This window comes from Tardiphaga sp. 839_C3_N1_4 (assembly GCF_051811045.1).
GTDB lineage: Bacteria > Pseudomonadota > Alphaproteobacteria > Rhizobiales > Xanthobacteraceae > Tardiphaga.
Genome location: NZ_JBPWQD010000001.1, coordinates 4,313,640 through 4,428,339 on the forward strand (window position 1 = coordinate 4,313,640; position 114,700 = coordinate 4,428,339).

Annotated in this window: 103 protein-coding genes, 1 tRNA gene and 2 pseudogenes (2 of these 106 only partly in view); 69 read left to right on the forward strand and 37 right to left on the reverse strand. The window is 61.0% G+C overall.

Translation table 11 applies throughout. The annotated features are described in order from the left end of the window. The 26 genes from flgA to AB8A38_RS20785 all read left to right on the forward strand — a co-directional run. Window positions 1–247 carry the 3' portion of a flagellar basal body P-ring formation chaperone FlgA gene (gene flgA / locus AB8A38_RS20660; protein ID WP_315839765.1) on the forward strand. 230 nt of this gene lie to the left of the window's left edge, so 247 of the gene's 477 nt are visible here — the last part of the coding sequence; its start codon lies beyond the left edge, outside the window; the stop codon is at window positions 245–247. Further along, window positions 247–1,347: a flagellar basal body P-ring protein FlgI gene (gene flgI / locus AB8A38_RS20665; RefSeq protein ID WP_315844276.1), complete on the forward strand. Its 1,101-nt coding sequence runs from the start codon at window positions 247–249 to the stop codon at window positions 1,345–1,347. The genes flgA and flgI overlap by 1 nt, the downstream gene beginning before the upstream one ends. 66 nt (window positions 1,348–1,413) lie before the next feature. Next, window positions 1,414–2,070 carry a MotE family protein gene (locus AB8A38_RS20670; protein ID WP_244558224.1) on the forward strand — a complete coding sequence of 219 codons (657 nt, stop codon included), beginning with the start codon at window positions 1,414–1,416 and terminating at the stop codon, window positions 2,068–2,070. Beyond that, window positions 2,067–2,771, forward strand: coding sequence for a flagellar basal body L-ring protein FlgH (gene flgH, locus AB8A38_RS20675; RefSeq protein ID WP_410001750.1), 705 nt, complete (start codon window positions 2,067–2,069; stop codon window positions 2,769–2,771). Before AB8A38_RS20670 ends, flgH begins: the two co-directional genes overlap by 4 nt. Window positions 2,772–2,783: 12 nt before the next feature. Continuing rightward, window positions 2,784–3,269, forward strand: coding sequence for a flagellar basal body-associated FliL family protein (locus AB8A38_RS20680; protein ID WP_439087235.1), 486 nt, complete (start codon window positions 2,784–2,786; stop codon window positions 3,267–3,269). Further along, a complete protein-coding gene (gene fliP / locus AB8A38_RS20685) occupies window positions 3,266–4,000 on the forward strand; it encodes a flagellar type III secretion system pore protein FliP (protein ID WP_439087236.1) in 735 nt (244 codons plus the stop codon). The genes AB8A38_RS20680 and fliP overlap by 4 nt, the downstream gene beginning before the upstream one ends. 222 nt (window positions 4,001–4,222) lie before the next feature. After that, window positions 4,223–5,521 carry a flagellin N-terminal helical domain-containing protein gene (locus AB8A38_RS20690; RefSeq protein WP_315839762.1) on the forward strand — a complete coding sequence of 433 codons (1,299 nt, stop codon included), beginning with the start codon at window positions 4,223–4,225 and terminating at the stop codon, window positions 5,519–5,521. Between the two features lie 129 nt (window positions 5,522–5,650). Further along, window positions 5,651–7,294 carry a flagellar basal-body MS-ring/collar protein FliF gene (gene fliF, locus AB8A38_RS20695; RefSeq protein WP_439087237.1) on the forward strand — a complete coding sequence of 548 codons (1,644 nt, stop codon included), beginning with the start codon at window positions 5,651–5,653 and terminating at the stop codon, window positions 7,292–7,294. Then, window positions 7,291–7,986 (forward strand): hypothetical protein, encoded by a 696-nt coding sequence (locus AB8A38_RS20700; protein WP_439087238.1) that lies wholly within the window; start codon window positions 7,291–7,293, stop codon window positions 7,984–7,986. The genes fliF and AB8A38_RS20700 overlap by 4 nt, the downstream gene beginning before the upstream one ends. Before the next feature lies 1 nt (window position 7,987). Continuing rightward, entirely contained in the window at window positions 7,988–9,325 is a 1,338-nt protein-coding gene (locus AB8A38_RS20705; protein WP_315839759.1) for a MotB family protein, read from the forward strand. Next, window positions 9,322–10,509, forward strand: coding sequence for a chemotaxis protein (locus AB8A38_RS20710; protein WP_439087239.1), 1,188 nt, complete (start codon window positions 9,322–9,324; stop codon window positions 10,507–10,509). The genes AB8A38_RS20705 and AB8A38_RS20710 overlap by 4 nt, the downstream gene beginning before the upstream one ends. Continuing rightward, window positions 10,506–11,735, forward strand: a complete 1,230-nt coding sequence (locus AB8A38_RS20715; RefSeq protein WP_439087240.1) for a flagellar hook-length control protein FliK — start codon at window positions 10,506–10,508, stop codon at window positions 11,733–11,735. Before AB8A38_RS20710 ends, AB8A38_RS20715 begins: the two co-directional genes overlap by 4 nt. A gap of 43 nt (window positions 11,736–11,778) precedes the next feature. Beyond that, window positions 11,779–12,264 carry a transglycosylase SLT domain-containing protein gene (locus AB8A38_RS20720; protein WP_315839757.1) on the forward strand — a complete coding sequence of 162 codons (486 nt, stop codon included), beginning with the start codon at window positions 11,779–11,781 and terminating at the stop codon, window positions 12,262–12,264. Between the two features lie 74 nt (window positions 12,265–12,338). Next, window positions 12,339–13,586 (forward strand): flagellar hook protein FlgE, encoded by a 1,248-nt coding sequence (locus AB8A38_RS20725; RefSeq protein ID WP_439087241.1) that lies wholly within the window; start codon window positions 12,339–12,341, stop codon window positions 13,584–13,586. A 32-nt stretch (window positions 13,587–13,618) separates the two neighbouring features. Next, complete coding sequence (flgK, locus tag AB8A38_RS20730; protein WP_439087242.1) at window positions 13,619–15,088, forward strand: flagellar hook-associated protein FlgK; 1,470 nt, start codon at window positions 13,619–13,621, stop codon at window positions 15,086–15,088. Window positions 15,089–15,093: 5 nt separating this feature from the next. Next, the gene (locus AB8A38_RS20735) at window positions 15,094–16,137 is read left to right on the forward strand and encodes a flagellar hook-associated family protein (protein ID WP_089263446.1); all 1,044 of its coding nucleotides are present in this window, start codon (window positions 15,094–15,096) and stop codon (window positions 16,135–16,137) included. Window positions 16,138–16,177: 40 nt separating this feature from the next. Further along, window positions 16,178–16,525, forward strand: coding sequence for a flagellar biosynthesis regulator FlaF (flaF, locus tag AB8A38_RS20740; RefSeq protein ID WP_068729866.1), 348 nt, complete (start codon window positions 16,178–16,180; stop codon window positions 16,523–16,525). A gap of 8 nt (window positions 16,526–16,533) precedes the next feature. Further along, entirely contained in the window at window positions 16,534–16,941 is a 408-nt protein-coding gene (flbT, locus tag AB8A38_RS20745; protein ID WP_315844274.1) for a flagellar biosynthesis repressor FlbT, read from the forward strand. Between the two features lie 15 nt (window positions 16,942–16,956). Next, on the forward strand, window positions 16,957–17,364 hold the full coding sequence (flgD, locus tag AB8A38_RS20750; RefSeq protein WP_439087243.1) for a flagellar hook assembly protein FlgD: 408 nt from the start codon (window positions 16,957–16,959) through the stop codon (window positions 17,362–17,364). A 3-nt stretch (window positions 17,365–17,367) separates the two neighbouring features. After that, window positions 17,368–17,634 carry a flagellar biosynthesis protein FliQ gene (gene fliQ / locus AB8A38_RS20755; RefSeq protein ID WP_116659873.1) on the forward strand — a complete coding sequence of 89 codons (267 nt, stop codon included), beginning with the start codon at window positions 17,368–17,370 and terminating at the stop codon, window positions 17,632–17,634. A 75-nt stretch (window positions 17,635–17,709) separates the two neighbouring features. After that, window positions 17,710–19,797, forward strand: a complete 2,088-nt coding sequence (flhA, locus tag AB8A38_RS20760) for a flagellar biosynthesis protein FlhA (protein WP_315839753.1) — start codon at window positions 17,710–17,712, stop codon at window positions 19,795–19,797. Then, the gene (fliR, locus tag AB8A38_RS20765) at window positions 19,794–20,540 is read left to right on the forward strand and encodes a flagellar biosynthesis protein FliR (protein ID WP_439087244.1); all 747 of its coding nucleotides are present in this window, start codon (window positions 19,794–19,796) and stop codon (window positions 20,538–20,540) included. The genes flhA and fliR overlap by 4 nt, the downstream gene beginning before the upstream one ends. A 6-nt stretch (window positions 20,541–20,546) precedes the next feature. Beyond that, window positions 20,547–20,942, forward strand: coding sequence for a hypothetical protein (locus AB8A38_RS20770; RefSeq protein ID WP_315839751.1), 396 nt, complete (start codon window positions 20,547–20,549; stop codon window positions 20,940–20,942). Window positions 20,943–20,978: 36 nt separating this feature from the next. Further along, complete coding sequence (locus AB8A38_RS20775) at window positions 20,979–21,443, forward strand: rod-binding protein (RefSeq protein ID WP_315839750.1); 465 nt, start codon at window positions 20,979–20,981, stop codon at window positions 21,441–21,443. 33 nt (window positions 21,444–21,476) lie between these two features. Then, the gene (locus tag AB8A38_RS20780; protein ID WP_439087245.1) at window positions 21,477–21,968 is read left to right on the forward strand and encodes a hypothetical protein; all 492 of its coding nucleotides are present in this window, start codon (window positions 21,477–21,479) and stop codon (window positions 21,966–21,968) included. Continuing rightward, window positions 21,965–22,417: a hypothetical protein gene (locus tag AB8A38_RS20785; RefSeq protein WP_089263453.1), complete on the forward strand. Its 453-nt coding sequence runs from the start codon at window positions 21,965–21,967 to the stop codon at window positions 22,415–22,417. The genes AB8A38_RS20780 and AB8A38_RS20785 overlap by 4 nt, the downstream gene beginning before the upstream one ends. 169 nt (window positions 22,418–22,586) lie before the next feature. On the opposite strand, the gene AB8A38_RS20790 is transcribed toward AB8A38_RS20785, so the two are convergent. After that, window positions 22,587–23,300, reverse strand: coding sequence for a response regulator transcription factor (locus tag AB8A38_RS20790; protein ID WP_089263454.1), 714 nt, complete (start codon window positions 23,298–23,300; stop codon window positions 22,587–22,589). Window positions 23,301–24,201: 901 nt separating this feature from the next. Further along, window positions 24,202–25,086: a hypothetical protein gene (locus AB8A38_RS20795; protein WP_315839748.1), complete on the reverse strand. Its 885-nt coding sequence runs from the start codon at window positions 25,084–25,086 to the stop codon at window positions 24,202–24,204. 522 nt (window positions 25,087–25,608) lie between these two features. Here AB8A38_RS20795 and AB8A38_RS20800 point away from each other — a divergent pair. Next, window positions 25,609–25,956 (forward strand): hypothetical protein, encoded by a 348-nt coding sequence (locus AB8A38_RS20800; RefSeq protein ID WP_315839747.1) that lies wholly within the window; start codon window positions 25,609–25,611, stop codon window positions 25,954–25,956. Between the two features lie 929 nt (window positions 25,957–26,885). After that, complete coding sequence (locus AB8A38_RS20805) at window positions 26,886–27,791, forward strand: glycosyltransferase family 1 protein (RefSeq protein WP_315839746.1); 906 nt, start codon at window positions 26,886–26,888, stop codon at window positions 27,789–27,791. Window positions 27,792–29,060: 1,269 nt separating this feature from the next. Here AB8A38_RS20805 and AB8A38_RS20810 read toward each other — a convergent pair. After that, complete coding sequence (locus AB8A38_RS20810) at window positions 29,061–29,459, reverse strand: host attachment family protein (protein WP_439088569.1); 399 nt, start codon at window positions 29,457–29,459, stop codon at window positions 29,061–29,063. 287 nt (window positions 29,460–29,746) lie between these two features. On the opposite strand from AB8A38_RS20810, the gene AB8A38_RS20815 reads away from it, so the two are divergent. Next, a complete protein-coding gene (locus AB8A38_RS20815; RefSeq protein WP_439087246.1) occupies window positions 29,747–29,977 on the forward strand; it encodes a hypothetical protein in 231 nt (76 codons plus the stop codon). Between the two features lie 30 nt (window positions 29,978–30,007). Beyond that, window positions 30,008–30,433, forward strand: coding sequence for a hypothetical protein (locus AB8A38_RS20820; protein WP_439087247.1), 426 nt, complete (start codon window positions 30,008–30,010; stop codon window positions 30,431–30,433). Here AB8A38_RS20820 and AB8A38_RS20825 read toward each other — a convergent pair. Beyond that, window positions 30,413–32,068 carry an acetolactate synthase large subunit gene (locus AB8A38_RS20825; RefSeq protein WP_439087248.1) on the reverse strand — a complete coding sequence of 552 codons (1,656 nt, stop codon included), beginning with the start codon at window positions 32,066–32,068 and terminating at the stop codon, window positions 30,413–30,415. The two genes, AB8A38_RS20820 and AB8A38_RS20825, sit on opposite strands and share 21 nt — an antisense overlap. A 546-nt stretch (window positions 32,069–32,614) precedes the next feature. After that, window positions 32,615–32,691: transfer RNA gene (locus AB8A38_RS20830), tRNA-Arg, on the reverse strand. A 200-nt stretch (window positions 32,692–32,891) separates the two neighbouring features. Between AB8A38_RS20830 and AB8A38_RS20835 the strand changes: the two genes are divergently transcribed. The 3 genes from AB8A38_RS20835 to AB8A38_RS20845 all read left to right on the forward strand — a co-directional run bounded on the left by AB8A38_RS20835 (window position 32,892) and on the right by AB8A38_RS20845 (window position 36,245). Continuing rightward, window positions 32,892–33,884 (forward strand): class I SAM-dependent methyltransferase, encoded by a 993-nt coding sequence (locus AB8A38_RS20835; RefSeq protein WP_439087249.1) that lies wholly within the window; start codon window positions 32,892–32,894, stop codon window positions 33,882–33,884. A gap of 194 nt (window positions 33,885–34,078) precedes the next feature. After that, window positions 34,079–35,044 carry an amidohydrolase family protein gene (locus tag AB8A38_RS20840; RefSeq protein ID WP_439087250.1) on the forward strand — a complete coding sequence of 322 codons (966 nt, stop codon included), beginning with the start codon at window positions 34,079–34,081 and terminating at the stop codon, window positions 35,042–35,044. A gap of 112 nt (window positions 35,045–35,156) precedes the next feature. Next, on the forward strand, window positions 35,157–36,245 hold the full coding sequence (locus AB8A38_RS20845) for an acyltransferase family protein (protein WP_439087251.1): 1,089 nt from the start codon (window positions 35,157–35,159) through the stop codon (window positions 36,243–36,245). Between the two features lie 8 nt (window positions 36,246–36,253). Here the strand turns inward: AB8A38_RS20845 and AB8A38_RS20850 are convergent, their stop codons facing one another. From AB8A38_RS20850 to AB8A38_RS20870, 5 genes are all read right to left on the reverse strand, one after another. Continuing rightward, window positions 36,254–36,754: a hypothetical protein gene (locus tag AB8A38_RS20850; RefSeq protein WP_092141480.1), complete on the reverse strand. Its 501-nt coding sequence runs from the start codon at window positions 36,752–36,754 to the stop codon at window positions 36,254–36,256. A 46-nt stretch (window positions 36,755–36,800) separates the two neighbouring features. Continuing rightward, on the reverse strand, window positions 36,801–36,977 hold the full coding sequence (locus AB8A38_RS20855) for a hypothetical protein (RefSeq protein WP_439087252.1): 177 nt from the start codon (window positions 36,975–36,977) through the stop codon (window positions 36,801–36,803). 208 nt (window positions 36,978–37,185) lie between these two features. Then, entirely contained in the window at window positions 37,186–38,247 is a 1,062-nt protein-coding gene (locus AB8A38_RS20860) for a polysaccharide deacetylase family protein (protein WP_439087253.1), read from the reverse strand. Window positions 38,248–38,362: 115 nt separating this feature from the next. Then, window positions 38,363–38,767 (reverse strand): YccF domain-containing protein, encoded by a 405-nt coding sequence (locus AB8A38_RS20865; protein ID WP_439087254.1) that lies wholly within the window; start codon window positions 38,765–38,767, stop codon window positions 38,363–38,365. A gap of 216 nt (window positions 38,768–38,983) precedes the next feature. Then, complete coding sequence (locus AB8A38_RS20870) at window positions 38,984–40,705, reverse strand: putative bifunctional diguanylate cyclase/phosphodiesterase (RefSeq protein WP_439088570.1); 1,722 nt, start codon at window positions 40,703–40,705, stop codon at window positions 38,984–38,986. 611 nt (window positions 40,706–41,316) lie between these two features. Between AB8A38_RS20870 and ssuD the strand changes: the two genes are divergently transcribed. The 4 genes and pseudogenes from ssuD (at window position 41,317) to AB8A38_RS20890 (ending at window position 44,811) form a co-directional block, all read left to right on the forward strand. Next, entirely contained in the window at window positions 41,317–42,474 is a 1,158-nt protein-coding gene (gene ssuD / locus AB8A38_RS20875; RefSeq protein WP_068730429.1) for an FMNH2-dependent alkanesulfonate monooxygenase, read from the forward strand. A gap of 18 nt (window positions 42,475–42,492) precedes the next feature. Further along, complete coding sequence (gene ssuC / locus AB8A38_RS20880; RefSeq protein WP_089263466.1) at window positions 42,493–43,299, forward strand: aliphatic sulfonate ABC transporter permease SsuC; 807 nt, start codon at window positions 42,493–42,495, stop codon at window positions 43,297–43,299. Between the two features lie 239 nt (window positions 43,300–43,538). Next, window positions 43,539–44,183, forward strand: a pseudogene (locus AB8A38_RS20885) (ABC transporter ATP-binding protein); the annotation flags it as partial. Between the two features lie 25 nt (window positions 44,184–44,208). Beyond that, window positions 44,209–44,811: a flavin reductase family protein gene (locus AB8A38_RS20890; protein WP_439087255.1), complete on the forward strand. Its 603-nt coding sequence runs from the start codon at window positions 44,209–44,211 to the stop codon at window positions 44,809–44,811. A 927-nt stretch (window positions 44,812–45,738) separates the two neighbouring features. Here the strand turns inward: AB8A38_RS20890 and AB8A38_RS20895 are convergent. From AB8A38_RS20895 to AB8A38_RS20910, 4 genes are all read right to left on the reverse strand, one after another. Then, the gene (locus AB8A38_RS20895) at window positions 45,739–47,964 is read right to left on the reverse strand and encodes a CHASE2 domain-containing protein (protein ID WP_439087256.1); all 2,226 of its coding nucleotides are present in this window, start codon (window positions 47,962–47,964) and stop codon (window positions 45,739–45,741) included. 10 nt (window positions 47,965–47,974) lie between these two features. Continuing rightward, on the reverse strand, window positions 47,975–49,282 hold the full coding sequence (locus tag AB8A38_RS20900; RefSeq protein ID WP_439087257.1) for an HlyD family type I secretion periplasmic adaptor subunit: 1,308 nt from the start codon (window positions 49,280–49,282) through the stop codon (window positions 47,975–47,977). Further along, window positions 49,279–51,036, reverse strand: a complete 1,758-nt coding sequence (locus tag AB8A38_RS20905; protein WP_439088571.1) for a type I secretion system permease/ATPase — start codon at window positions 51,034–51,036, stop codon at window positions 49,279–49,281. Before AB8A38_RS20905 ends, AB8A38_RS20900 begins: the two co-directional genes overlap by 4 nt. 138 nt (window positions 51,037–51,174) lie before the next feature. Then, window positions 51,175–55,593: a cadherin-like domain-containing protein gene (locus AB8A38_RS20910; protein WP_439087258.1), complete on the reverse strand. Its 4,419-nt coding sequence runs from the start codon at window positions 55,591–55,593 to the stop codon at window positions 51,175–51,177. A 557-nt stretch (window positions 55,594–56,150) separates the two neighbouring features. Here AB8A38_RS20910 and AB8A38_RS20915 point away from each other — a divergent pair. Beyond that, window positions 56,151–56,951 carry a transglutaminase-like cysteine peptidase gene (locus AB8A38_RS20915; protein ID WP_439088572.1) on the forward strand — a complete coding sequence of 267 codons (801 nt, stop codon included), beginning with the start codon at window positions 56,151–56,153 and terminating at the stop codon, window positions 56,949–56,951. A gap of 44 nt (window positions 56,952–56,995) precedes the next feature. Here AB8A38_RS20915 and AB8A38_RS20920 read toward each other — a convergent pair whose 3' ends face one another. Then, window positions 56,996–58,684: a methyl-accepting chemotaxis protein gene (locus tag AB8A38_RS20920; protein WP_439087259.1), complete on the reverse strand. Its 1,689-nt coding sequence runs from the start codon at window positions 58,682–58,684 to the stop codon at window positions 56,996–56,998. A gap of 245 nt (window positions 58,685–58,929) precedes the next feature. On the opposite strand from AB8A38_RS20920, the gene AB8A38_RS20925 reads away from it, so the two are divergent. Then, on the forward strand, window positions 58,930–59,772 hold the full coding sequence (locus tag AB8A38_RS20925; protein WP_439087260.1) for an SDR family NAD(P)-dependent oxidoreductase: 843 nt from the start codon (window positions 58,930–58,932) through the stop codon (window positions 59,770–59,772). 18 nt (window positions 59,773–59,790) lie between these two features. Continuing rightward, complete coding sequence (locus tag AB8A38_RS20930) at window positions 59,791–60,303, forward strand: cupin domain-containing protein (RefSeq protein WP_439087261.1); 513 nt, start codon at window positions 59,791–59,793, stop codon at window positions 60,301–60,303. Here the strand turns inward: AB8A38_RS20930 and AB8A38_RS20935 are convergent. After that, a complete protein-coding gene (locus tag AB8A38_RS20935; protein ID WP_315839723.1) occupies window positions 60,284–60,580 on the reverse strand; it encodes a hypothetical protein in 297 nt (98 codons plus the stop codon). The two genes, AB8A38_RS20930 and AB8A38_RS20935, sit on opposite strands and share 20 nt — an antisense overlap. A 111-nt stretch (window positions 60,581–60,691) precedes the next feature. Between AB8A38_RS20935 and AB8A38_RS20940 the strand changes: the two genes are divergently transcribed. After that, entirely contained in the window at window positions 60,692–61,495 is an 804-nt protein-coding gene (locus tag AB8A38_RS20940) for a DUF4886 domain-containing protein (RefSeq protein ID WP_439088573.1), read from the forward strand. A gap of 125 nt (window positions 61,496–61,620) precedes the next feature. Here AB8A38_RS20940 and AB8A38_RS20945 read toward each other — a convergent pair. Then, window positions 61,621–62,846, reverse strand: a pseudogene (locus AB8A38_RS20945) (LLM class flavin-dependent oxidoreductase). A 202-nt stretch (window positions 62,847–63,048) separates the two neighbouring features. Between AB8A38_RS20945 and htpX the strand changes: the two are divergent. From htpX to AB8A38_RS20965, 4 genes are all read left to right on the forward strand, one after another. Beyond that, window positions 63,049–63,981 (forward strand): zinc metalloprotease HtpX, encoded by a 933-nt coding sequence (gene htpX / locus AB8A38_RS20950; RefSeq protein WP_439087262.1) that lies wholly within the window; start codon window positions 63,049–63,051, stop codon window positions 63,979–63,981. Between the two features lie 158 nt (window positions 63,982–64,139). Beyond that, window positions 64,140–65,219 carry a DUF4892 domain-containing protein gene (locus tag AB8A38_RS20955; protein WP_439087263.1) on the forward strand — a complete coding sequence of 360 codons (1,080 nt, stop codon included), beginning with the start codon at window positions 64,140–64,142 and terminating at the stop codon, window positions 65,217–65,219. Between the two features lie 186 nt (window positions 65,220–65,405). Continuing rightward, window positions 65,406–65,828, forward strand: coding sequence for a hypothetical protein (locus tag AB8A38_RS20960; RefSeq protein ID WP_439087264.1), 423 nt, complete (start codon window positions 65,406–65,408; stop codon window positions 65,826–65,828). Between the two features lie 46 nt (window positions 65,829–65,874). Continuing rightward, on the forward strand, window positions 65,875–66,612 hold the full coding sequence (locus tag AB8A38_RS20965) for a cupin domain-containing protein (protein ID WP_439087265.1): 738 nt from the start codon (window positions 65,875–65,877) through the stop codon (window positions 66,610–66,612). 61 nt (window positions 66,613–66,673) lie between these two features. On the opposite strand, the gene sthA is transcribed toward AB8A38_RS20965, so the two are convergent. Further along, window positions 66,674–68,068, reverse strand: a complete 1,395-nt coding sequence (gene sthA, locus AB8A38_RS20970) for a Si-specific NAD(P)(+) transhydrogenase (protein ID WP_315844270.1) — start codon at window positions 68,066–68,068, stop codon at window positions 66,674–66,676. A 269-nt stretch (window positions 68,069–68,337) separates the two neighbouring features. Between sthA and AB8A38_RS20975 the strand changes: the two genes are divergently transcribed. The 9 genes from AB8A38_RS20975 (at window position 68,338) to AB8A38_RS21015 (ending at window position 78,470) form a co-directional block, all read left to right on the forward strand. Beyond that, on the forward strand, window positions 68,338–69,747 hold the full coding sequence (locus tag AB8A38_RS20975; protein WP_315839717.1) for an MFS transporter: 1,410 nt from the start codon (window positions 68,338–68,340) through the stop codon (window positions 69,745–69,747). 144 nt (window positions 69,748–69,891) lie between these two features. Next, complete coding sequence (locus AB8A38_RS20980) at window positions 69,892–70,710, forward strand: sulfurtransferase/chromate resistance protein (RefSeq protein WP_315839716.1); 819 nt, start codon at window positions 69,892–69,894, stop codon at window positions 70,708–70,710. Window position 70,711: 1 nt separating this feature from the next. After that, complete coding sequence (gene chrA / locus AB8A38_RS20985) at window positions 70,712–72,109, forward strand: chromate efflux transporter (protein ID WP_439087266.1); 1,398 nt, start codon at window positions 70,712–70,714, stop codon at window positions 72,107–72,109. Between the two features lie 101 nt (window positions 72,110–72,210). Then, complete coding sequence (locus tag AB8A38_RS20990; protein WP_439087267.1) at window positions 72,211–72,459, forward strand: hypothetical protein; 249 nt, start codon at window positions 72,211–72,213, stop codon at window positions 72,457–72,459. Window positions 72,460–72,673: 214 nt separating this feature from the next. Further along, a complete protein-coding gene (locus tag AB8A38_RS20995; protein ID WP_315839713.1) occupies window positions 72,674–73,864 on the forward strand; it encodes an extracellular catalytic domain type 1 short-chain-length polyhydroxyalkanoate depolymerase in 1,191 nt (396 codons plus the stop codon). A 100-nt stretch (window positions 73,865–73,964) separates the two neighbouring features. Beyond that, window positions 73,965–76,454 (forward strand): PAS domain-containing protein, encoded by a 2,490-nt coding sequence (locus AB8A38_RS21000; protein ID WP_439087268.1) that lies wholly within the window; start codon window positions 73,965–73,967, stop codon window positions 76,452–76,454. A 132-nt stretch (window positions 76,455–76,586) separates the two neighbouring features. After that, a complete protein-coding gene (locus tag AB8A38_RS21005) occupies window positions 76,587–77,006 on the forward strand; it encodes a DUF1236 domain-containing protein (protein ID WP_089263705.1) in 420 nt (139 codons plus the stop codon). Between the two features lie 166 nt (window positions 77,007–77,172). Beyond that, window positions 77,173–78,144: an acyl-CoA desaturase gene (locus tag AB8A38_RS21010; protein ID WP_315839711.1), complete on the forward strand. Its 972-nt coding sequence runs from the start codon at window positions 77,173–77,175 to the stop codon at window positions 78,142–78,144. 65 nt (window positions 78,145–78,209) lie between these two features. Beyond that, window positions 78,210–78,470: a hypothetical protein gene (locus AB8A38_RS21015; RefSeq protein WP_439087269.1), complete on the forward strand. Its 261-nt coding sequence runs from the start codon at window positions 78,210–78,212 to the stop codon at window positions 78,468–78,470. Here the strand turns inward: AB8A38_RS21015 and AB8A38_RS21020 are convergent. The 3 genes from AB8A38_RS21020 to AB8A38_RS21030 all read right to left on the reverse strand — a co-directional run bounded on the left by AB8A38_RS21020 (window position 78,467) and on the right by AB8A38_RS21030 (window position 80,841). Then, on the reverse strand, window positions 78,467–78,793 hold the full coding sequence (locus tag AB8A38_RS21020) for a hypothetical protein (RefSeq protein ID WP_089263487.1): 327 nt from the start codon (window positions 78,791–78,793) through the stop codon (window positions 78,467–78,469). The genes AB8A38_RS21015 and AB8A38_RS21020 overlap by 4 nt on opposite strands. 7 nt (window positions 78,794–78,800) lie before the next feature. Then, window positions 78,801–79,469, reverse strand: coding sequence for an MBL fold metallo-hydrolase (locus AB8A38_RS21025; protein ID WP_315839709.1), 669 nt, complete (start codon window positions 79,467–79,469; stop codon window positions 78,801–78,803). A 247-nt stretch (window positions 79,470–79,716) separates the two neighbouring features. Beyond that, window positions 79,717–80,841, reverse strand: a complete 1,125-nt coding sequence (locus AB8A38_RS21030; RefSeq protein WP_439087270.1) for a vWA domain-containing protein — start codon at window positions 80,839–80,841, stop codon at window positions 79,717–79,719. A gap of 147 nt (window positions 80,842–80,988) precedes the next feature. On the opposite strand from AB8A38_RS21030, the gene AB8A38_RS21035 reads away from it, so the two are divergent. Further along, on the forward strand, window positions 80,989–81,489 hold the full coding sequence (locus tag AB8A38_RS21035; protein WP_439087271.1) for an MmcB family DNA repair protein: 501 nt from the start codon (window positions 80,989–80,991) through the stop codon (window positions 81,487–81,489). Between the two features lie 7 nt (window positions 81,490–81,496). Here the strand turns inward: AB8A38_RS21035 and AB8A38_RS21040 are convergent, their stop codons facing one another. Further along, complete coding sequence (locus tag AB8A38_RS21040) at window positions 81,497–82,051, reverse strand: ActR/PrrA/RegA family redox response regulator transcription factor (protein ID WP_089263491.1); 555 nt, start codon at window positions 82,049–82,051, stop codon at window positions 81,497–81,499. Window positions 82,052–82,265: 214 nt separating this feature from the next. Here AB8A38_RS21040 and AB8A38_RS21045 point away from each other — a divergent pair, with 214 nt between their 5' ends. Further along, the gene (locus tag AB8A38_RS21045; RefSeq protein WP_439087272.1) at window positions 82,266–83,519 is read left to right on the forward strand and encodes an MFS transporter; all 1,254 of its coding nucleotides are present in this window, start codon (window positions 82,266–82,268) and stop codon (window positions 83,517–83,519) included. Between the two features lie 117 nt (window positions 83,520–83,636). Here AB8A38_RS21045 and AB8A38_RS21050 read toward each other — a convergent pair whose 3' ends face one another. Both AB8A38_RS21050 and AB8A38_RS21055 read right to left on the reverse strand, forming a co-directional pair. Then, complete coding sequence (locus tag AB8A38_RS21050; protein WP_439087273.1) at window positions 83,637–84,134, reverse strand: VOC family protein; 498 nt, start codon at window positions 84,132–84,134, stop codon at window positions 83,637–83,639. A gap of 112 nt (window positions 84,135–84,246) precedes the next feature. Beyond that, window positions 84,247–84,792, reverse strand: a complete 546-nt coding sequence (locus tag AB8A38_RS21055) for a carboxymuconolactone decarboxylase family protein (protein ID WP_439087274.1) — start codon at window positions 84,790–84,792, stop codon at window positions 84,247–84,249. 172 nt (window positions 84,793–84,964) lie between these two features. Here AB8A38_RS21055 and AB8A38_RS21060 point away from each other — a divergent pair, with 172 nt between their 5' ends. Together AB8A38_RS21060 and AB8A38_RS21065 are read left to right on the forward strand one after the other, a co-directional pair. Continuing rightward, window positions 84,965–86,149 carry an acyl-CoA dehydrogenase family protein gene (locus AB8A38_RS21060; RefSeq protein WP_439087275.1) on the forward strand — a complete coding sequence of 395 codons (1,185 nt, stop codon included), beginning with the start codon at window positions 84,965–84,967 and terminating at the stop codon, window positions 86,147–86,149. Window positions 86,150–86,290: 141 nt separating this feature from the next. Next, window positions 86,291–87,427 (forward strand): acyl-CoA dehydrogenase family protein, encoded by a 1,137-nt coding sequence (locus tag AB8A38_RS21065; RefSeq protein ID WP_439087276.1) that lies wholly within the window; start codon window positions 86,291–86,293, stop codon window positions 87,425–87,427. 55 nt (window positions 87,428–87,482) lie between these two features. On the opposite strand, the gene AB8A38_RS21070 is transcribed toward AB8A38_RS21065, so the two are convergent. From AB8A38_RS21070 to AB8A38_RS21110, 9 genes are all read right to left on the reverse strand, one after another. After that, window positions 87,483–88,523: an amino acid ABC transporter substrate-binding protein gene (locus tag AB8A38_RS21070; protein WP_439087277.1), complete on the reverse strand. Its 1,041-nt coding sequence runs from the start codon at window positions 88,521–88,523 to the stop codon at window positions 87,483–87,485. A gap of 82 nt (window positions 88,524–88,605) precedes the next feature. After that, window positions 88,606–89,208 carry a L,D-transpeptidase gene (locus AB8A38_RS21075; protein WP_068730420.1) on the reverse strand — a complete coding sequence of 201 codons (603 nt, stop codon included), beginning with the start codon at window positions 89,206–89,208 and terminating at the stop codon, window positions 88,606–88,608. Window positions 89,209–89,368: 160 nt separating this feature from the next. Continuing rightward, a complete protein-coding gene (locus tag AB8A38_RS21080) occupies window positions 89,369–89,518 on the reverse strand; it encodes a DUF2474 domain-containing protein (RefSeq protein WP_315839700.1) in 150 nt (49 codons plus the stop codon). Further along, the gene (gene cydB, locus AB8A38_RS21085; RefSeq protein ID WP_315839699.1) at window positions 89,518–90,519 is read right to left on the reverse strand and encodes a cytochrome d ubiquinol oxidase subunit II; all 1,002 of its coding nucleotides are present in this window, start codon (window positions 90,517–90,519) and stop codon (window positions 89,518–89,520) included. Before cydB ends, AB8A38_RS21080 begins: the two co-directional genes overlap by 1 nt. Continuing rightward, on the reverse strand, window positions 90,516–91,925 hold the full coding sequence (locus tag AB8A38_RS21090) for a cytochrome ubiquinol oxidase subunit I (RefSeq protein WP_439087278.1): 1,410 nt from the start codon (window positions 91,923–91,925) through the stop codon (window positions 90,516–90,518). Before AB8A38_RS21090 ends, cydB begins: the two co-directional genes overlap by 4 nt. A gap of 345 nt (window positions 91,926–92,270) precedes the next feature. After that, a complete protein-coding gene (locus tag AB8A38_RS21095) occupies window positions 92,271–92,882 on the reverse strand; it encodes a sigma-70 family RNA polymerase sigma factor (protein WP_093757615.1) in 612 nt (203 codons plus the stop codon). A 194-nt stretch (window positions 92,883–93,076) separates the two neighbouring features. After that, window positions 93,077–93,814: a response regulator gene (locus tag AB8A38_RS21100; protein WP_315839697.1), complete on the reverse strand. Its 738-nt coding sequence runs from the start codon at window positions 93,812–93,814 to the stop codon at window positions 93,077–93,079. Beyond that, the gene (locus tag AB8A38_RS21105) at window positions 93,811–95,565 is read right to left on the reverse strand and encodes an ATP-binding response regulator (RefSeq protein WP_439087279.1); all 1,755 of its coding nucleotides are present in this window, start codon (window positions 95,563–95,565) and stop codon (window positions 93,811–93,813) included. The genes AB8A38_RS21100 and AB8A38_RS21105 overlap by 4 nt, the downstream gene beginning before the upstream one ends. Then, complete coding sequence (locus AB8A38_RS21110) at window positions 95,535–97,562, reverse strand: sensor histidine kinase (protein ID WP_315844269.1); 2,028 nt, start codon at window positions 97,560–97,562, stop codon at window positions 95,535–95,537. The genes AB8A38_RS21105 and AB8A38_RS21110 overlap by 31 nt, the downstream gene beginning before the upstream one ends. A gap of 418 nt (window positions 97,563–97,980) precedes the next feature. Between AB8A38_RS21110 and ugpB the strand changes: the two genes are divergently transcribed. Further along, window positions 97,981–99,303, forward strand: coding sequence for a sn-glycerol-3-phosphate ABC transporter substrate-binding protein UgpB (gene ugpB, locus AB8A38_RS21115; protein ID WP_439087280.1), 1,323 nt, complete (start codon window positions 97,981–97,983; stop codon window positions 99,301–99,303). A 40-nt stretch (window positions 99,304–99,343) separates the two neighbouring features. On the opposite strand, the gene AB8A38_RS21120 is transcribed toward ugpB, so the two are convergent. The 4 genes from AB8A38_RS21120 to AB8A38_RS21135 all read right to left on the reverse strand — a co-directional run bounded on the left by AB8A38_RS21120 (window position 99,344) and on the right by AB8A38_RS21135 (window position 103,618). Further along, window positions 99,344–100,195: an energy transducer TonB family protein gene (locus AB8A38_RS21120; protein ID WP_315839694.1), complete on the reverse strand. Its 852-nt coding sequence runs from the start codon at window positions 100,193–100,195 to the stop codon at window positions 99,344–99,346. Continuing rightward, on the reverse strand, window positions 100,192–100,629 hold the full coding sequence (exbD, locus tag AB8A38_RS21125; protein WP_089263503.1) for a TonB system transport protein ExbD: 438 nt from the start codon (window positions 100,627–100,629) through the stop codon (window positions 100,192–100,194). The genes AB8A38_RS21120 and exbD overlap by 4 nt, the downstream gene beginning before the upstream one ends. A 3-nt stretch (window positions 100,630–100,632) precedes the next feature. Further along, window positions 100,633–101,418: a tonB-system energizer ExbB gene (gene exbB, locus AB8A38_RS21130; protein WP_439087281.1), complete on the reverse strand. Its 786-nt coding sequence runs from the start codon at window positions 101,416–101,418 to the stop codon at window positions 100,633–100,635. A 130-nt stretch (window positions 101,419–101,548) separates the two neighbouring features. Continuing rightward, entirely contained in the window at window positions 101,549–103,618 is a 2,070-nt protein-coding gene (locus AB8A38_RS21135) for a TonB-dependent receptor (protein ID WP_439087282.1), read from the reverse strand. Window positions 103,619–103,937: 319 nt separating this feature from the next. Here AB8A38_RS21135 and AB8A38_RS21140 point away from each other — a divergent pair, with 319 nt between their 5' ends. From AB8A38_RS21140 to otsB, 10 genes are all read left to right on the forward strand, one after another. After that, the gene (locus tag AB8A38_RS21140) at window positions 103,938–105,557 is read left to right on the forward strand and encodes an ABC transporter substrate-binding protein (RefSeq protein WP_315839690.1); all 1,620 of its coding nucleotides are present in this window, start codon (window positions 103,938–103,940) and stop codon (window positions 105,555–105,557) included. A gap of 237 nt (window positions 105,558–105,794) precedes the next feature. Beyond that, a complete protein-coding gene (locus tag AB8A38_RS21145; protein ID WP_120287488.1) occupies window positions 105,795–106,808 on the forward strand; it encodes an ABC transporter permease in 1,014 nt (337 codons plus the stop codon). Window positions 106,809–106,818: 10 nt separating this feature from the next. Then, window positions 106,819–107,739 (forward strand): ABC transporter permease, encoded by a 921-nt coding sequence (locus AB8A38_RS21150; protein WP_315839689.1) that lies wholly within the window; start codon window positions 106,819–106,821, stop codon window positions 107,737–107,739. Between the two features lie 10 nt (window positions 107,740–107,749). Then, a complete protein-coding gene (locus AB8A38_RS21155) occupies window positions 107,750–109,471 on the forward strand; it encodes an ABC transporter ATP-binding protein (protein ID WP_315839688.1) in 1,722 nt (573 codons plus the stop codon). Between the two features lie 23 nt (window positions 109,472–109,494). Continuing rightward, the gene (locus tag AB8A38_RS21160; RefSeq protein ID WP_315839687.1) at window positions 109,495–109,674 is read left to right on the forward strand and encodes a DUF4089 domain-containing protein; all 180 of its coding nucleotides are present in this window, start codon (window positions 109,495–109,497) and stop codon (window positions 109,672–109,674) included. Further along, window positions 109,664–111,094: an AtzE family amidohydrolase gene (locus tag AB8A38_RS21165; RefSeq protein WP_439087283.1), complete on the forward strand. Its 1,431-nt coding sequence runs from the start codon at window positions 109,664–109,666 to the stop codon at window positions 111,092–111,094. The genes AB8A38_RS21160 and AB8A38_RS21165 overlap by 11 nt, the downstream gene beginning before the upstream one ends. Window position 111,095: 1 nt before the next feature. Continuing rightward, on the forward strand, window positions 111,096–111,494 hold the full coding sequence (gene hpxZ, locus AB8A38_RS21170; protein ID WP_315839685.1) for an oxalurate catabolism protein HpxZ: 399 nt from the start codon (window positions 111,096–111,098) through the stop codon (window positions 111,492–111,494). Window positions 111,495–111,505: 11 nt separating this feature from the next. Further along, window positions 111,506–112,231, forward strand: coding sequence for a GntR family transcriptional regulator (locus AB8A38_RS21175; RefSeq protein ID WP_410001894.1), 726 nt, complete (start codon window positions 111,506–111,508; stop codon window positions 112,229–112,231). A gap of 176 nt (window positions 112,232–112,407) precedes the next feature. Continuing rightward, a complete protein-coding gene (locus tag AB8A38_RS21180; RefSeq protein WP_315839683.1) occupies window positions 112,408–113,901 on the forward strand; it encodes an MFS transporter in 1,494 nt (497 codons plus the stop codon). 10 nt (window positions 113,902–113,911) lie between these two features. After that, window positions 113,912–114,700: the 5' portion of a trehalose-phosphatase gene (gene otsB / locus AB8A38_RS21185; protein ID WP_315844268.1), read on the forward strand. 27 nt of this gene lie beyond the right edge of the window; the window shows 789 of its 816 coding nt (coding positions 1–789); the start codon lies at window positions 113,912–113,914; the stop codon falls past the right edge of the window.

Genomic DNA, 114,700 nt, shown 5'->3' on the forward strand with positions numbered 1-114,700 from the left:
CGCGCGTCGCACTCTGTTGGCAGGGCACCTGATTCCGATCAACGGGCTCGAGGATCTCAAGGCCGTCACCCGCGGCGCTGTGGTGAAGGTGCTCGTCGAGGATGACGGGCTCATTATCGTCACCTATGCAACGTCCCTGCAGTCGGGCAGCGCTGGCATGATGGTGCAGCTTCGCAACCTCGATACCGGGGTCACCATTCGGGGCATCGTCCAGCAAGACGGATCAGTGCGGATTCAAAACGGATGATGCTGCGTCTCCTTTGCGGTCTCCTGCTTTCGCTTTCGTTTTCGACAGCAGATGCCGCTGTGCGCGTGAAAGACATCGCCAATCTCAAGGGCGTGCGCGAGAATCAGATTCTCGGCTATGGCCTAGTGATCGGCCTCAAGGGCACCGGTGACACGTTGCGCAACGCGCCGTTCACCGAACAGTCGTTGCAATCGATGCTCGACAATATGGGCATCAATATCCGTGGCACTTCGTTGCGTACGCGCAACGTGGCAGCGGTCGTCGTAACGGCCGATCTGCCGCCGTTCGTCGCAGGTGGTTCGCGAATCGACGTCGCGATCTCGTCGCTGGGCGACGCATCATCCCTGCTTGGCGGAACGTTGGTGATGACGCAGTTACGCGGCGCCGACGGTGAAACCTATGCTGTCGCGCAAGGCGCTATCGCCGTAGGCGGTTACAACGTCGAAGGCGCTGCACAAACGCTCAGCCAGGGTGTGGCCACGGCTGGCCGCATCCCAAATGGCGCGCTGATCGAACGTGAGGTCAAGGGGCGTTTCAGCGAGATGGAATCGCTCATTCTTGAGCTAAAGAATCCGGATTTCGTCACCGCAACGCGCATCATGGATGCGATCAATGCGCATGGCAGTGGCCGTTACCAAAAGGCCGTAGCCTTCGAACGCGATTATCGTACTATCGTACTGTCCCGGCCGCGTGGCACCTCGCCGGTGCGTTTTATCGCCGAGATCGAGGAACTGCTGGTCGAGCCGGATACGCCGGCGCGGGTCGTGGTCGACGAACGTACGGGAACAGTGGTCATCGGCCGGAATGTACAGATTTCGACGGTGGCGGTGACCCATGGCAATCTGTCCGTGAGAATCACCGAGGCGCCGATCGTATCGCAGCCGTCACCGTTTGCGCGGCGCGGTGAGACCGTGGTGGTGCCGCAGACCTTCATCGAAGCGAATGAGCCCGGCGCCAAAATCGCCATTCTGCGCGGGGCAGATTTGCAGCGCCTGGTGCGTGGTCTCAATCAGATCGGGCTGAAGCCGCAGGGGATCATCGCGATCTTACAGGCGATCAAGGCGGCCGGTGCGCTTCAGGCGGAACTCGTCATCCAGTAAGGCGCGGGTCAGCGTCACGCAAGCCAAAGCGTGCAACGCTCGCTCAGCTGAATCACGAGAACACGAATGGCGCGCGTCGCAAATCGATCGATCAAATTCCTCATGCTGGTCGGTATGGTGCTGTCCACACAGGCATCGGCCGAACCCGAGCAGAAGCTCTCAAAGCCGCTGAACCTCGGTGAATTTGCAAAGACGCCGCAAGTCGCGCGCCCCCGTCCAGCTGCAAACAAGCAGGACCCGGTGGTGCGTCCGCCTGCCGATTCGGCGCTGATCACGGGCGCAATCGACAAAAAGGATAGCGCAGCCGCGAACTCCCAGGAATCCGACGTCGCGCGCTTTTGCAGCAACATCGCAGATCAGGCGCTCGATGCCCGTGTGGCGTGGCAGCAGAAAGAGCTGGAAGCGACGGAATCCAAGCTGAAGCTGCGCATTGCGGAACTTGAGGCCAAGCGTGCCGAATATGAGGAATGGCTGAAGTTGCGCGAAGAATTCCTCAAAAAGGCAGAAGATAACGTCGTCGAAATCTACTCGCGCATGAATCCGGAAGCCGCGGCGCAGCAGATTGCCAGCATGGCTGATGACACGGCAGCTGCTGTTCTCGCCAAGCTGCGCGTTCGCGTGGCCAGCGCGATCCTCAATGAAATGGAGCCGGCACGTGGCGCACACCTCGCCGACACGCTTGCCGGGATGCGTCGCACCGACGACGGGAAAGCCAAGAAATGATGTGGTTAAGAGTGATTCTGATTCCGGTCGCACTGTCGTGCCTGACCGGTTGCGCCAGCAATCTCGCCGAGGTTGGCCAGGCACCCTACATGTCGCCGATTGGCAACGGCATGCAGGTCGATGCGCGCGCAATCCCGATCGAGAGGCGTGCCTATCGTAGCGCAGGCCCTCACTCGATCTGGAATGACCGCAAGGACCTCTACCGCGATTCGCGGGCTACGCGGGTCGGCGATCTTCTGACCGTGAATATTCTGATGAACGACAAGGCGATCCTCGACAACAAGACGGATCGGTCGCGTGACTCGCAGATCAAGGTTGAGTCCGACTATTCGGCCAATATTGCCAAATGGCTCTCGGCGGGAAATTTCGACACCAACGTCAAGTCCCAGTCGTCGAACAAGGGCGCTGGCAAGATTGACCGGAACGAAGAAGTACGTTTCTCGGTGGCTGCAGTCGTTGTCGACGTACTCCCGAACGGCAATCTCCTGGTTAGCGGTTCGCAGGAGATGCGCGTCAATTACGAAATGCGCATCGTCAACGTCGGCGGTATCGTGCGCCCGATCGATATCAGCCGCAACAACACGATCGCCTATGAGAAGATCGCCGAAGCCCGCATTTCGTATGGCGGGCGCGGCCGGTCTATGGAAGTGCAGCAGCCGAACTGGGGCCAGCAGGTCTACGACCAGGTCGCGCCATTCTGATGGGGATCGCTCATGGCCGATGACACCGCGAATGAAGGCCAGCGCTCCGGGTTCATGCAGTGGTTTGGCGCCCTGCTGCTCGTCACGGCGCTCTCCGTCGGGGCTGGTGCGCTGGCAAGCCTGCATTTGATGTCGACGTTCCAACGCATCAGTGAAAGCCAGAAGGAAGTCCCGGAGAAGCCGATCTCCTCGGCCTTCAATCCCAATGATCGTCTGCGCAAGATCACACCGGTCGTGACCAATCTGGCGGCGCCGCCAAATGCCTGGATCCGCATGGAGGCGTCGATCGTGACCGACAAGTTGACCGAGGAGGAGGCGAGTATCGTGGTCGCCCGCATCGGCGAGGATGTTGCAGCCTATCTGCGCACGCTCACACCCGCGCAGATCGAGGGTGCCCGCGGCCTGCAATATTTGCGCGAAGACCTGAATGAGCGCGCGCTGACGCGTTCGAGCGGCAGGGTCCGAGAGTTGATCATCGAGACGCTGGTGGTGCAATGAAGCGTATCATTCCGATCCTGCTCCTGGTGCTTCTGCCGACGGCTGCCATGGCGCAGGTTCCGGATCTGTCGACCTTGCTTCCGCAGGGCGAGGGTAGTGCCAGCGGCCGAATCATCCAGATGGTCGCGTTGCTGACGGTGCTGTCACTGGCGCCGGGCTTGCTCATCATGGTGACGAGCTTCACGCGCTTCGTCGTCGCACTCTCATTCCTGCGCACAGGGCTTGGCCTGCAGACCACGCCGGCCAATATCGTGATGATCAGCCTTGCGCTGTTCCTCACATTTTATGTGATGGCGCCGACCTTCGATCGCGCGTGGGCGAACGGCCTTCAGCCCCTGATGAAGAATGAGATCACGGAGCAGGAAGCCTATTCGCGAGTCACAGATCCGTTTCGGGATTTCATGTTGCAGCACGTGCGTGAAAAGGATCTGCAGACCTTCGAGAACCTCGCGGCCGAGAGTATGAAGGTCAAACTCGACGGCCAGCGGGTCGATCTGCGAATCATCATTCCGGCTTTCATGGTGTCTGAGCTTCGCCGCGCATTCGAGATTGGTTTTCTTGTCGTCATGCCATTCCTGGTGATCGACATGATCGTTGCAACGCTGACCATGTCGATGGGCATGATGATGATGCCGCCCACGGTGTTCGCGCTACCGTTCAAGGTACTATTCTTCGTACTGATCGACGGCTGGAATTTGCTCGCAGTTGGCCTTGTGAAATCGTTTCTCTAGATCATTTGATTCATCACAAGGTAAGTGACGAATCAAATGATCGCTGTTAACTATACGAGCCGCCGCTCCCTTCAGCTTTGGGTAAGGTTTGGCGGCTAGCTTGCAATTCACGACAGGTTGGGTCGATCAGATATCGACATTCCAAAGGCATGATGCCGCCCTCTCGTACCGGTGAAAGTCCGGTATGTCCCCAGCAAATCAATCAAATTAAAGGGACATACGATGTCTAGCTTGATGACCAACTCCCAGGCAATGACCGCGCTGCAGACCCTGCGCTCGGTCGATGCCAACCTCTCCACCACGATGAACCGTATTTCGACCGGCTATCGCGTAGCGACCGCGTCGGACAACGCCGCTTACTGGTCGATCGCTACCACGATGCGTTCGGACGTTCAGGCTCTGGGCGCCGTGCAGGACGCTCTCGGTCTCGGCGCTGCGACCATCGACACGATGTATACTGGCCTCGAAGGCACGGTCGACGTCGTCTCGTCGATCAAGGAAAAACTGGTTGCTGCTCGTACCCCAGGTGTCGACCGCGCCAAGATCCAGAGCGAAATCACCGAACTTCAGAAGCAGCTGAAGAATACTGCCGACTCGGCCGTGTTCAATGGTGAAAACTGGATCTCGGTCGACTCACAGGACCCCACCTACAACTCGACGAAGTCGGTCGTGTCGTCCTTCTCCCGCGCCGGCGGTGTCGTTTCGGTGGACACGCTCACCATCGACCTCGACGCCATCAAGCTCTACGATACGACGCTCGACGCCGCCTACATCACGGCTCACGCTGCCGCCACGACGACGACCCTCGTTTTCGATCCGGCCACCGTCGGTGCGGCTGGTCCGCCCGCCACGACCACGGGCACGATTGCTTTCGCCGTCACGCCACTTGGTGGAACTGCCACGACGACCACGATCAACGTGTCGCAGAGCTCCACGGTTCAGGACATCGCCAAGGCACTTAACGGTCTGGGCATTCAGGGCCTTACTGTTGGTGTCAATGCCGATGGCAAGACGCTCGAGATCAAGAACGCCAGCACGACCGCGATCGCTACCACCAGCACCAATGGTGGCGCGACCGGCGGTACCGTTGCGTTGCAGCCAGCGGCTACCGCCAACGTGGCGACCCAAAAAGGCGTTCTCGACCAGACCTACGACGTCTACAAGAATGGTGGCTGGACCACCTTCAGCGTAGCTAATCTGGACATCTCGAAGTTCACCGATAGCGCCTCCGATCTGACTGCGCTCGAGACCTACATCTCGGGTACAGACAAAGCGCTGAGCAAGATCACCGATGCCGCCACCAACCTCGGCGCCATCAAGAACCGCATCGGTCTGCAGCAGGACTTCGTCAAGACCCTGACTGACTCGCTCGATCGCGGTATCGGCCAGCTCGTCGACGCAGACATGAACGCCGAATCGACCCGCCTCCAGGCTTTGCAGACGCAGCAGCAGCTGGGCATTCAGGCGCTGTCGATCGCCAATGCCGGCAGCCAGAGCATCCTGTCGCTGTTCCGCGGCTAATCGCTCTCACATCGTGAATGGGAATGGCCGCGACCGTCATAGGTCGCGGCCATTTCGCTTTCCAGCTCTCCGTAACCCTCGGACAAGCTTCACAATCGATGATCGATTCGGAAGTGGGCAGGGGTATTTATGGTCAATCGCGAGCACGCGCAGAAGCTCTGGAACAATCTGCTTGAGCTGGGTACGAAGCGTCTCATTCTGCTCGCGGTGGTTGGCCTCGCTGTGTTTGGCGGTGTTGGCGGCGGCGCGTACTACATAAGCCGGCCGGAATACAATGTTCTCTATTCGGGTCTTAGCCGCGAGGACGTGACGCGTGTCAGCTCGGTGCTGCGCGACGCGAATATCGCTTTCGATCTGAATACGGCGGGCGATACCGTCTATGTTCGTCCCGGACAGACCGCCCAGGCTCGTACACTACTCGCCGACAAGGGCCTGCCTAGCACCACCGGCGGCGGTTATGAGCTGTTCGACAAGATCGGCTCGCTCGGCCTGACCTCGTTCATGCAGGAAATCACGCGCGTGCGTGCGCTCGAGGGCGAGATTGCGCGAACGATCCAGGTTCTCAAAGGCGTCAAGGCAGCCCGCGTTCATATCGTGATGCCTGCGCGTGGTTCATTCCGGCGTGAGCAGTCGCCGCCATCGGCTTCGGTCGTACTGCGAACGGATGGCCCGGCGGATGCACGCACGGCGCGTTCGGTGCGCCATCTCGTAGCTGCGGCCGTGCCGGGAATGACCGCGGACAAGGTCACCGTGCTCGACAGTGACGGTTCGCTGCTTTCGGACGATGACGGCAGCGGCAGCGTCGGGGCAACGCCGACCACGATGGCCAATTTGCAGAAGGTCGTCAGCCGCTCGATCCAGGAGAATGTGAGCCGGGCACTGACACCCTATCTGGGGCTCGATAACTTCGAGGTCAGCGTTGCGACCCAGCTGTCGACCGATAAGAAACAGACCAACGAGACGGTCTACGATCCAGATTCGCGGGTGCAGCGCTCTGTGCGCGCTGTACGAGAGAAGGAAACATCGCAGAGCCTCGATCGACAGCAGCCGACAACCGTTCAGCAGAACCTGCCAGATCAGCAGGTCAATGCGACCGGTGCCAAGAATCAGAATGACGAGAAGCAGCGCCGCGAAGACATCACCAATTACGAAGTGTCGTCGAAGACGGTGACGACTACGAGCGATGGTTTCGTAGTGAACAAGATGTTCCTCGCCGTTCTGGTCAACCGGCCGCGTCTCATCGCGAGCCTCGGCGACAAGGTGAGCGATGCTGCGATCGAAGCCAAGGTCGCGGAGATCTCGCAGATTGCTGCGACCGCAGCTGGCATCGATCGCCCGCGTGGCGACCAGATTCAGGTTTCGGCAGTCGAATTCATGGAAGGTGCGCGCGATCTCACGCCGGTGCCGTCGATCACCTTCACAGAAGTGATGATGCGTCAGGCGGGCAGTCTCGTGAGTGCCATCACCATCCTGGCCGTGGCCGGCATGCTGATCTGGTTCGGTCTGCGCCCAGCGATCAATACGATCCTGGCCAGTGCGAAGACGGACGAGACAACGCAGTTCCAGGCGGAGACGAATGCGCTTCTCGGTGGCGGCAGCACGATGGCGACCGCGGCTCTGACAGGAGGCGAGGCTCCGCCCAATCTTATCCAGGATGTCTCGAGCAGTATGCAGAATACGCCGCAGAGGCGGTTGGAACAGATCATCCAGCTCGATGAGAAGCAGGCGGCGGCGATTCTGAAACAATGGATCAGACAAGAGGAAGCGGTATGAGCGCAGAGCAAGTCGCACGTCTGATCGCCGATTTCGATCGACCGGAGCCGCCAAAAACACGTAGCCGCGTCGTTCCGTTCGACCATCTGCATCACTCCAGCGTGCAGTCGCAGCATCAGCCACTTCTGCAGAAGGCAAAGCAGCAGCCGTCGTTTCAACCCCAGCCGCAGATGCAGCCAAAGCCGCCTGTCGTGCAGGAGGATGATGGCTATGAGCGTGGTCGCGCCGAAGGCTATGCGAGCGCACTCGCCGAGTTCGAACGGCGCATGGAGCAGGAGAAGCAGGCACTTGCAGCGCAGGCCGCCGAAGAACGGCAGCAACTGCTCAACGAGACTGCGGCCAAGCTCGCCGGCGATATCGCCGAAATGGGCGACCAGTTGCAGGGAAGGATCGCCGGCGTAGTCGCTCGACTCCTCGAGCCGCTCATCAGTAACGCCGTGCAGAAACAGGCAGTTACGTCATTCATCGAGCATCTGTCGTCGATTACAACCGATAGCCGCCGCCCGGTTCTGCGTATCACAGGCCCATCGGAGCTGCTCGAACTGATCCGCAGCAAGCTCGGCGTCCGCGCCATCGCATCGGAATTGCGTGCCGGCCCCGAAGCGGAAGCGTCTATTGTCGTTGATCAGATCGTGCTCGAGACTCAGCTCAAGGTCTGGACCGAACGACTGAAGATGGCGGTCCAGAGCTGAGATGGCCGATCCGCTTCCGCCAGAAATAGTGATCATCCGCCGTCGCAGTTCGCTTGAGAGCGGCGAGACGAAGAACAGTGTCTGGAAAATCGCCTATGCCGACTTCATGACGGCGATGATGGCATTCTTTCTGGTGATGTGGCTGATCAATGCCACCAATCAGGAAACGCGTGAGAGCGTTGCCACCTATTTCAATCCGATCAAGCTGACCGACTCAACACCGGATCGCAAGGGCATCAACGACGCCCGGAGGGTTGACCCCGGCAAGGCCGTGGAAGGCGAGAGCAAGTGGCCGCATCCGGAGCCAGGTCAGCCGACCGATGCGCTTGCGCGTCCGCAGCCTCCACAACCGCGCTATGGCGAGGCGACGTTGTTTCGCGATCCTTATGCGGTGCTGTCGGAGATTGCCGGCGGTCCTCCGCGTCCGGGACAGACCAGCGCGGCGCTCGACCCGAATCGTAAGGAAGGGCTGAAGGGCGGAGAGGCCTATCGGGACCCCTTCGATCCGATCAACTGGCCGATGGCGTCGATCTCGTCGCTCGAGAAGAAGCTGTCGGGACGCAAGGACGCTGGCAGCCTTCCATTCGGCGAGGATGTTGCTGCTGCGGCGAGCGAGGGCCAGGAGCCGCGCCCGCTCGATGCCAAGCCTGATGCCACCGGCACCCCGGGTCAGGAGATGTCGGGATCGAATTCAACTCCCGCGAAATCCGACAAGCAGGAGGCACCGAAGCCCGCCGGGTTGTTTGCCGACGATGGCGACAAGTCCAATCCGGCAGCGGGTCGCCCGCAACCGGCTCAGGCTGACAAGACCGCAGCACCGGCTGATAAATCCCAGGCGCAGCCTGACAAGGCGCCCGCCCAGGCTGAAAAGGCCCAGCCGATGGACGCCGCCAAGCTCCAGGCCGCGATCTCGGCGGCATTGGTCACCATTGGACCGGCGCGTCCGGTTGCCGAAGTGAGGGAGACTCCCGAAGGACTGCTGATCAATCTGACGGACGACGTGAATTACGGAATGTTTGCCAACGGCTCGGCCGAGCCCACGCCCGGTCTTGTTCGTGCGCTCGACAAGATCACGCCGATGATCGCGCAGAACCGTGGCCAGGTCATCGTGCGCGGTCACACCGATAGCCGCGTCTATCGCACATCGGAATATGACAATTGGCGGCTTTCGACCGCGCGTGCGCATATGGCGTATCACATGCTGGTGCGCGGCGGCCTCGACGCCGCTCGGGTCGAGCGCATCGAGGGCTATGCAGACCGCCGGCCGAAAATTCAGAACGACCCGCTTGCCGCGCAGAACCGGCGGATCGAGCTTCTGATCCGTGCTCCCGTGCTATGACCAGCGCCAGGATCATTGCAGCAACGCTTCTAGCCTGTCTTGGCAGCGCACATGCGCAGCCGGCCGACGACCAAATGCGCGAACCGTATCAGATGGTTCGTTTATTGCAGATGCTGCAAGATCAGATCGCGCGCGGCGATCTCGACGCTCACAATTCCCAACCCGCCCTGCTGAAGCGCCTGGGTGAGAATTTCCTGAAAGCCGATGCCGCCGTCTGGAAGGAGCCGCGCAATTCGCGCGCAGCTGTCACCTTCCTCCTGAGTGGCGGGTCGCCGCAAGTGGTCGCGAACCTCCGTTCCCGCAACGTGCTGAATATTGACGAGGCCATTGTCGATGGCGCTATCGCCTATGTCGAAGGGCGTACGGACGAAGCGAAGTCGAAGCTCGCGAATATCAAGCCACGTAGTCTGCCTGCGGCGCTCGGTGCGGAGATTGCGCTGGTGCAATCGGCACTGGTTGCGCAGGACGACCTGAAGGTCGCGATCGCATTGCTTGACGAGGTGCGGCTCATGATGCCGGGCACGCTGGTCGAGGAAGCGGCACTGCGTAGGGAGATTTTCATCGTCGGACAGGACGACGACTTCGACAAGTTCGAAGCCCTCGCGGTGCGTTACTTTCGCAGATATCGGCATTCCATCTATGCGGGGAATTTCCGCCAGCGCTTTGCGCTCTCTGTGGCACGCTTCAGCTTCGTGCAGCGACCCGATCGTTTTCCGCGTCTTGTCGCCGTGCTCGATCATCTCGATCGGGCGAGCCAGCGTGCGCTCTATCTTCTGATTGCAAGAACGGCATTGGTTCGCGGCAAGACCGAAATGACGGTGCTTGCCGCCGACCGTGTATTTGCATTGTCCGATGACGACGGCGCCGAGCGCGTGCGCGCGCGCCTGTACCGTGCCGCGGCACGCGTCGCCACATCGGCACACAGTACGGCAATCGCCGAGCTTGAGCAGATCGACAAGGCAAAACTGTCCGAACGTGACGTCGAACTACAAACCGCGGCGCTTGCCATTGGACTGAATGTTCGAAAGGCGCTTCCGGAGGCAAAGGCCAAGAGCGACGGAAGCAGCGAAGTGAAGACGGCCATGCGGCCGCGCATTGATTTCAGCCGCTCTCTTGCCGCCGTTGATCGCGCGCAAAAGCTGCTCGATGCGTCGCAGGAGCAACTAAAGGAGAAAACCCGATGAACAATGCCGATCTCCTGATGGCAGCGCTTCGCCAGACAGCGGCCGGAAAGGCTGGAGCGAAAGGCGGATTGAACGGCGGTGCCCATGCCAAGGACGGCAAGGAGAAGGCGGATCATTTTCGCGAGCAGCTCCGCCTGGTCTCAAAAGAGAGCAGAACAGTCACGCCGCATGTTGCCAAGGCAGCTGATGACGCGAAAATCGTTGATGCAAAGCCGATGCTCGACGCGGCATCCGTTCTTGCGGAATTGACGGGCGAGGTCGCGCAAAAGCCGAACGTCAGCGACGACCAAGCCGATGATGACGATTCAAAGGCCACGAAGGGCGAGGAGGGGGCGACAAAATCTGCCCCCTGGCGCGGACCGGACCCCGCGCTCAGCGCGGTAATGGCCAAGCTCGATCACGCACACTCACCTTTGCCAAGCGACGGCAAGGCGGCGTCTCGCATCTCGGTACCGGACGTGAAGACCGATGATGTTCCGCGCGATCCCGCGAAGCTCATTCAGGCCACAACGGCCGACGTGCCTGACGCCGATGCGGCTACTACGCAACGTTTCACGCTGACGGTCGAGACGACGGATACCAAGCCGCTTCCAGCCGCCAAGGCGGTCGTTCGTGAACAAGAGACGCATTTCGAACCGGTGCAACAGGTGACGACGTTGCAAAAGATCGTCGATCGGATGGCGACTGATCTGTCGGCCGTCGCATCGCCTGAAGGGGCTCGCGCGGCCGACGCGCCGGGGCTCGAAGCGCACAAAGCTGCGGATAGCCGGCCGGTGCGTATGATGACGCTCGAACTCGATCCGCCCAATCTCGGTTCTGTCACCGTGAAGATGCGGCTTGCCGGCGATTCCGTGGAGATTCATCTCACTGCGGATCGCTACGAAACCACCCAAATGCTGCGGCAGGAACGCGGCGCGCTCACCGACGCCATGCAGTCGGCTGGCTACACGTTCGACATCGCGGCGATCGATCATACCCGCACCCCCGACGCAAATCTGAACAACGGGCAGCAGCAACAGCAACAACAAGCGCCGTCCGATCAACGTTCTTCGCTGCCGTCGTCAGGCGGATCGCAGGCGGACGGTGGTTCTTCGGGGCGGTCGTCCGGCGATGCGCAGAGCGGCGCACGGCATAACAGGCAGGATCATGAGCAATCGCCAAGGCCGTCAGAACGGCAGCAGGACCAGAATAGCAATCGGGTTCGCAGCAGCACTGTTTATATCTAGCGCTGTAACGGACGCACGCGCCGAGGGGCCGTGCGAACGGGAGATGGCGCGCGCGGCACGCCGTCACAACGTGCCACTCGGCGTTCTCTTTGCGGTCGGTCTCAGCGAGACCGGGCGCAAGGGCGTGCTGAATCCCTATGCGCTCAATGTTGATGGCAGGACGGTGCTGGCCACCGATCTGCGCAATGCCGTTGCGCGCTTCGCCGAGGAGAAAAGCAAGGGCGCCAAATTAGTCGACCTCGGCTGCATGCAGATCAATCACCGCTATCACGGCGAGAAATTTCCCAGTGTGGAAGCGATGTTCGATCCGGCACGCAATGTCGACTACGCCGCACGATTTCTGAAAGATTTGCGTGAGCGCGAGGGCAACTGGACGATGGCCGTCGCGCGCTACAATGCCGGGCCGACCAATATTGTCGGCCAGAAACGCTACATCTGCAGCGTTATCGGCAGTCTTGTCGCGAGCGGATTCGGGTCATGGACGAGCAAGGCACGCGACTTCTGCGCGGAACGCACTGCGTCACGATGACCCTGTGGATAACCGCCAGCCTCACACAAGCAACTTCAATTCTAATACTTCACACGTGAAACGGAGGATAATCGATGAGTCTGTATGGGGTGATGCGCACAGGCGGCTCCGGCATGAACGCGCAATCGAACAAGCTGGCAACGGTCGCTGACAATATCGCGAACGTGAATACCACAGGCTACAAGCGCGCCTCGACAGAATTCTCCTCCCTTATTCTTCGCAGCGGAACTGGAAACTACAATTCCGGCAGCGTCGAGACGCAGGTTCGTTATGCGATCTCTGATCCCGGTACGATGAATTACACGACGTCCGCGACCGATTTGGCGATCCAGGGCAACGGATTTTTCGTCGTCAGCGACGCAGGAGGCACGCCTTACCTCACGCGCGCGGGCTCTTTCGTTCCGGATGGCCAGGGCAATCTCTACAATACCGGTGGCTACTATCTGATGGGCTACAACATCAAGAATGGCGCCCAGCCGAACGTCGTTGCCAACGGCCTCGGCAATCTCGAGGTCGTAAACATCGCGCAGCAGTCCTTGCTGGGAAATCCGACGACCCAGGCAGGCATCAGTAGCGCCAACCTGGATTCCAATGCTGCGATCAGCGCGGGTCCTAATGCCTACACGTCGAAGACATCGGTAATCACCTACGACAATATCGGTAATCCGGTGAAGTTGGACATGTTTATGTTCAAGACAGCCGCCAATACGTGGCGCGTGGAAGTCTACGACAGCAAAGACGCACCGGCCGGCGGTGGCCTCCCCTATACCAATCCGGCATTGGCCACTCAAACCTTCACTTTCGACGTCAGCGCGACCGGCAAGGGCCGTCTCGCTACCCCGGGCCCGACCACGATGCCTACTTTCACAATCCCAGGTGGCTCGCCCGTCACTTTCGACATGGCGAGCATGACGCAAGTCGCGGATGAGTTCCAGTTCAAGGCGACGACCAACGGCAACGCGCCGAGCGCGCTGGACCGTGTGGAAGTGAGCTCGGACGGCACCATGTATTCGATCTTCGACGACGGCACGCGGATCGCGAGTTACAAGATTCCGCTGGCGACGGTGCCGAGCCCCGACAATCTCTCGCCCGAAGTCGGGAACGTCTATTCGATCAGCACCAACTCCGGCAACATCCAGGTCGATTTCGCGGGCAATAGCGGTCTCGGTACCATCAAGCCGGAAGCGCTCGAAGCATCCAACGTCGATCTGGCCAACGAGCTTACGGCGATGATCGAGTCGCAGCGTGGCTACACCGCGAATTCCAAGGTGTTCCAGACCGGCGCGGACCTGCTCGACGTACTCGTCAACCTGAAGCGCTAGCGCGCAGCGCGGATCACTGACGGGAGTTCCCAATGTCACTTACGGTCGCACTCAATTCGGCCCGCTCGTCGCTTATGGCGTCGGGCGTCCAGTCTTCCGTCATCTCGCGCAACGTCGCCGGCCTGCATCAGGACGGCTACTCCCGCAAGAATGCTCTGATCGTTTCCCAGCCGGGCAGCGGTGTCTATGTCAGTGGTATTCAGCGGGCCGCCAGCGCCGGCTTGTTCAACAATGTCGTCAAGGCGGTATCAACCACCGCACAGCAGGATGCTCTTTATAACGGTCTGCAGAAGGTTGCGGCCGTCACCATCGACGACCCCGAGCTCGATCAGTCTGCCGCGGCGCAACTGGCCAAGCTGAAAAGCGCCCTGCAGCAATATGCATCGGCGCCGGATAACGTGACGTTCGCGAATTCCGCCGTCACGGCAGCCAAAAATGTTGCAGCATCGCTAAACGATTCGACCAACACCGTGCAGACTGTTCGCGCGGATGCCGACGCCGAAATGGCGACGTCGGTCGGGAATATCAATCAGCTTCTGGCACAATTCGAGACGGTCAATACGGCGATCATCAAGGGAACGATCTCCGGCTCCGACGTCACCGACTACCTCGATACGCGCGATAGTATTCTGTCGAAGCTGTCCCAGGAGGTCGGGATCACGTTTGCCACCCGCGCAAACAATGACATGGTTGTCTATACGGATTCGGGGGTCACGTTGTTCGAGCGTACCGCTCGCTCCGTAACCTTTGCTCCGACAAATTCCTACACGGCCGCCACAACGGGTAACGCTGTGGTCATCGATGGCGTTCCCGTTACCGGCGCTAACGCGATCATGCCGATCGGCTCCGGCAAGCTCGCCGGTCTCGCGACGCTTCGCGACGACAAGATGGTGACCTATCAGAATCAGCTCGACGAAGTTGCGCGCGCCGTGATCGAGATTTTTTCCGAGAAGGATCAGAGCGCTGCCGTTGGACCAGACCAAACCGGCCTCTTCACCTATGCCGGTGGACCCGGAATGCCAACCGCGGGCGTGATCAACGTCGGGCTCGCCGGCACGATCAAGGTCACCAATCTGGTCGATCAGGCGCTGGGTGGCAATCCGAGCCTGATTCGCGACGGTGGCATCAATGGCGCCAACTACGTTTACAATGCCGGAGGCCAAGCAGGCTTCTTCGCTCGCATTCAGGGCCTCGTCGATGGCATGGCGGCATCCCGAGCCTATGATCCGGCCGCGCTCGGCAAGCCTAGCGGCAGCCTCATCGACTTTGCCGGCTCCTCGGTGAGCTGGCTGGAATCGCAGCGCAAGAGCGTGGGCGACGACGCCACCTATAGCCAGACGCTCCTGGAGCGCAGCGCCGATGCGTTGTCGAACGTCAATGGCGTCAACATGGATGATGAGATGACCTTCATGTTGCAGGTCGAACGCACTTTCTCGGCATCGTCGAAGCTGATCTCAACGATTGACGACATGCTGAAAGAACTTCTGATGGCGGTGGGGTAATCGATATGGCTACAAATTTCATTTCATCGAACTCGATCTCGACCACCCTGCGCATCTCCGCGTCGAAAAGCCAGGTGGCGATCTCAAAGGCCACCAAGGAGGCGACGACAGGAAGGCTCGCTGACGTCGGGGGGAGCCTGGGTGCACTCACGGGTCGCGACGTGACCCTGCGTGCGGAGCTTCTCGATATGGAGAAGATCGTCGATACCAATGCGCTCGTGAGTGCCCGCCTGGACGTCACGCAGGAGCGTGTTTCGCAATTGATCGAGACGGCACAGTCCTTCCAGAAAGATCTGCTGGCGGCGCGCAATTCGGCAAATGGCGGCGTCATCATCGCGCAGCCAGCAGCGTCGAACCTCCAGTCGCTTCTCACGACGCTCAATGTGTCGATGGACGGACAGTATCTGTTCGCCGGCATCAATACGGCACAACAGCCGATGACGCCTTATCAGACCGGTTCGGCCAGCAAGACGGCGATCGATGCGGCTTTTACTGCCGCTTTTGGTTTTCCGCCCGGTGACGTGGCTGCCGTAAATATCACCCCCGCCGCCATGAATAACTTCCTCGACAATGCGTTTGCGACCGAATTCGACGATCCGGCCTGGGGAACGAACTGGTCTTCGGCATCCGATCAGGTCATGCGCAGTCGCATCTCTACGACACAAACCGTCGATTCCTCCGCCAGCGCCAATGACAAGGCATTCCGCAACCTGGCGATGGCCTACACGATGCTCAGCGGGCTTGGTCTGGAAACTCTGAATCAGAGCGCGTTCCAGGCCGTTACAGACAAGGCGCTGCTGCTCGTCGGCGGTTCGGTGTCCGACCTTGCGAGTGTCGGTGCACGCCTCGGCACCGCGCAGGAACAGACAACAAATGCAACCAGTCGTCTCAAGGTGCAGACCGACATCGTTAACAAGCAGATCAACGCGATGGAAGTGGTCGATCCGGAAGAGGCATCCGTCCGGGTCAACTCTCTGAAAAATCAGTTGGAGATGTCGCATGCGCTGACCGCGCAAATTCAGAACCTCAGCATCCTCAATTATCTCTGATAGGTGGGCTGATCTATGAAGCAACAGGTTATCGATTGAAATGACACTGGCAGGTTACGACGCGGAAATCGAGGATAGCGGCCGCGAGGCGCGATCCAGGGAACAACAAGCGCTGAATCACGGAATTAAACTACTTCAGAAAATCCAGAGCGGTGCGCTTGCTTCATCCGAAGAAACAGACGCCTTACTCTATATCCGTAATCTCTGGACTTTCTTCATACAGGATCTGTCGAATCCGCGAAACGGCCTGCCCGAGCAGTTGCGAGCGCAGCTGATTTCGATTGGTCTCTGGGTCATCAAGGAGGCCGAGCGCCTCCGGGAAGGGCAGTTGTCGGACGTGAGCGATCTCGTTGCGATCAATATCGTCATCCGGGATTCGCTGGCATGAAGAAGCCAATGTGCATATCGCTGCGATCGGGCGAGAAAATCTACATTAACGGCGCAGTTTTGCGGGTCGACCGCAAGGTGACGCTGGAACTGATCAACGACGTGACTTTCCTGCTGGAAAGCCAGGTCATGCAGGTCGCCGATGCGACAACGCCGCTTCGGCAGCTCTATTTCGTTGTGCAACTGATGTTGATGAGCCCGGGCGATATCGAACAGGCGCGCGCGGTGTTTGGGCATCAGCGCTGCGCGATCTACGCGGCGGCCGACAACAAGGAATTGTTGCAGGGCCTCGATGCGATCGAGGAGCTCGTCGAGGCTAAACGTTATTACGAGGCGTTGCGGAAGATCCGGGCTCTGTTCGAAGTCGAACAGGCGATCCTGAGCGGCGCCGACATGCTGCTGCCGGTCGTGGCCTAACCCAGGGAGAGCGAGATGATCGTCAACGGCGTAGATACCGCGAAATCCACCACAAGCACGACGACGCCGACGTCGTCGACCAACATGATCGACTACAACGGCTTCCTGCAGCTTCTGATCGCGCAGATGCGCAACCAGGATCCCACCAATCCGACCGATTCAACCGAATATATGAGTCAGCTTGCGCAGCTGTCGTCCGTCGAGCAGGCGGTTCAGACCAATACAAAGCTCGATACGCTGCTGTCGACCAGCGCGATCACCCAAGCAGAAGGGTTGATCGGCCGCACCGCTTCGTTCACGGATGAAAGCGGAACGAGCACGACCGGCAAGATCAAGGAAGTCTATATCATCCAGGGCGGTGCGGTTGCCACGCTCGAAAACGGCACGAAGGTCCAGCTCGGGCCCGGCATTACCATTAGCTGAGCCATGAACGAGCGCGACGCCCTCGATATCGCCCAGCAGGCGATCTGGACCATCATCGTTGCCGCCGGCCCGGCGGTCGGCGCCGCGATGTTCGTTGGCATCGCTATTGCCCTCCTGCAAGCACTGACCCAGGTGCAGGAAATGACGTTGACCTTCATCCCCAAGATCGTGGTGATGTTGATCGTGGTCGCCGTGACCGGCTCTTTCATGGGAGCCCATATCTTCGCCTTCACCGAAGTGCTCTACGGCCGGATCGAACGCGGCTTCTAGCCGCCATCGTCTCCACCATCTTCACGCAAGGTCGGCGCTGCACAGTGCGGCCATGATATTCGTGCGAGAATTGCCATGGCCGACGTAATGATTTCAGCCCTGCCGGCCGAACGGCGGGCCGGTACGGACGTCGCCTTTGCATTCGGCATCGTCACCATTCTGGTGATGCTGGTTCTGCCGGTTCCGACGATCCTGATCGACCTCGGCCTGGCCTTCTCGATCGCGTTGTCCGCGTTGATCCTGATGGTGTCGCTGTGGATTCAGCGGCCACTGGATTTCTCGGCATTTCCCACCGTGCTGCTGATCGCCACCATCCTGCGATTGGCGCTGAACGTGGCGACCACGCGCGTGATCTTGTCGCATGGCGGTGAGGGAGAGCACGCCGCGGGCTACGTCGTCGCCGGTTTCGCCAAATTCGTGATGGGTGGCGACTTCGTCATCGGCCTCATCATCTTTGCGATTCTCGTCACCGTGAATTTCGTGGTGATCACCAAAGGTGCGACGCGTATCGCCGAAGTCGGCGCCCGATTTTCGCTTGACGCCATTCCCGGCAAGCAGATGGCGATCGACGCCGACCTGTCGGCTGGTCTGATCGATGACAAGGAAGCGCAGCGTCGGCGCCACGAGCTGGAGGAAGAGAGCTCGTTCTTCGGTGCCATGGACGGCGCCTCGAAATTCGTGCGCGGTGACGCCATCGCCGGCCTGATTATCACTGCCATCAACATCTTTGGCGGCATCATCATCGGCGTCACTCATCATGGCATGGAGCTGTCACGCGCCGCTGACGTCTTCACCAAGCTTTCGGTTGGTGACGGTCTGGTTTCGCAGATCCCCGCGCTGATCGTGTCGCTCTCGGCCGGCCTGCTCGTCTCCAAGGGCGGCACGCGCGGCTCTGCCGAGCAGATGGTGCTGAAACAGCTCGGCAAGTATCCGCGCGCCCAGTCAGTTGCCGCGATGATGATGTTCGCGCTCGGTCTGCTTCCCGGCCTGCCATTCCTGCCCTTCGCGCTGCTTGGCAGCGCCATGGCCTTCATGAGCTTTACGCTGCCGCGCCAGCAGGCCGCCCGCGCGAAGGTCGAGCAGGCTCGCATCGCGCAGGTTCAGGAGAAAGCGCAGATCGAGAACCGGGATTCCGTCAAGGAATTGCTCAAGACCTCCGATGTCGAGCTCTGCGTCGGTAGCCAGCTTGCGATCCAGATGCTGAATGCCCACGGCGAACTGGCGCATCGCGTCGCCAAGGTTCGGCGGCGTTTCGCTGCCCAATATGGCTTCGTCATTCCGGAGATCAAGCTGACCGACGACCTCTCCATCGGACCGAAGTCATATCGTATCAAGATATACGGCACCGTCGTGGCCCATCACGAATTACGCATTGGCGAGTCCCTTGTGTTATTTGACGGCGACCGGAAGCCCGATGTTCCGGGTGACGAGACGATCGAGCCCGCTTTCGGCATGAAGGCGATGTGGGTTCCCGAGACGTTTATCGACGAGGTTAAACAGGATGGCTTCAAGATCGCGGACAACATCTCGGTGCTGCTCACGCATCTCAGCGAGGTCGTCCGCAACAATCTGGCCCAGCTCCTTACCTATAAGGACACCCGCGCACTGATCGAACGGCTCGATCCCGAATACAAGCGGCTGATCGAGGATATGGTGCCATCGCAGATTTCCTATTCAGGACTGCAGGCGGTGTTCAAGCTTCTGCTGGCAGAGCGTATCTCGATCCGCAATCTGCATCTCATTCTGGAAGCCATCGCCGAGATCGCGCCGCATGTGCGTCGGTCCGAGCATGTGGCCGAGCATGTACGGATGCGCATTGCGCAGCAGATCTGCGGCGATTTCGCCGACAACGGCGTGCTCAAGGTGCTCCGCCTCGGCAATCGCTGGGATCTCGCCTTCCATCAGAGCATCAAGCGCGACGGTAAGGGCGAGATCGTGGAATTCGACGCCGATCCGCGGCTGGTCGAGCAATTTGCGGATGACGTGTCGGTTGCGGTCCGCAAGGCGGCTGCCAATGGCGACACTGCGGTGTTGGTGGCGCCGCCCGATGTCCGCCCCTATGTGCGCATGATCACCGAACGTATGTTCCCCACGCTGCCGGTGCTGTCGCATGTGGAGATCGCGCGGGGGGCCGAGGTGATGTCGCTCGGAGCTGTATCTTGATCGCAAGCAGCTCCGTCTCCATCCTGGCCACGTTCCTGATCTTTTGCCGCATCGGGACTTGCATGATGGTGGCGCCGGGTTATTCCCGCGTGAATATCCCGACGCAGATCCGGTTGTTTCTCGCCATCAGCGTCACCCTGATGCTCACACCTCTGCTCGAGTCCACGGTCCGGCCGGCCGTGGAGGTGGCGACAGCGCCGGATCTCCTCCGCCTGATCATGTCCGAACTGATGGTCGGCCTGGTCATTGGGCTCACCGCGCGGATGTTCTTCGCGGCTCTGGAAACGATGGCCACATTCGTCGCGTCGGGGATCGGTCTGACCCTCCCGGGTGTCGCCGACGACGGCGAGCATGTCCCGGCGCTGGTGCCGCTGATCACGCTGACTGCGACGGTGGTCTTCTTTGTAACCGACCAGCACTGGGAATTGTTGCGCGGTCTGGTCGGCTCCTACCAGATCTGGCTGCCCGCGACCGGGATCAGCGCCGAGGGCGGGTTGACGCAGCTCGTCGATCACCTTTCCCAGGCTTTTACGCTGGCGCTTCGGGTCGCCAGTCCGTTCGTCATCTATGCCGTCATCGTCAATTTCGCGGTCGGCCTTGCCAACAAGCTGACGCCGAGCATTCCCGTCTACTTTATCTCGATGCCCTTTGTGCTCACCGGGGGGCTATTGCTGCTTTATTTCACGGGGCGCGAAATGGTGCTGCAATTCAGCATCGCCTTCTCGTCCTGGCTGTCGGGGTGACGAGCAGTGCAGAAGCGCGACCGCAAGATTCGTCGTATCGCCGCCGTGCAGGCCAGGCTGCATCGGATTGCCGAGTGGCAGCTGATGGAATGTCAGGCGCGGGAAAACCAGCTCGAGGAAAAGCAGCGCGTCATTCTCGAAGGTTTCAATGACGAGAGCAAGCTTCCGGACCTCGCCGTGCAGACGGCGAGCCAGAGTTTGCGCGCCGCCAGCATCGAGCAAGGCGTCGTAGCCAAGGCCAGGGAAAGACTGGCGGCGCATGCGCGCGACGAAGGCCGCAAGCTGAAACATGCGCTGAAAATGGTGAAGTCGGCGGTCGGACGCACGGTTCGGGCCGACGAAAAGCGGGTTCTGGACGACGAAATCGACAAGGCCGTACGGCGGTCGATCGAGGGAGCATAGGCCGATGGGAATTCTGACAGTTGCGCAGGGTGTGTCATGACAGTTGCCCCGGTATCGAACGATCTGATCGCGGATGTCATGAAGGCGGCGGATCCGGCCGCTCAACGTGTCGCGGCAACGAGGCTTGAGCGTATGGCGCCGGCGAGCGAGGCGAACTTCGCATCTGCGGTCGCCGACGAGTTTGCTGCAGGGCAGGCCGCCCAGAGCGCGAAGTCTGCCCCCGTCAGCGGCGGAGAGATCGCGTCAACGCCGATCATCCGGAAGGCTGAGGGAAGCAATCCGACTTATCGCAAGTTCGAAGCTTTCGTGCTGCAGATGTTCGTGGAAACGATGCTGCCGAAGGATGCGGAGGACGTATTCGGCAAGGGTACCGCGGGCAATATCTGGCGTTCGATGCTCGCCGAGCAGATCGGCAATGAAATGGCCAAGGGCAACGGCGTCGGCATCGCCAAGCAACTGGCAAAATCGCGCCCGACATCGGCTCCCACTTCCGAAGGCTAACGGCCGATTCCGGCCATGACAGTAGAGATCGACATGGAACAGATCGAACAGCAGACCTCAATCATCATCGTCGAGGCGCAGGCTCTGGCTTTGCCTGAGAATGACCTTCCGGAATCGGCTGCGCAGGAAACCCCGATTTTCGGCGAGGCGGACGATGTGCCTGGCCAATGGCTCGGCACCCAAAGCAGCGCGCTGACCGCGATCGATCGGCTGAAAGCGACCATCGACGAGGAGACGGAGAAGCTTGAGGTTCGCGCGGTAGTGGATTTCGACGGCTTCAGCCAGCGCAAGAACCGTGGTCTGCTCGAGCTGACTCGGGCAATGCGGCTGACTCAGGACATCAAGAATGATCCGCGCGTCACGCCGCAACTCACGCTGTTGCGCGCCAGCCTGATCCGTAATCAAGCTGCGTTGCAGATCCATCTCGATGCAGTGCGTGAGGTCTCGGCCATCATCGCGCGTTCGATCCAGGAGGTTGAATCGGACGGCACCTACTCACTGGCGATCGCAGGCAAGCGCAAATGATGAAGCTGCTGATCACGGGCATTTGGGCCTGCCTCGTCACTGTGGGTACCAGTTTCGGGATCTCCTACTGGAAGGAGACTGCGGCCGCATTGCCCGCGAAGCAGGACCAACCTGAAGGGCTGGTTTATGAAAAGGTCAAGGTGATCAATGTGCCGATGATCGCCGACGGTAGCGTTCAGGGCTATATTGTCACCCAGCTCGTCTTCACTGCTAACGCCAAAGTCCTGCGTCAGCTGCCGGTGCCGCCGGAGCCGTTCGTCGTCGATGAAGCATTCCGTATGATCTATGGCGACCAGAAGCTCGATTTCAAGAATCTCGGTCGTTACGACCTCACACAATTCGCGCAGACGGTGCGCGCACAGGTCAACAAGCGTCTGCAGACGGAGGCGCTGCAGGAAGTTCTGGTGCAGGATTTCAACTATGTGTCGAAGGATCAGATTCGCCGCTGAGACTACAGCGAGTGGTCATCGCTGTGGTACGGTGATACTCGATGATCTGGCGTGGTGGATGTGTGGTACTTCTTGTTGCACGAGAAGCTCTGTGTCTTGCACAGCAATTCGAGGAGGCGGTGGACGCCAACGCCGTGGTCGGCGTCCTCTTGCGCGTAAGGCGTGAGCCTTAGTTCGCCTTTGAAACAGGCGCTTCGTTAGCGGGACGAGACTTCAGATCGTCCAACCGGTAACCCATGTAACGCTTCGATTCGATCGGGTCGAAGCCGAGATGATCACGTAGCTTCTTGCGCAGCTTGCTCACATGGCTTTCGATCACATTCTCATCGAAGCTGGCATCGAACAGACCGTAGATGGCGTTGAAGAGCTGGGTCTTCGTCAGCCATTTGCCTTGATGCCCGACCAGGTGTTCGAGAATGCGTAGTTCGCGTCGTGGCAGAATCAAAGTGCGACCGGCGACCTCCGGGTCGCGGCCATCGAGAAAGACACGAATCACGCTCGTTTGTGCCGGTTCATGCTGATCGATGGTACGGCGGCGAATAACTGCCGTTCGTGCCATGATCTCGCGGACGTGAACCGGTGCGTGAACGACGTCATCCACGCCAGCTTCGAATAACTCAATAGTCTGCTTGAGGTGCTTCAGGCTGTTGAGCGCAATGATCGGCGCCCGTGACCTGTTGCGGATACTGGATGGGATACTCGTCCGATCAGGACAATCGCCCAGCAGAAAGGCCCGAATGACAGTTAAATCATTACCAACGGCACATTCCAGCCAATCGCGAAAGTCTGTAGAAGTGAAGCCAATCGATACAACCCCTTCGCGATCAAACCCGGCCGCATAGCCTTGTGTGACGCCCTCTCGGTCATCGATTACAACAAACATTTTAATCCCCTGCGTGTTTCGCCTTGATATCGTTATGGGGTCGAATTAGGCGCACTCGCCCCATTTTTGTCTTGAAGACGCAACACAACAGTTACTTGAGCGGATGGATGGGCCTTTGAGCGGTGTGCTGACTTGCAATGGGGAGCCCGGTCGCTTTTACGGGATACCCAGTGCAGTGATGCGGTCAGCTCATGTTCTCCGGCTTGCATTCATCCGTAGTTTCAGAGAGCTCCCTCTCGCTATGTGAACACGACATGACATCTCATGGTCGTGCACGGTCGGTGGCAGAACCGAACCAGCGCTAGTGTCAAAACGGGGGAAGTGGCCGATCGCGTGCCGTATCGTCGATATCTGGCGCTTTGATCGGCTGGACTTGCCCGAGTTGTCACACACGCGAATCGGCATACTGATCATCAAGATGATACCGCATCATCAAGTAGTCGAGGTGCACAAATTTGCAAAGAGTCGTGCTTGCAAACCATGCAGTTGAAGCAAACTAACAAGTGGATAATTCATAAGGTGCGACGATTTTGTCGGACCCTTTTTGCACCCAACTATCTCACAGCGTGCCGGCATAGATGCAATCGCGACTGCGCTGGTTTGAACCAGTGCAGTACCACACGGCAAAACGCGTTGATTGTCGTGCGCGGGCATATGGAGCGAAAGTCTTTTCGTCATGTGCGGGGCAGCAACATGCGATTACGTAGGCCCGATATCAGCCGGCATCGGCCAATACTGATATCCACTCTCAAGAGCGTGCCATATAGGGCACTCGGATCGCTCGATGCGAATCCGAAGCTGCCGATCTTGTCGGCGTCGTCCTGGGTAGTCATCCAGCGTGTCACGAGCATCCTGCCTGTGCGTGGCCGTTAGTATCAATCAGTCAGATCGAGGCATCAATTCAGCGACCTGAAAGGATGACGCCTCTGCTGGTCAGAACCTGCCAGCGGTTGTTTTCGTTCTTGATTTCCTGGATTCGCCCGAGAGCAGGGACATCCTGCCCCGGCACGACCTCAATCACACCGGTCTTTCCCTCAAGCACCGCGACGCCATCATAGGCGCGGCGCACGTGCCAACCGGGAATAACTTCGCGTGACGTACTTGCCGGCCGTTGCGCCTGAGACTGCACCGTGCCGGTGATATCGGGAGTATTCGCCAGAGTGGCCGCGACCTGTATCGCTTGCGTTTTCTCGTCAGCAATGCGTGCAAATTTCGCAGCCAGGGCCGCCTGTTCACGCTCGGCGCGATCTTGTGCGCGGCTTGCCTGTTCGGCGGCCTGCGTACGGGCAGCTTCAACGGCAGCGCGACTGCTAGCCACGTCGCCGGTAATCTCCGCAACTTGCCGTCGCAGCTGCGTGACGGAATCGCGAATGCTGCGAAGATCTGCATCAGATACGGCTGAAGATGTCATCGGCCGCAGGAACAGATAGGCAATCGCGCCAGCGGAAACGAGCGTTGACAGGCCGACGACCATTGCCAGGGAGAAGAACGGAGCTTTCCATGCCGGCGATTGTAACGGTCTTGCGACAATACGGGCCGGCGGCACAGTGAAGCGCACCTTTGCCTTGATTGGCTCTTCGCGGGTGGAAATGCGAGCGCGTTGCATATTTGCGCGCGCTTCGCTGGCGAGAAGCTCGTCGATCGCGGCGGCAGCAGCAATATGAGGTCTTGGCGTGGAGTGTGAATTCGGTGATTGCTCACGAAACAGGCTGCCGTTTTCCACAGCGCTTGACCGTGAATCCGACGGTATCTTGGACATCGTCATGCTGATCTTTGCATTGGTCATGACTGTCTGCAGTGGCAATCAAATCGTACGAGCGGCGTAACAAGCGAAGCTTGCGCGAAGCCGTCGAGATAGATGTGTGCGCTAACGATCAACCGACGGTCGATCTCCATCGCGCGACGATGCAGATCGTTTGAACGATGATCGGGTGCTGTCCGCGCCGATATATCGTGCACAAGAGCGCATAGTGGTTGTGTAGTTATTGGTGTGGTCTTCGTGTGGTCACCAACTGCTAGCCGGTCATCTCTCGACCGTCACGGGGCGGCGATTTGGTCGAAGAATGGAAAATGGCGCAGGCACGATCAACGAGATGCGAGACAATCAAATCAAAGTCGACCCAAAGAATATTGAAATTGATTCGTAAAAATATAAATGATTCGAGCTGCCTCACTCCAAAGTCTATCAGATCAAATCGGTAAATCCGCGCATTGAGTTAAATGCCGTAAATCTTGATAATAGATCGATAGGGGCTATTCATCGGTTGATGAAGTGGCGTTTTAAGAAACCGACACTATTGCCGTGGCCATGGATATCGATCTCAAAAGCCTTCGCGATTACGTGAAATTGTTGAAAGCCGAGCGGCAGGATTCGCCGATCGGCAAGATCAAATCTGGCGCGACTGAAATTATTCGAAAGAACCTTCGGGAATTGGAACGGATGCACCGTGAAGACGGCGCGACGTGGACCGAGATTGCTGCGGGTCTTGCTGCGCAGGGCGTTACCCAGGGTGATGGCCAACCCATCACTGGCCGTCGCCTTACAGCTCTGATGCATAATATCAGGGTGCAGGAAGAACGGAGTCTCGCCCGGGGAAAGGCGCTTGGTGATGCGTCTGATCAGGAGCCGCCCGAGCCACAAGGCACTGCCGACTGAGTCACGTTGCGAATTGTCAAATTCGATCCATTCAAAATGAGTCCCTTGTTGACGACTTTCTGTCACCAAGGTCGTTGGGATCGATTTGAAAGAGGACCGGCATGGTGCTCCCGCCGCATTGCGGTATGGGCTCTGTTCTTTGGCATTCGCTCGACGTTGATTGTCTTGCCCGGCGCACGTCCTTCGGCGCCGACCGTTCGGTTATCTGACGTGCTGACGCTCGGCCTTGTCCACCTGATACGTGATCAGCTTCATGACCAGCCAGGTCTGGATCCAGTCCGCCGCGCGCTCAGGATGTTATGCTTCATCCTGTCCTGTAGAGGATGTGGCTACAGCGCGTGGTGCACCCGGTTGACGACATGGAATATGGGTGGTGGCGCGGGGGTCGCTCATCGACTGATCCTGCAGCGTCAACGGTCGCCGGGCGCGGAAAGTGAAAATTGGAATGCCCGGCGATCTTCAACAGGTTGAAGGGCGGTCCACGCCGAATGTCGTAGAAACTGCAGCCAGTGCAGCAAGCGGACAGCCGGTGTCTGATCGCAGACGGCTCTGGGAGAGGCTAAAAGGCGCCTTGGGCCAACTCGCCAGAAACGCTTATAAACGGGCATGTTGCAGCCCTCTTCGCCCTCGTCAGGCGCGCTTTTTTGTTGCATTCATGTCGTGTCGCGCATCAATCCATGATGGTGATATCCGTTCTACTGCAACTCCAGTGAGCTGGCCTCGTCTGTTAAGGAATTCCATCGGTGAGTGCGACGGCAGAAAGCCCAAATAGGACCAGACCGAGAATCCTCGAATTGGGCTCCTGGCACTATTGCAAGGATATCTATCCGGAAGAGACGGATGTGCTCTGGACGGGGGAACGTCCGATCCCTCGCGGGCGAGCGGCGAAAGGCTTCGCCGACTGCACGCCCTGGCGATTCATTAAGGCGATGCGTGAGGCGCGACGCGGGACATACGACCTGATCATCGTCTATATGCCACTACGCCCGGCATGGCATCCGCGCTACTGGCTGCGCGCTTTCTTCCGGCAGCCGCTTCGTCCGCTGTCCGCGATGACAAGAGTCTTCGGCGTCTCCTGGCTAAGATTCGTGAAGCTTCCCGTGCCGATCGCCGTTCTGGATATGAACGACGCCTTCATCGTCGGCTCGCATAATTTCTTTCTGCTCGACAAGGCTACCGCGGCTTTCAAACGCGAGCTTCCCGTCGATCGGTGGCATATTCTCTGCCACTCGGCCCATCCGGCACTTCCGACGCGACGCATAAGGCGCAATCGGCGCTGGAACGAACGTCTGGCGAAGATACGCCCCATTTCGCTTCCCGCAGCGAGGATCGATACCGATGGCGAATCTCCGGAAAAGACGTCTGACGTGTTTTTCGTGGGCGAAGTCGCGGAAAATTCGTGGGTGCGCCGTGTCGGTCTGTCAGAACTCGAGGCGTTGAGAAGCAAAGGCCTCAAGATCGATATTCCGCACGAAAGACTTCCGCATGACGAATTCCTGCGGCGGCTTTCGAGCGCATGGCTGGCGTGGTCACCGTCGGGCTATAGCTGGGAGTGCTATCGAACTGCCGAGGCGGCGCAATGCCTGACCGTGCCGGTTCTCAACTATCCGACGGTCGAGCGTCACGCGCCCGTTCGAGAACACGAGCATGTCCTGTTGTACGACGTAACCCCGGGCAGTCTGTCGTCCGTGATTGAGCGCGGACTGAGCGACAAGCCGCTTCTACGCCAGATGGCATTGGATCTGCGCGAGCATGTTCGCAAATATCATCTGCAGGACGCGATGGTCGATTATGTCATCGACGAGACGCTGCGGGCCGCTGATCGAACGGCTTAACGGAAGGGGCTGCGACTATCACGACGGGGATTAGCCCCGCCACGATGACGAAGGCGCTATAAAGGTGCTCTTTTGACACGGCAGCTCCCCAAGGTGTGGGAGCATTTATAGGCCCGCGTCCGGGAAAGTCCTGTGCACTTCGTGCCAAAAAACCAAATCAGGCCACTGCCGCCGGAAACAGGGTCAGTGCCCAATTTCCGCGCGGCGCACTCCGCCATCATTTAAATGGATGAAGACCTCGCCAAACGTCTTCCCGTAGCTCCTCCGATCTACAACTTTCCCGACGATGCCGGCAGCGTTCATGAAGCTGAGCGACGCTGCGCGTCAACCGGCTCGCTTCCAGGGCGCTCGCAGTCGACGTCAGAAGGCCAGCTCACGGCCGCCGATGCGAGAAACGTCGACGCTCCCGATGAAACCAGCGATTAAGCCGCTTCACAGTTCGCCTGCGATCGCGCACGGAGAAAGGTACTCGCTTATTCCAACCCTAACGGCCTTAGAGGAAACGCAGTCGCCGCTTGAGGTATGTCGACAACCGGACATAGCGAGCGTACACTTGCGCCATCACCGGCCGGACCTTGGCAGCTATCGGTGACTGAGAGTGTCGCGCTCCCGCCTTATACGCAGGAAAGGAGCGCGCCATGAGGCGCCCTTGCTCGCATTCCTATAGATACGACAGCAGACTGAACGCTGAGAAAGCTCGCATTCACGCGCGGCTGGAATGCGAGAACCGCGGACAACAGCGCGATGTCCTTGAGCGCGAGTTGCGTCAGGTCGAAATCGCGCTTCATATTGACAACTGGATTTCATCGCCGGGGTTGCAGCCGCCCAAATCGATTTCGGGCTAAGTCGCCATGGCCCGGCGAATAACCAGCGAGTCTGTGCTTCTGGCGGCATCGACCACATGGACCGCCGTGCTGGCATGTGCGCTGCTCTATATATTTTGCATTACCACTTTTTAGGACCGCATCAGAGGGGCGAGGGTCGCAAGCGCTGGAGCGGCTGCGTATGGGGTGCTGGCAAAGGGGTGTGAAGTAAAACGGCCGGCTGTCGTGCGGACGAGTCCGGCCAGAGTAGTGAATTCAGTCATAGTGACGATGGTCGATGCCAGCATATCTAACTCCGCTCCGTCGCATGATCAGAGCTGGTCATAAGTTGAGCACGACCTGACGCGCATCGCTCCAAGAAACGACCTGCTCGCGATCTTGAGGAGTACGATACTAAGATCCACCGCTTGGCAGCACGGCGGATTGATCGGACGAGCGTCAAAAGTTACGCAGCGAGTATCGTCTTCTCGATATCCGCTATCGAATGACCGGTCAGGTCCTTGGCGATTTCGCCGACCAGAGCCTCATCGAGCTTTTTGTGGTAATGTTTGCGCATCTCACCAAGCGTCTTCGGCGCAGCAATGATCACGAGATTGCTGAACTTATTCGTTAGCACCTGAGCATTCAGCATTTCGATGATCCCGGACGCAAAACCGTCCTCATCCGCCCGACTTTGATCGGGGTTGGCCGAGCTGCTGTTCTGTCCACCACTGCCGCTGACCGGCTCGACATCGTCACCGGGAGCAACGACCAAGCTCATTTCGGTTTCGGTGCCGACGTTGCGGAAAAGATTCAGCTTTTCACTGTCGGCAACAGCAACGATGGTATCCGTTGGGAGGATCATTTCATTTCCTGACATGTTGTGAGTGGCGCCGTTGCCCAAGCTGGCCGCAAGCCATAGAGCAACACATCCGCTTCCGCGAAGTTCCGCCTAACCAAATGCTCAATGATTCCTTGGGAGCGCGCGCCGGACTGCGAAGCGGCTGTTTCCAGTCTAAGCTCCTAAAGATCACGGTCTTGGGCATTAGCGATCCGGTTTATCTAGACAAATAACGGTTTAGCTCTCGCAAATCGTTCTCGTCCGGAACAACCTGCAATCCTATCGCTTGAACCGGCAACAAAAGGACCAACATGCTCAGATTATTCACCGCGGCTCTGACAACCATTGTTATCTTCTCAGGACAAGCTCTGGCGCAGCAGGGAGGAACCGAACAGGAGCGGCAAGCCTGTGCTCCCGACGTGAAGAAATACTGCGCTTCCGTCATCGACCAGGGCGACCTCGTGGTCCTCAGTTGCCTCCAACAGAACCGCTCGAAACTCTCACCGAGTTGCAACCGCGTTCTGGTTGATCACGGTCAATAGCGTCTTCCCGTACTTCCTAAGGGGACGCTGGTGAAATCAAAGATAAAATCAACTGACGAACGACATCCGGCCAGCACTGTGCCAGTTCCAGTAAAGATGCCCTCTGCCGAAATGGAAGCAGTGGACCGCTGGGCGTCATCCCGCCTGGATCCAAAGCCAACGAGACCGGAAGCTATTCGCCAACTCGTCGAGCTCGGCCTGAGTGTCAAAGGCGTCCGGAAGAACAGTGCGTCACAACGCACCCGTGCAAGTGAGATGGCTGCCACAGAACTTGATTTTCAAGCAGACGAGAATGCCACCTCTGATGATCAAGCGACCCGAAAGCGGCGACTCCTAAAAGGGCCCGAAGAGTTTCAACATGTCCGCGTCGACCGAAAAAACACGAAAATCTTAGGCTATTTTAACCCGTTTTCAGTTGTCGAACGGTTCTCGCGGCTATCGTTGCATGTCGGCTAGTTCGTCCACCAAAACACGAACATTCTCGCTGTAGTCCACCGGAACCACCACGAGGTGGAGGCCTCCGGCCGCGAAGGCCTTCTCCAGTGTCGATGCCAGACCGCCCGCCTCGGTGACGCGATGACCCTGGGCACCGTAGGACTGCGCATAGGCGACGAAATCCGGATTGCCGAAAGTCATCCCCGCGTCGGCGAAACCGTCGACGGCCTGCTTCCACCTGATCATCCCGTAGGCGTGATCCTCGATTACGAGAACGACGAGATCGAGCTTCAGACGCTGCGCGGTCTCCAGTTCCTGCGAATTCATCATAAAACCGCCGTCGCCGGCGACAACGAGCACACGGCGCGTCGGATTTAGCAGTGCCGCCATCATGCCCGACGGAAGCCCCGCTCCCATCGTTGCAAGTGCATTGTCGAGCAGCAGCGTGTTGGCGACGTCCGTGCGGTAGTTGCGCGCGAACCATATCTTGTACATCCCGTTGTCCAACGCGACGATGCCGTCGGGTGGCATGACCTGGCGGACGTCGTGGACGATCCGCTGCGGCGTCAGTGGAAAGCGGTCTTCGTTAGCGCGGTCGCCGATATGGCGCAGGATGTCCGCGCGCACGCCGTCCCACTGCGTGGTCTGCTTGAGCTTCCCTTCGAGCTCGGCCGCCAGCATGTCGAGACCTTTCGCGATGTCGCCGATAAGTTCTGCTTGCGGGTAGTACACCTCTTCGACCGTCGCCGGCGTAAAGCCAATGTGGAGCACCTGATGGCGGCCACGCCCCATAATAAATGGCGGCTTTTCGATGGTGTCGTGGCCGATGGTGATGATCAGGTCGGCGCAATCGATCGCGCGATGGACGTAGTCGCGTTCGCTGAGCGCCGCCGTGCCGCAATAGTAGTCGGACGCCCCGCCTACGGCACCCTTCCCCATCTGCGTGTTGAAGAACGGGATCTTTACCCGGCGAACGAATTCGGAGAGCGCGGGTGCGAGCCTGGGCCTGCTGGCACCGGCACCGAACATGAGCAGCGGGTACTCCGCCGAAAGGATGAGCTCGGCGACCTTCCGGACGGCGTCCGCCGAAGGCGCCGGGAGATCGGTCGGGTGGACCGGGACCACCGAAACGCCGGAAACCTTCTCCGCCGCGACATCTTCCGGAAGCTCCAGGTGCACGGGTCCGGGACGCTCCTCCATCGCAATCCGGAAAGCGTTCCGGACGACGGTCGCGATGGAAGACGCACTTACGATCTGCTGCGACAGTTTCGTGAGCGGCTTCATGCTCGCGACGACATCCACGATCTGGAAGTGGGCCTGCCGGCTGGCGTGGATCGCCTTCTGGCCAGTGATCAGGACCATCGGCATACCGCCCAGGAGCCCATAGGCAGCCCCCGTAGAGAGATTCAGGGCTCCGGGTCCCAAAGTGCTGAGCGCGACACCTGGCCTCCCTGTGAGGCGCCCGTGGGTCGCAGCCATGAAGGCGGCGGGCTGCTCGTGACGAGTGACGACCAGTTCGATGGAAGACTTGCGCAAGCTCTCGACGACGTCCAAGTTCTCCTCGCCAGGCACGCCAAAGATGCGGTCGACGCCCTCGTTTTCAAGAGCCGCCACTAGCAGATCGGAGCCTTTCATTTCACGGTCCTTGTTGTTCATCGTCGAGCTCCTCCATTTGCGCAGTACCGTATTGGACAAACAGGTCCATTTAATGAAACGTTTGGTGGGCTAGTCGCCTGAGGCGCGCCTTGAGGAAGCAGCCTCATCCTCTGTGGAGTGATGGCTCTGTTAGCAACCCGAGCGGATCTATATCCGTCGGTCGTAAGTCTGTGTCCTGTTGCGTCGTTCCAAAAGGATAATAACGGAAGCGCTTGGCAACTCGCCGGATCGCCAAAACTCAACGGTGATAACCAGCCTATGGCTTAAGAATATTGCCTTTGCGATTGTCTATGGAGACTTGCGCGTTTCGCTCGGCCGGGCGACGTACGTTCTGACCGGCCAGAATTTCCCTCCCGGTCAAATCAAGACGGCTTTTGCGCCAGCCTCCGATCCATTGATCCAGAGTCGCTGTGTCGATCGCGCACTATCTCGCGCCCGAGCCATCGCGATGGCACTATGACTGTCTGCTGGAAATAAAGCCTGGCGATGGTGCTCCGCTCGCATTGCGAGGAGGAATGCCGGTGAATCTTAGGCGCCTAAAATCACTGGCGCACCCGACACGATTCGAACGTGTGACCTTTGCCTTCGGAGGGCAACGCTCTATCCAGCTGAGCTACGGGTGCTTCGAGGGTCCATTTAGCCGATTGGCCGGGCGGCGGCAACGGCTGGCCGGGGCGGGATTCGGCGAAAATGACCCGGCTGGAGGGCGCGGCGCCCTCTTTCAGGCGACGGTTACACGTTCGAAGCGTGCCGGGATGCGCAGAAGCGCTCGCGCCGCAGACGTGACGGGTATTTCGAGCGGGCGAGGGACCAGGTTGCGCCCGTGATTGTCCCGGAACCTCGTCCATTTGCTCGATCACGCTGTGTTTGGCAGCGGGACGTCCGATCGCGAATGCTGAACCTGGAACAGGAGCCGAGTGACATAACTGCGGCTACCCAGGCGCCGTTCTGCGAACCGACCCAGGCGCCGGCCGTTCCCATGTCGAACATTGGAGGATGTCCTATGAATCCCAACCAGGCTCTTTGGGAGAAAGGCGATTTCACCCGTATCGCGGAGACGATGCGCGCCAGCGGCGAGGCGCTCGTTGCGTCGATCGGGATCACCCGCGGAAGTGATGTGCTCGATCTTGGATGTGGGGACGGCACGACAGCGCTTCCAGCAGCAAGAGCCGGGGCAAACGTCACGGGTGTCGATATTGCACGCAATCTGGTGGAGGCCGGCAACAGGCGCGCGATGGCGGAAGGGCTTACGTGTCGTTTTCAGGAAGGCGATGCGTCGAATCTGAAAGATATCAAGGACGACAATTTCGATCTCGTTGTCAGCATCTTCGGCGCGATGTTCGCGCCCAGGCCATCGGATGTTGCCAGGGAAATGGTTCGCGTCACGCGGCCGGGCGGCCGGATCGTGATGGGAAACTGGATCCCGAACGATCCCACGCTGGTGGCGCAGATCCTCAAGATCAGCTCGTCCTATTCGCCTCCTCCGCCGGAAGGGTTCGTAAGTCCCATGACCTGGGGTCTCGAGGACAATGTTGTCGAGCGCTTCACGTCGGCTGGCATTCCGAAGCCAAATATCTCATTCGCTCGTGACTCCTTTGAATTCAACTTTGCTGGAACGCCGGCAAAGTTCGTCGAACAGTTCAAGGCCTATTACGGTCCGACCATGAATGCCTTCGATGCGGCTGAAAAAGACGGTCGCGCCGACACCTTGAAGGGAGAGCTTGTAAAGCTGTTCGAGAGTCAGAACAGAAGCTCTGACCCTTCGACAACATCGGTGAAGGCGACGTTCCTGCGCGTGACCGTTCGCAAACCGTGACGCGCGAGCGAGCTGCTGCGCAGCCAATTTAAACAGCCAATTTAACGTGGGGCTGCGCAGCAGGCGGGCAATGCCCACCGTGTTTGCTTTGCAGCATGTGGAAGTACACTTGACATGCATCGCGAAACGATCACGTTGGCCTCAATCAAGTGAACGCCGGCCCAAAATGGCGTCACGACATCAGGGAGGAGCCAATGTTCACAAGACGCGGTGTTCTGCTCTCTTCAATCGCGGGAGCTGTCGTGCTCAGCAATAGATTTGCGGTTGGCAAAGCCGCGCAGCCGGCGACGCCGGTGAATTTCCAGGTGCCTGCGGACGCCTGCGATTGTCACACGCATATTCACGGCGATCCCGAGAAATTCCCGTTCTTTGCAGGCCGCGTCTACACGCCGGAACTGGCGTCGCCGGAGGAGATGGCGGCGCTGCACAAGGCACTCGGCGTCAAGCGTGTGGTGATCGTCACGCCCAGCATCTACGGCACCGATAATTCGGCGACACTGTTCGGCATGAAGGCGCGCGGCAGCGATGCGCGCGGCGTTGCCGTCATCGATGACATGACACCGGAGAGCGAGCTCGACGCCATGAAGGCCGCGGGCATTCGCGGCATGCGGATCAATCTTGCGACCAGCGGCGTGAGCGATCCCGCCATCGGCAAGCAGCGTCTCCAGGGCGCAATCGAGCGCATGAAGACGCGCGACTGGCACATCCAGATGTTTACCAATCTGCCATTGGTATCCGCGATCAAGGATGTTGTTGCCAATGCGCCGATGCCGTTGGTGTTCGATCATTTCGGCGGCGCGGAAGCCAGGCTCGGGCTGGATCAGCCGGGCTTTGCGGACCTGCTCGACCTCGTCAAAACCGGCAAGGCCTATGTGAAGATTTCCGGCGCCTATCGCGCTTCGACGCAAGGGCCGGATTTCCCCGACGTTGCACCGCTGGCGAAGGCGCTGATCGCAGCCAATCCGGAACGGATCATCTGGGGCACCGACTGGCCGCACCCGGATTCGGTGACACCGCCCGGCAAGAAGCCGACCGAGGTTACGCCGCTCTATCAGATCGACGATGGCCGCCTGCTGAACCAGCTCGCGGTGTGGGCACCCGACGCGGCACTTCGCAAGACAATCCTGGTCGATAATCCGGCGCGGCTTTACGGCTTCTGATCGCTGGCGTCACCTCGCCGCCTTCTTTGTCCCGCAAGAGTTCCAGATCGGCGGAACTCTCGTCCCTGCCAGAGGTTTGCCCCCGACCGCGACGGGCGGTCGAGGGAGCCCCATGCTGTCAAATCTGCAGGTGTTGCGCGGCATAGCTGCCCTTGGCGTTGTGTTCTTCCACACCGGCTACAAGTTCGTGGGCGATTGGCACACCGAATTCTTCGGGGTCTCCACCTTCTTTGTCATCTCCGGCTTCATCATGTGTTTCATCACCCGGAAGGGTGATGACGATTTTCTCGCCAAGCGCCTGGAGCGGATCGCGCCGCTCTATTGGCTGTGCACAGCCGTGCTTCTTGCCGTGATGTTCGGATCTGCGTTGCTTGAGGCCGGGACATGGGTAAAGCCGCTGGATGGCCGTTCGTCCGAGCCGCTCTGGGCCTATGTCGGCCGCAGCCTGATGTTCCTGCCGATCGGCGACAAGTATCCGATCCTGAATGTCGGGTGGTCGCTGAATTACGAGGTGTATTTTTATCTGATCTTCGCAGCCGCGCTTGCGATCAGCCGCCGTCTGGCGCCGCTGATCGTTGTCGGAGGCCTGGTGGCGTTGAACTATGCCGCGGCCATCGTCTGCACGGCGGCCGCCTGCCACTATCTGTCCTTCGACTATACGAAGTTCTTCATCGCCGGGATCGCGATCTTCTATGCACTGCAGGTTTTTGCTCCCGCTGCACCACAACGCTTCATTGTCTGGATCGGCGCCACGCTCGTCACACTCTGCTATGGGTCGCAATTCGTGGGGCCGCTATGGGCAAACAGCGTCACGCCGTCGGTTTATATGGCGCTCGCCGCAGCTGCGCCGGTCGTGATCGTGGCGAGTGCGCTGTTTGCTGAATATGCCGGCGGTGCCATAACCTGGCAGCCGCTGATTCTGATCGGCAATGCGTCCTACGCCATCTATCTCACGCATCCGATCGTTTTCGACGTCATGAAAACAGGTAATGAGCGATGGCTTCAGCTGCCGACGCCCGAAGCATCCACAATGATGATGCTGTGTTATGTCGCCATAGCCGGCGGCGCAGGCATCATCGTGCATCTCGCCATTGAAAACCCGCTGCTTCGCGTGATCAGGCGCAGGCGGCAGCCGGGCATCAAGACGCTCGCATCAGGCTGTGGGCTTGATGCCGTGGGTCGACAGCATCAAGCCGCATAGGTCCTGCGTCAGCTCCGGATCATATTGATCGAGACGTCGCGGATCTGACCCTTGGAGCTGATAGAGACCAGCTGCTTGTTGCCCTTGGTCGTCAGCGTCAGGTTGGCGGCGAAGCCGGCGGCCTCGACGAAGACATCGATCTGGCCACCGCCGGCGCTGCCCTGCAGATTGCCGAAGATATTGCGGCTGGCCTCGCCCCAGGTGCCGGTCACCTGATTGCCCTGGCTCTTCACGTCGCTGCTGAGCTCGAACTTGTAGCTGTCGCTTGCGCAGCGCAGGGACTGTTTCAGCGCGGTCCCGCCAACGACATTGTAAGTGGCGCGGCAACGGATCTGCTCCGAGGAGCCATCCGACAGCGACACGGTGCCGCTGCCGCTCCACGATCCGTTAAAGCCGGCAAAAGGGCTCGCCGACTGGGCTTGGCTCGCTGTCGCCGACAGCATCAGGATGGCGCCGACAGTGGCGGCCTTGAGCGTGTGTCCGATCAGATTTGCGCTGAATGAGGTCATAGCGATGGCTTTCTGTGTCTGGAGATGTCGGAGGGGAGGGATGCGATCAGGCACGACGCGTGAGCGTCAGATAGGCGAATTTCGCCGTCGCCGTATCAGAGGCGATCTGCGCGCCGTTGTAGGAAAAGGTGCCGATGCCCGGCAGGTCGTTCATCGCGCTGCCGGAGAATGACGGGCCGGCAAAGGCGAACGAGAAGACGACGATGAAGCCGATGATGCGCATATGACTGTCCCTGTTGGCCGGCGCTGTGTGCCGCTTCGTTGGACAGATGGATAACCATGCCCGGTTTCAGGCGGTCTGCGTCGAGGTGGATAATGGTTTCGTCGGAGGATCGTTTTGTTTCGCCGCCCGCCTTGCCACGAAACACAAAAAGGCCGGGGCAGCGGTGCCGCCCCGGCCTCGATTGGGTTCAACCCGAGTGGATCAGGTCTTAGTCGATCGTCTGGATCACGTTGGAAATCGGGCGGGCGTTGCTGGTTTTCACCGGCTGTAGTTCGGCGGCGATAGCGGCGTCGTAGCTTGCGATCGTCGGCAGGGTGTCCTTGGCGCGGATATGCACGACCTTGTAACCGCCGGCCTTGAGCTGGGCGAGCAGGTCCGGCACGGCAGCCGCAGACCACTTGTGCAGGTCATGCATCAGGATGATGCCTTTGCCCTTCTTCTTCAGCTTTTCCATCACCGAGGCGACCAGCTTGCCGGCATTGTGGATGCGGAAGTCCTCGGAATCGATGTCGATGGAGAAGGCGGCGATATTGCGCTCGGCGAGATAGGCCTTCAGTTCCGCATTCTGGCGCAATTGCGGGAAGCGGAAGAAGGGCGACAGCGGCTGGCCGGCCATCAGAGTGATGGCGCTGATGCCGCGCTCGATCTCGTCCTTGGCTTCCTGCGGGGTCTTGGTCGCCAGATTCTGGTGCGACCAGGTATGGGTGCCAACCGAATGGCCGGCCGCAATCACCTGCTTCAACACCGCGGGATGCCAGGTGGCATGCTTGCCGATCGGGAAGAACACGGCCTGCACGCATTGCGCGCTGAGCGCAGCCAGCACGGCAGGCGTGGTCACCGGCCACGGGCCGTCGTCGAACGTCAGTACGACTTCGCCGGGCTGCAGGAAGTCATAGTCGCGATATTGCGACATGCCGAGGCCGGGGCCGCCGGTGGTGTCGATCTGTACGGTGCGTGACACGCCGAGCGCGTTCGGATTGTTGCAGACGGGCTTGGCGATGGCCGGGCGCTTCTCCACGGCCGGAGCGGCGGGCATCGGCGCGGCGGCCGGTGCGGCCGCGACAGCCTGCACGCGCGGCGCCGGTTCGGTCGGTGCGGTCGAATTCGACTTCGGCGCGCGCGTGTCGATCGAGGCAGTGGTGAGCTCGCCTTTATCGGCTTTCGCGCTGGTCTGAGCGCCGGCGGGCCCGAAGAAATGCCAGGCGCCAGCGCCTGCAGCGACGACCGCCGTGAAAGAACCTGCAACGATCAAAAAAGGAAGTTTACGCATAATCACTCCGGCGCCCGAGGCCCACCTCGTTTCACCATTGAGCGAAATAGTTAATCACGCGTATGCACGGCGCACTCTCAACGAGAAAATTTGAGTTTGTTCAACGCAATGCGTGTTAGGCCGGTACGATGACCTTGCCGATCGGCCACAGCGCGATGCCGGCGAGCTTCAGATGTGCCCAGGCAAAGGGAATGCCGACGATGGTGATCGCCAGGGCCAGCGCCGCCAGGAGATGGCCGATCGCCAGCCACCAGCCTGCCAGCACCAGCCAGATGATATTGCCGATTAGGCCGAACACGCCAGTGCCGATGTCGCTGCGGCCGGTGACGGCCTCGCGGTCAACGGCGCGCTGGCCGAAGGGCAGCAGCGTATAGGCGGCGATATTGAAGGCGGCGCGGGCCCAGGGCAGGCCGATGATGGTGATGGCCATGACAACGGCTGCGATCAGCCAGCCGACCGCCATTCCCAATCCGCCGAACACGATCCAGAGGATATTCAGAAACAGCGGGACGACGGGCATGGGGGCTCCCTGGTGATGCGTAGCTGCCACCGTCATATAGATAGCCTGCATAACAAGCGGAAGATGGCGGTCAGTTCGTCCAGCCGTGATGACCTCGCTGGCGGTTGTATGAAAGCTCCGTCATGGCCGGGCTTGTCCCGGCCATCCACGCCTTCCTTCACTTACAGCCAAGACGTGGATGCCCGGGACAAGCCCGGGCATGACGAAGTTGGGTGTCTAGGAGCCCCGTCCACCGGAGCGGGAATAGGCCGGGCGGGCATCTGCTGCCGGGCGAGCCGATGGTGCGCTGCGCACGTCGCTACTGGTGCGCGCCTGGGGCTGCAGTTCTTCCAGAAAAATCGGCTTGGAGAAATAATAGCCCTGCGCATAGCGGATCTTGGTCGCGGCCTGAAGATAGGCCAGTTCCTCGAAGGTCTCGACACCTTCGGCGATCACCGTCATGCCGAGCGCTTCGCTGAGCGACTCGATGGCGCGGAGGATGCCCTGGCTGCGCGGGCGCTTGTGAATGTCCGTGATGAAGGAGCGGTCTATCTTGATTTCGTCGGCGGTGATATCCGCCAGCGCCGACAGCGACGAATAGCCGACGCCGAAATCGTCGATAGAGATGCCGACGCCGAGCGCGCGGAACATCGGCAGGATGTCGTCCTGGAAATGCGTCTTGGCGACGAATGCGTCTTCGGTCACTTCGACCATGAAGCGCGTCGGGCAGCCTGTCTCCTCGATCGCCCTCGCAAAGGCGCGCATGAATTCCGGATTGCCAGCCTGTTTGGCGGCAACATTGATGCTGATACTGGCCGTGGCGCCGAAGGTCTCGTCGATCAGGTCGATCGACTTCATGATCTCGGCGAGCACCAGATGGGTGAGCTCGTCAATCAGGCCGAGTTCGACGGCCAGATTGATGAAGGTGCTGGGCGCCTGGATCACGCCATCGTCGTTACGCAGCCGCACCAGGGCCTCGATACCCTTGATCTCCAGGCTGCGGATATCGACCTTCGGCTGAAACGCGCAGCAGAACCGCTTGTCGAGAATCGCCAGCCGCAATGACTGTTCGGTGGCCATGCGGGTCAGCGCCTCGCTCTCCATGCTGGAGTCGAAGAACACCGCAGCGCCCTTGGTCTCATTCTTCACGCGATACATCGCGATATCGGCGTTTTGATGCAGCGCGTCGTAGTTGCGGCCGTGTTCGGGATAGAGGCTGACACCGATCGAGGCGGAGGCGAATACTTCGGATCCGTCGATGAAGAACGGCGCGCGCAGCCGCTGTACCAGCAGTTCCAGATATTCGGCGACCTCCTGCTGGCTCTGGATCGGGTTCAGCAGCAGCAGGAATTCATCACCGGAGATGCGCGACAGCATGTCGGTGCCGCGCAGGTCGAGCGCCAGCCGCTTGGCGAACTGCACCAGCAGCGCATCACCGACGCTGTGACCGTAATAGTCGTTGATGTGCTTGAAATTGTCGATGTCGAGGAAGGCCAGCGCGAAATGTGATGTCTCGCCGGAATGGCCAATGATGTCGCCGACACGTTTCTCGATCACGCGCCGCGTCGGCAGATCGGTCAATTCGTCGTAATAAGCGCGGCGAAACAGCTCTTCTTCCATCTCCTTCTGCCGGCTCACGTCGGTGGCGCTGGACAGTATCACGCTGCGGTCACCGATTCGGACCGGGCGATGCGTGGTCAGGAACACGCGCCTGTCGCGTTCGGAATTGACACGTTCCTCGAACACCGCGGAACGGCCGGACTGCAGCAGGTCGAGTGCAGTCGTGCGTCGATGCGTCAGTGCCTGCACCAGAAAATCCGATTGCGGATCGGGTCTGTTGAATTGGTCTGCCGATGCATTGAACTGGATTGCCGCGGCATCATTCACCAGCAGAAAGTCGCCCTGATCGTCTTGCACAGTGACGGAGGCCGGCAGCATGCGCACGATCTCGCGCAGCATCTCCAATTCGCGTGCGGCATCGCTATCCACGAATCCGGTAGCAGCCTCGGTGGAAGAGGTTGCGGTCGGGCGGTCGCTGTCCATTGGAGAGGCCGACGAGCCTGGGGCGGATGCGTTCTGCATGATGGCCGAGCCTCGCAAAACGCCTTGTCGATTTGGTTAAATCGGTTCGCAAAACGCGGGTAGTTGTGTAAATGCCGCACGATTTGGAGCGGAGCGGTGCTGACGTCATTAACAAAGCGTCAATGCCGCCGGCGAAAGCGCCAGATTGTTCAATGACGGCCCGCGAGATCATTCCCATGATGAGCCTTTGAGCAAAAAAATCTGAGTGTCACACAACGCGATCTCAGCATGTAATTCTCCACTCGGTCGCGCTGATCGCCGGTCGAGCTCTTGCACTCCGACCCACGCGGTTGTGATCGCCGCAGGATGCGGGATCGGCGGAGAAAAATGCGCTGCATATGCCCGGAAGTTTGAAAGGAACACCTCGTCATCGACCTAAGTCACAGTGCGCACGTCGCTATTTTCCCGGGCCACTCGACAGACTTATGTCATGACACCATCCTCTCGCGGTGCCGCAATGGTCGCCCGATGCGAGAGAGACGTCACCGATGAGCAATCCATCAAAAGCCAATGTTCTCTGGTTCCTGCCGACCCACGGCGATGGACGCTATTTGGCCTCGACCCATGGTGCACGCGACATCGACTTCAAATATCTCCGTCAGATCGCGCAGGCCGCCGATCAGTTGGGTTATTTCGGCGTGCTGCTGCCCACGGGGCGAAGCTGCGAAGACTCCTGGGTCGTCGCATCCGCTGTGGCTCCGTGGACTGAACAGCTTCGCTATCTCGTGGCGGTTCGGCCGGGCCTGCAATCGCCGAGCGTCGCCGCGCGCATGACCGCAACCCTGGACCGCGTCACCAACGGTCGCCTCCTGATCAATGTCGTGACCGGCGGCGATCCTGTCGAGAACAAGGGTGACGGCATCTTCTTGCCGCATGACGAGCGCTACGCCGTCACCCGCGAATTCCTCAACGTCTATAACGACCTGCTCGCCGGCAAGACCGTCAATGTGCAGGGCAAGCATATCCAGATTGAGGACGGTCGTCTGATCTTCCCGCCGGTGCAGTCGCCGCGCCCGCCGCTCTATTTCGGCGGCTCGTCGGATGCCGGCATCGATGTCGCGGTGGACACCGTCGATAAATATCTCACCTGGGGCGAGCCGCCGGCGCTGGTCGCCGAGAAGGTTGCGCGCGTCAAGGCTGCTGCCGAAAAGCGCGGCCGCAAGCTGTCTTTCGGCATCCGTCTTCATGTGGTCGTGCGCGAGACCAATGAGGCGGCGTGGAAGGCTGCCGACGAGCTCATTCAATATGTCACCGACGACGTCATCGCCAACGCGCAGAAGACATTGGCGCGGCAGGACTCGGTCGGCCAGCAGCGCATGATGCAGCTGCACGGCGGGCGTCGCGACAAGCTCGAGATCAGCCCGAACCTCTGGGCGGGCGTCGGCCTCGTGCGTGGCGGCGCCGGTACGGCGCTGGTCGGCGATGCGCAGACGGTGGCGGCGCGCATCAAAGAATATCAGGACGTCGGCGTCGATACCTTCATCATGTCCGGCTATCCGCATCTCGAGGAAGCCTATCGCTTCGCCGAGCTCGTCTTCCCGCTGTTGTCGCTGCAGCAGCACGACAACGTCACATCGCTACGGACGCGCACCGGCCCGGTCGGCGAAATCGTCGCCAATGAGCATCGCGCGCAGAGCGCCTCGTAATTCCGACAGGCACCCATCATGAGCATTGTTGAAATCCTTCCCCGCGTTCGCAGCTTTCGTTTGCCGCGCATCGATGGCCTGACCCAATGGATCGTGCCACTGGTCATCCTGCTCGTCTGGCAGGCTGCGTGCGTCACCGGCTACGTGCCGGCGCGCGTGATGCCGGCACCGACCGATGTTGCGTTGGCCGGGTGGAAGCTGCTGATCTCGGGTGAACTCGCCCAGAATATCTGGGTGTCGTTCTGGCGTGCGTCCGTCGGCTTCCTGATCGGCGGCAGCATCGGCTTTGCCTTCGGTCTCGCCAACGGTCTGTCCCAGCTCAGCAGCAAGCTCACCGACACGACGCTGCAGATGGTGCGCAACGTGCCGCATCTGGCGCTGATCCCGCTGGTGATCCTGTGGTTCGGCATCGACGAGTCGGCCAAGCTGTTCCTGGTCGCGCTCGGCGTTTTCTTCCCGATCTATCTCAACACGCTGCACGGAATCCGCACCGTCGATCCGCAGCTGATCGAGATGGGCCGCATCTATGGCATGCGGAACAGCGAACTGTTCCGCCGCGTGATCTTCCCGGGTGCGCTGCCGTCGATCTTCGTCGGCGTCCGCTTCGCGCTCGGCATCATGTGGCTGACGCTGATCGTGGCCGAAACCATCGCGGCCTCGTCGGGTCTTGGCTACATGGCGATGCAGGCGCGTGAATTCATGCAGATCGACGTCGTGGTGCTCAGCATCCTGATCTACGCGCTGCTGGGCAAGGTCGCCGACAGCGCCTCGCGCGCGCTTGAACGGCTGACATTGTCCTGGCATCCGGCCTTTCAGAAACATTGAGCGAAATTCGGAAGCGAGAATTTGAAATGACCGTGCAACAGTCTCTTCGCCTCAGCCACGCCGATGCTCAGGTCATCGATGCGCCCGTCGATTTCGAACAGGCCCTCGCCACGCAGGCGCGGCGTCCGTCCGAGCAGAAGTCCCGTGGTCTGTCGCTCACCATCCGCGGCCTCCGCAAATCCTTCGGCAGCAATGAAGTGCTGCGCGGCGTCGACCTGCATATTCCTGCCGGCCAGTTCGTGGCCATTGTCGGCCAGAGTGGCTGCGGCAAGAGCACGCTGCTCCGCCTGATCGCAGGCCTCGACGCGCCGACCGCCGGCACGATCAGCTTTGGTGAGGAAACCCGCGCGGAGGACATCCGCGTGATGTTCCAGGAACCGCGCCTGCTGCCATGGGCCAGCGTGCTTTCGAATGTGGAAGTTGGCCTGGGGACCGACCGGACATCGGCCGATGCCAAGGCGCGCGCTGAAAGTGCATTGACGGAAGTCGGCCTCGCCGAGAAGCGCGATCAATGGCCGTCCGTCCTGTCAGGTGGCCAGAAGCAGCGTGTTGCGCTGGCGCGGGCACTGGTCAGCCATCCGCGCGTGCTGGCGCTCGACGAGCCGCTCGGTGCACTCGATGCGCTGACGCGTATTTCGATGCAGCAGTTGCTCGGCCGCGTCTGGCACGACCAGACCTTCACCTCGATTCTGGTGACGCATGACGTGTCCGAGGCCGTGGCGTTGGCTGATCGCGTGCTGGTGATTGAAGATGGCCGTATCGCACACGATATCAATGTCGATATCGCGCGGCCGCGGCAGCGCGGCTCCGCAGATCTTGCGGCGCTGGAAGGTTCGATCCTGCGCAATCTGCTCGGCCCGGAAGCCGATGCCACTGGCTTGTGAGACTATTGTGACCTGCGAGGCTGCCATGAATTCCGTCGTTCGTAACATCGTTGTCGATCGTGAGGTTTCCTCTGGTCGTGAGGTCTCCTCGCAGGAATTCCGCGGCGCTATGCGGGTGCTGGCTGGCGGCGTCAGCGTGATCACCGTCGGGCGCGGCAAGGATATCACCGGCATGACGGTGACGTCGGTCTCTTCATTGTCGGTCGATCCGCCGACGCTGATCGTCAGCGTCAACCGGGAGTCGTCGTCCTGGCCGCTGCTGCAGCGCTACGGCGCCTTCGGCGTCAACATCTTGTCTGCCGATCAACTCGACGTGGCCGAGCGGTTTTCGGGCAAGGGCGGCTTGAAGGGTGCAGAACGTTTCGTCGGAGCGCAGTGGGTGACCCGGGCAACCGGCGTGCCGTTGCTGGCGGGCAGCCTGGCGGCGATCGATTGCGACGTCGAGGAAGTCATCGAGCGTCACTCCCACGCCATCGTCATCGGCCGCGTCCGTGATGTCATCACCTCCGTCCCGCACACCGCGCTGACCTATTGGGACGGGCAATATGTGGCGATCGACCAGAACGAGGATAATCTGAAGCTCGCCGAAGTCAGCGTGCCAAGCATGCGGGCGCTTAGGGAGATCTGACGCGCCGCCGTCGTCCCGTTTCGTCGTTCTCAAACACTCTGAGTGGGTGAGCGGGGAAGCCCGACATGTTCATCCCCATCGTCATTCCGGGGCGCGTCGCCGGCGAAGCCGGCAGAGCGCGAACCCTGAGTTTCCACTGTCATTCCGGGGCACACGAAAGCGGCGAAGCCGCTGAAGTGTGAACCCGGAATCCGGGAGTGTTCAGCGCAAAACAGGTCAGGATTCCGGGTTCGCGATACGCCGCCTTCGGCGTCTCCTCGCGCCCCGGAATGACGGGTGTGGCCAAGGTTGCGTCAAACATTTTTTCCTATCCCCCGTTGACAGCATCTCCATCAGGTTTATATTCCCCTTTGTCCTGCCCCACCGAGAGGGGCGATCGCGATCGTCACGTTCGCGGGGCAGGGTGCGGTGGACGCCGGAGATGCGGCGTTACGCGGTTCATGGGTGACGTCTGTCTTCGGGCAGGACGGATCTGCGCCAGCACTGCCACTGGCAAGGAGACGGCCGGCCTTGGGATGGAAAGACCCCTGGACAGTGTGACGGACGACCAAATCGAAACGCGTCCGGCTTACTCGCTTGAGGCTCCCTGTCCCTCCGCCGTGGGACCATCATTTTGGTGATCGGACCGTTCGCCAAGGCAAAGTGCAAGCAGGCTGAAAAAACACCGTATGCGGAACGTCGGGCACTTCGCCCAGCGCGTCCGAAAGTCCTGATGCATTCACAATTGCGGAAGACCGCATCGCATCAGGCCCAAGGGTGCAACGGGCACCCGGCGTTCCGCACGCCCTCTCAACAGGGGGTGGGAATGCAAGACACGACGGCGCCCCCGCGCCGCAAACAACAGGGGCGATGTCGCATGTCTGAAGCGCGTGGCTGCTTGAAGTTCAAACGATCACTGAGCCAGCGGTCGCGTCCCGAAATGACGGCTCACTTCGTCAGCAATGCAAACGAGCCGTTCCAGTCCGCCGGTGGCGGGTTCTCCTGATAAGCGCGGATGCGTTTCTCATAGAGCTCGTAGAGCTTCTCGAGCGCATTCGCGACATCGGAATTGCGACCGCGCTCGATGGCGAACAACGCGTCGTCCCAGTCGCGACTACGATAGCAAGCCAGCATCTCGATGGTCAGGTTGCGCAGCGTCTGGAAGCGTTCCGAATGCGTCACGTCCTCGCGTCCGGCGATGGCGTAGATCACTTCCGGTTCTTTCTTCCCCTTCACCATGATGAAATCGAGTTCGAGAATGGCGAACCTGTCCTTGACGGCGAGCGCGGTCTTCGAGCCGACGATGATCGGAAAGCCGTATTCCTTTGACTGGCCTTCGAGACGCGAGGCCAGATTGACGCTGTCGCCGAGCACCGAATAGTCGAAGCGCAGATCAGATCCCATATTGCCGACGACGCAGATGCCGGTATTGAGGCCGATGCCGACATTGATCGGGATGTAGACGTGGCCGCCGTTCTCGGCCTCGGTCTGGCGCAGTCTGTTCAGCGCGTCGATGCGCTCCAGCATGTCGAGGGCGGCGTGGCAGGCATTGATCTGGTGCTGACCGTCGTCGAGCGGCGCATTCCAGAACGCCATGATGGCGTCGCCCATATATTTGTCGATGGTGCCCTTGCGATCGAGGATCGCATTGGTCAGCGGCGTGAGGAAGCGGTTCATCAGCGTGGTCAGGCCATGCGGATCGTGCTTGTAGGACTCGGAGATGGTCGTGAAGCCGCGTACGTCCGAGAACATGATGGTCATCTCGCGTTCCTCGCCGCCAAGCACCAGTTTCTCCGGCGACTGGGCGAGCTGAGCCACCAGCGCCGGCGACAGATACTGACTGAAAGCGGATCGGATGCGGCGGCGCTGCGCCTGCTCGCGCACGAAATTGCTGAAGATGAGCGTGAGATAGATCAGCGTGGTCGAGAACAGGGGATAGGTGAAGTCGATCAGCAGGCGATGTTTCGTGTAGAAGTACCAGGATGTGCCGGCGAGTAGTGCGGCAAAAACCGACCCCATGAGGACCAGCGTCACAGGACCGAACATGGGTGCCAGCGAGATCACCACGACACCAAGCAGCAACGCGACGCCGAGCTCGACGGCGATTGCATAGTTCGGCTGCGACAGCACCTGCCGTGTCAACGCGCTTTCCAGCACCTGCGCGTGCACTTCGACGCCCGGCAGCACCGGATCAATCGGGGTTGTCTTGACGTCCAGCAATCCCACCGACGATGTCCCGATCAACACCAGCTTGCCTGCAATGGCACCGGGCGGGAAGCTGCCGTCGAGTACGTCGGACGCCGGAATATATATCGACGGATCGTGCTTCGCGAAATGCACCCAGAACTGCCCGTTGCGATCGGTTGGAATTTGCAGGCCCTTGACCGCGATGCTGCGAATACCTGCCTCGTCCGATCTGGTCAGAATGGTATCTGTACCTGTGGCGACGCGCAGCATTTCGAAACTCAGCGATGGCAGCGTCATGCCCTGAGCTTGCATCAGCATCGGCACGCGCCGAACGATCGCGTCACGCTCGGTACGAATGGTCAGCAGACCGCGGCCGGCTGCAGCGGATTCCAGCGTCGATACGTTGCGGAGCAGCCCCGGAAAATTGATCATGTATGGGGCAGGATCGCCGCCCAGCATGGCGAGTCCCGTCAGCGGCAGCGAATTGTCCAGCGTCTTGACCGGGTTGGGCAGCCCCGATTCACCCAATACGACGCGCGACTGCTTTATCGCCTGTGCCAGTATCGCGTCATTGCTCGGAAGCGCGCGGAGCTTGGCCCGTGTCTCTTCATCCAGTCCCTGGAAGAAATCTGCAGCAATCGCAGGCGTCATTCGGTCCGGCTCGGGAAACACGATATCGAACGCGATCACCACCGCACCGGCGCGTGTCAGCTTGGTGACGAGTTCGGCAACGCGGGTGCGCGGCCACGGCCACTGACCGTCCTTTGCGAGACTCTTTTCGTCGATATCGACGATCACGACAGGTCTTGCCGTTTTCACCCGCGGCTCGATCACCTGATAGGTGTCGAAAGTCCGCATGCGCAATTCCTCGATCGCCGAAGGATCTGCGATGCGCAGCAATGCGAGGCCCAGGAGCAACACGACGCAAAACGCCCGCGCCCGTCCAAACTTCTGCGCCAGCCGTCTTACTCGCCGCATGCGCTTCATGGGTGCCGGGTCATTTCTCGCGGAAGGCGCGCATCAATTGATCGCTCAGCGGCTTGGCGAGATAGGACAGCATGGTGCGGTCGCCGGTCTGCACGAAGGCTTCGACAGGCATGCCGGGGATCAGGCGCACATCGCCGAGCTTGGCGACTTCCGATGCCGGCATCGAAATCCGGATCGTGTAATAGCTCTGCCCGGTGCGCTGATCCGTCGTCGTATCCGGGGAGACGCGGCTGACGGCGCCGTTGAGCTCCGGCGTGGTGCGCTGGTTGAAGGCGGAGAGCCGCAGCAGCGTCTTCTGGCCGATCTGCAGCTTGTCGATATCCTGCGGATTGACCCGGGCTTCCACCGACAGATTGTCGGTCTGCGGTACGATCAGCATGATCGCATCGCCGGCGGTGATGACGCCGCCGATCGTATGCACGGTGGATTGCAGCACCATGCCGTCCTGCGGCGCGCGGATGTCGATGCGGCGCAACTGGTCCTCGGCTGTGACCTTGCGTTCGACGAATTCGCCGATCTTGTCATTGGTCTCGCGCAGATCCTTGGAGACTTCGCTGACGAGATCTTTGTCGATCTGGAAAATCTGCAGCTCGATCTCGGTGATCTTGCCCTTGGCCTGGGCACGGGCGGCGATGAACTGCGCGCGTTCGCCGGCGAGGCGCGCGGCGTCGCGTTCCAGCACGGTCAGGCGCGAGATCTGCACCAGTTGCTGATCGAACAGTCCGCGGACGCCGACCAGTTCCTTTTCCACCAGCGCGATTTCGCGGGTCTTGGCAGTCTCCTGCGCGGTGAGGCCAGCGATCTCCTCGTTGAGCTGCGCGATGCGTTCGCGAAGCTGCTGCTTCTGGCCGACGCGGCCGGTCGAGCGCACATTGAACAGTTTCGTTTCGCTGGCGATGACATTCTTCACGTCGTCATCCGCGATCTGCTCGATAAGTTGCGGTGGAAACGTAATCCGATCAACGCCGCGCTGCTCGGCTTCCAGCCGCGCCGCGCGTGCCCACAATCCGTTGAGGTTCTTGGTGACGATGGCGAGGCCGGCTTTGGTGACGGTGTCGTCGAGACGCACGACGACATCGCCGGCTTTCACCACGTCGCCGTCGCGGGCGCGCACTTCGCCGACGACGCCGCCGGTCGGGTGCTGCACCTTCTTGACGTTGGAATCGACCACCACCGAGCCTGGCGCAATCAGGGCGCCGGAGATCTGCGCCGTCGATGCCCAGCCGCCCAAACCGCCTGCGAGCACGAGCACAACGACGAGGCCGATAATGAGGTGGATTCGGATCGAGCGGCGCGATCCTGTCAGCGGCGTAGTCATGGCTTGGCTACTCCACCGTCGGCGACGATCTTGATCGGCTGTGCTGCCGGGCGCTGCAGCACCTGACCCAGGACGGTCTCCTTCGGTCCGAAGGCCTGCATGCGACCATCCTTCAGCACCAGCAGCATGTCGACGCCTTCGATGCCGATCGGCCGATGTGCAACCACGATGACGATGGCGCCGCGCGTCCGGGCCGCGCGCACGGCCTTGGTCAGCGCTTCATCGCCTTCGGTGTCGAGATTGGAATTGGGTTCGTCCAGAACGATCAGGAACGGATCGCCATACAGTGCGCGCGCCAGCGCGATGCGTTGCGCCTGACCGGCGGACAGAACGCCGCCGTGATCGCCGACCTGCGTATCATAGCCCTCGCGCATGCCGACGATGAGGTCATGTACGCCGGCCTGCCTTGCCGCGGTGATGATGTCGTCATCCTTCGCATCGGGATCGAAACGGCAGATATTGTCGGCAATGGACCCTGCAAACAGTTCGACGTCCTGTGGCAGGTAGCCGATATGGCGGCCGAGATCGTCGGGCGCCCATTGGTCGAGCGCCGCGGCGTCGAGCCGGACATGACCGCGCACCGGCTTCCAGACGCCAACCAGTGCACGCAGCAGCGATGATTTGCCAGAGCCCGAAGGTCCGATGATCCCGAGGCCGTTGCCGGCCGCAAGTGCAAAAGTGATGTCGCTGACCGTGATCTTCTGGTCGCCCGGTGGTGCGATGCTGACGCCTTCGATAGTCAGTTTCTGCGACGGGTTCTGCAGCTGAGTGACAGCTGCCTGATCCGGCAAGGCATATAGCAGCCCGTTGAGCCGATGCCAGCTCTGCCGGGCGGTGACAAACCCCTTCCAGTGCGCAATCGCCAGATCGACCGGCGCCAGCGCGCGGGCGCTGAGGATCGAGCCGGCGATGATGATGCCGGCGGTGGCTTCCTGATTGATCACGAGATAGGCGCCGACACCGAGCACCGCTGATTGCAGGATCATGCGCATCACCTTGGCGATGGCGCCGAGACCGCCGGCCACATCGCTGGTGCGCTGGTTGCCGGCCAGATAGGTCTCGTTGGCCTCGCGCCAGCGTTGTGTCAGACGTCCCGCCATGCCCATCGCGACGACGACCTCGGCATTGCGCCGGCTGGCCGAAGCGATGCCACTGCGGCGTGCCGCAAGACCGTTGGCCTCGCGCGCAGGTTCGCGGGTCATGATTTCCGTGAGGATCGTGAGACCCACGAGCAGAACTGCGCCGACCAGCGCGGTAACGCCGATCATCGGATGGAAGGCAAAGCAGATCGCCAGATAGAGCGGCAGCCAGGGCAGGTCGAACAGCGCGCTCGGTCCCATGCCGGAGAGGAACGAGCGAACATTGTCGAGGTCGCGCAGCGGCTGCAGGCCTTCGTTGTGTCCGCCGGCGAGGAGGGGCAGTCGCACCACGGTTTGGAACACGCGAGGGCTCAGCGCCTCGTCGAGCGAACTGCCGATCCGTACCAGAATGCGACCGCGCAGCAGGTCGAGAATACCTTGGGCCACGTAGAGTCCGCCGGCCAGGATGATGAGACCGACGAGGGTCGGCACGCTGCGGCTCGGCAGCACGCGGTCATAGACCTCGAGCATGAAGAACGAGCCGGTCAGATACAGGATATTGATCATGCAGCTCATCAGCCCGACGCCGAGAAAGGCGCCGCGGCAGGCCCGCAAGGCATCGCCGAGCTCGGTCCGCGCCGGCAGGCTGGAGGTTCGTGACAGGCCACGCTGCATCGTCAAACCTTTGCGGATCATGCGGACGGTCGCTCGTCAGGCACCAAGCGCCACCCCAAGCCCCGATCTGACAGCCATTATGCCATCAGTCAGGCGACTTGTGCAGGTGCTGTCCGCGGGACGGTTAACGGTGCCGCGTTACGCCACGTTGGAATAGGGGTGGACGATGAAGTCGCTGGCGTGCAGCTGGGACATGTGCACGTTGGTGAGCTGCAGCGTGTCACCGCCATCGAGGTGGATCAGGGTATTGTCTCCCTTTTGCTCGATTCCGCCGGACAGTTCCCAAAGGGTCAGCTTCAGATCGCCGAAGGGGCCTGAAAGATTGGGCACGCCACGAATGTGGTCGAGCACGATCTTGTCGGTGCCCACTTTGAAGTCCGTGATGATATCCTTGTCAGCCCAGCCGCTATGTGGCCCGAAGACGAACTGATCCGAGCCATGGCCACCTGTCAGCGTATCTTTGTTGGCCGTTGCGAAGATGACGTCATTTCCGGCCGTGCCGTTCAGTGACACCTGCGTATTGGACTGGAGAGGCGCTGTATTGAAGATGAAATTGACATGCTCGCTGGCGCCGAACCCGTCAGTGATGGTGACCGCAACGGTCGCCTGAGGCGTTTCCGAACTGGTTGGTTTGAAGGTGAAACCGTCTTCGAGATAATGATCGATAGACGACAGTGATCCCGACTTCACCACCGTGCCGTTGATGTCCAGCTTATAGTTCTCACCGGTGGACCAATCTTTGTCCCACACGGACACGTCGGAAATCTTGAAATAGCCGTTGCCGAGCTTGGAAAGTTCAGCCGATGACGTGTCGAATTCCGGCGCATCATTGGTCCACGTGATCTCGGTACCGCCCCGATGGTCGGAGTCGATGTCGAGATGTTTCAGCACGCCTGGATCTGTCAGCGTGAAATAGTCGTTCTTGCCCCAGCCGTAATGCACATCGACGACGCCGTCGTGCTGGTCGAACCAGAGCTGCCAGGGCGAAATGCCCTTCAGGTCGATCGTGTCGCCATAGGACAGACCGGATACCGTCCCGACAAAGTGCGAACCACGATCGAGGATCAATTCGTCGCTGCTGCAGCCAGAGAATGTGACATTGGCATCCGACCAGCCGCCGAATTCGAGATTGCCGCCGCTGATCCTCGCGGTGCCGTGACCGGTGACATTGCCGCCGATCTCGAACAGGCCCGCATAGGCTTCGATGGTCCCGTAATTGACTAGATCGCCTTTGATTTCGAGACCGCCGGTGGCCATCGACGCGATCAAACCAAAGTTGATCAGGCTACCCTTGCCGGTGTCGATAATCAGTGCGTGCGAGCAGTCGGATGCGATGATTTTACCGTCGCATTCATTGACGATGCTGAGCTTGCCGTCGCCGAGCTTGCCATAGCCGTTGATCGTATTGTCGGCATTGATGAGTTTCGAGCTGAGCGAGTCGCCGGTGATCCGGTCGGCGCTTCCGTCGAGCGTCACGGTGCCTTCGCCATCGAGCGTGACCGTGCCGTGGATCAGCAGGGTCGCGCCGGCCGTGTGATCATCGACCAGCAGCGTGCCGGTGTTTTGCACGACACCATGGACTTCGAGTGTCGTGCCCGGTGCGAGCTGAATATCGCCGTCGTTCACCAGTGTGCCGGTGACATTCAGCGTTCCGGTGCCGGTCAAATCGAGTTCGGCCTGGACTCCGATGTGAAGCCCGGCGATTTCCAGCAGGCCATTGAGATTGAAGGTAACTGTCCCCGTATTGATATAGACGATCTCGTCTGCCGTCGGGACGATCCCGAGCGACCAGTTGCCGGGCGTGTTCCAGTCATTGTTGACGGCGCCAGTCCAATAGTTGGAGGCTCCGTAGGGTGGCGGCGCAGCGATGATCACATCGGTTGGGCCACTGGCAACCAGTTCGGCGGTTCCACCGCCGTCGGTGTAGCTGACGATAACATAGACGGTCACGCCGACATCTGCGGCAGTGAGGACGTAGCTGCTGCCCGTGGCCTGCGAAATCGCGACAGGTCCATTGGAGCCGGGGCTCAAGCGGTACCATTGATAGTGAAACATCCCCAGCCCATCGACATCGGCCACGCTGCCGGTCTGGGCAGTGATCGTCGCGCCTTCCTGGAACGTTCCGGAGATCGTGACCTTGCCGCTGGGCAAATCATTGACCGGCGTGACGTCAAGCGCCGCATGGCCATCAACCGCCGTCACGCCGTCGGAGATCCGATACGTAAACGACACGGGTCCGTTGAAATTGGCCGCAGGCGTGAAGGTCCAGGTGCCGTTTTGGTTGTGAGTGAGCGTGCCGCAGCCGTTCGCGACTTCAAGACAGGTTACGTGCAGCGTCTGGCCGTCGGCATCCGTGGCATTTGCCAGCAGCTGCGCCTCTGTGATGGTCAGGCTGCCGTCTTCGTCGACGGCTGCGAGCGTCACACTGCATGTATCCGGGGCGTGGTTCTCACCGGGCGCGACCGTGCTTTCATAGGGGGCGCTGAGATTGTTGTGGCTGCCGCCATCGTCCACCTGCACCGTGAAGGTGGGCTGGCTCGTGCTGCCGTCACTGACGAAACGGACATGATGTTGGGCGAGTTGCTCACTCGTGAAAGTGTAGGTGGTCTCCGAGCCAGTCGACTCAGCGCTAACTCTTTGCGACATGGGCGTCGCCGGCACCCAGTCGGTGCCGTCCCACACTTCGAATGTGCCGCCAGTGACGTTGCTCACCGTGAAAGTGAAATCGGTCGTTCCGTCGGGATCGCTGACCGTGAAGCTTGTATCGCTCAGCACCGTCACGCCGCCAAGGACGACTTCGATCGATGTGCCGGCGATTACCGGAGCATCGTTGACGCCTGTAATCGTGATGGTTTCGGTCTGCGCGATGCTCGCGCCATGGGCGTCGGTGATATTATAGGTGACCTTGAGAGTCGCGGTCTCACCTTCGCCGAGATAGGCAAATGCGTTCGCGCCGATTTCCAGCGTGGCGCCGTTGAGTGTCACGCCGGCCTGCGTGTTGGCCGGTGCGCCGTTGTTCAGTGAGAATTTCACATTGCTTACGGTCAGCGTCGCGGTTTCGCCGAGATCGGCATCGGACGCACCGGCGAGCAAATCGAAGCTCTGGGTGGCATTGCTCTGCGTTGCGGCGCCTGTCAGCGTAGATGCAACGACCGGCGCATCATTGGAGCCATCGACCGTGAAGGTCAGCGTCTCATGGGTCGTGTCCGGCCCGGATTGGCTATCGAAGCCGATAGTGTAGACGGCCTTCTGTCCTGCGGCGAGGAACTTGAACGCTGCCGGGTCGTAACTGACATGGCCGGTTTGCGGATCGACGGTGATCAGCGATTTGAGGTCAAGCGAGGCAGGTGTGCCGCTCGGGCCGTTCGCCGAAATGATATGCGCCGTTCCCGGCACATAGGGTGTCGCAACGTCGCCGCTGTCGGGATCGGTGATCTGGACCTGATCCTTGATCTCGAAGCTGGTCTTGTCGATCGGCAGCATCACGACAACCGGCGCAACGGTGATGGTCGGCGCCGTGTTGAAGCGCGTGATCGTGACGATGATCGGCGGCGTATTGGGAGCATCACCTGGCAGGTTGATTGGAACCTGGAAGGGCTGCCCCGGCGGCGCATCCGGCAGAGGAGCGAATTTCAGCGGATCCGGGCTGGTGCCGGAATTGGGATCGGCCGGTGATGATCCACTACCGGATCCGTTGCTGCGCGGATTGGCGTTCGGCACATAGTTCGGGAAATACGTCTGGAAAACAGGGCCAAGAATAGCCATTGCTTCCGGCGACAGCGGTGGTGCCTGGCCTGTCGACGTATCGCCATTGCCGAGCACGCTGGTCACCTGACCGGCTGCATTCACTGTGCCGATGATCTGGCCGCTCGTCTTACTATACAGCACATAAGAGCCGACGCGCCCGCCCGGCTCGACCAGAACCTGGAATTTCACCGGCGGCGCACTGCCTTGTCCCGGAACCTCGAAACCGATTTCGACCAGCACCGCGGTGCCGCGGATGCCCATGGTGGCAACCGGCGTATCGACGCGCATGTTGCCATGCTTGGCAGTCTCGCCAGCAACGAAGGTGATCGTGCCCTGCACGAGGCTGAGCAGAGATGAATTCGACGATCCCTGGGGATCGTAGACCATCTCGTTCAGCACCATGCGTGCGTTGGCCGAGAGACCGAACACGGTGCCGTCAATGAAAGTCATGGTCAGCGATGAGTCCCCGCCGGCCTGGACAACGTCGCCCTTCTGCACCTGATCGCCGACATTGAGCATCACGGAGACGCCGTTGCGGATCGCAGTCGCGCTGCCGGCTAGTTTGCTGACGGTGCCAATGACCTGCGCGGCAGCATTGGCGCCGCCGCCGAGCTGCGCGACCTGCACTTCACCGACAAGGGCAGTGACGAGGTCGCCGGACAGCTGCGCGCCATCGGGCGACGACAGAGCTGCGCGCAGCGAACCCTTGAAATAGTCGGAGACGACGTGTTCGTGCCCGTCCTTGGACAGCACGAGATCGACGCCGGAGCGCTTGTAGTCGCCGGAGAACAGCAGGTTGGCATCCTGCACGACAATAGTGGAACCGGCTGTATGAGTGGAAAACGTATGGCCAATACTGCCGCCACCAGCCGTTGGTTCGGCCGGAGCATCGCCAGATTGCGAAAATTCGAATGGACCCGCGTAGTTCAATGTCTACCGCGCATGGTTATGGTTATTAATTAGCTAATTTGCGAGCCATGCATACCACCGCGGGGTGCAATGCGATAGTGGACGTCTGCGCATCACCCTTTCAAGCTATTGGCCGCTTTGTGAAATTGCCTCAATGTCATTGATCCATATAGTAAATTTTCATTAACGATGTTCCGAGTTCAGTCTGTGTTCCCGGTCAAGGAACTCAAAGCCAAGGGAACAAGGGCGTGAGGTAATATAATCCTCTAATTCTGCCATTTCGATATAATTGTAGCCAAGCCGGTTAGCCCCCTTTCAGCCTGTCCGCGAACTTCGTCGACCAGGCTAACCCCTTTTAATCCCGTCGAAAATCAGCCGCCTCAAGATGGCCCCACAAATGATCCGGTCACGTGCGAGCAGCCCAGCTTGCCGATGCCCGGACAGACGGGGCGTCTATGATGTGGACTTCTGCTTTTGCGCGGGTGCGCTGCGCGTCTGTGCTGGCCTTGGGGCTGGCGATTTTCGCGGCACCCACGGATCTCACGGCCGGAACGGCCTTTCCTGACCAGGCGATCGGCGCTGTCGACCGGCCTGCGGAGCCGTTTGGCCTCGCCACATCGGCGCTGCCGGAAGGCGAGCTCAAAGCCAAGTGGCGCGGGGTGGAACGCGAGCAGGACGACGAGCAGCTTGCCCTGGAGCTTTGTGCCGAGACGCCCGTCCGCTGCTCGCCCGAGGCGGCGAAGTTTCTGGATATCGTCGGCGACGCCAGTGCCCGCGATGGTCGCGCCCGTATGGGTGAGGTCAATCGCGCTATCAATCTGGCGGTTCGGCCCGGCGATGATCTTGTGCTCTATGGCGCAACGGATGTCTGGCGTTCGCCGCTGGCACTGTTCGCCACGGGCGCCGGCGATTGCGAGGACTACGCCATCGCCAAGTTCACCGCATTACGTGCCGCCGGCGTTGCGGCCGAGGATCTGCGGGTCGTGATCCTGCGCGATACGCTGCGCCAGGAGGATCACGCCGTTGCGGCCGCCCGCCTCGATGGCCGCTGGTTCATGCTCGACAACCGTCGCATGGCGATGGTCGAGGACGTCAACATGAAGAACACCAGGCCGCTCTTCGTGATGGATCAGAACGGTATCCGGCAATATGTCGATGCGCCGCTGCTGGCAGCTACGCAGCGTCCCGTCGCGGATGAAGCAGCTCTGACCACGCTGGCATCCAGCGCCAAAAAGACATCGGGCCGCCCCGCGCTGTAAGCGGAACGGCCCGTATCGATCGAAGCTTCGGTCGGTCGCCTGATTTAGGCCGCGCGAACCTTGGTCAGGAAGTCCGTCACCGCCGATTGCAGCATGCTGGCCTGCCCGTCGAGCTCGCGCGCACCGTTGAGGACCTGTCCGGCCGCTTGTCCCGTGGCGGAGGCTGCCGCGTTGACGCTGCCGATATTGGTGGCGATTTCGCTGGAGCCCGTCGCTGCCGCCTGAATGTTGCGGGCGATTTCGCGGGTCGCAGCGCCTTGCTCCTCGACGGCCGATGAGATCGCCATGGAGATCTCGCTCATCTTCTCGATGGTCGCACTGATATTGCCGATCGCCGAGACGGCATCGCCGGTCGTCGACTGCATGCTGGCGACCTGCGCCGAGATTTCCTCCGTCGCCTTGGCTGTCTGGGTTGCCAGGGCCTTCACCTCCGAGGCGACGACCGCGAAACCGCGTCCCGCTTCGCCTGCACGGGCGGCCTCGATGGTGGCGTTGAGCGCCAGGAGGTTAGTCTGTGCTGCAATCGTGTCGATCAACTGCACCACAACGCCGATCTTCTCGGCTGCGCCGGACAGGAGCTGAACCGTTGCGTTGGTTCGGTCTGCTTCGCCGACGGCCTGCCGTGCGATCTCGGTCGATTGCGCGACTTGCCGCGAGATTTCCTCAACGGAGGCGGTCAGTTCTTCCGCTGCAGCGGCAACGGTCTGCACGTTGTTCAGCGCCTTCTCGGACGCCATGCTGACGCTGGCGACGCGATCGGTGGTTTCGCTTGCGGTGTTGGTCATGGACGATGCGGTGGCCTGCATTCCGGCCGCGGACGTCGCAACCGATTTCACGACGCCATTGACGCTTTGCTCGAAGCCATCGGCAAGGCTGTTCATCGCCGACTTGCGTTCGGCGGCGACGCGCTGCTGGACGGCGACCTCTTCCTGCTCGAGGCCATGCATGCGGATCGCATTATCCTTGAACACCTGCACCGTCGTAGCCATCGCACCGATCTCGTCGTGACGGCCGGCGCCGGGGATCTCGGCTTCCAGCTTACCGTCAGCGAGATCCCGCATGCGGGTGCCGAGCTGGCTCAGCGGCCTCGTGATGCTGCGGGCGATGAACCACGCGATCAGGCCGGCGACAACAGCGATACCGAGGATCGCTGTCGCCAGCGACCAGATGATCGGCGTCAGCTTCGCATCGAGATCGTCGAGATAGGCGCCGGTGCCGACGAACAGATTCCAGTCGGGCACGGCAACCGCATAGGAGAACTTGCGGATCAATTCGGTCGTACCCGGCTTCATGTATTCGTAATACAGCGTGACATCGCCCTTGGCGGCGACGCCGTCGCGCAACTCGCGGGTCAGCGCACGGCCGTTGGTCGGGACGTCCAGCCGGTTGGTGCCGAACTGTTTCGGATCCGGCGTCACCAGCGCGATGCCGTTCATGTCATAGGAGAAGACGTAGCCGTTGCCCTTGTCATAAGTCATCGTGCGGGCGCGCTTGACGAATTCCTGGATCGCGGCATCCTTCGTCAACTCGCCGGCTGTCACCTGCTTCTGCAGACCGAGCGCCAGATTGCGCGCCGTTTCGACGATGGCGAGAACCTGCTCCATGCGAGAGCTGCGCATCTCGGCGCTGACGAGGCGCGTCGCCTGCACGCCGGCGAGGCAGAGACCGATCAGAGTGACGGTGACGAGAAGCCCAAGCTTGGCGGAAATCGGCAGGTTATTGAGCAGCTTCACGGAAAAGGTCTCCAGCAATCGCGAGCCATGCTTGGATGGCGGTACAATGCTGCACGATACGCAGATGCGTCTTAGAACTTCCTTAATCGTAATTCTCAGGAGTCTCCGACGGTTGTGGCTTGGAAAGTTCGCCGCTTCACCTGCAAATTCAGCGGGCTGCGTGTGGAGCTGACTCAAAATACGCCTTGCGCGGGCGCGGATTCGGGGCGTCAAATGCCGGCCATAAAAACAAACGGGGAAACGATATGGGGCGTCTCGACAACAAGGTTGCAGTCATCACCGGTGCAACGAGCGGCATCGGATACCGTACGGCGGAAATCTTCATCGCGCAGGGTGCGAAAGTCGTGATTGCCGGGCGTCGTGCGTCGGAAGGCAATGCGCTCGCTTTGAAGCTCGGCGCAAATTGCAGTTTCCGTCAGACCGACGTTACCGATGAAGCGCAGATGAGTGCACTGATCGGTCACGCGGTCGAGAAATTCGGCCGCATCGATTGCCTGTTCAACAATGCCGGTGGTCCGGCGCAGACCGGCGGTATCGAGGGTCTCGATGTCGATCGTTTCGATGCAGCGATGGCGACACTCGTACGCAGCGTCATGCTCGGCATGAAACATGCCGCCCCGCATATGAAGAAGCAGGGCTCGGGTAGCATCATCAACAACGGCAGTATTGCCGGCCGGCTCGCCGGCTACTCGTCCTCGGTGGTCTACGGCGCCGCCAAGGCCGCGGTCATCCATCTAACCAAATGCGTGGCGATGGAGCTCGGTGAGAGCGGCGTGCGCGTCAACAGCATCTCGCCAGGCGCCATCGCGACCGGAATCTTCGGCAAGGCGCTGGGACTATCGGTGGAAGCAGCCGAGCAGACGCCGGCGCTGATGCGCGAGGCGTTCAAGGCTGCGCAGCCGATCCCGCGCGCTGGTCTGCCGGACGATATCGCCCATGCCGCGGTGTTTCTGGCGAGCGACGAGTCGTCTTTCGTCAATGGCAACGATCTGGTGGTCGATGGCGGTGTCACCGGCGGTCGCAATTGGAGCCAGCAGCAGCAGGGCTATGTCGCGATGCGCAAGGCGTTCGGCCAGGACAATGGCTGACGGGCAGGGGAGCGAAGAATGTCCATCACATGCGATGTGATCGCACCGAGGCTGCCCGAAGCCCGCTGTGTGTCTGTTGCCGTTGCCGCGGGACTGATGTGTGCGATTGCCCTTGGCAAGGCACTCCCGACGACAATGGACGCCTTATCGACGGTTCTGGCGCCGCTCTGCGCCGTCAGTAGTAATGGCTCCAGCGTCAATCCCGGCGATGCGGTGGAGCTGATCACGTCGCATGCGCTGCCGAATGTGCCGGGCAAGCGCGTGACCATTGTGCGCGTGTCCTATGGACCCGGCGGCTTCAGCGCGCCGCATCGTCATTCGGGCACGGTGACAGCCTATATCACCAAGGGCGAGATCCGCTCGCAGCTCGGCGGCGGCCCGGTCGAAACCTTCAAGGTGGGGCAGTCATTCTTCGAGCCGCCGGGCTCGACGCATCTCGTTTCGGCCAATGCGAGCAATACGGAGCCGGCCGAGCTGATCGCGGTGTTTGTGGCCGATGAAGGCGCGCAGCTTACGATGCCGCTGGACTAGTTGCGGTGATCGAGGCTGGCGTCTTTGGCATGACGCGTCCATGCCGTTGCAGAAAGGACAAACCTGCGGCCGTCACCTGAACGACGGAGCCATGTCCGGCGATGTGCATGCGCGTGGCAAATCCACGATCGATGCAGTCTTCCCACACCGTCAGTCGTGGGCACGACGTCCGCCATGCATCGAGCACGTCGGCATAGGATCTGGGTTCACGCGCGATCCATTCCAGAAGATCAAGGATCAGGGGATCGAGGTCACGGGGTGCGAGCTCATGGGGCATGGCGTTGTCTGCCTCCCGCGATCAGGGCCGGCGCAATCCGCACCGCCCCATGCTATCGATACGCATATAATAAGAACCGGGAGACATTCCATGTCCAGAACTTTGCGAGCCATGCTTGTCGCTGTGGCGACCCTTGCTGCCACGGCCAGTGCACCCGTTGCGGTGCAAGCGCAGACCAAACCCAAGGTCACGTCGCTGGGGCCCGATTTTCCGAAGACCGAGATATTCATCGGAAACAGCTTCTTCTATTTCAACAACAGCATGCACAGCCACGTGCTGGCGCTGGTGCGTGCCGCCGATCCCGCCAACAGGACGAGCTATCAGGCGATTTCGGTGACCATCGGCGGTTCCGGCTTCGAATGGCACGATGTCGAGAGCTATTTCCGACCCAACGCCATCGCGTCCTATTCCTTCGACGACAATAACAACATCATCTTCAACACGCGCGAGCGGCTGTTCGACGCTGCGATCATGATGGATTGCAGCCAGTGCCCGATCCATCCCAAGCTGAAGTCGGTCTTTACTGAATATGCGAAAAAGGATGCGGATATCGTCCGTGCCCATGGCGCGAAACCGATCTTCTTCATGTCCTGGGCCTATGAAGACAAGCCGGAGATGACGCAGCAACTGGCCGAAGCCTATACGGTCGCCGGCAATGACAACAACGCCTTGGTGATTCCGGCAGGGCTGGCATTTGCCAGGATGCGCGCGAAGCAGCCCGAGCTCAATCTCTACCAGCCCGACAGGCGTCATCCGAGCATGGCAGGCACATACCTTGCGTCCTGCGTGGTCTTCAGCGCGCTGACGGGTCGCTCACCGGTGGGCAATCCGTATCTCGCGGGTCTCGACGAAGCGACTGCGAAGATACTGCAGATGGCGGCGTGGGAAACGGTGCAGGACTATTACGGGAAGTGAGCGGCAGCCTCTCCCCGTCATTGCGAGCGCAGCGAAGCAATCCAGTCTTTCTTCGCCGAAGTGAAGAGCTGGATTGCCGCGTCGCTTCGCTCCTCGCAATGACGGAGCAAAGGCCTGAGCCGGGCTTACCCCTTCTTCTGCAGATTCGGTGCATTGACCAGTGGAATCGCCACGCGTCCCGGCCCGGTGAGCGGCAGCGCTGCCGCCGCTTTCTCGTTCGCCATGATCTTGGCCATCACGGCCTGTCCAGCGCGTTCGAACACCTCGCGGTTCTCGATCACGAATTGCTGCGACTTGCGCAGTGATGCGATGTAGCCGTTGATCTCCGGCACCACGTAGCGCGCCACCATGTCCCAGCTGCGCCTCGCGTTTTCCGGATTGGCCCAGTCATGCACGAAGCCGATGATGGTGCCGACACCGCCTGAAACCTGCATCAGGTTCTTGATGGTCTTGATGAGGTCATCCGGCGTGCCGATGGTCGAGGCCGCATTCTCGCCGCCCGCCGTCTTTTCCACTGCGTCCTCGGGTGAGGTGAAGGGCTGCAGGCCCGGCCGCTGCAGCGTACCGACATTATATTCGTTGTGCCAGCGCATCAGGCCGGGGCCGGCCTCGCGCGCGGCCTGTTCGCGGGTCTCGGCGATATGCCAGGACAGCAGCACGCGCCAGTTGGCGCGATCGACCGTGGTGCCGTGTTTCTTGGCGGCGTCTTCCGCAAAGCCCCATTGCGTCGGCAGTGCCATCAATCCCTGCGTCGACATCGAGCCCAGCGAGATGATGCCGATGCCGTATTTGCCGGCCAGTGTCATGCCAGACGGGAGATCTGCGACGCCACCACGAACGGCATCTCCTCCTGCAGCGGCAGGATCTGCAGCGCAGCGTCGTTCATGGTGAACCAGTCGCTCTTTGCGGTGACGCGCTCACCGTTGAACAGACGGCGGATGATGGCGATGGCTTCGTCCTGGCGGTCGCGCTGGGTCATCGGGTCGATGCCGAGCGTATGCGCGTCGGAGGCGAGGGCACCCGGGCCGGAGCCGAAGATCGCGCGGCCGCCGGTCATGTGATCCAGCTGCACCATGCGCTGCGCGACATTGTAGGGATGATGATAGGGCAGCGAAATTACGCCGGTCCCCAGGCGAATGCGCTTGGTGCGTTCGCCTGCCGCGGCGAGGAACATCTCCGGCGAGGCGATCATCTCCCAGCCCGACGAATGATGCTCGCCGCACCAGAATTCGTCGTAGCCGAGCGCATCGAGCTGCTCGACGAGATCGAGGTCCCTGCGGAACTGTAGCATCGGGTGCTCCCCGATCGGATGATGCGGTGCGAGAAAGGCGCCGAACTTCACGCGAGCCATAGTGTTTCCTCTTTGTAATGTTCTTAATGTTTTCGTTGCGCAGCCTATGGCCGGATGTCGCGGCATTCAATGCAGTCCGCTGCATGGCCGCGACGCGCTGCCGCACAATGCCGCCTTGCGGAACGATCGGGTCGATCACCATTTGATGGCTGCACCGCAGCGTTTCCCGCACATGTGCTGGCGCACGGGGGCAGGAGGACCAATGAGCTACTTCAAGACCGCGATTCTGCTGGCCGGCATGACCGCCCTGTTCATGGGCGTCGGCTACCTCATGGGCGGCGCGTCGGGTGCGATGATCGCGCTGGTGGTCGCCGCCGGCATGAACATGTTCGCCTACTGGAATTCGGACCGCGCGGTGCTGTCGATGCATGGCGCCCAGTCAGTTGATATCAGCAACGCGCCGGACTTGTATCGCATGGTCGGCGAGCTCGCCCATAATGCCGGCCTGCCGATGCCCAAGATCTACATCATGGACAATCCGCAGCCGAATGCTTTCGCCACCGGCCGAAATCCGGAGAACGCCGCTGTCGCCGTGACCACCGGCCTGATGCAGCAGCTCACGCGCGAGGAACTCGCCGGCGTGGTGGCGCATGAGCTTGCGCATATCAAGCATCACGATACGTTGCTGATGACCATCACCGCGACCATCGCCGGTGCGATCTCGATGATCGCGCAGTTCGGCATGTTCTTCGGCGGCAACCGCAACAATAATGGCCCGGGCATGATCGGCCAGATCGCGCTGATGATCCTGGCGCCGCTTGCCGCCATGCTGGTGCAGATGGCGATCAGCCGCACGCGCGAATATGCCGCCGACGAAATGGGTGCGCGGCTCTGCGGCCAGCCGATGTGGCTCGCCTCGGCGCTGGCCAAGATCGATAATGCTGCGCATCAGATTCCGAACGAGGATGCCGAGCGCGCGCCCGCGACCGCGCATATGTTCATCATCAATCCGCTGTCGGGGCGCGCCATGGATAATCTGTTCACCACGCATCCTGCGACGCAGAATCGAATCGCAGCGCTGCAGCAGCTTGCCGGGCAGATGGGTGCTCAGTCGCGTGCGCCTGTGCGTCCAGCACCGTCCGCGACTGGCCCGTGGAACGGCGGCGGTCAGACGCGCCGCGGTCCGTGGGGCTAACGATCCGCTTTGACTTAACAAGTTTGGTCGCCGCGCAGCACCTTCCGGTTCAATGAAGGTCGGACATGGCTGCGCGGCTATTCGCTGCGCTTTAGTCCGCTTGTTTCCATAACCTAAATCGTCATCGTGTGCGCTCCTGAAACGGGGACGCATGACTCATGCTCGGACGCATTCTGACGGTTGGCTTGTTTGTTTTGTTCGGTACGTGTGCAGTACAGGCCGATGCCACAATCCCCACCAAGGATATTCCCGGCGCGCGCGATAGCGCGTTGCTGAAGCGTTACGATGGCTCCTTCATTATCAGTTATGAGCGCCTTGCCTTCACCGATTTCACCATCCCGCTGTCGAAGCTCGAAAAGACCGGCGATAACGATCGCGATCGGATGAACAATCAGGTCTACAAGCCGAACAAAGTGCTTGAAGTGGAAGGCGCACGCACGCGCATCACCTATCTGCTGCCGGCCAATCGGTCGCCGCTTGAAGTGCTGCGGAACTATCAGGATGTGGTGAAGGCAGCCGGCGGCGAAGTGCTCTATAGCTGCAAGACTGATGACTGCGGCGGCGATCCGACGCGCTCCGCTGCGGGCGGCGGCGGCGATATGAGCCTGCTGATGTATTTCGTCACTGAGGCGCAGTTGAAAGACGGCGATTTCTCCAACGGCAAATGCGCCATGGCGTCCCATCTCGATGATCAGCGCTTCTTCGCTGCCAAAATCCCGCAAGCTGGCGGCGATGCCTATGTCACCGTGCAGACTTACCTCGTGAAGGACGACCTCTACTGCAAGGCCTTCAACGAGCGCACGGTCGCCGTCGTGCATATCATCGAGCCGAAGCCACGCGAGCAGAAGATGGTGGTGGTGAAAGCCGACGAGATGGCGAAGACCATCGGCTCCACCGGCCGCGTTGCTCTCTACGGAATATTCTTCGACACCGGCAAAGCTGACCTGAAGCCGGAATCATCGCCGACCCTGCAGGAGATTGCGGGTCTGCTGTCGTCGGACTCAAAGCTGGCCGTGCTGATCGTCGGTCACACCGATAATCAGGGCACCTATGACTACAATCTCGATCTCTCTCGTCGTCGTGCAGAATCTGTTGTCACCGCGCTGACCACGAGCTTCCGTGCCGACGGCAAACGCTTGCGCGCGGCCGGTGTCGGCATGCTCGCACCCGCAGCATCGAATGACCAGGATGATGGCCGCGCCAAGAACCGGCGTGTGGAAGTCGTTAAGCTGAACTGATCGCAACGGATGTTCAGCTGGATGGGCTCGCCCGCGTCAGGTCTTTCGGATGGGCGCTGCTCTGTTGGAGAAGACATATCTCTCCGGATTCGACCAAAGCCCAATAGTGTCGAAGAAGCAGACGGGGATATTGATATCGGAAGTTGATGGAAAGGTTGTTGCCCGGACAGATAGAAGGGTAATTGCATGACGCCTAACGCCGTCGCCTTGGCCGCTATGGTCATTCTGCTTTTTCCGATGGGGTTCTTTCTGCTGTCGTCGCCGGCCTTTCTGCTGGTGAAGCTGGATATCCCGGAAGTGACCCAGCTGCTGCGGGGCCTGTTCAGTTCCTATTTTCTGATGGTGAGCATTGCTGGTGTCATTGCGACAGGGGCCTTTGCCTGGGCTGGTCGATTGGTTTTCACCATGGGCATTGGCTTGATCGCGGCTTTCGCGGTCTGGGCGCGGGGGTGGTTCTTGCAGCGGATGGATAGCCAGCTCAGTGCCAGAGATGCCGGTGATGCCGATGCAGTGCGCCGGCTGCGACGGATGCATTGGGGTGGCATGCTGTCGAATGCACTCCAGCTTGCCGCTGTGCTGGGGAGCACGCCCTACATTATGTCAGCCTGATCGGCTTCGCCACAGAACGAGGCGGCTGTTGCGATGGAGAATGCAGATGAGCAAATTCTCTTGGCGCTGGTTGTCACGGCGCAAGTCCAAATCTCCGGATGCTGGCGCGCGTTCTTATGAACGATTTGAAGACGGAGATCGGCGTCAATTGCTCCAGGCGCTGTCGGCCATTGCCGCCGGCAGCGCTTTGGCCGCGATACCGCAAAGCTCGGACGCGAAAGATTCCAGCGACCTGCCACCTCCCAAACGGGTACTCACCGGCCGCGATGAAGCAGGCAAATCGGTGTTCAAGTCCTTCGACGTCACGTCCAAGGTCGTGGAGATCGATGCCAGTCCCGGTCTGACCTTCTACGAACTCTACATGACCGAGGGCGTGCCGCGACTCACAGGCCAGGAGGCCGACCCGATGCTGAAAGGGACGAAAGCGTTTCCCGGCCCGGGCGGGACGATGTTTCGTCTGATTTCGTATCCACCGAAGCGCCCCGAAGGTTGGAAGCCGCCGCCGGGCGTCACGATGGAGAGCGGGCTGCGCGAGTTGTCGGAGAAGGTCCCCGGCATGGGTGACCATTTCGAGCGCGACGCGCCAGGCATGCACACATCGGACACCATTGATTATGGCGTCGTGGTTCGCGGCGAGATGACGCTGGAATTGGACGACGGGGCGAAAGTCCATTTACGCCAAGGCGATTGCATCGTGCAGAACGGAACGCGCCATCGTTGGCGCAATCCGTTGTCGGAGCCGTGTCTCATGGCGTTCATCTCGATCGGCGGCAAGCGCGGCTAGGACCTGGGCATGCCACGCGTGACGTCAGGCCATGAATCCATGTGGCCATGGCGCTCTTGCGCTACCGTGCTGTCATCCTGTTCCACGCATCCAGCCCGGCGATCTTGTAGGCCTCCGCCAGCGTCGGATAGTTGAAGGTGTTCTGGATGAAGTAGTCGATCGTGCCTTTGAGATTGAGCACGGCCTGGCCGATATGGATCAGCTCGGTGGCGCCTTCGCCGAGGATATGCACGCCGAGCAGGCGGCGGGTCTTGGTCGAGAAGATCATCTTCATCATGCCGCTATCCAGACCCATGATGTGGCCGCGCGAGGTCTCGCGAAACCGCGCGACGCCTACCTCGTAGGGGATGCCCTTCTGGCGGACTTCCTCTTCGGTGAGCCCAGTCGTGGAAATCTCCGGCACCGAATAGATGCCGTAGGGAAAGAACTCCGGCGGCGCCAGCGGATCCATGCCGAGGGCGTGGCAGGCGGCGACGCGGCCCTGCTCCATGGACGTGGAGGCCAGCGAGGGAAAGCCGATCACATCGCCGGCGGCATAGATATGCGGCACGCTGGTCTGCAGCGTGACGGGATCGACAGTGATGCGGCCGCGGTGATCGACCGCGATACCGGCGGCTTCGAGATTGAGCCGGTCGGTGGCGCCGACGCGACCGGCGGCGAACAGCAGCATTTCCGAGGTGACGTTGCGGCCGTCTGCGAGTTTGGTCACGATGTGCCCGCTTGGTGCGTGCTCGATCGCATTGACCTTGGAGCCGAGCCGCAGCGCGACATTGCGATCGCGCAGCTCATGCATGAATTCGTCGATCAGCTCCTTGTCGATGAAATCGAGAAAGGTCGGCCGCGGCTCGATCAGCGTCACGGCGACATCGAGTGCGCTGAAGATGGTGGCATATTCGACACCGATCACGCCCGCGCCGATCACTGCGAGGCTGCGCGGCAGTTTCGGCAGGTCGATGATCTCGTCGCTGTCGAATACTGTCTTGTTGTCGAACGGCACGTAATCGGGCCGGAATGGGCGGGTGCCGCAGGCGATCAGGATATGACCGGCGGTGACATTCTTGATCTCGTTCTTCTCGTTGGCGATCTCGATCTGGTGCGGTCCGGTGAAACGCGCCTCGCCGAGTGCCGTCTTTACGGCATTGCGGCTGAACTGATGCTCCAGCACCTCGACTTCGTGGTCGAGTGTCTTCTGCAGCCGCATGATCAGGTCGCGGGCGTCGATGTCCTGTTTCACCCGATAGGAACGGCCGTAGAAGCCGCGCTCGCGCCAGCCGGACAGGTTGAGCACGGTCTCGCGCAGGGTCTTCGATGGAATGGTGCCGGTATGGACGGAGACGCCGCCGACCCGCCGCCCCTTCTCCACCACCAGCACCGATTTACCGAGCTTGGCGAACTGGACGGCTGCGCGCCGGCCAGAGGGGCCGGAGCCGATCACGATCATATCGTAGTCATACATCGAAGAGGCCTCGAAACCGGAAGGGCCGGCATATGCAATCGCTTCGCCATGCAGCAATCGGGCCACAGGCGGTATCTTCCTGCACGAGGAATGCAAATTCGGTGTGACTTGGACGGGGAGATCGACCTGCGAAGCCGGGCCTGCGGCGCCAATTCCGACGGAAGAGTTCAATTGAATAAAGCTACCTCCGAGGTAATCGACCTGATGACTGGAAGCTGGGATCAAGATGGACGGCCGCTTCAGGCCGAACCGTTGAGCGAGGCGCTCCCATGCACCAGATCGTTGCCAATCCTGTCGACTCCGCGCGCCGCTGGTGGGTGCTAGCGATCGTCGTTGCGGCGCAGTTCATGTTTGGGGTCGATGCCTTCATCGTCAATGTCGCTATCCCAACCATCGCGGTCGAGCTTCGTGCCAGCGCGGCGCAGATCGAGGCCGTGATTGCGGTCTATCTGATCGGATATGCGACGCTGGTGATCACCGGCGGGCGGCTCGGTGACATCTACGGTACCAGGAACACCTTTCTCGCCGGCGTGCTCGGCTTCACCCTGACGTCGCTGTGGTGCGGGCTCGCCCAATCCGGACCGGAGCTGATTCTGGCACGGCTGGCCCAGGGCGCCACTGCGGCGCTGATGGTGCCGCAGGTGCTGGCCACCATCCATATGCTGTTTGTGGATGAAACCCGCGCCCGCGCCTTTGCCGTGTACGGCATCGTGCTGGGCCTTGCCGGCGCTGCGGGCTTTCTGCTTGGTGGCCTGCTGGTGACGATGGACCTTGCAGGCCTCGGCTGGCGTGCGGTGTTCTTCGTCAACGTACCGATGGGGCTCGTCATCATCGCGGCTGCGTGGCGGCTGATGCCGTCCGTTCCCCGCCGCCCAGGCACGCGGCTGGATATACCGGGGGCGCTGGTGCTGTTCGCCGGATTGCTCGGTCTGATCGGCCCATTGCTGTTCGGGCACGAATTACACTGGGCGCCGTCGGTGTGGCTGGCGATGGCTGCGGGTGCGGCAGTGATCGCCGGCTTCGTCAGGCTCGAGCGCCGCGTCGCGTTGCGCGGTGGCATGCCGCTGATCGATCTGGCGTTGCTGGCGGATGCTGCTTTCATGCGCGGGCTGTGCGCGGTGTTCTTTTTCTTCTTCGCCAATCTGTCATTTTACTTGGTGATGACGTTGTTCATGCAGAACACGCTGCACATTCCGCCGCTGCGGGCCGGTCTCATTTTCATACCGCTGGCGCTGGCCTTCATCGTCGCATCGCGTCACAGCGGCATGCGGTCGCGCCATCGTGGCACGCTGGTGCTGATCGAGGGTTGCGTGGTGCAGGTCATCGGTCTCGCCGCGCTGGCTGTAACGGTGCTGGCCGTGAACGCGTCGTCTGCGTCGCTGCTAGCGGTACCGCTTGCCGTATTCGGTTACGGCCAGGGTCTGGTCATGGCGCCGCTGTCCAGTGCCGTACTGTCGACCGTGCGGACGTCGAGCGCGGGAGCCGGCTCGGGCATGTACGGCACCACGACGCAAATCGCCAACGCAGCCGGCGTTGCTGCGATCGGCGCGGTCTATTTCGCGGTGCAATCCGCCGCATCTGCAGTCATCGCGCTGCTCGCAAGCTTCGCATTGTGCGTGTTGTCGGTCGCCGCCTGTGCGGGCTTTCTGCTCTGGATGCGCCGCGCGGGCAACGCGTAGAATTCCAGCACGGCGTTTGACCGCCCAGCACGCGCCTTGACAGGTCAATCGCGATGGCTTGATACTGGGGCATGGGGACAAAGCGATCTCCCCACGAGGCGACATGCCCAAGTATCGCGTCCCGCATTCCTGCAAGGACGCGCCATGTCATCGATCAACAGCATTTCCGTTGAAAAACTCGTTCGCCTGATCGGGACGCCGAAATGTCCCGCGCTCGTCGATGTCCGCACCGATGAGGATTTCGCCCGGTCGCCGTTTCTCCTGCCAGGTTCGGTCCGGCGGCCATTCGGCGACGTGAATGGCTGGGCCGCGGCACTGCGCGGTCGGTCCGCCATGGTGATCTGCCAGAAAGGTCTCAAGCTCAGTCACGGCGTTGCCGCGCTGCTGCGCGAGGCCGGTATCCCGGCAGAGGTTCTGGAAGGCGGATATCTCGCATGGGAGAGTGCGGGCCTGCCGCGCGTTCCCACCGGCAAGTTGCCGCCACAAAACCCGCAGGGCCGCACTTTGTGGGTGACGCGCGAACGCCCAAAGATCGACCGCATTGCCTGTCCCTGGCTGATCCGGCGTTTCATCGATCCGGCGGCGCTGTTCATGTTCGTTGCGCCGTCGGAAGTGTCGGCCGTCGGCGAGAAATTTGATGCTGCGCCCTTCGATATCGAAGGCGTGTTCTGGAGCCATCGCGGCGAGCTCTGTACCTTCGATGTGATGATCGAGGAATTCGGCCTCGCCACGCCGCCGTTGCTGCGGCTGGCTACCATTGTCCGCGCGGCGGATACAGCGCGGCTCGATCTCGCCCCGGAAGCGCCGGGCCTGCTGGCGGCGTCACTCGGCCTGTCGCGGATGTATGCCGACGATCTCGAGCAGCTCGAGGCTGGACTGAATCTGTATGATGCGTTCTATCGCTGGTGCCGCGATGCCAGCACCGAAACCCACAACTGGCCGACAGCAAAGACGAAAGCTTGAGATGACGGAAGCAACTTCGGTCACGCCACCGGCCATTTCCGAGCCGCAGACCCACGGCGTTTCCTTCTCGGAGGCGTTCTCGGTGTGGCTGCGGATCGCGTTGCTTTCCTTCGGCGGTCCGGCCGGGCAGATCGCGGTGATGCATCGCATCCTCGTCGACGAGAAGCGCTGGGTGTCGGAAAGCCGGTTTCTGCATGCGCTGAACTACTGCATGCTGCTGCCGGGCCCGGAGGCGCAGCAGCTTGCGACCTATATCGGCTGGCTGATGCACCGGACAGCTGGCGGGCTGATGGCCGGCGGGCTGTTCATCCTTCCCGGTGCGATCTGCATCATGGTGCTGAGCTGGATCTACGCTGCATTCGGTAATGTCGGCATCGTCGCGGCGCTGTTCTTCGGCCTGAAGGCCGCAGTGCTCGCGATCGTGCTGCAGGCGGTGGCGCGGGTCGGTAGCCGTGCACTGAAGAACGACGTGATGCGCGCGCTGGCAGCCATCGCTTTCCTCGCGATCTTCTTTCTCGATGTGCCGTTCCCGGTGATCGTTTTCGGTGCGGCAGCAATTGGCTTCCTCGGCGGTCGGGCCAGTCTGGCGGCCTTCACGATGGGTGCGGGCCACGGGTCATCAGGCGGCGGCGACGCTGATAGCTTGCTCGGAGATCAACTTCCTCTCCATGCCCGGCCGAGCGTCCGGCAGTCGCTCATCGTTGCGGCCGTCTGGCTTGTGCTGTGGCTCACGCCCGTCGCTGTGCTGCTCGTGGCGTTCGGCAGCGATGACGTGTTCAGCCAGATTGCCGTTTTCTTCTCCAAGATGGCGATGGTCACCTTTGGCGGTGCCTATGCGGTTCTTGCCTATGTCGCGCAGCAGGCCGTCGATCACTATGCATGGCTGAAGCCGGGCGAGATGCTCGATGGCCTTGGCATGGCCGAAACCACGCCTGGTCCGTTGATCATGGTTCTGCAATTCGTGGGCTTCATGGCCGCCTTCCGCGCACCCGGGATGTTGCCGCCGCTGCTGGCGGGCACGCTTGGTGGGTTGCTCGCGACCTGGGTGACCTTTGCGCCGTGCTTTCTCTGGATTTTCCTCGGGGCGCCGTTCGTCGAGACCCTTCGTGGCAATCGCGCGCTGAGCGCCGCGCTGGCGGCGATTACCGCCGCAGTGGTCGGCGTCATCCTCAACCTCGCGATATGGTTCGCCATCCACACGATGTTTCGCGAGGTGAAACCTGTTCGTACGCTCGGACTGAGCTTCGACATGCCGGTTTTGCACAGCGTCAATGGATGGGCTGTCGCGCTGTCGGTCGCGGCTCTGCTTGGGGTCTTCTATCTGAGGATTGGTCTGCTGCAGATACTGTCGGCCTGTGCAGGCGCGGGTGTGCTTTTGCACATTGCCGGCCTGGTATGACCTCGCGAAACCGTGTGCGGAAGAGGTAATTGACGGCCGACGGAACAGGAACGTTTCGAGTGACGTGGCGTTGAAGGCCGTTCACTCAACAGGAGCTGACCATGCGGAAAACCATTCTTGTTGCGATCTGCGCCACGGCCATCGGCGCCACTCCGTTCGCAGCCTTTGCCCAGGCGACCGGGCCCTCCGGTCAGGATTCGACCAAGATGGGCACGGGTACGACGGCCAGGGACGGCGAGGCCAGGACCACGGGTACCCAGGGAATGTCGAAAGACAGTGCGAAGAAGGATTCCATGCACAAAGACAGCATGAAGAAAGACAAGATGATGAAGAACGAAATGAAGCAATAAAGCGTCATTTTCTCCCCGACTCGCCCCGTACGGCGTGGCCATGTTTATGGCCGGCCCTGCGGGGCTTCCTTTGCAATATAGGTAATTTCTGAAGCGTCTGTGGCGCCTCTCGTTTCGTTGATAGGTATATTGAAACCGTATTTGTTTTATTTTGCAGTGCAGCAACCATATGCCGTCGGTACTGTTGTATAAGCCTGACGACCTAGGAGCTGCCGTGTCCCTCGCCGATAATATCGATTTCCTCCGCAATCTCCCGAAACCGCCCGGAATCAATACGTTGGAAGGGCTGGCGCGTGGCCGTGCGTCGGCAGGTTTGAGCCCGATCAGCGAATCAACGGGTTTCGGCAGCAATCCCGGCGACCTCCGTATGTTCAGTTACGTGCCCGCCACGCTGGCAGCGAATCCGGCATTGGTCGTCGTGCTGCACGGATGCACCCAGAACGCTGCGGGCTATGACAACGGCACCGGCTGGTCTGCTCTCGCAGAGCGCTATGGTTTCGCGCTGCTGATGCCCGAGCAGAAGTCATCCAATAACGGCAACACCTGCTTCAACTGGTTTAACGCCGATGATATCGCGCGCGATAGCGGCGAAGCGCTCTCGATCCGAGAGATGATCGAGCAGATCGCCGTGGACCACGATGTGGATCGCAAGCGTATCTTCGTTACGGGTCTGTCGGCCGGCGGCGCGATGACCTCGGTGATGCTCGCGACCTATCCTGATGTCTTTGCTGCTGGTGCCATCATCGCAGGCCTGCCTTACGGTATCGCCACCACCATGCAGGAAGCGCTGAGCGGTATGTATCGCGCGGCGCCGCGCGCCGCGAACGATCTCGGCAATCTCGTGCGCAAGGCATCGCCGCATACCGGTGAGTGGCCGAAAGTATCCGTTTGGCATGGCAGTGCCGATCGCACCGTCAATCCCGCCAATGCCGGCGAAATCGTCAAGCAGTGGCTCGACCTTCACGGCCTGCCGCCCGCACCGATGTCCGCCGTCGATGTCGACGGCTATCCGCGTGAGGTGTGGTGGAACAAGGACGGGGAAACCGTCGTGGAATCCTACACGATCACCGACATGGCGCATGGCGCGCCGCTGGCGATTGCCGGGCAGGACGAGCCCTATGGTGCCGCCGGTGCCTTCCTGCTCGAAGCCGGCATCTCATCCTCCTATCATATCGCGCAGTTCTTCGGCCTTACCCGGCAGCTTGCACCCCGCAATGTCGAAGCTGCAGCCGTGGAACCCGCGGCGCCGGCGGATGCTGTTGTCTCATTGGTGACGCAGCAAAAGCCGCGCACGTCAGGCGATCGAGGCGCCGCGCGCCGCGATCCCGCAGGACGGCGGCCTATCGATATCAACAGTGTCATTACCCGGGCTCTCACGGCTGCCGGCCTCATCAAGTCACCCTGACAAGTAACAGGCCGTGATTTGCGCCGATTTGCGCCGGGTCTGACAGGGCGCTAAGTTCTCAAGATACGTCAGACTGGTCTTGCGTACCGATTGCCCGCGCATGTTGGATGCCCATCGACCGAATTCGCCCGACTTTCTCGCCGGTGGAGGCGAGATGGGAGCGTTGATGCGTGCTTACGATTGGGCGTCGCATCCGATCGGAGCACCGGACACCTGGCCGCAGAGTCTGCGCACCGCGATCCGGATCGTGCTGAATACGAACCACCCGATGTTCATCTGGTGGGGACCGGACCTCATCCAGTTCTATAATGACGCCTATGCGCTGACCATGGATGCACAACAGCATCACGCAGGGCTGGGCGCGCGCGGCCGTGAATTCTGGCACGAGATCTGGCCCATCATCGGCCCGCAGATCGCGCAGGTGATGAGTGGCGGCGGTGCCACCTGGCACGAAAACCAGCTGATCCCCATGACGCGCAATGGCAAGCTCGAACACAGCTATTGGACCTACAGCTACAGTCCGCTCGATCTGGATGACGGCGTCGGCGGCGTGCTGGTGGTTTGCCGCGATGTCACCCGGGATCATGAAGCGACCATTGTCTTGCGTGAGCGAGAAGCAGAGCTCGCGCGCGTCCAGCAGATTGGCCAGATCGGCGGTCTCGAAGTCGATCTACGTACCGGCTTCCGCAATCGTCGATCGCCCGAATATCTGATTGTTCATGGTTTACCGCCGGAAGCGGCCAACGAGTCGCACGAAGATTGGGTGCGTCGCATCCACCCCGAGGATCGCGAGGCGACGGAGCAGAAATTTCGCGATGCGGTGAAAAGCGGCGTGCGCGACTACACTGTACAGTATCGCATCATTCGCCCGAGCGATGGCGAGACTCGCTGGATTTCAGTCCGGTCCTATATCGAGCGCGACGACGCGGGAAAGCCGCTGCGGCTGGTCGGTGCGCATACCGACGTCACCGATCAGGTGCTGGCCGAGAAGGCGCTGCGCAAGAGCGAGGATCAGGCGCGTCAGCTCGCGGCAAAACTTGCAGACCTCAATGAGACGCTGGAACAGCGCGTGCGTGACAAGACGCGTGAGCGCGACCGGATCTGGAGCGTGTCGCAGGATCTCCTGATGGTCTCCGACTATGATGGCGTCTGGCGCACCGTCAATCCGGCCTGGACGCGCACGCTCGGCTGGAGCGAGGCCGAGCTGCTCAACAAGACCTCGCGCTGGCTCGAGCATCCCGAGGACCAGGCCAGGACAATGACCGAGGTCGATAAGCTTGTTGCCGGCGAGCCAACGATCCGCTTCGAGAATCGCCTTCGCCACAAGGATGGCTCCTATCGCTGGCTGTCCTGGACGGCGGTGCCGGATCAGAACCAGATCTATTGTGTGGCGCGCGATGTCACTGCCGAGAAGGCTGCCGCCGAGCGCCTTAAAAATACTGAAGAGGCGCTGCGGCAGTCGCAGAAGATGGAGGCTGTCGGTCAGCTCACCGGCGGCATCGCGCACGACTTCAACAACCTGCTCACAGGCATCGTCGGCTCGCTCGACCTGATGCAGACACGGCTCGGTCAGGGTCGCACCGACAATATCGCGCGCTATATCGACGCTGCGATGACCTCGGCAAATCGTGCGGCGGCGCTGACGCACCGGTTGCTGGCCTTCGCGCGGCGGCAACCGCTAATTCCAAAAAGCGTCGATGCCAATGTGCTGATCGTCTCGCTGGAGGATCTGTTGCGCCGGACCATTGGCGAGACGCTGGATCTCGATATCGCGGCGGCGCCTGATCTGTGGTGCACGCTGTGCGATCCGAACCAGTTGGAAAGCGCGTTGCTCAATCTGGCGATCAATGCGCGCGACGCGATGCCTGATGGTGGGCACCTGAAGATCGCGACACAGAATGTGCGTGTCGATGCCATCAATGCCAATGCGCCGGCTCTGACGCCCGGCGACTATATCTGTATCAGTGTCAGCGACAGCGGAACCGGCATGAGCCCGGAGGTCGTGGCGCGCGCTTTCGATCCGTTCTTCACGACAAAGCCGATCGGGCAGGGCACGGGCCTCGGCCTGTCGATGATCTACGGCTTCGCGCGTCAGTCCAACGGACATGTCAGCATCGACAGCAGGCTCGGTATCGGGACGGCTGTGAAACTGTATCTGCCGCGTCACGAGGGAGACGCTGCTACACAGGATGCGGACCCGCTGAAGGACGATCAGCGCGTAGCCGCAGGCGAAACCCTGCTGGTGGTCGAGGATGAGCCGGTGGTGCGCTCTGTCATTGTCGATATGTTGCAGGACGAAGGCTATCGCGTGCTCGAGGCGGTTGATGGCCCGTCGGGCCTGCGGGTCCTGCGCGAGACGCCACAGATCGATCTGCTGGTCACCGATATCGGCCTGCCCGGCATGAACGGCCGTCAGCTCGCCGATCAGGCGCGCGAGACGCGGCCGGACTTGAAGATCCTGTTCATCACCGGTTATTCCGAAAGCGTCGTTATGGCCAAGGGCTTTCTGCTGCCTGGGATGGAAATGATCACCAAGCCGTTCGACCTCGATCATTTCTTGCAACGCATCCGTGCGATGATCACGAACTGACTATTCGGTTCCATTTCTCTCAAGCTATTTCAGCCGCTGTGCGCAGGTTCTAACGGTTCAATTTCCCGGAACCATTGTGCGACCGCGCACTTGTATCGGCGCAACACCAATCAATCGAAACTGGAGATCATCATGATCCGCCGTCTTCTCGGAACCGCCGCCATTGTCGCCACAATGGCTCTTCCCGCTGTTGCTCAGGCTCAGGGTGTCCCCGGAGGCATCGAGCGTGGTGCGCGCGATGGCGAGCGCGCAGCTGGTCCTGTTGGCGCTATCGTAGGCGGCACCATTGGTGGTGTTGTCGGCGGCGTAGCCGGCGTGCTCGGCGTCGACGATCGTCCGCGGTTCCGCAGCTATGTCGTGGAACAGCGTCGCCCATCCTACACCTATAGCAACGAAGTTCGCGTCGGTGCCGTGTTGCCTGAGAGCGGAGTGACCTATTACGAGGTTCCGGCAGAATACAATTCCGCCCGTGAATACCGCTACACCGTGGTCAATGGTCGCACGGTTCTCGTCGAGCCGCGTACCCATCGCATCGTCGAAGTGATCGATTAAGCCGATCAATAAATGACTTTTCGAACAGGCCGCCTTCAGGCGGCCTGTTTTGTTCCATCTATGGCCTACGGCGTATCTGTAGTCAGCGCCGATGTTCTCGCGTAGAGAAGTGCCGGGGAATCACACGAGCACCACGCGGCGATCAATCGCCCGGATGCGGAGAACGATGGCCACCAGCAATCGCGATCAGATCGCCCCTGCCATCGCACTGGACATCCCCCTTGCCGATCGTACCGAGACAGGTCTCGCTTTGCCGGACGGCGTGCAGCCCTATCGCATCGACTGGTTCAACACGCTCACCATCGTTACCTTTCACGCACTCGCATTGCTCGCGCTGATGCCGCTGTTCTTCAACTGGACAGCGGTGATCGTGGCGGTCATCGCAGCGCGGTTGTTCGGCCTCATCGGCATCAATATCGGCTATCACCGGCTGCTGACGCATCGCGGTTTCAGGTGCCCGAAATGGCTGGAGCACGCCTTCGTTGTCGTGGCGATCTGCTGTGCCGAGGATACGCCGGCGCGCTGGGTTGCCATCCATCGCCGTCATCACGAGAAGTCTGACGAACAGCCGGATCCCCACAGCCCACTTGCCGGCTTCTTCTGGGGCCATATCGGCTGGCTGCTGGTGAAGAACCCGGATCTGTCCCGCCTCGGTATTTATGACCGGTATGCGAAAGACGTCCTGCGCGATCCGTTCTATGTCGCGCTGGAACGTAATTTCTGGCAGCTGAAGATCCTGCTTATCCAGGTCAACGTCTTCTTCTTTGCGGGCCTGGCCGGAAAATTGCTGTGGGGTGGGTCATGGGCCGAGGCCGTGCAGTTCGCTCTCAGCATCGTCATCTGGGCAGTGTTCGTACGAACGGTCTTCGTCTGGCATCAGACCTGGGCGGTCAATTCGGTCACCCACATCTGGGGTTATCGCAACTACGCGACCGATGAGGACAGCCGCAACAATCTGTTCATTGGCTACCTCGCCCATGGCGAGGGCTGGCATAACAACCATCACGCCGATCAGCGCTCAGCACGCCATGGCCATCGCTGGTGGGAATTCGACACCACCTATCTGACGATCCGCCTTTTGGAGAAGCTCGGGCTGGTATCGGACATTGTTCAGCCGCGGCATGTGACCAAGCGCTAAGCAAAATTGGCGCCGCACATGCCACACCAGGTGCAACTTTTCGTCACAATTCGCGTTACTACACCATGATGACGAAGCCCGATATCTGGTACGTGGCGTTTGGCCCCGACAAATCAGTGAAGTCCGACACCCGCGCTGGGGGCGGGGTACGTACGACCAGGACCTTCAAATCCGAAATCGATGCAAAACTGTTCGCCCGGGAAATTCTGGCCAAAGGCTGGACCGCAACAGCCGGCACGCTCAATCCGCATCAGCCCAAACGTACCATTGCGGCGTCGCAGATCGAGGATTGGGCCGATCCGGGTCAAGCTGCCCAATCCGGCTAGATGACTTCGTAGGCGAAAAACAGGATGATTACCGTGATCGCGACGAGGCCTCCCAGAAAGCACTGATCGGCAATCGACTCGCAGCGCTCGCTGAGTTGGCGGTTTTGCGACTTCCGCATCGACGTATAGGACGCGACTGCGCTGGCGAGGAAGAACAGCGAGGCGATGGCCGAATATTCATCGACTCGGCTGGGGCCGATCTGCGGCTCCATGATCTTGACCAGTCCGATCAGCGTCGCGCAGACGCCGATCATCGTTCCGGAACTCGGCAGGATGTGCTTGGACAGCGCTCCTTGCTCCCCGGAGGCCCTGTCGTCGCTCATTGCGAGATTATGCCTGGCCGGTGAGGAACGGGTTGGTCATCCGCTCCTGGCCGATGCTGGAGCCGGGGCCATGACCGCAGATGAACCCGACATCGTCACCGAGCGGGATCAGCTTGGTCGTAATCGAATTGATCAATGTCTCATGGCTACCGCCGGGGAAGTCGGTCCGCCCGATGGAGCCTGCGAACAGCACGTCGCCGACATGGGCGAATTTCATCGCCTTGCTGTAATACACGACGCTGCCGGGTGAATGACCGGGGCAGTGCAAGATGTCGAAGCTTAGCCCGCCGACACTGACGGTGTCGCCTTCATTGAGCCAGCGATCGGGCATGAAATTACGGGTGCCCGTCATACCGTATTTCGCGCCGCTGTCCTCGACATGTTCGAGCAGGAACGTATCGGCGACATGCGGGCCGATGATCTCGACCTTCAGCGTCTCGCGCAGTTCGTCGGCGCCGCCGACATGGTCGATATGGCCGTGGGTCAGCCAGATCTGTTCGACCTTCACATTGGCCTTGGCAATGGCGTCCAGGATCAGCGGCACATCGCCGCCGGGATCGATCACTACGGCCTGCCGCGTGGCCTCATCCCACAGCAACATGCAGTTCTGCTGAAACAGGGTCACCGGAATGATGGTGCCGCCGGCCTGGGCTTTATGTTCGGTTTCATCTGTCATCGCGCCACAATGCTGATTTTTGCGGGCGAGAAAAGGGGAATCTGGGCGTTTCTTTCTTGCCCTCTCCCACCGGGCGCGGCGCAGCCGCGACCGGTGGGAGAGGGTGGATCGAACCGCAGAGCGGTTCGAGACGGGAGGGGGGCGCTCGCTCAAGGCCCTCTCCCGCCTTCGCTTCGCTCAGGCACCCTCTCCCGCGGCGCGCAGCTTCGCTGCACTGGGGGAGAGGGGAGAAAGGACGGCCGCGCTACTACTTCTTCAATTGCACCTTCAACGTCGCCTCGACCTCGCGGTCGAAGGACGACGCCTTGGCCGGCGCCTTGTTGCGCTGGGTCATGAGGTATGCATCGCGCTTGGCCACCAGCGCGGTGAGCTTGTCGTTCAGCGCCTTGCGATCCTTCATCTGCTTGCCGAGTTCATCGGCGCGCTGCTGCGGAGACAATTTGCGAATGGCCTCAGGCAATTCATCCTCCTTCACGCTGTCGAGCTTCTGCTTGCCGGCGGACACGTCGCTGACGAGGTCGCCGCCGCCGGTCACGGCTTCCGACGACACTTTCGCGCGCTTGTTGATGTAGCTCGCCATATCCGTTGCGGAAGCCGGCGCCGCCGCTGCGACTTCCGAGAGCTGTCGTGTCTTGTTCTCGGTGTGCTTCTGCAGTGCGCGGGGGCCGTAGGGGATCACCGTCTTGTTGATGTCATTCTGCAGGATGATGATCTCCTCGTCATAGGGTGTCTCGATGATCACGACCTGGCCGCCATCCTGCGGGATTGCGATGAAACGGCCGTCGCCGCGCTGGGCAACGTCGCGCCAGACCTTCTCCGTATCGCGGGCGGCGCCTGCGAGAACAGCGTTGACGATGATGTCCTTCTGCTTCGCGACTTCGAGCGTGATCGTGTATTTCGTGTCCTGCTGATAATCCATATGCGGCGGTGCGTCACCGACCAGGAAGACGATACGCCGGACATCGTTGCCCTTCGTCCATTGCAGCTTGTTGACGGCGACATCGAGCGCCTCGTTGACGCTTTCCGGCCAGTCGCCGCCGCCCTGAGCCCGGACCTGTAGCAGGTTGCCATAGAGATCCTGGATGTCGGTGGTGAGGTCGAAGGTCTTGGTCACGTAGTCGTCGCCGATGTCGCGATAGGCGACGAGACCCATGCGGATGTCGGCATCGGGATTGCTGTCGAGGATCGTGGTCGCGATCGACCAGATCTTGCGCTTGGCGCCCTCGATCAGCCCACTCATGGAACCGGTGGTGTCGAGCACGAAGGCGACCTCGACGGTCGGCTTGGCCTGTGCAGAACCGGCGAAAATCGCTTGCGGCAAAGTTGCGGCAGCCGCGAGCAGGACGACGCGACCGAGATGGGCTAAGCTCATGGGATGTCTCCATAATCCGGGCTGCAGCGATGGCTTTCGGCGCATGTCGTCGCTTGCGGAATCCTGTGGCCGGCTTGCGACATTCATGCGGCCAACCGGCGGGAGACGTGATGTGCGGCCCCGCCGAAATCGGCTAAGTTTGTCGCCATGGAATCGAACGCCGTTCACACCCCCGCGCTGATTTTCGATCGCCGCCAGTCGGAGACGGCGCTGGCGATTGCGCGCGGAACCACAAGGCTGCTGCGATCGCTCGGGTTTTCGTGCGTCAGCGAACTGTCATTGCCGTCCGGGCGGCGTGCGGATCTGGTCGCGCTGAACGAGCGCGGCGATGTCTGGATCGTCGAGATCAAGTCATCGATCGAGGATCTGCGGGCGGATCAGAAATGGCCCGAGTATCGCGCGCATTGCGACCGGCTGTTCTTCGCCTTCACGCAGGATCTGCCGTGCGAGATTTTTCCCGCCGACACAGGCCTGATCGTGGCGGATGCCTATGGCGCGCATGTTCATTGCGATGCACCGGAGCATCGTCTGCCGGCGCCGACGCGCAAGGGCATGATGCTGCGCTTCGCGATGACCGCGGCGCACAGACTGAACAGGCTGCACGACCCTCAAGGTCATGCAGCCTGGCCGAACGAATCTAGCTTTTAAAGAAGGCTCAGCGCGGCGCGCGCTTGGCGAGAATGCGCTGCAGCGTACGGCGATGCATGTTCAGACGACGTGCGGTCTCCGAGACGTTGCGATTGCACATCTCATAGATGCGCTGGATGTGTTCCCAGCGTACGCGGTCGGCCGACATCGGATTGTTCGGCAATTCGGACTTGTCATTGTCGATCGCAAGCAGCGCCGCAACGACGTCATCGGCATCGGCCGGCTTCGACAGATAGTCGACGGCGCCCATCTTCACCGCGGTCACGGCGGTGGCTATGTTGCCATAACCGGTGAGCACGATGGCGCGCGCATCCGGACGCTGCTGCTTCAGCGCCGACACGACATCGAGGCCGTTGCCGTCACCGAGGCGAAGATCGACCACGGCAAAAGCGGGTGCCGATTTGCTGATCTGGGCGAGACCTTCGGAAACGGAGTCGCAGGATGTGACCGTGAAGCCGCGCGTTTCCATCGCACGCGAAAGACGCTCCAGAAACGGCTTGTCGTCCTCCACGATCAGGAGCGAGCGGTCGGTCTGTTCAGTCACTTCGGCGAGCGCATTCACGGTTCAAAATCCTCCATATCCAATACGATACCATATGGCGCTGCCGAATGCAGCTGCCAAGGGTGGGAAGATTTGAATGGCTTGATTGTGAAGTTAATCCAAAAGCGTTTTGTCCCGTAAAACGGGTGGTTAATTCTAATCACGGTGGTACATCAGCGCGGCGTGTTGTCGCAGAGCAGCATGATGGACGAAACGTAATGAAAGCAGATCCGGAATGGACGCGACTCCGACTGGGCCGAAGAAGCCCGAGGTAAATGACGAGACATCAGCTCGCTACGACGGCTGGCGTATCGTCGGTGTTTGTTTCCTGCTCGCGACATTCGGCTGGGCGCTCGGCTTCTATGGCCAGAGCGTCTATCTCGCGGAACTTCAGCGCGTGCATGGCTGGCCGGCCTCGACCATCGCAACGGCCACGACCTTTTTCTATCTCGTCGGTGCATTGCTGGTCGCATTCGTGAGCGAGGCGATGCGTGCGCTCGGGCCGCGCAACTGTTTGCTGGCCGGTGTCGGCGTGATGGCGTTCGCCACCATCCTGCTCGGACAGATTACGTCGCCCTGGCAGCTCTATGCGGTGAATGTACTGCTCGCATTTGGATGGGCCGGCACCAGCCTCGGTGCGATCACCAACACGCTCGGTCTGTGGTTCGACAAGAAGCGCGGCATGGCCATCAGCCTTGCGCTGAATGGCGCGAGTTTCGGCGGCATCGTCGGCGTGCCCTTATTGGTGACGGCGAGCAATGCATTCGGCTTTGGCGGCGCGACGATTGCCGCAGCGGTCGCGATGCTTGTGCTGCTCGTCCCGGTGATCATCATCTTCGTCGGCCATCCGCCGCATCGTGCAGTGTCCGCTGCATCGGGCGGTATTGCCCCTACGACCAATGCACCGTCGTCGACACGCATTCGCGCGGAGGCGATGCGCGACGTGGCGTTCCTGACGCTTACCATTGCCTTTGCATTCGGATTGTTTGCGCAGGTCGGCTTCATCGTTCATCTGATCTCGTTTCTTGATCCGGTGATCGGTCGAGAGCGCGCGGCGGCCGCGGTCTCGCTGCTGACGCTGATGGCGGTGGTTGGCCGAGTCTTGTTCTCGACAGTGATCGACCGGCTCAATCAGCGACTTGCATCGGCGCTGTCGTTTCTCAGTCAGGGCGTCGCGCTCGCCATTGTCATCAACTCGCGCAACGAAGCGCTGCTATTCTTTGCTTGCGCGCTGTTCGGATTCTCGGTCGGCAATCTGATCACGCTACCGGCGCTGATCGTGCAGCGCGAATTTGCTGCGCGCTCGTTCGGGGTGCTGGTCAGCCTGATCACGGCGGCGACGCAGGTCACTTACGCTTTCGGTCCGGGCATCGTCGGCTGGCTGCGCGATCTTTCGGGCAGTTACGCCGTGCCGTTTTATGTCTGCATGGCGTTGCAGGTGGCCGCGGCAGTGTTGATCATGGTGCGGGGGCGGAAGGTGGAGCTCTGACCTTATGGTGAGGAGGTGCATTTGCGCCGTCTCGAACCACGAATTGGCTTGGCTCTGAACTTGAGGCCATCCTTCGAGACGCGCGCAAGGGCGCGCTCCTCAGGATGAGGATCGAGTCTATGTCTGGTGGTGTTTCAGCAGCTCCTCAACGTCCAGCCGCTTCGTAAACATCGCGATGCCGCCATTGGCATCGCGCGGCCAGTCCGCCTCCGGCCGATCCCAATACAGTTCGACGCCATTCTGGTCGGGATCACGCAGATACAGCGCCTCGCTGACGCCGTGGTCGCTGGCGCCGTCAAGCTGGATGCCGGCCGAGAGCACGCGGTGCAGTGCGCCGGCCAATGCGGCGCGGGTCGGATACAGGATCGCGGTATGGAAAAGACCGGTGGTGCCTGGCGCCGGCGGCTGGCCGCCTTTGCTCTCCCAGGTATTGAGGCCGATGTGGTGATGGTAATCACCGGCGGCGATGAAGACGGCCTGATCGCCATAGCGCTGCTTGACCTGAAAGCCGAGGACGTCGCGGTAGAAACCGAGCGCGCGATCGAGGTCGGCAACCTTCAGGTGAACATGCCCGATCCGTGTGCCTGCGGGGATCGGCGCGGTTGGGTCGGGCATGTGGGAGCTCCTGATTTGCGTGATGCTCAAGACGATCTAGTCACGGGATCGCAGGATCGGTAGAGCGTCTTCGCGAAACCCATCGTTTCCGGGAATTGGATTGATGGGTCTCCTACGCAAGCTCCGAGACCAGCCCGTCCGGCAGGCCGAATTCGTAGGTGTTCAGCGTCATCGAAACCATGGTGTAGTAGCCGCACAGGCCGATGATCTCGACGAGGCCCTGTGCGCCCAAGGTCTCGGTGGCTTCGTCATAGAGCGGCCCGGACAAACCCTGCGCCTCGTGCAGCGACTTGGCGACGTCATAGATCACCCGCGCTTTCTTCTCGCTGAAGCTCGGCGTGCGGCGATTCTTGATGTCTTCGATGACGGCGGGATCGAGGCCGCCATCGAGCGCCATCTTCTTGTGCGCATACCATTCGAAATGCGCGGTCCAGTGCCTTGCGGTGACGAGGATCGCCAGCTCGGCATGCGCGGGTGTCAGCGTGGTGTCGTAGCGCAGAAACGCGCCGAGGCGGGTCGCGTGCCGTGCCATGTTCGGGCTGGCGAGCCAGGCCATCATCGGCTCCGGCGGGCGTCCGCGCTTGCTGGCGATCGACTCGTCATAGATGGACTTCTGGTCGGAAGACATTTCGCCAGGCGAAAGCCACTTGAGACGCATATTGTTTCCTCGCGTGTTTTTGCTCGTTGTCCTCTGGCGATACACCGGAATGGCGAGCCTGACTACTTCCGCTTTGCAGCAGGCCATTGAATTCCACGAAGTGGCGAGTAAGCTTCGCCCAACAACATAGCGGATGCTCGGCATCCCGCGCACAAAACGGATGGAAACGCTGATGTCGGATCTCGATCAATTTCGCAGCGAGACGCGCGCCTGGCTTGAGGCCAATTGCCCGCCGGAGATGCGCAAGCCGATGAGTTCGGATGAAGATACGTTCTGGGGCGGACGTAACGCGAAATATTCATCGGAGCCGCAGCGGATCTGGTTCGAACGGATGCGCGACAAGGGCTGGACTGTGCCGCATTGGCCAAAGGAATATGGCGGCGGCGGACTCGACGGCGAGCAGACGAAGATCCTGCGCCAGGAAATGGCTGCGATCTCGGCCCGTCTGCCGTTGGTGTCGTTCGGCATTTCCATGCTCGGCCCGGCGTTGCTGAAATATGGCACCGACGCCCAGAAGCAGGAGCATCTGCCGAAAATCGCTGCGGGTCTGATCCGCTGGTGTCAGGGTTATTCCGAACCCAATGCCGGCTCCGATTTGGCCTCGCTGCAGACGCGCGCCGAGAGCGACGGCGATGACTACCTCATCACGGGCCAGAAGATCTGGACGTCCTACGCGAATTATGCCGACTGGATCTTCTGTCTGGTGCGCACCGACGCGTCCGGCAAGAAGCATGACGGCATCAGCTTCATCCTGTTCGATATGACGTCGAAGGGTGTCTCGACCAAGCCGATCCTGCTGATCTCCGGCAAGTCGCCATTCTGCGAAACCTTCTTCGACAATGTGCGCGTGCCGAAGTCGCATGTGCTTGGCACTGTCGATCGCGGCTGGGACGTCGCAAAGTACCTGCTGCAGCATGAGCGTGCGATGATCTCTGGCATGGGAGAGCGCGGCGCCGGCCGACCGCTTGGCCAGGTCGCTGCCGACTCGATCGGTTCGGACGCGCAGGGCCGCCTCGACGATGCGATGCTGCGCGGGCAGATCGCAAGTTTCGAAGTCGATGAAGCTGCATTGGCCTGCGCGGCCGAGCGCGCCGTCGATCTGGCGAAAGCCGGTCAGGCGCATCCGGCGTTCTCGTCGGCGATGAAATATTACGGTACCGAACTCAACAAGCGCCGCCATGAAATCCTGATGTCATCGGGCGGCATCGATGCGCTGGAATGGGAAAGCCAGCGCTCGCATGAGGGCGCACGTCCGCGTGCGTGGCTGCGTACCAAGGCGAATTCGATTGAAGGCGGCACCAGCGAAGTGATGCTGGGGATTGTCGCCAAGCGCATTCTGGATTTGCCGGGGGCGTAGGCCTTCTCCGCTGTCATGGCCGGGCTTGACCCGGCCAACCACGTCTTCCTTCGCAGCAAGGCGTGAATACCCGGCATATGCCGGGCATGACGACCATCTCATTCGGCGCGCAGCCAATCAACGAACAACCGGATCACACCCATGCCTCTCCTCCTCAACGAAGAACAGACCATGCTGCGCGACAGCGCCCGCGGCTTTATCGGCGACAAGGCGCCGGTCGGTCATTTCCGGCAGCTCCGCGATAGCAAGGATGCGACCGGGTTCTCGCGCGACTACTGGCGCGTGTTTTCCGAAATGGGATTTGCCGGATTGCTGGTGCCGGAAGCGTTCGGCGGTAGCGGGCTCGGCGCCGTCGAAGCCGGCGTGGTGATGGAGGAGATCGGCCGCACGCTGATGCCGTCGCCGTTCTTCTCCACGGCTGTGCTGGGCGTCTCGGCGCTGAATCGGGGCAGCGACGCGCAGAAGTCAGACTACCTGACAAAGATCGCCAACGGCGGGCTGCTGGCGGCGCTGGCCATCGATGAAGGCGCGAAGCATCGCCCGTTGCAGACGGCGATGAAGGCCGCGCGCTCCGGCAATGGTTTCAAGCTGAACGGTGCGAAGGCCTTTGTCGTCGATGGCCACACCGCCGATCTCCTGATCGTCGCGGCGCGCAGTGCAGGTGCGCCGGGCGAGCGCGATGGGCTCACGCTGTTTCTGGTCGATCCGAAGGCCAAGGGCATCGCGCTGGAACGCACCGCGATGGTGGATTCGCACAATGCAGCGCGGGTCACGTTCGAGAATGTTGAAGTGACCGCCGACAGCGTGCTCGGCGATGTCGATCAGGGCGGCGCATTGTTGGACAGCGTGCTGAATATCGGCCGCGGCGCCGTCGCCGCCGAAATGGTCGGCCTGTCAGACGAAGTGTTCGGCCGCACCGTGACCTATCTCAAGGAGCGCAAGCAATTCGGCAAGCTGATCGGCGAATTCCAAGCCCTCCAGCACCGCGCCGCGCATCTCTACACCGAGATCGAGGTGACGCGTGCAGCCGTGCTGAAAGCGCTGCAGCTCATTGATGATGGTGCGCCGACCGCGCCGGCCGCGATTGCGGTCGCCAAGGCCAAGGCCGGCACCACGGCAACGCTCGCCGTGCAGGAAGGCGTGCAGATGCATGGCGGCATGGGCATGACCGACCAGTTCGACATCGGCTTCTTCATGAAGCGCGCGCGGGTCTGTCAGGAATTGCTGGGGGACAGCAATTACCACGCGGATCAATTGGCGCGACTGAAGAATTATTGAGTGCGGGTTCTTAACCTCTCCCCGCAAAAACGGGGAGAGGTTAGAAAGAAGTAGCTTACCTGATCGGCGGCGCGTATTGGATGCCGCCGGCGCTCCAGATCTGGTTCAACCCGCGCGGAATCTTCAGCTTCGAGCCTTCGCCGATATTGCGGTCATAGACTTCGCCGTAATTGCCGACATGGCGGATGATGCGGGCGGCCCAGTCCTTCGAGAGGCTGAGGTCTTCGCCGTAAGCGCCTTCGGTGCCGACCAGACGCATCACGTCGGGCTTCTTGGACTTTAGGGCTTCGTCGATGTTCTTCGATGTGATTCCGAGCTCCTCGGCATTGATCATGGCGTAGAGCGTCCACTTCACGATCATCATCCAGTCGTCGTCACGCTGGCGCACCACGGGGGCCAGCGGCTCCTTGGAGATGACGTCGGGCAGGATCAGGTGATCGTCGGGCTTGCTCATGGTCAGGCGCAGCGCATAGAGCTGCGACGCATCCGCCGTGAAAGTGTCGCACTGGCCGGAATTATAGGCCTTGAGGACTTCGTCCAGCTTCGGAAACTTCACTTCGGTGTATTTGATGTTGTTACTGCGGAAGTAGTCGGCGAGATTCAGTACCGTCGTGGTGCCGTCCTGGACGCAGACCTTGCTGCCATCGAGTTCCAGCGCAGAATCGATCTTGCGGGATTTCGGCACCATGAAGCCCTGGCCGTCATAATAGGATACGGCCGGGAAATAGAGATCGTAATTGGTTTCGCGCGACATGCTCCATGTAGAGTTGCGCGACAGGATATCGACCTTGCGGCTCTGCAGCTCCTTGAAGCGATCCGACGCGTCGAGCGGAACGAACGTCACCTTCTTCGGATCGTTGAAGATCGCGGCAGCGACGGCGCGGCAGAAGTCGACATCGAAGCCGGTCCAGGTGCCCTGCGCATCCGGCGACGAGAAGCCGGGCAGGCCGGTATTCACACCGCACAGTACGGCGTCGCGTTTGACGGTGCGCTTCAGCGTCTTGGTGTCGTAGCGCTCATAGGTGATCGCAGCCGCGGCCACTGCCGTGGCAATCAGGAGGCCAATGGCAAGCCCCGTCGTGAAAGTCCGCTTCATCCCCATGCGAAGTCCGCCCCGTCGTCAGATAAAAATATGTCAGAGAAAAACTGGATCTAAGAGCTGCGCGGTGAGGTGCAGATCAGATTTCAGGCTTCTGCCGCACGATGACCTTGGTGCCCACCGGGATCCGGTCATAAAGGTCGGCGACATCGGCATTGACCAGCCGGAAGCAGCCGGACGATACGGCGGTGCCGATGGTGTCTGGCCGGTTGGTGCCGTGGATGCGATAGACGGTGGCGCCGAGATAGAGCGCGCGGGCGCCGAGCGGATTGCCGGGGCCACCCGCCATGAAGCGAGGAAGGTAAGGCTGGCGCGCGATCATTTCCGGCGGCGGCGTCCAGTCCGGCCATTCCGCCTTGCGCGAGATCTTCAAGAGGCCCTGCCACTGGAAGCCGTCGCGGCCGACTCCGATGCCGTATCGCAGCGCGCGACCATTGCCTTGCACCACATAGAGATGGCGTTCGGAGGTCGCGATGATGATGGTGCCCGGTGCCTCGGTGGTGCGGTACAGCACCATCTGCTTCTGGAATTCCGGTTCAAGCTGAACGGAGTCGTCGGCAATTAGCCCGGGCTCGTCGCCGACATCCGGACGCGGCTGCTGGGCGAGGCCTTGCGTGATCGACAACATCAGGCTGGCTGCGGCGACGAGTTGAAAGCCAAGCAGGCGGCGGATGTTGATCATCGCAGGCATCTCCGGTTTCGCGTCCGATATTCTGTATCATCCCAGCCAAATTACGGGAACCATGAAATCAGCGGGCATAGCGACGGTCCGCGCGCGGACGTCGTGAGTCGCCGGCATATTTGCCGTTCGCGGGTGACGATTTGATTAAAGGTCACCGCGTCTATTTCGGTGCGATCCACAGACGCAGCACGTAGCTGACGAGGGTCACACTGGCGACGCCGCCCAGCCACAGCGCAACAAACCACAACAGGCGTTGTATCAGCGGGCGCTTGTCTGAAGGGACGGGCTTTTGCTGCGACGCAGGTGCCATCAGTGATAGCCCGCGCCGGCGCGAACCTTGCCGCGAAACACGTAATAGGCCCAGGCGGTGTAGCCGAGGATGATGGGAACCAGCACGGCGACGCCATAGCTCATGAAATGCAGGCTGTTGTCGGGCGACGCGGCCTGCCAGATGGTGATGCTGCGCGGCACGATATAGGGCCACATGCTGATGCCCAATCCCGCATAGGACAGCGCGAACAGCGCCAGCGACAGGAAGAACGGCCGGTAATCCTGTTTGGCCGCGAGGCTTCGCATCAAGAGCGCCGTGATGGCAGCAACCGCAATCGGCACCGGCGCCGTCAGGATGATGTTGGGCCAGGCGAACCAGCGACGCGCATATTCGGCATCCAAAAATGGTGTCGCGATGCTGACGAGGCCGATGGCAGCGAGCATGGCGAATAGCAGCCACCAGCTCAGCCGATAGGCCTGATCGCGCAACGCGCCTTCGGTCTTCAGCACGAGCCAGGTGGCGCCGAGCAGACCGTAGCCGGCCATTAGTGCGAGTCCAGTCAGGACGCTGAACGGTGTCAGCCAGTCCCACCAGCCGCCGCCATAGTGGCGACCATTGACAACGATGCCTTGCAGGATTGCGCCGAGCGCCACGCCCTGCGCCAGCGTGGCCATCAGCGAGCCACCGGCAAAGGCGATATCCCAGAGATTGCGCTCGCGCGTGGTGCGCCAGCGGAATTCGAAGGCGACGCCGCGAAACACCAGCCCCAGCAGCATCACGATCATCGGTGTATACAGCGCCGGCATCAGCACCGCATAGGCCAGCGGAAACGCCGCCATCAGCCCTCCGCCGCCGAGCACCAGCCAGGTCTCGTTGCCGTCCCAGACCGGGGCGACCGAGTTCATCATGACGTCACGATCTTCCTTCTTCGGGAAGAGTGGAAACAGCATGCCGAGGCCGAGATCGAAGCCGTCCATCACGACATAGACGAACACGGCAAAGGCGATGATGAAGGCCCAGACGACCGCGACATCGATCATGACGCGCGCCCCGATGCGGTTGCGCCCACAGCCGGGGTAATGCCCGCCGCGCGACTTGGGACGTTGCCGGCCGGGCCTTGCTCATCATGATGGGGCGGCACGGCCATCAACCGCAGCAGATAGATCGTGCCGGCAGCGAAGACCAGGAAATAAACGATGGCGAAGGCGATCAGCGACGACGCCACGGCTGGTGCCGCCAGCGGCGAAACCGAAGCGCTTGTTCGCAGCAGGCCGAACACCGTGAACGGTTGCCGCCCCGTTTCGGTCGTCACCCAGCCGGCCAGCACGGCGATGAAGCCGGCCGGGCCCATCGCGAGCGCAAAGCTGTGAAGCAAACGCGACTCATAGAACTTGCCGCGGAAGCGCATGAAGAGGCTCAGCAGTCCCAGCCCCAGCATCAGGAAGCCGATGCCGACCATGATGCGGAACGACCAGAAGGTCACCGGCACCGGCGGCCAGTTTTCGCGCGGAACAGTATCGAGCCCGGCCATTGGCGCATTCAGGTCGTGCTTCAGGATCAGCGATCCGAGCTTGGGTACTTCGATAGCGTAGTTCACTTTGCCTTCGGCCTGGCTTGGGATACCGAACAGGATCAGCGGCGCACCATGGGGATGGCTTTCGAAATGGCCTTCCATGGCCATGATCTTGGTTGGCTGGTGCTCGAGCGTGTTGAGGCCGTGCTGATCGCCGGCAAGAATCTGCAGCGGCGCGACCAGTGTGGCCATCCACATCGCCATGGAAAACATCACGCGCGGGCCGGGCAGGCGCGTATCCTTGAGCAGATGCCAGGCGCCGACCGCGCCCACCACGAAAGCCGTGGTGAGATAGGCCGCCAGCACCATATGCACGAGACGATACGGAAAGGACGGGTTGAAGATCACCTTCCACCAGTCGGCGGCAACAAACTGGCCGGCAGCGTTGATGGTGTAGCCGGTCGGCGTCTGCATCCAGGAATTCGCGGAGAGAATCCAGAAGGCCGAAAACAGCGTCCCGATCGCGACCATCAGCGTAGCGAAGAAATGCAGCCTAGGACCTACGCGTTGAAGCCCGAACAGCATGACGCCAAGAAATCCAGCCTCGAGGAAGAAGGCGGTGAGGACTTCATAGGCCATCAGCGGGCCGATGATCGGTCCTGCCTTGTCGGAGAAGGCCGACCAGTTGGTGCCGAACTGGTAGGACATCACGATGCCGGAGACCACGCCCATGCCGAAGGCAACGGCGAAGATCTTGAGCCAGTAGTTGAACAGGTTGAGGAAGACGTCGCGCCCGGTCCACAGCCAGAGTGCTTCGAGCACCGCGAGATAGCTCGCCAGCCCAATGGAGAACGCGGGAAAGATGATGTGAAATGACATCGTGAACGCAAATTGCGCTCGGGCTAGTATGACAGGGTCAAAGCCTTCGAACATCTGCATCCGTCCATGTGTAGTCTGGACGTGTTCTATCATGCAGAGCGCGCGGGCGAAACTGTGCGAGGCCTTTCGTTAGTTGGTCGCCCGCATTCGGCAACGTCTTGAAAAGGCTGTCCATCTGCCCACGTTGGCGTTCGCCGTCGGACTCGTAGACAATTTGTCCAATTTTGTCAGATGTATTGCGCAGGTCGATGCGGAAGTTCGTGCGACTGCTGACGATGACAAAGCCGGAGCTCAAAACAAAATGCGACCCGGAAGGGGGCATCCCGTCCGGGTCGCTGGAGGTGGGGAGGTTTACGCGAACTGACGTCTGGAACGCTGGAGCAAAGGGATCGCGGCGGATTACGCTGCGATGCTGTCGATGCCGGCGGTCTTCAAGAGATCGGCGAGCTGCTTGCGGGCGTAGAACATGCGGGTCTTCACCGTCGATGCGGGGATACCGATCAGGCCGGCCACCTCTTCTACTGACTTCTCATGATAATAGACGAGGTTGACGATCTCGCGATGCGCCGGCGACAGCTTGGCGACACAGGCGCGAAGAATGGCGCTGGTGCGGCTGCGATCGAGCGATGCCTCAGGTGTATCGGCCTGGTCGGCGATTTCCATAACATCGTCCTGGTCGATGTCTTCATATTTACGCTGGCGCAGCGCAGTCAGCGCCTTGAAGCGTGCGATCGACAACAACCAGGTGGAGACCTGCGAGCGGCCTTCGAACTGGCTGGCGGTTCGCCATACATCGAGGAATACCTGGCTGACCAGATCTTCCGCCGCCGACGTGTCACGCAGCATGCGGAGAACGAAGCGATAGACCCGCACATTGTGTCGGGCATAAAGCGTGTGCATCGCTGTGCGGTCGCCGCTGGCGATATTCTCCAGCAGCATCTCGTCCGAGGTGGCGCGGGCCGTAATGATACCCTGCTGACCGGCGGCATTGAGGGCGATGACGTTCTGCATGACTAACTCCCGTAAGAGACCGCGTTGCGGCTTCGTTGGGAGGATTGTTAAGGAGCCCGGGTTTCAGGGCGTCTGCTTCAAAAGCGGAAAATGGTTTCATGGAACCGGAGAATTGTTTCGTCGCAGGGCTAGGGACGAAACATTCAGAGGTGAAATGCGTGTAAATTGAACGGGATAGATTCCAAAAGGGGTGCTCAGGCCTTGTCGCCCACGGGGGAGAACAAATAGCCCCCGCCGCGAATTGTACGGATCACGGCGGGCTTCGTCGGATCGGGCTCGATTTTGCGGCGGATTCGCATGATCCGCAGGTCAACCGCCCGGTCGAAAGCTTCTGCGTCGCGGGCATTGGCCAGTTCGAGCAACCGTTCGCGCGAGAGCACGCGCTTCGGATTCGCGGCGAATACCTTGAGCAGGCCAAATTCAGAAGCCGTCAGCGGATGTTCGTTGCCCTCATCGTCGCGCAGGGCCTGCGCTTCCAGATCGAGCCATTTCGTGCCGAAGCGCACGAGATGATCCTTGCTCTCCTTGGCAGGCGTTGCATCTGCTGCTGCGCCCTTCACCGGCGTGCTTCGGCGCAAGACCGAGCGGATGCGCGCCATCAATTCGCGGAGTTCGCAGGGCTTGGCGATGTAATCGTCGGCGCCGAGTTCGAGGCCGACGACACGGTCGATCGGGCTCGCGGTGGCGGTCAGCATGATCACCGGCACATTGATGCGGCTCTTGAGGTCACGGATGATCGAGAGCCCGTCTTCCTCGGGCATGTTAAGGTCGAGCACCACGAGATCCGGCACCTTGGTCTCGATCTCGCTGCGCAGGCTCTTGCCGCCGTCGCACAGGGTCACGGCAAAGCCGTGCATCTTGAGATAGTCGCCCACCATCTCGCGGGCGGGCGCTTCATCGTCGACGATGACGATATGCGGGCTCTGGCTCATGACAGGCCCTCACTGGTGGCTGGCAGCAGGATGGTGAAGGTAGCGCCCTGGCCTGGGCCGGGGCTATGTGCATTCACCTCGCCACCATGCATGTCGATGATGCGTTTGACGATCGACAGGCCAAGGCCGGTCGAGCTTTCGCCGCCGGTCGGCTTGGCCGACAGCCTCTGGAAACGGCCAAACAGCCGGTCGAGATCTTCCGGCGACAGGCCGGGACCTTCGTCGCTGATGCTGATGCGGACATAATCGGCGTCGCCCGTGATCAGCAGCGCGATCTTGCCGCCGATCGGGCTGTATTTGATGGCGTTGCTGACGAGATTGTCGATCGCTTCGCGCATCCGGTCGGCATCGCACATGGTGAGATCGTGGTGAGCCGGCGCCGAGACGGAGAGATCCTGCTGCTTGTTCACCGCAGACGGCCGGTTCGCTTCCGCGACGTCCCGGACCAGCGTCGCCAGATCGACCGGCTCGCGGCGGATGGTAATATCGAAGGCGTCCGCCATGGCATCGGAGATCAGGTGATCGACCATCGAGGTCAACCGCTTGGTGGCGTCACGGATGTGATCGACCTGCGCGGAGATGTTTTCCTTCGGCGATCCCGCGGATATCAGCTCGGTCAGCATCTCGGTGCGGCCGAGGATCACGCCGAGCGGATTCTTCAGGTCATGGGCGACGGTGCCCAGAATCTCGTTCTTGAAGCCGTTGGCGCGTTGCAGCCGCAGCCACTGCGCCGAAAGCCGGCGATTGGCCTGCATGAGAGCGCGGGTGCGCTGCGCCACGCGGTCTTCCAACTGCGTATTTGCCTCGTGCAGTTGCTGGTAGAGGATCACGTTGTCGAAGGCGATCGACAGCCGGCTGCCGAAGATCTCCACCAGCGAACGATCGGTCTCCGACAATTGCCGCTCTGCCTGCAACAGCACGACAACCTCGCGGCCGCTGCCGGTGCGGATATAGAGCGCCGTCCGATGGTCGGCGAAATCATGCTTGCGGCGCTTGAAGGCCTCTTCGACCATCTGGCGCAGGTCCGGATCGAGCGACTGCGAAGTCGCAGTGCCCATGAAGCGGCTGTAGCAGCCTGATCCGGCGAGGACGGCATAGTCGTCGCCGACAACGCCGCCATCGCGCAGCACCAGAATGCCCGCGCAATCGACGTTCAGCAGTGACGCGATCTGCGTCAGCACGCCTTCGGCGAGCCGCTGCATCGACTTGAAATCGTAGAGCGTCGAGGCCGCGTCGATGATGATTTCGAGGCCACGCCGCGTCTGCACCATGCGTTCGAGCTGCTGATAGCTGCGCAGTGCTGCCGTCAGCGAGGTGAACAGCTTGTCGGCGGTCAGTTCGGTCTTCGCCTTGTAGTCGTTGATGTCATAGTCGACGATGACGCGGCGCTCCGGCGCTTGGCCTGGCTGGCCGGTGCGCAGAATGATGCGCACCGTCTCGTTGTGCAGCTCGTTGCGGATGAACTCGACCAGTTCGAGGCCGGCCGCATCCGTCTCCATGATGACGTCGAGCAGCACGGCCGCGATATCTGTATGCTCGCGCATCAGGGCCTGGCCTTCCGCGGCGGAATAGGCCGACAGGATTTCCAGCGACTGGCCGTTCAGGGTGTAATCGCTCAGCGCGAAGCGCGTGCCCTCATGCACGGCCTGATCATCGTCGATGACCGCGATCTTCCATTTTCGGTTATTGGATTCTTCCGGGACATCACCGGAGTCTTCAATCAGGTAGAGGACATCGTCCTGGTCGGCCATTGCGTAGTCCCGTCAAATGATCCGGCGGCGCCAGTGGCGGCCCGCGGCATGATAATGCGAAATGTCGTGCCTTGTCCCAGTCTTGACTCCAGCATCATCCGGCCACCCAGCTGCTGGGTCACCAGATTGTACACGATGTGGAGGCCGAGGCCGGTGCCGCCTTCGTTGCGGCGGGTGGTGAAAAACGGGTCGAAAGCCTGTCGCTGGACGTCCGGGCTCATGCCCGCGCCGTTGTCGGAGAAGCTGATCTCGATATCGTCGGTGCCGCGCGGCTTGGCGGTGATAGCGATGGCGCCGGGCTTGCCGTCCGGGAACGCGTGATTGGCCGCATTCAGGAACAGGTTGGTCAGGATCTGGCCGTAGGACCCGGGATAGCCGTCGATCATCAGCCCGTCCGGCACGTCGACTGTCAGCGTGATCGGAGCCTTCTTCAGGACGGGGCGCAGACTGGCGATGATCTGATCGGTGGCCTCGGAGAGGCTGAATTGCCGCCGTTCGGCATGGGAACGATCGACGGCGACCTGTTTGAAGGACTGAATAAGCTCGCCGGCGCGATGCAGGTTGGCGACTAGTTGCTGCGCCGCATCGCGTGACGTCTTGACGAATTCTTCCAGTTGCGAGCGCCGCAACGGGGCATTGGAGCGCAGTTCGGCCTCGAACATTTCCGAGCGCCGGGCGAAGCTTGATGCCACGGTGAGGCTGATGCCGATCGGATTATTGACCTCGTGGGCCACGCCGGCGACCAGACCGCCAAGCGCGGCCAGCCGTTCGGCATCGATCAAATTCTGCTGTGCGGCATTTAGTTCGAGCAAGGCGCTTTCGGCTTTCTCTTTCGATGCACGCAGCTCGTTCTCGGCTTCGCGCTTGGCGACGGCGTTCTCACGGAACACTTCGACCGCGCGGGCCATGGCGCCAACCTCGTCCTTGGCGGCGGTGCCCTGGACCTTGCGATCATAGTCGCCGGAGGTGATTGCGCGCATCGAGGCCATGATCTGCTGCAGCGGCAGGCGGATGCTCAGCGCGATGATGATGCCTGCGGTGATGATCAGCCCAAGAAAGGCCGCGGCGATGACCATGACATTGCGGGAGATCGCCGTCAGCGTGCGGTCGAAAGTGGCCTGCGCGGACTGCTCGCGCTGGCGCATCTTGACGGACAGGCCATCGATCGCAGCAATCGTGTCGGCCTGGCTGGCATCGATCGAATTGCGCAGCAGGTCCGTGCGGCTGGAGAGTTGTTCGGACAGTTTTGCGAGCCCCTGGCGGAGGGCAACCGAGCGTCCCTTGAGCCGCTGCAACGCAATGCGCTGCAGATCATTGTCGGCGAGGTCGGTCATGACCGGGATAGTACGCTCGATCGTCTCTGTGTTGCGGCGTGCATCCTCGGCCGAGGCGGATGCCAGCGACAGATAATAGGCGTTGGCGGCGACCAGCATCGCGGTGAATGCCTCACGCGACTTGCCGAGTGCCGGCCAGATCAGCGCGTCGCGCTGGCCTGTGGCGCCTTCGATGATGGAGTACAGTCCTGCCATGTCCTTGGCAGGCCCGAGCACTTGTTCCTCATAGGTCTTGGCAATGGTGGTCTGAAGCGTCCGCAATTCACCGAAGCCGCTGAGGAAGCGCTCGGTGACGCGTTCCAGCTCGGCGACCGAGCCGGATAGCATGGGGTCGGTCGAGGCACGGGTATTCAGTGTCCCAAGCACAGCCTCGCGCAACAGCAGGATTTCAGCGAACAGTTCGGGGCTGGGCTGATTGATATAGCGATGGATCAGGTTCTGCAGCCGGCCGGTCTCGCTCTCGAGCAGGGCCAGAACCTGATCGGATTGCCGGACCTGGCGCACGTCGTCCCAGGCCGAGGACAGCACCCGCGAGCCGCTCCAGATCAGGCCCGCCAGGACGAGGACGACCGCGGAGTTCAGGGCTGCGATGGACAGAATGCGCCAGCGGATCGGAATCGCACGGACAGCCGCGACGACGCCGGTCCGGCCTCGCGCCGCCAGCTCGTCCTGTCCTTCAGAAACTCCGTTGTGCGGGCTCGTCACCACAGTTGTGTCATTCGGCCTTGCGAAAGGTTCAATCGGTGAGACAGCCGTGCGTCGCAACCCGGCAATTCGATTTTTATAGTCTGAAAGAGTTTCGTTGAGGTTGCGAGACAGTTCAATGTAGCAAATACAGGCGGTGCTGGCTATTAACCTGCAACAACTGGTTGAATTAGCACAGTCCCGATTGAACCGAACGCCGCGAAGTCGCAACAGAGTGCTGCGGCAGATCGTGTCCGGTGAACGCCACCGTGCGGGGCAATTTCGATCAAAACTATAATGGAATCATTATTTTATTGGGCGGCGGAAGCTTTGGCCTCCCAACAAGAATGATAGCACAGCAGGCCGGCAGCCGACGGCGTTGTAAGGGCAGAATGAAATGAAGTTGAAGGCGGCGCTCGGATATCTCGCGCTCGTGATGACAGTCAGCCAGACGGCGACGCCCGCACGCGCCACCGACATTCAGTGGTGGCACGCGATGTCCGGAGAACTCGGCCGGCACGTTGAAAAGCTGGCCGCGGATTTCAACGCCACGCAGACGGGCTATCGCATCGTTCCGGTCTACAAGGGCAACTATACCGAGACCGTCACGGCGGCGATCTTTGCCTTCCGGTCCCGGAGCCAGCCGGCCATCGTCCAGGTCAACGAAATCGCGACGGCCACTATGATGGCTGCCAAAGGCGCAACCTATCCCGTCTATGAGCTGATGCGCGATCAGGCGGAGGCGTTCAATCCGTCAGCCTATCTGCCAGCCATTACGGGCTACTACACCGACATGGCCGGCAACATGCTGTCCTTCCCATTCAATGCATCGACGCCGATCCTTTACTACAACAAGGATCTGTTCCGTGCCGCCGGGCTCAATCCGGACGAGCCGCCGCGGACCTGGCCCGAACTCGGCGTCGCTGCCAAGCGATTGCGGACGGCAGGTGCGGTTTGCGGCTTCACGACGGCCTGGCCGTCATGGATCAATGTCGAGAACTTCTCGGCATTCCACAACATTCCGGTGGCGACGAAGTCCAATGGCCTTGGCGGGTTGGATGCGGTGCTCACCTTCAACAATCCGCTGATGGTGAGGCATATTACGCAACTTGCCGAATGGCAGAAGACCAAGGTCTTCGACTACAGCGGCCGTGCGACAGCGGCTGAACCACGGTTTCAGAAGAGCGAATGCGGGATTTTCCTGGGCTCGTCGGGCACCCGCGCCGACATTCTTGCCAATGCGAAATTCGAGGTCGGCTATGGCCTGATGCCGTACTGGCCGGATGTCACGGCCGCGCCGCAGAATTCGATCATTGGCGGCGCCACGCTCTGGGTGCTGCGCGATCGGCCGCGCGAAGAATATAAGGGCGTCGCGAAGTTCTTTGCGTTTCTTTCGCAGCCTGAAGTACAGGCGACCTGGCATCAGAAGACGGGTTACCTGCCGATCACGCGCGCCGCCTATGAACTCACGCGCCAGCAGGGTTTTTACGACCGCAACCCCGGCACCGTAAAATCCATCGAGCAGATCACGCTCAAAGCGCCGACGGAAAATTCGAAGGGATTGCGCCTTGGCTCGTTCACGCTGATCCGTGACGCCATCGAGGATGAGCTGGAGCAGGCCTTCAGCGGCAAGAAGCCTGCGCAGGAGGCCCTCGACGCTGCAGCCGAGCGCGGCAACAAATTGCTGCGCCAATTCGAACGCGCCAATCCGGTGCAGTGATATCTGCCCGGTCGCGGCGCATCACGATCTTCGTTAGTTGCTAACGAAGATCATATCTCAGCGGAACGTTGAACGCTTCCGTACCGCCGGTCTTCTCCGGCGGAAATGCCGGAAATGGCTGCGCGCGACGAACCATGGCGAGCGTTTCGGCATCGAGCGCCGAATTTCCCGACGATCCCAGGAGGCGGGAAGACAGCACGCGACCGCTGCGATCGAGTGTAAAGGCGATCCTGACGACTGCCGTGCCTGACTGACCGGTGCGCGCACTCTGGGGAAATTGCTTGAAGCGCTGCAAGTGTGATTGAACGAGCTGATTGTAAGACGCTGACGCTGCCCTCGATGCACCGGCGGCGGCGGCCGATGCTGCAGGCGCGATGCGTTCTGCGCGCGGTGCTGCAGTGGTCTGCGGCGCTGCCGGCGCATCGTTCGGCTTCTTTTTGACCTCGGCGCGTATCGGCTTCGGCTTGGGCTTTTCCGGCACCGGCTTTGGCGGATCGGGAATGATCTTGGCGGGCTCGGGCGGGGGAGGCGTCGGCTCGGTCTTCTGTTCGGGCGGCGCTTCGACGACCGGCTTCTCCATCAGCGGCGTCGGCGGGATCTGTTCTTCCGCCTGCTTCTGTTGAACCGGTTCGGGCGGTGGCTCGGACGGCGCTTCCGCCTGCTGCATCTCGGGGCCGGGCGCGATATCCAGCGGCTGCGTTTCGGGCGCAGCGGTGGCCGGCGCCATGTCGATCATGATGGTCGGCATCGTAACGCCCGGCGGGTTCGGTTGATGGTACCACCAGATGCCTGCGGCGATCAGACCGGCATGGATCGCGACGATAGCGATCGCCGACCCGGTCCAGCGAAGACCGACGCTGTCGGTCGGCGCATGTAGCGCAAAGACGTTCATGGCGCGGAGGTTCGTCCGTCGAGGCCGACCAGCGCGATCTTGAGATAGCCTGCGTTGCGCAGCAGGTTCATCACTTCCATCAGATCGCCATAGCTCACGACCTTGTCCGCGCGCAGGAAGATGCGTTCGTCCTTGTTGTTCTTGGTCGCAGCATCCAGCGTGCCGCTCAGCGTATCGCGCGGGATGATGTCTTCGCCGACGGCGATAGTCAGGTCAGGCTTGACGGTGACGAAGACCGGCTTGTCGGGACGCGGTTGTGGTTCGACGGCGCTTGCCGGCAGATCGACACCGAGATCGACCGTTGCAAGCGGCGCTGCCACCATGAAGATGATCAGCAGAACCAGCATCACGTCGATGAAGGGCGTCACATTGATTTCGTGGTTGACTTCGAGGTCGTCACCGCCGCCTGAGCGTCCACCTAATCTTGCAGCCATGGTCTATTCCGCCGCCCGCGAGATCGGCATGCCGCGACGGCCGTGATCGCGGCTCATCAGCAGCATGACCTGTGCGGAGGCATCGCCGAGCAGCGCACGGTAAGTCGTGATGTTGCGAACGAGCTGGTTATAGATCACCACAGCCGGAATGGCTGCGACAAGACCGAGTGCTGTCGCGAGCAACGCTTCTGCGATGCCCGGTGCGACGACGGCGAGGTTGGTGGTCTTGGTTTCCGAAATGCCGATGAAGGCGTTCATGATGCCCCAGACGGTTCCGAACAGGCCGACGAAGGGCGCAGTCGCACCGATCGTTGCGACCACGCCGATGCCACGGGAGATCCGGCGCGACATCGCCTGTTCGACGCGCTCAAGGCGGAGCGCAATGCGCTCCTTGAAGCCGTCATCGAACAGTCCATGGGAGAGGGCAGTCTCGCGCACCGCCGAATGAATGAGCTGGGCCACGGGATCGCGAGCATTGGCGCTGTCGCGCTCGACCTGGGCCAGCGTCGTATCGCTTTCCAGGATATCGAGCCGCCGTTTGGCGGACCGAGTTTCGCGGTTGAGTTCGATGGTCTTTGCGAGCCAGACCGTCCAGGTCACCAGCGAGGCGATGGCAAGACCAATCATCACGGCCTTCACCACGATGTCGGCGTTCATGAACATGCCCCATGGGGACAGATTATGCGGCAGCAACGCTTCCGTGGTCGCAGCTATAGCAAACTGCGGAACCACCGCCGTTCCGCTAACCGCCAGGAATACAGTTGCGATGGGAGACCAGGATCTTGTCATAGGGGCTGCATTCCGTCGGTCGAAGTTTGCAATGGGAGATGATGGCGAAGAATACCTTCGCATGTGAACGATGTCGCCCTCTGGAGACCGAGTTGAGGCCCAAACTGGAGCGATTCCAAGGTCATTGGGCTCAAAATCTCATACTCGTGAAGAGCCGCACGCCGCGTCCGGGCTGCAGCACCTCCGCCTTCTTGAAGGAGATGTGGTTGCGGACCTGCTCGTCGAGCAGATTGTCTCCGGTGACGCCGAAGGTGATGTCGCGCAGGCCGCCGTCGACCTTCGCGAATGTGTGAGTATAGCTCACCTCAGCCTTCAGCAGATTGTAGCCGGCCGTCGACGTTTCATTGAGCGCAATGTCATTCTGCGTGAATGCATGCAGGACGCCCAGACGCGCGTACCATTCGGCGCTGCGCCACCAGACGCCGCCGCCCACGCGCATCGGTGCGATGCGCGGAACATTGCTGCCATCGGCAAAGGTCGCGCGGACAACGTCGAACTGCGTATCGATACCGAACATGCCGTCGCTGAGCGGCGCCACGTCGAGTTGTGCCATCAGCTCGGCGCCGCGGAAATTTGCGTCGCGTTGGCCATAGGCGACCTGCAGAAGCGGGCCGGTCGCGCCGCAGCTTGCGAAAGTGTCGGTGCAGAAGTTGCCGGTCACCTGTTTGAAGATGAAATCGAGATAGCGCGTGTAATAGAGGCTGGCCTCGAAACGAAGCTGGCCGCTGCTGCGCTTGAGGCCGACTTCGACCGACTCCGCGGTTTCGATTTTCAGATCCGGATTGCCGATGACGAAGGTGCCCGATGCGCCGTCGGAGCCGCGCGAATAAAGCTCGGGCGCAGCAGGCGCGCGCTGCGCACGCTGTACGCTCAGATTGGCGACTATGTCCCAGGGCAGTGATTTCAGCAGTCCGAAGCTGAAGCTCTTCGGAGTGAAATCGCGCGTCGCTGCAGTCTCGGAGAATGTGTCGGGCGGTGGCAGGAAATTGCTGGGGAAGATCGGCGCCATGCCGGATACTGACAGGCTCTCGATGCGGCCGGCGGCCTGGAATTTGAGTGTGTCCGAGAGCTGCAACTGTTCGAACACGAAGCCCGCGACGGTGTCCGTATTGGTGGGGGCGAGTAGTCCGCCGAGCAGGCCCGCGGTGCCGAGCTTGCGGTTGCTGGCCTGCACGCCCCAGCTTCCGGTCAATGCGCCGAGCGGTGTTGCGACCGCGGCGTGGTCCAGTTCGAAGCGGCCTTCGATTTCCTTGTTGGTGATGGTGTTCTGCAGGCCATCGACGCCGTTGCTGCCGATGCCGAGCTCGCCATGCTTGTAGTCGCTGACGCCGAACGTATAGCGGATCGCGGCGATGCCGTCGGTGGGCGCGCGCCACTCGCCCTTGCTGGTGACTTTGGTCTGTTCGAGATCGATGCGAGTCCGTGACGCGGATTCGGCGATGCCGGGGATATGATACAGGCTGGTGATGTGCTGGATCGCGGTGCCGATATAGCCGCCATCGAAGATATAGGAGCCGCCGACCGACTGGCCCTCCGAGCGCAGTCTCGTATTGGCCTGCACGCCGCCGCCGGGAATTCTGTAATCGCCGGCGCTGCGGCCGAAGGCATCGACGTGAATAGCGACATTACTGCCTGACGCATCGATGCTGGCCGCGCCGTCGATGCTACTATCCACCGAAGAGCCGCCGCCCTTGATGCGCGCGCTGAAATTGTCCGGCACGAGACTCTCCGGAATGCGATTGTTGCTGGCATTGACGACGCCGCCGATGGCCTGATTGCCATAGCGCAGCGTTGCCGGCCCGCGGATCACCTCGATCTTGTCGGCGGACAGCGGATCGACCGGGACCTGGTGGTCCTGGCTGAAATCCGACGCGTCCTGGCTGCCAATGCCGTTCTCCTGAATGCGAACGCGATAGTCATCGAGGCCGCGGATATTCGGTCTGCTCGCGCCTGGCGCAAAGGTCGATGCGGCAACGCCCGGCTGGGTTGCCAGCAAGTCGGCGATGGAGGCGGAGGTGGTGCGCTGGAGGGCGTCACCGGTCAGCAGGGTGGTAGACTGGAAGGCGTCAGCTTCCTTCTGCCGCTCGGCGCTGACCACGATTTCCGAAAGCGTTTGCCCTTCCTGGGCCTTCGCGTCTCCAACCCAGACTGACGAGAGGCATGCTGCCCCCGTGATCGATGCCCACAACCTTAAACTCACGCCATTCCCCAACGTTACTGATCTGATGCGAATGCTAATGCGAACTATTCGCAATAAGGAGGCGGGAGCCGTGCATGTCAAGCCGGAATCGGGCGAGTAATCACCAGGCAAGCACGCGCGACAGTCTAAATTTTATGCATATCAATATCTTTGTATGCAACGAGGCTGAGTCTCCGGCGACGCCGACCGCCGGGCTCGTTGCGGAAATGCAAGATTTATCAGTCCCCTAGATGGCCATTAGGGGCTCGTTAAGCTCTGGCACGAAGTTTGCGATGTCTGTTCCCAAGCCGATCCACTCGCGCCCTTGGGGAGAGCAAGAATGAAGCGTCGTGATTTTCTGAAAACCGCCACAGGCGCCGCCGCCGGCGCGATGGTCTCCGGTCCGGCGATCTTCTCGCCCGCTAAGGCAGATGCCCGGTCCGAAACCCTGCTGATCGTCTCCGAAAGCGGCCCCAACAATCTCGACATTCATGGCGTCGGCACCAATGTGCCCGGCTACGAGGTGTCCTGGAATTGCTACGACCGCCTGATCGGTCACGAGATGAAGGCAGGCCCTGGCGGCGTGCCCTATTACGACCGCGACAAGTTCAAGCCCGAACTCGCCGAGGACATGACCATCGGCGACATGTCGGCGACCTTCAAGCTGCGCAAGAACGCCAAGTTTCACGACGGCACGCCGGTGACGGCGAAGGATGTGAAGTGGTCGCTCGATCGCTCGGTCAGCGTCGGCGGTTTCCCGACCTTCCAGATGAGCGCCGGATCGCTGAAGAAGCCCGAGCAGTTCGTGATCGTCGACGATCACACCGTACGCGTCGATTTCGCCACTAAGGATCGCCTGACGATTCCGGATCTCGCTGTCATCGTGCCCTGCGTGATCAATTCCGAACTGGTGAAGAAGAACGCCACCGAGAAGGATCCGTGGGGTCTCGAATATACCAAGATGCAGACTGCCGGTGGCGGCGCCTACAAGGTGACCAAGTGGACCGCGGGCACGGAAGTCATCCTCGAGCGCAATGATGATTGGGTCTCCGGCCCGACACCGAAGATCAAGCGCGTGATCTGGCGCATGGTGCCGCAGGCCGGCAACCGGCGTGCGCTGCTCGAGCGCGGCGATGCCGACATGTCCTATGAGCTGCCCTACAAGGACTTCCAGGAGATCAAGGCCAACGGCAAGCTCGATGTCGTGTCGCTGCCGTTCAGCAACGGCATTCAGTATATCGGCATGAATGTCACCAAGCCGCCCTTCGACAATCCGAAGGTGCGTCAGGCCGTGGCCTATGCGCTGCCTTATCAGAAGATCGTCGATGCCGTGCTGTTCGGTCTCGCCAATCCGATGTACGGCGCATCAGCCGACAAGCCAACGGAAGTGGCCTGGCCGCAGCCGCATAAATACAATACCGACATGGCCAAGGCGAAGGCGCTGCTGGCCGAGGCCGGCTATCCCAACGGCTTCGAGACTACGATCTCATTCGATCTCGGCTTTGCCGTCGTCAACGAGCCGCTCTGTGTGCTGGTGCAGGAAAGCCTCGGCCAGATCGGCATCAAGACGACCATCAACAAGATCCCCGGCGCCAATTGGCGCACCGAGCTGAACAAGAAAGAGATGCCGCTCTACACCAACGTGTTCTCTGGCTGGCTCGATTACCCCGAATACTTCTTCTACTGGTGCTATCACGGCGACAATTCGGTGTTCAACACCATGAGCTACAAATCGCCCGAGATGGACAAGTTCATCAACGGCGCGCGCACCGCCGCCGCAACCGGCGACAAGGCGGCCTATGATGCCGACGTGAAGGGCTTCGTCGATCTCGCTTTCACTGATGTGCCGCGGATCCCGCTGTATCAGCCCTATGTCAACGTGGCGATGCAGAAGAACATTTCCGGCTACCAGTACTGGTTCCACCGTCGGCTCGACTATCGCGCGCTCGTGAAGGCGTGATGTGATGATGGCGAGGATGCTGGCCCTGCTCGATGACGGAACGGCTCCATCGTCCCCTCCCCCCTTGCGGGGGAGGGTGGCGCGAAGCGCCGGGAGAGGGGTGAGCCACGAGCGCCGTCGCCTGCGACTCCCCCTCTCCCCAACCCTCTCCCGCCTAGCGAAGCTTCGCTTCGCGTGGGGGAGAGGGAGCGCCGCGAGCTTGCATTCGCATCCGTCGATGAACAGGAGGCAAGCATCATGCTCAGCCTGATCGGCAAACGACTGATGTTCGCGATCCCGAGCTTGATCGGGGTCGTGATCGTCACATTCCTGCTGACGCGCGCGCTGCCCGGCGATCCCGCGGCCTATTTCGCGGGACCGTCGGCGGACAAGCAGGCGATCGAGGAAATCCGCAAGAAGCTCGGTCTCGACAAGCCGCTGATCGAGCAGTTCTTCCGCTATACGGCGGATCTGGCCAAGGGTGATTTCGGCAACTCGCTGACGACAGGCCAGCCGGTGGCGACGGAGCTTCGCAACCGCCTGCCGGCATCGGCCGAGCTGACGCTGCTTGGTCTGCTCGTTTCGATCATGATCGCCATTCCACTCGGCATTCTCGCCGCCACCCGGCCGGGCTCATGGATCGATCATCTCTGCCGGGTGACGACGACGGCCGGCGTGTCGCTGCCGGTGTTCTTCACTGGTCTGGTGCTGGTCTATGTCTTCTATTTCAGGCTCGGCTGGTCGCCGGCGCCGCTTGGGCGACTGGATGTGTTCGCATCGACGCCGCCCAATGTGACCGGCTTCTATCTGATCGACAGTCTCATCGCGCGTGACTGGGAAGCCTTCAGGTCTGCCTTCAACCAATTGATCCTGCCGACGGCGACGCTGGCGATATTTTCACTCGCGCCGATCGCGCGCATGACGCGCGCGTCGATGCTGGCGATCCTGTCGTCCGATTTCGTGCGTACGGCTCGCGCCAGCGGCCTGTCGCCACGCGCCGTGATCGTGACCTACGCGTTCCGTAACGCCATGCTGCCGGTCATCACCACGCTGTCGATGACGTTCTCGTTCCTGCTCGGTGCGAATGTGCTGGTCGAGAAGGTTTTTGCCTGGCCGGGCATCGGCTCCTACGCGGTCGAAGCCCTGATCTCGTCGGATTTCGCGCCGGTGCAGGGCTTCGTTCTGACCATGGCCGTCATGTATGTGCTGATCAATCTGATCATCGACATTCTCTACGGCGTGATCGATCCACGCGTGCGGTTGGAAGGGTGAGGTGGAAACCATGAACGCTGTCACGCCTGTCGATTCCGAAGCCGTTCCCGCGCCGAAGCCTGCGCCCGCAAAACGCACTTCCGGCTTTACCGCGACGCTGCAGCACACGCGTTACATTCTCGGCGAGAACCGCGTGACGGCGTTTGCGTTCGGCCTGCTAATGCTGATCGTGTTCGCAGCGCTGTTCGGCCCCTACATCGTGCCTTACGATCCGCTCGCCAGCGACACGGCCCAGGCGCTGAAGGCGCCGTCTGCGGCGCACTGGTTCGGCACTGATCAGCTCGGGCGTGACATTTTCAGCCGCGTCATCGTGGCGACCCGGCTCGACTTCTTCATCGCGATTGCCTCGGTGGCGCTCGTCTTCGCCATGGGCGGCCTCGCCGGTATCGCGTCGGGCTATTTCGGTGGCTGGACTGATCGCATCGTTGGCCGCATCGCCGATACGATCATGGCGTTTCCACTGTTCGTGCTGGCCATGGGTATCGTCGCAGCACTCGGTAACACCGTGCAGAACATCATCATTGCCACGGCCATTGTAAACTTCCCGCTCTATGCGCGCGTCGCGCGGGCCGAGGCGAACGTCCGCCGCGAAGCGGGCTTCGTGCAGGCGGCCCGACTGTCGGGCAATAGCGAGATGCGCATCCTGCTGGTGCATATCCTGCCGAACATCATGCCGATCATGATCGTGCAGATGTCGCTGACCATGGGTTACGCGATCCTCAATGCCGCTGGCCTCTCCTTCATCGGTCTCGGTGTCCGTCCGCCGACCGCGGAATGGGGCATCATGGTCGCCGAAGGGGCGTCCTTCATGGTGTCCGGCGAATGGTGGATCGCATTGTTCCCCGGTCTGGCGCTGATGATCGCGGTGTTCTGCTTCAATCTGTTGGGCGACGGTTTGCGCGACATCGTCGATCCGCAGCGACGCACCTGAGGGCCCGGACATGACAGCTCAACCGCTTCTCGACGTCAGCGACCTCACTGTCGAATTCGCCACGCGGCGCGGCATCGTCAAGGCCGTGCAACACGTCAATATTTCCGTGGCCAAGGGCGAAACACTCGGCATCGTCGGCGAGTCCGGCTCGGGCAAGTCGGTGACGTCCTATGCGGTGATGCGCATTCTCGACCGCGCCGGCAAGATCGCAGAAGGCTCGGTGATGTTCTCTGGTGTCGACATCAAGGGTGCAACCGAGAACCAGATGCGCGACCTGCGTGGCCGCGAAATCTCGATGATCTTCCAGAACCCGCGGGCGGCGCTCAACCCAATTCGCAAGGTCGGCGATCAGATCGAGGACGTGTTGCGCCAGCATGCGCAGGCCGGTAGCGCCGATCGTGCCGAGAAAGCCATCGAGGCGCTCGAGCAAGTCAAGATCGCACGCCCGCGCGAGCGTTATCACGCCTATCCGTTCGAACTCTCCGGCGGCATGTGCCAGCGCGTGGTGATCGCACTGGCGCTGGCGTGTAATCCGCAGCTCCTGATAGCTGACGAGCCGACCACCGGCCTCGATGTCACGACCCAGAAAGCCGTGATGGATCTGGTCGTCGAGCTCACCAAGAGCCGCGGCATGTCGACCATCCTGATCACTCATGATCTCGGCCTTGCCGCTGCCTATTGCGACCGTGTCGTGGTGATGGAAAAGGGCAGGGTGGTCGAGACGGCGCTGTCGGCCGATATCTTCGCCAATCCGAAGCACGCCTATACGAAGAAGCTGATGCAGGCGACGCCGCGGCTCGGTGTCTCGCTGCGTGATCTCCTGCCGGCCGAAGAACGCGCTGCAATGCCGGTGCAGCCGACGATTGCCGATAGCGCCGGCGCGCCCGCCGAGGCAAAGCCGCTGCTGGTGGTCGACAACCTGGTCAAGGAGTATGCCCGCCAGGGTGCGACAGCCTCTCTGGCAAAACTGTTCTCGCGCAAGCCACCGACCGAGCCGGACAAGTTTCGTGCTGTCGATGGTATCAGCTTTACGGTTGGTCACGGCGAGAGCGTCGGCCTTGTCGGCGAATCCGGCTGCGGCAAGTCCACCACGTCGATGATGGTGATGCGGCTGATCGACAAGACCTCGGGCCGTATCTCGTTCGATGGCGACGAGATCGGCGAGATCGCGCCGAACTCCTTTGCGCGGTTGCCGCTGCGCAAGAGCATCCAGATGGTATTTCAGGATCCCACCGACAGCCTGAATCCCCGTTTCACGGCGGCGCGCGCCATTGCCGATCCGATCATGCAGCTTGGCGACATCAAGGGCGGCGATGCATTACGTGCAAAATGCGAGGACCTCGCGCGGCAGGTTGGCTTGCCGCTCGAATTGCTCGATCGCTTTCCGCACCAGATGTCCGGCGGCCAGAAGGCGCGCGTCGGCATCGCGCGGGCCATCGCGCTGCAGCCGAAGCTGATCATCCTGGATGAGCCGACCGCTGCGCTCGACGTCTCCGTTCAGGCGGTGGTGCTGAACCTGTTGCAGGACCTGAAGCAGTCGATGGGGATGAGCTATTTGTTCGTGTCGCACGATTTGAATGTGGTGCGTTTGCTGTGCGATCGTGTCATCGTGATGCGCACCGGGCGGATCGTCGAGCAGGGCCTGACCGAGGCCGTGCTCGATGCGCCGCAAGACGCCTATACGAAGGAGCTGCTGTCGGCGATCCCGCATCCGCCGCTGCCGGTTCACTGATACGAATGATTGAGAGAGGGACCGTGGCCGAACCGCTTGATGACTATATCCACGCCGTCGCCGGGGCGTTGGGACTGCCGATTGAAGACGCGTGGAAGCCATCCGTCCGTGCCAATCTCGCGGTGACGCTGAAAATGGCTAAAATGGTGGACGAATTTCCGCTCCCCGACGAAACCGAGCCGGCGAGCATCTATGCAGCTTGACCCCGTCATCATGGCCCATATTTTTCAAACCAATGGCGATTGGCGCCCGGCGTCGGACATTGCGCAGGCGGTTGCCGCGAAGAAAATCTCGGCGCTCGCCGTCACCGAAGCGGCGCTCGCGCGGATCGCGCAGCACAATCCGGTCCTGAACGCATTCACCGATGTCACTGCCGATCGCGCGCGCGCCACGGCGAAGGCGCTGGATGCCGCGATTGCCGCCGGTCAAAGCGTCGGCCCGCTTGCAGGCGTGCCGTTTGCGGTGAAGAATCTGTTCGATGTCACCGGCCTGCCGACCCGCGCCGGTTCCAAGATCAATCACGATCGTCCGGCTTCAACCCGCGATGCGACGCTGGTCGAACGCATGGAAGCCGCGGGCGCCGTCTTGGTCGGCACGCTCAATATGGGCGAATACGCCTATGATTTTACGGGCGAGAATATTCATGACGGGCCGTCGCGGAATCCGCATGACGTGACCCGGATGACCGGCGGCTCATCGGGCGGTTCCGGCGGCGCAGTCGGCGGCAGTCTCGTGCCGATTGCCTTGGGGTCGGACACCAACGGATCGATCCGCGTGCCGTCGTCGTTTTGCGGTATCTTCGGCTTGAAGCCGACCTATGGCCGGCTGTCGCGGGCGCGCTCGTTTCCGTTTGTCGCGAGCTTCGATCATCTCGGCCCATTCGCACGATCGGTCGAGGACCTCGCGCTGTCCTACGACGCCATGCAGGGACCGGATGCCGAGGATGCCGCGTGTTCAACCCGCGCCATCGAGTCTGTGACGGCGCTGCTCGGACAGGATATCGGCTCTCTCCGCATCGCTGCGGCCGGCGGATACTTCCGCAAGAACCTGTTTCCGGAGGCCCAGGCGGCGGTTGCGCGTGTCACGAAGGCGCTCGACGTCACACGCGATATTGAGCTGCCCGAGGTCGCCCGCGCGCGGTCGGCGGCCTATGTCATCTCGACGGTTGAAGGCGCCTCGCTGCATCTGGATCGCTTGCGCACGCGGCCCAATGACTTCGACCCGGCGGTGCGAGACCGCTTGCTCGCCGGCGCCATGGTGCCGGCGCCGCTGGTTGACCGCGCGCAGAAATTCCGTCGCTGGTACCGCGCCAAGGTGCTCGAACTGTTTGGGGATGTCGATGTGATCATCGCGCCGGCGACGCCTTGCATCGCGCCGAAACTGGGGCAGGCGACTTTCGTGCTCGACGGCGTCGAACTGCCCGTGCGCGCCAATATCGGCATCCACACCCAGCCGATCTCCTTTATCGGCCTGCCCGTCGTCGCCGTGCCGGTGCCGCTCGATCCGATGCCGGTCGGTGTGCAGATCATTGCGGCGCCGTGGCGGGAAGACATCGCGCTGCGGGTCGCTTATGCTTTGGAGCGGGCCGGCGTGGTTGCTGCGCCCCGCGCAAAAGGGTTCTGACATGGACATTGATCTGCCGGACGTCATCGCCGAAGTGGGCGCCGCTTTCGCACGCTATGAGAAAGCGTTGACGACCAATGACACGGCGGTGCTCGGCGAGTTGTTTCGCAACGATCCCCGAACGCTGCGCTACGGCATGGGTGAAAACCTTTACGGTTATGACGAGATCCAGGCCTTTCGCGGTGCACGCTCGCCGGTCGGATTGATGCGCCGCACTGCGCGCACGGTGATTTCCTCCTATGGCCGCGACACTGCGGTGGCCTCGACGCTATTTTATCGCGACACGGCTCCGGGTAAGGTTGGTCGACAGATGCAGACGTGGATCCGCTTTCCGGAAGGCTGGCGAATCGTGGCGGCGTCTGTCAGCCTGATCGACGAACCGCAGGGCGCCAAGGGATGAGTTTCGACGACATGCTGATCCAGCCTGGCAAGCCACGCCGCAAGGCGGGCATCACCGGGCCGGTCAGCCGGGTTGACCGCGCTGGTGCGACCACCGGCAAACTGACGCGCGCTGAAGAACTCCGCTTGCAACTGGCCGACGAGATCGTGCGCGGCGTGCTGGCCCCCGGTACCTCACTCGACGAGACAGACTTGGCGCAACGCTTCAATGTCTCGCGCACGCCGGTCCGCGAAGCGTTGCGCCAGCTCACGGCCAGCGGCCTCGTCGACTCGCGTGCGCATCGCGGCGCCGTGGTGGCGCAGCCGTCAATCGATCGTCTCACCGGCATGTTCGAGGCGATGGCGGAGCTCGAAGCAATATGTGCCGGTCTCGCCGCCGAACGGATGCCGGCCGTACAGCGTCACGAATTAGAGGCCATCCACGAAGAGTTGCGGGTGCTGAGCTATGATGGCAACCCGGATCGCTTTCACGAAGTGAACGAACGTTTTCACAACGCGATCTATGCGGGCTCGCAGAACGAATATATCGCCGAGATCACGCTCGCGACCCGGGTGCGCGTGCAGCCGTTCCGGCGCGCGCAGTTTCGCAATCTCGGCCGTCTTGCCAAGTCGCAGGCCGAGCATGACCGCGTCGTCGTCGCCATCATGCGCGGCGATCGCAACGGCGCCGCCGCGGCGATGCGCGCCCATATCGAGCTGGTGCGCGGCGAATACGAGCATTACGCCGTTTCACTCTAAGTCCCACTTCTCCCGCATAAAACGGGAACCAACGCGTTCTTCGTGGGTTGTTTCACGGAGAATGTAACCCTCTGGCGCTGAATCACCCGTCACCGCAAGGTTTCGGGCTTTTGGCGTTAATGTCGATTTCCGCTTATCCGTGGGGGTAGCGAACAAATGCTCAGGAGCAAAGCGGCATGGCTTATCCGAGCAGCGCGGATATCGTGACCTCGCCTGTGCCGGGCCAGACGCCAGCTTCCGACTCGGATCGTATCATCGAAACCGACATTCCTGCGCGCCTGGATGCGCTGCGCTGGAGTGGCTTTCACACACGGGTTGTCGTGGCGCTCGGAATTACATGGATTCTCGATGGCCTTGAGGTGACTCTGGCGGGGGCGCTGTCCGGCGCGCTGAAGGAAGATCCGGCGCTGCGGTTCTCGAACTTCGACGTGGGCTTTGCCAACAGCGCTTATCTCGCAGGTGCCGTGATCGGCGCGCTGGGCTTCGGCTGGCTGACTGATCGCATCGGTCGGAAGAAGCTGTTCTTCATTACGCTAGCGCTTTATCTCACGGCGACTGCCGCGACGGCGCTGTCATGGAATCTTGCCAGCTATGCCGTGTTTCGATTCCTGACGGGGGCCGGCATTGGCGGGGAATATACCGCGATCAATTCAACAATTCAGGAGCTTGTCCCGGCGCGTTATCGCGGCTGGACCGATCTGGTGATCAACGGCAGTTTCTGGCTCGGCGCGGCGATGGGCGCGGTCTGTGCCATCGTTCTGCTCGATCCAGCTATCATTTCTCAGTCCTATGGCTGGCGCCTCGCATATTTCACCGGCGCTATTCTTGGTCTCATCGTGCTGTTCATGCGGATGTGGATTCCGGAAAGCCCGCGCTGGCTGATGATCCATGGTCAGCCGCAGCGCGCCGAAGAGATCGTGGCCGATATCGAAATCTCCGCGCATCAGAAGGCCAAGCCGTCGGTTCTGGCCGCGCTGCCGAAGATCAGGCTGACGATGCGCGATCACACGCCGCTGAAGGAGGTCGCGCAGACACTGTTCGTGCTGTATCGCCAGCGGTCGCTGGTCGGACTCGTGCTGATGGCATCGCAGGCGTTTTTCTACAACGCGATCTTCTTCACCTATGCGCTGGTACTGACGGATTTCTTCGGCATCCCGTCCAATCATGTCGGCTGGTACATCCTGCCGTTTGCCGCGGGTAATTTTCTCGGACCGCTGTTGCTCGGCCGGCTGTTCGATACGCTGGGCCGCCGCGTGATGATCGCGGTGACCTACGGGATGTCGGGCATATTGCTTGCGATCTCCGGTTATCTGTTCTCGATCGATGTGTTGAGTGCACAGACCCAGACCATCGCCTGGATGATCATCTTCTTCTTTGCGTCGCCGGCGGCGAGTGCGGCCTATCTCACCGTCAGTGAGACGTTCCCGATCGAGGTTCGCGCATTGGCGATCGCTGTCTTCTACGCGATCGGCACCGGGATCGGCGGCGTTGCCGGCCCGGCGCTGTTTGGCGTGCTGATCGATACCGGGTCGCGCAATAGTGTGTTTGCCGGCTATCTTCTTGGCGCTGTTCTGATGATCGTGGCTGCGATTGTCGGCTGGCGCTATGCCATCGCGGCGGAACGCCAGCCGCTTGAAACAGTTGCACGGCCGCTGGCCGTGGTGGAGTGACTTCATGAACATGTCTCAGAAAATTATCGAAATTCCTGTCGACGATGCGCCGCACTCCGAAGAGGTACTGTATCCGGGTGCGGAATTGCCGCGGCTTAGCGAATGTGCGCTGCTGCTCGATATCGACGGTACGCTGCTCGATCTGGCGCCGACGCCGCGTGAAGTGTGGGTGCCACCGGATCTGGCGACGTCCATGGGCAAACTGCTGCAGCGCACGAATGGCGCCATGGCGCTCGTTTCGGGCCGCTCGATCAACGATATCGATCTGATCTTTGCGCCGATGCAGTTTCCTGCCGTCGGCGGTCATGGCGCCGAAATGCGATTGTCAGGCGACAATGAATCGGTGGCGTCAGGCGCGCCGCCGATGGACAAGGAATTGAAGCGTCGCCTTGCTGCCATTGCGAAGTTGAGTCCGGGTATTCTGCTCGAAGACAAGGGCTATGCGCTCGCGCTGCATTACCGTCTCGCGCCGCATGCGGAGAAGGCGATCTATGATGCGGTCTCCGCGATCCGTGCCGATCTGCCGAATGCGCCGATCGAAGTGCTGCCCGGCAAGGCTGTCTGCGAGATCAAGCCCGCTGGTGTGACCAAGGCGACGGGCGTGATCGAATTGATGACGCATGAGCCGTTCAGCGGACGCCGTCCGATCTTCATCGGCGATGATGTCACCGATGAATCTGTATTTGCGATCATGCCCGGCATGAATGGTCTCGCATTCTCCGTCGGTCGCCGTGCGCAAGGTGTGTCGGGTCACTTCGACGAGCCGCGCGATGTGCGCGCATGGCTCGCGCGCTTGCTG

What these genes read in the sequence shown, in the direction of transcription:
- flgI (WP_315844276.1), top strand. Translation starts at nt 247, where the DNA reads ATGCTGCGTCTCCTTTGCGGTCTCCTGCTTTCGCTTTCGTTTTCGACA.
- AB8A38_RS20670 (WP_244558224.1), top strand. Translation starts at nt 1,414, where the DNA reads ATGGCGCGCGTCGCAAATCGATCGATCAAATTCCTCATGCTGGTCGGT.
- flgH (WP_410001750.1), top strand. Translation starts at nt 2,067, where the DNA reads ATGATGTGGTTAAGAGTGATTCTGATTCCGGTCGCACTGTCGTGCCTG.
- AB8A38_RS20680 (WP_439087235.1), top strand. Translation starts at nt 2,784, where the DNA reads ATGGCCGATGACACCGCGAATGAAGGCCAGCGCTCCGGGTTCATGCAG.
- fliP (WP_439087236.1), top strand. Translation starts at nt 3,266, where the DNA reads ATGAAGCGTATCATTCCGATCCTGCTCCTGGTGCTTCTGCCGACGGCT.
- AB8A38_RS20690 (WP_315839762.1), top strand. Translation starts at nt 4,223, where the DNA reads ATGTCTAGCTTGATGACCAACTCCCAGGCAATGACCGCGCTGCAGACC.
- fliF (WP_439087237.1), top strand. Translation starts at nt 5,651, where the DNA reads ATGGTCAATCGCGAGCACGCGCAGAAGCTCTGGAACAATCTGCTTGAG.
- AB8A38_RS20700 (WP_439087238.1), top strand. Translation starts at nt 7,291, where the DNA reads ATGAGCGCAGAGCAAGTCGCACGTCTGATCGCCGATTTCGATCGACCG.
- AB8A38_RS20705 (WP_315839759.1), top strand. Translation starts at nt 7,988, where the DNA reads ATGGCCGATCCGCTTCCGCCAGAAATAGTGATCATCCGCCGTCGCAGT.
- AB8A38_RS20710 (WP_439087239.1), top strand. Translation starts at nt 9,322, where the DNA reads ATGACCAGCGCCAGGATCATTGCAGCAACGCTTCTAGCCTGTCTTGGC.
- AB8A38_RS20715 (WP_439087240.1), top strand. Translation starts at nt 10,506, where the DNA reads ATGAACAATGCCGATCTCCTGATGGCAGCGCTTCGCCAGACAGCGGCC.
- AB8A38_RS20720 (WP_315839757.1), top strand. Translation starts at nt 11,779, where the DNA reads ATGGCGCGCGCGGCACGCCGTCACAACGTGCCACTCGGCGTTCTCTTT.
- AB8A38_RS20725 (WP_439087241.1), top strand. Translation starts at nt 12,339, where the DNA reads ATGAGTCTGTATGGGGTGATGCGCACAGGCGGCTCCGGCATGAACGCG.
- flgK (WP_439087242.1), top strand. Translation starts at nt 13,619, where the DNA reads ATGTCACTTACGGTCGCACTCAATTCGGCCCGCTCGTCGCTTATGGCG.
- AB8A38_RS20735 (WP_089263446.1), top strand. Translation starts at nt 15,094, where the DNA reads ATGGCTACAAATTTCATTTCATCGAACTCGATCTCGACCACCCTGCGC.
- flaF (WP_068729866.1), top strand. Translation starts at nt 16,178, where the DNA reads ATGACACTGGCAGGTTACGACGCGGAAATCGAGGATAGCGGCCGCGAG.
- flbT (WP_315844274.1), top strand. Translation starts at nt 16,534, where the DNA reads ATGTGCATATCGCTGCGATCGGGCGAGAAAATCTACATTAACGGCGCA.
- flgD (WP_439087243.1), top strand. Translation starts at nt 16,957, where the DNA reads ATGATCGTCAACGGCGTAGATACCGCGAAATCCACCACAAGCACGACG.
- fliQ (WP_116659873.1), top strand. Translation starts at nt 17,368, where the DNA reads ATGAACGAGCGCGACGCCCTCGATATCGCCCAGCAGGCGATCTGGACC.
- flhA (WP_315839753.1), top strand. Translation starts at nt 17,710, where the DNA reads ATGGCCGACGTAATGATTTCAGCCCTGCCGGCCGAACGGCGGGCCGGT.
- AB8A38_RS20775 (WP_315839750.1), top strand. Translation starts at nt 20,979, where the DNA reads ATGACAGTTGCCCCGGTATCGAACGATCTGATCGCGGATGTCATGAAG.
- AB8A38_RS20780 (WP_439087245.1), top strand. Translation starts at nt 21,477, where the DNA reads ATGGAACAGATCGAACAGCAGACCTCAATCATCATCGTCGAGGCGCAG.
- AB8A38_RS20785 (WP_089263453.1), top strand. Translation starts at nt 21,965, where the DNA reads ATGATGAAGCTGCTGATCACGGGCATTTGGGCCTGCCTCGTCACTGTG.
- AB8A38_RS20790 (WP_089263454.1), bottom strand. Translation starts at nt 23,300, where the DNA reads ATGTTTGTTGTAATCGATGACCGAGAGGGCGTCACACAAGGCTATGCG.
- AB8A38_RS20795 (WP_315839748.1), bottom strand. Translation starts at nt 25,086, where the DNA reads ATGACCAATGCAAAGATCAGCATGACGATGTCCAAGATACCGTCGGAT.
- AB8A38_RS20800 (WP_315839747.1), top strand. Translation starts at nt 25,609, where the DNA reads ATGGATATCGATCTCAAAAGCCTTCGCGATTACGTGAAATTGTTGAAA.
- AB8A38_RS20805 (WP_315839746.1), top strand. Translation starts at nt 26,886, where the DNA reads ATGCGTGAGGCGCGACGCGGGACATACGACCTGATCATCGTCTATATG.
- AB8A38_RS20810 (WP_439088569.1), bottom strand. Translation starts at nt 29,459, where the DNA reads ATGATCCTCCCAACGGATACCATCGTTGCTGTTGCCGACAGTGAAAAG.
- AB8A38_RS20815 (WP_439087246.1), top strand. Translation starts at nt 29,747, where the DNA reads ATGCTCAGATTATTCACCGCGGCTCTGACAACCATTGTTATCTTCTCA.
- AB8A38_RS20825 (WP_439087248.1), bottom strand. Translation starts at nt 32,068, where the DNA reads ATGAACAACAAGGACCGTGAAATGAAAGGCTCCGATCTGCTAGTGGCG.
- AB8A38_RS20840 (WP_439087250.1), top strand. Translation starts at nt 34,079, where the DNA reads ATGTTCACAAGACGCGGTGTTCTGCTCTCTTCAATCGCGGGAGCTGTC.
- AB8A38_RS20845 (WP_439087251.1), top strand. Translation starts at nt 35,157, where the DNA reads ATGCTGTCAAATCTGCAGGTGTTGCGCGGCATAGCTGCCCTTGGCGTT.
- AB8A38_RS20850 (WP_092141480.1), bottom strand. Translation starts at nt 36,754, where the DNA reads ATGACCTCATTCAGCGCAAATCTGATCGGACACACGCTCAAGGCCGCC.
- AB8A38_RS20855 (WP_439087252.1), bottom strand. Translation starts at nt 36,977, where the DNA reads ATGCGCATCATCGGCTTCATCGTCGTCTTCTCGTTCGCCTTTGCCGGC.
- AB8A38_RS20860 (WP_439087253.1), bottom strand. Translation starts at nt 38,247, where the DNA reads ATGCGTAAACTTCCTTTTTTGATCGTTGCAGGTTCTTTCACGGCGGTC.
- AB8A38_RS20865 (WP_439087254.1), bottom strand. Translation starts at nt 38,767, where the DNA reads ATGCCCGTCGTCCCGCTGTTTCTGAATATCCTCTGGATCGTGTTCGGC.
- AB8A38_RS20870 (WP_439088570.1), bottom strand. Translation starts at nt 40,705, where the DNA reads ATGCTGCGCGAGATCGTGCGCATGCTGCCGGCCTCCGTCACTGTGCAA.
- ssuD (WP_068730429.1), top strand. Translation starts at nt 41,317, where the DNA reads ATGAGCAATCCATCAAAAGCCAATGTTCTCTGGTTCCTGCCGACCCAC.
- ssuC (WP_089263466.1), top strand. Translation starts at nt 42,493, where the DNA reads ATGAGCATTGTTGAAATCCTTCCCCGCGTTCGCAGCTTTCGTTTGCCG.
- AB8A38_RS20890 (WP_439087255.1), top strand. Translation starts at nt 44,209, where the DNA reads ATGAATTCCGTCGTTCGTAACATCGTTGTCGATCGTGAGGTTTCCTCT.
- AB8A38_RS20895 (WP_439087256.1), bottom strand. Translation starts at nt 47,964, where the DNA reads ATGAAGCGCATGCGGCGAGTAAGACGGCTGGCGCAGAAGTTTGGACGG.
- AB8A38_RS20900 (WP_439087257.1), bottom strand. Translation starts at nt 49,282, where the DNA reads ATGACTACGCCGCTGACAGGATCGCGCCGCTCGATCCGAATCCACCTC.
- AB8A38_RS20905 (WP_439088571.1), bottom strand. Translation starts at nt 51,036, where the DNA reads ATGCAGCGTGGCCTGTCACGAACCTCCAGCCTGCCGGCGCGGACCGAG.
- AB8A38_RS20915 (WP_439088572.1), top strand. Translation starts at nt 56,151, where the DNA reads ATGTGGACTTCTGCTTTTGCGCGGGTGCGCTGCGCGTCTGTGCTGGCC.
- AB8A38_RS20925 (WP_439087260.1), top strand. Translation starts at nt 58,930, where the DNA reads ATGGGGCGTCTCGACAACAAGGTTGCAGTCATCACCGGTGCAACGAGC.
- AB8A38_RS20930 (WP_439087261.1), top strand. Translation starts at nt 59,791, where the DNA reads ATGTCCATCACATGCGATGTGATCGCACCGAGGCTGCCCGAAGCCCGC.
- AB8A38_RS20935 (WP_315839723.1), bottom strand. Translation starts at nt 60,580, where the DNA reads ATGCCCCATGAGCTCGCACCCCGTGACCTCGATCCCCTGATCCTTGAT.
- AB8A38_RS20940 (WP_439088573.1), top strand. Translation starts at nt 60,692, where the DNA reads ATGCTTGTCGCTGTGGCGACCCTTGCTGCCACGGCCAGTGCACCCGTT.
- htpX (WP_439087262.1), top strand. Translation starts at nt 63,049, where the DNA reads ATGAGCTACTTCAAGACCGCGATTCTGCTGGCCGGCATGACCGCCCTG.
- AB8A38_RS20955 (WP_439087263.1), top strand. Translation starts at nt 64,140, where the DNA reads ATGCTCGGACGCATTCTGACGGTTGGCTTGTTTGTTTTGTTCGGTACG.
- AB8A38_RS20960 (WP_439087264.1), top strand. Translation starts at nt 65,406, where the DNA reads ATGACGCCTAACGCCGTCGCCTTGGCCGCTATGGTCATTCTGCTTTTT.
- AB8A38_RS20965 (WP_439087265.1), top strand. Translation starts at nt 65,875, where the DNA reads ATGAGCAAATTCTCTTGGCGCTGGTTGTCACGGCGCAAGTCCAAATCT.
- sthA (WP_315844270.1), bottom strand. Translation starts at nt 68,068, where the DNA reads ATGTATGACTACGATATGATCGTGATCGGCTCCGGCCCCTCTGGCCGG.
- AB8A38_RS20975 (WP_315839717.1), top strand. Translation starts at nt 68,338, where the DNA reads ATGCACCAGATCGTTGCCAATCCTGTCGACTCCGCGCGCCGCTGGTGG.
- AB8A38_RS20980 (WP_315839716.1), top strand. Translation starts at nt 69,892, where the DNA reads ATGTCATCGATCAACAGCATTTCCGTTGAAAAACTCGTTCGCCTGATC.
- chrA (WP_439087266.1), top strand. Translation starts at nt 70,712, where the DNA reads ATGACGGAAGCAACTTCGGTCACGCCACCGGCCATTTCCGAGCCGCAG.
- AB8A38_RS20990 (WP_439087267.1), top strand. Translation starts at nt 72,211, where the DNA reads ATGCGGAAAACCATTCTTGTTGCGATCTGCGCCACGGCCATCGGCGCC.
- AB8A38_RS21000 (WP_439087268.1), top strand. Translation starts at nt 73,965, where the DNA reads ATGTTGGATGCCCATCGACCGAATTCGCCCGACTTTCTCGCCGGTGGA.
- AB8A38_RS21005 (WP_089263705.1), top strand. Translation starts at nt 76,587, where the DNA reads ATGATCCGCCGTCTTCTCGGAACCGCCGCCATTGTCGCCACAATGGCT.
- AB8A38_RS21010 (WP_315839711.1), top strand. Translation starts at nt 77,173, where the DNA reads ATGGCCACCAGCAATCGCGATCAGATCGCCCCTGCCATCGCACTGGAC.
- AB8A38_RS21015 (WP_439087269.1), top strand. Translation starts at nt 78,210, where the DNA reads ATGATGACGAAGCCCGATATCTGGTACGTGGCGTTTGGCCCCGACAAA.
- AB8A38_RS21020 (WP_089263487.1), bottom strand. Translation starts at nt 78,793, where the DNA reads ATGAGCGACGACAGGGCCTCCGGGGAGCAAGGAGCGCTGTCCAAGCAC.
- AB8A38_RS21025 (WP_315839709.1), bottom strand. Translation starts at nt 79,469, where the DNA reads ATGACAGATGAAACCGAACATAAAGCCCAGGCCGGCGGCACCATCATT.
- AB8A38_RS21030 (WP_439087270.1), bottom strand. Translation starts at nt 80,841, where the DNA reads ATGAGCTTAGCCCATCTCGGTCGCGTCGTCCTGCTCGCGGCTGCCGCA.
- AB8A38_RS21035 (WP_439087271.1), top strand. Translation starts at nt 80,989, where the DNA reads ATGGAATCGAACGCCGTTCACACCCCCGCGCTGATTTTCGATCGCCGC.
- AB8A38_RS21045 (WP_439087272.1), top strand. Translation starts at nt 82,266, where the DNA reads ATGGACGCGACTCCGACTGGGCCGAAGAAGCCCGAGGTAAATGACGAG.
- AB8A38_RS21050 (WP_439087273.1), bottom strand. Translation starts at nt 84,134, where the DNA reads ATGCCCGACCCAACCGCGCCGATCCCCGCAGGCACACGGATCGGGCAT.
- AB8A38_RS21055 (WP_439087274.1), bottom strand. Translation starts at nt 84,792, where the DNA reads ATGCGTCTCAAGTGGCTTTCGCCTGGCGAAATGTCTTCCGACCAGAAG.
- AB8A38_RS21060 (WP_439087275.1), top strand. Translation starts at nt 84,965, where the DNA reads ATGTCGGATCTCGATCAATTTCGCAGCGAGACGCGCGCCTGGCTTGAG.
- AB8A38_RS21065 (WP_439087276.1), top strand. Translation starts at nt 86,291, where the DNA reads ATGCCTCTCCTCCTCAACGAAGAACAGACCATGCTGCGCGACAGCGCC.
- AB8A38_RS21070 (WP_439087277.1), bottom strand. Translation starts at nt 88,523, where the DNA reads ATGAAGCGGACTTTCACGACGGGGCTTGCCATTGGCCTCCTGATTGCC.
- AB8A38_RS21075 (WP_068730420.1), bottom strand. Translation starts at nt 89,208, where the DNA reads ATGATCAACATCCGCCGCCTGCTTGGCTTTCAACTCGTCGCCGCAGCC.
- AB8A38_RS21080 (WP_315839700.1), bottom strand. Translation starts at nt 89,518, where the DNA reads ATGGCACCTGCGTCGCAGCAAAAGCCCGTCCCTTCAGACAAGCGCCCG.
- cydB (WP_315839699.1), bottom strand. Translation starts at nt 90,519, where the DNA reads ATGATCGATGTCGCGGTCGTCTGGGCCTTCATCATCGCCTTTGCCGTG.
- AB8A38_RS21090 (WP_439087278.1), bottom strand. Translation starts at nt 91,925, where the DNA reads ATGTTCGAAGGCTTTGACCCTGTCATACTAGCCCGAGCGCAATTTGCG.
- AB8A38_RS21095 (WP_093757615.1), bottom strand. Translation starts at nt 92,882, where the DNA reads ATGCAGAACGTCATCGCCCTCAATGCCGCCGGTCAGCAGGGTATCATT.
- AB8A38_RS21100 (WP_315839697.1), bottom strand. Translation starts at nt 93,814, where the DNA reads ATGAGCCAGAGCCCGCATATCGTCATCGTCGACGATGAAGCGCCCGCC.
- AB8A38_RS21105 (WP_439087279.1), bottom strand. Translation starts at nt 95,565, where the DNA reads ATGGCCGACCAGGACGATGTCCTCTACCTGATTGAAGACTCCGGTGAT.
- ugpB (WP_439087280.1), top strand. Translation starts at nt 97,981, where the DNA reads ATGAAGTTGAAGGCGGCGCTCGGATATCTCGCGCTCGTGATGACAGTC.
- AB8A38_RS21120 (WP_315839694.1), bottom strand. Translation starts at nt 100,195, where the DNA reads ATGAACGTCTTTGCGCTACATGCGCCGACCGACAGCGTCGGTCTTCGC.
- exbD (WP_089263503.1), bottom strand. Translation starts at nt 100,629, where the DNA reads ATGGCTGCAAGATTAGGTGGACGCTCAGGCGGCGGTGACGACCTCGAA.
- exbB (WP_439087281.1), bottom strand. Translation starts at nt 101,418, where the DNA reads ATGACAAGATCCTGGTCTCCCATCGCAACTGTATTCCTGGCGGTTAGC.
- AB8A38_RS21140 (WP_315839690.1), top strand. Translation starts at nt 103,938, where the DNA reads ATGAAGCGTCGTGATTTTCTGAAAACCGCCACAGGCGCCGCCGCCGGC.
- AB8A38_RS21145 (WP_120287488.1), top strand. Translation starts at nt 105,795, where the DNA reads ATGCTCAGCCTGATCGGCAAACGACTGATGTTCGCGATCCCGAGCTTG.
- AB8A38_RS21150 (WP_315839689.1), top strand. Translation starts at nt 106,819, where the DNA reads ATGAACGCTGTCACGCCTGTCGATTCCGAAGCCGTTCCCGCGCCGAAG.
- AB8A38_RS21155 (WP_315839688.1), top strand. Translation starts at nt 107,750, where the DNA reads ATGACAGCTCAACCGCTTCTCGACGTCAGCGACCTCACTGTCGAATTC.
- AB8A38_RS21165 (WP_439087283.1), top strand. Translation starts at nt 109,664, where the DNA reads ATGCAGCTTGACCCCGTCATCATGGCCCATATTTTTCAAACCAATGGC.
- hpxZ (WP_315839685.1), top strand. Translation starts at nt 111,096, where the DNA reads ATGGACATTGATCTGCCGGACGTCATCGCCGAAGTGGGCGCCGCTTTC.
- AB8A38_RS21175 (WP_410001894.1), top strand. Translation starts at nt 111,506, where the DNA reads ATGCTGATCCAGCCTGGCAAGCCACGCCGCAAGGCGGGCATCACCGGG.
- AB8A38_RS21180 (WP_315839683.1), top strand. Translation starts at nt 112,408, where the DNA reads ATGGCTTATCCGAGCAGCGCGGATATCGTGACCTCGCCTGTGCCGGGC.